Source organism: Oceanobacillus sp. CF4.6 (assembly GCF_051262635.1).
Lineage (GTDB): Bacteria > Bacillota > Bacilli > Bacillales > Amphibacillaceae > Oceanobacillus.
Map to the genome: position 1 here is coordinate 115343 of NZ_JBIMEX010000006.1, position 115343 is coordinate 230685.

The 115343-nt window shown below is 37.2% G+C and carries 101 protein-coding genes, 11 pseudogenes and 2 riboswitches (2 of these 114 running past the window's edge); of the genes and pseudogenes, 101 read left to right on the forward strand and 11 right to left on the reverse strand.

What is annotated here, in order from left to right:
- From ACHABU_RS11235 to glnA (ACHABU_RS11385), 31 genes are all read left to right on the forward strand, one after another.
- Positions 1 to 283: the end of a DNA translocase FtsK gene (locus ACHABU_RS11235; RefSeq protein WP_435764952.1), read on the forward strand. It extends 1994 nt beyond the left edge of the window; only the last 283 of its 2277 coding nucleotides appear in the window; its start codon lies beyond the left edge, outside the window; its stop codon occupies positions 281 to 283.
- 218 nt (positions 284 to 501) lie between these two features.
- Entirely contained in the window at positions 502 to 1227 is a 726-nt protein-coding gene (locus tag ACHABU_RS11240; RefSeq protein WP_435764953.1) for a GntR family transcriptional regulator, read from the forward strand.
- Between the two features lie 110 nt (positions 1228 to 1337).
- Complete coding sequence (locus tag ACHABU_RS11245) at positions 1338 to 2456, forward strand: BMP family lipoprotein (protein WP_435764954.1); 1119 nt, start codon at positions 1338 to 1340, stop codon at positions 2454 to 2456.
- A gap of 152 nt (positions 2457 to 2608) precedes the next feature.
- Positions 2609 to 4147: an ABC transporter ATP-binding protein gene (locus ACHABU_RS11250; RefSeq protein ID WP_435765070.1), complete on the forward strand. Its 1539-nt coding sequence runs from the start codon at positions 2609 to 2611 to the stop codon at positions 4145 to 4147.
- Positions 4134 to 5180 carry an ABC transporter permease gene (locus ACHABU_RS11255; RefSeq protein ID WP_435764956.1) on the forward strand — a complete coding sequence of 349 codons (1047 nt, stop codon included), beginning with the start codon at positions 4134 to 4136 and terminating at the stop codon, positions 5178 to 5180. Before ACHABU_RS11250 ends, ACHABU_RS11255 begins: the two co-directional genes overlap by 14 nt.
- Positions 5181 to 6134: an ABC transporter permease gene (locus ACHABU_RS11260; protein ID WP_435764958.1), complete on the forward strand. Its 954-nt coding sequence runs from the start codon at positions 5181 to 5183 to the stop codon at positions 6132 to 6134.
- A gap of 143 nt (positions 6135 to 6277) precedes the next feature.
- Positions 6278 to 7567, forward strand: a complete 1290-nt coding sequence (yfmF, locus tag ACHABU_RS11265) for an EF-P 5-aminopentanol modification-associated protein YfmF (RefSeq protein WP_435764959.1) — start codon at positions 6278 to 6280, stop codon at positions 7565 to 7567.
- Positions 7560 to 8843 carry an EF-P 5-aminopentanol modification-associated protein YfmH gene (yfmH, locus tag ACHABU_RS11270; RefSeq protein ID WP_435764961.1) on the forward strand — a complete coding sequence of 428 codons (1284 nt, stop codon included), beginning with the start codon at positions 7560 to 7562 and terminating at the stop codon, positions 8841 to 8843. Before yfmF ends, yfmH begins: the two co-directional genes overlap by 8 nt.
- 9 nt (positions 8844 to 8852) lie before the next feature.
- Positions 8853 to 9569 carry an elongation factor P 5-aminopentanone reductase gene (ymfI, locus tag ACHABU_RS11275; RefSeq protein WP_435764962.1) on the forward strand — a complete coding sequence of 239 codons (717 nt, stop codon included), beginning with the start codon at positions 8853 to 8855 and terminating at the stop codon, positions 9567 to 9569.
- Between the two features lie 80 nt (positions 9570 to 9649).
- Positions 9650 to 9898: a DUF3243 domain-containing protein gene (locus ACHABU_RS11280; RefSeq protein ID WP_435764963.1), complete on the forward strand. Its 249-nt coding sequence runs from the start codon at positions 9650 to 9652 to the stop codon at positions 9896 to 9898.
- Positions 9899 to 10125: 227 nt separating this feature from the next.
- Positions 10126 to 10917, forward strand: a complete 792-nt coding sequence (locus ACHABU_RS11285; protein WP_435764964.1) for a DUF3388 domain-containing protein — start codon at positions 10126 to 10128, stop codon at positions 10915 to 10917.
- 17 nt (positions 10918 to 10934) lie between these two features.
- A complete protein-coding gene (locus ACHABU_RS11290; protein WP_435764965.1) occupies positions 10935 to 11882 on the forward strand; it encodes a helix-turn-helix domain-containing protein in 948 nt (315 codons plus the stop codon).
- A gap of 90 nt (positions 11883 to 11972) precedes the next feature.
- The gene (pgsA, locus tag ACHABU_RS11295) at positions 11973 to 12551 is read left to right on the forward strand and encodes a CDP-diacylglycerol--glycerol-3-phosphate 3-phosphatidyltransferase (RefSeq protein WP_435764967.1); all 579 of its coding nucleotides are present in this window, start codon (positions 11973 to 11975) and stop codon (positions 12549 to 12551) included.
- Complete coding sequence (locus tag ACHABU_RS11300; protein WP_435764968.1) at positions 12551 to 13798, forward strand: competence/damage-inducible protein A; 1248 nt, start codon at positions 12551 to 12553, stop codon at positions 13796 to 13798. Before pgsA ends, ACHABU_RS11300 begins: the two co-directional genes overlap by 1 nt.
- A gap of 174 nt (positions 13799 to 13972) precedes the next feature.
- The gene (recA, locus tag ACHABU_RS11305) at positions 13973 to 15082 is read left to right on the forward strand and encodes a recombinase RecA (RefSeq protein WP_435764969.1); all 1110 of its coding nucleotides are present in this window, start codon (positions 13973 to 13975) and stop codon (positions 15080 to 15082) included.
- Positions 15083 to 15321: 239 nt separating this feature from the next.
- The gene (gene rny / locus ACHABU_RS11310; protein WP_435764970.1) at positions 15322 to 16884 is read left to right on the forward strand and encodes a ribonuclease Y; all 1563 of its coding nucleotides are present in this window, start codon (positions 15322 to 15324) and stop codon (positions 16882 to 16884) included.
- A 154-nt stretch (positions 16885 to 17038) separates the two neighbouring features.
- Positions 17039 to 17836, forward strand: coding sequence for a TIGR00282 family metallophosphoesterase (locus tag ACHABU_RS11315; protein WP_435764971.1), 798 nt, complete (start codon positions 17039 to 17041; stop codon positions 17834 to 17836).
- 104 nt (positions 17837 to 17940) lie between these two features.
- Entirely contained in the window at positions 17941 to 18201 is a 261-nt protein-coding gene (locus ACHABU_RS11320; protein WP_010649201.1) for a stage V sporulation protein S, read from the forward strand.
- A 209-nt stretch (positions 18202 to 18410) separates the two neighbouring features.
- Positions 18411 to 19967, forward strand: coding sequence for a tRNA (N6-isopentenyl adenosine(37)-C2)-methylthiotransferase MiaB (gene miaB / locus ACHABU_RS11325; protein WP_435764973.1), 1557 nt, complete (start codon positions 18411 to 18413; stop codon positions 19965 to 19967).
- A 1-nt stretch (position 19968) separates the two neighbouring features.
- Complete coding sequence (locus ACHABU_RS11330; RefSeq protein ID WP_435764975.1) at positions 19969 to 20391, forward strand: RicAFT regulatory complex protein RicA family protein; 423 nt, start codon at positions 19969 to 19971, stop codon at positions 20389 to 20391.
- A 172-nt stretch (positions 20392 to 20563) separates the two neighbouring features.
- Complete coding sequence (locus ACHABU_RS11335; protein WP_435764976.1) at positions 20564 to 21130, forward strand: outer spore coat protein CotE; 567 nt, start codon at positions 20564 to 20566, stop codon at positions 21128 to 21130.
- Positions 21131 to 21260: 130 nt separating this feature from the next.
- Positions 21261 to 23843, forward strand: a complete 2583-nt coding sequence (mutS, locus tag ACHABU_RS11340) for a DNA mismatch repair protein MutS (RefSeq protein WP_435764978.1) — start codon at positions 21261 to 21263, stop codon at positions 23841 to 23843.
- Between the two features lie 17 nt (positions 23844 to 23860).
- A complete protein-coding gene (mutL, locus tag ACHABU_RS11345; RefSeq protein ID WP_435764979.1) occupies positions 23861 to 25714 on the forward strand; it encodes a DNA mismatch repair endonuclease MutL in 1854 nt (617 codons plus the stop codon).
- A 101-nt stretch (positions 25715 to 25815) separates the two neighbouring features.
- Positions 25816 to 26265, forward strand: a complete 450-nt coding sequence (locus tag ACHABU_RS11350) for a Dps family protein (RefSeq protein WP_435764980.1) — start codon at positions 25816 to 25818, stop codon at positions 26263 to 26265.
- A 22-nt stretch (positions 26266 to 26287) separates the two neighbouring features.
- Positions 26288 to 27217 carry a tRNA (adenosine(37)-N6)-dimethylallyltransferase MiaA gene (gene miaA, locus ACHABU_RS11355; RefSeq protein WP_435764982.1) on the forward strand — a complete coding sequence of 310 codons (930 nt, stop codon included), beginning with the start codon at positions 26288 to 26290 and terminating at the stop codon, positions 27215 to 27217.
- A gap of 44 nt (positions 27218 to 27261) precedes the next feature.
- Positions 27262 to 27486 carry an RNA chaperone Hfq gene (hfq, locus tag ACHABU_RS11360; protein WP_379495551.1) on the forward strand — a complete coding sequence of 75 codons (225 nt, stop codon included), beginning with the start codon at positions 27262 to 27264 and terminating at the stop codon, positions 27484 to 27486.
- Positions 27487 to 27646: 160 nt separating this feature from the next.
- A complete protein-coding gene (gene spoVK / locus ACHABU_RS11365; RefSeq protein WP_435764983.1) occupies positions 27647 to 28573 on the forward strand; it encodes a stage V sporulation protein K in 927 nt (308 codons plus the stop codon).
- A gap of 92 nt (positions 28574 to 28665) precedes the next feature.
- The gene (gene hflX, locus ACHABU_RS11370) at positions 28666 to 29904 is read left to right on the forward strand and encodes a GTPase HflX (protein ID WP_435764984.1); all 1239 of its coding nucleotides are present in this window, start codon (positions 28666 to 28668) and stop codon (positions 29902 to 29904) included.
- Positions 29905 to 29910: 6 nt separating this feature from the next.
- Positions 29911 to 31161, forward strand: coding sequence for an aminotransferase class I/II-fold pyridoxal phosphate-dependent enzyme (locus tag ACHABU_RS11375; RefSeq protein WP_435764985.1), 1251 nt, complete (start codon positions 29911 to 29913; stop codon positions 31159 to 31161).
- A gap of 136 nt (positions 31162 to 31297) precedes the next feature.
- Positions 31298 to 31663: a MerR family transcriptional regulator gene (locus ACHABU_RS11380; protein ID WP_435765071.1), complete on the forward strand. Its 366-nt coding sequence runs from the start codon at positions 31298 to 31300 to the stop codon at positions 31661 to 31663.
- A gap of 89 nt (positions 31664 to 31752) precedes the next feature.
- Entirely contained in the window at positions 31753 to 33090 is a 1338-nt protein-coding gene (glnA, locus tag ACHABU_RS11385) for a type I glutamate--ammonia ligase (protein WP_435764986.1), read from the forward strand.
- 540 nt (positions 33091 to 33630) lie between these two features.
- Here glnA (ACHABU_RS11385) and ACHABU_RS11390 read toward each other — a convergent pair.
- Positions 33631 to 33780, reverse strand: a pseudogene (locus ACHABU_RS11390) (IS3 family transposase); the annotation flags it as partial.
- A gap of 178 nt (positions 33781 to 33958) precedes the next feature.
- Between ACHABU_RS11390 and ACHABU_RS11395 the strand changes: the two are divergent.
- The 11 genes and pseudogenes from ACHABU_RS11395 to ACHABU_RS11445 all read left to right on the forward strand — a co-directional run bounded on the left by ACHABU_RS11395 (position 33959) and on the right by ACHABU_RS11445 (position 41026).
- Complete coding sequence (locus ACHABU_RS11395) at positions 33959 to 35089, forward strand: TraM recognition domain-containing protein (protein ID WP_435764987.1); 1131 nt, start codon at positions 33959 to 33961, stop codon at positions 35087 to 35089.
- A gap of 162 nt (positions 35090 to 35251) precedes the next feature.
- Positions 35252 to 35596, forward strand: a complete 345-nt coding sequence (locus ACHABU_RS11400; RefSeq protein ID WP_435764988.1) for a hypothetical protein — start codon at positions 35252 to 35254, stop codon at positions 35594 to 35596.
- A 104-nt stretch (positions 35597 to 35700) separates the two neighbouring features.
- Positions 35701 to 36225 carry a hypothetical protein gene (locus tag ACHABU_RS11405; protein WP_435764989.1) on the forward strand — a complete coding sequence of 175 codons (525 nt, stop codon included), beginning with the start codon at positions 35701 to 35703 and terminating at the stop codon, positions 36223 to 36225.
- Between the two features lie 24 nt (positions 36226 to 36249).
- Positions 36250 to 36546, forward strand: coding sequence for a hypothetical protein (locus ACHABU_RS11410; protein ID WP_435764990.1), 297 nt, complete (start codon positions 36250 to 36252; stop codon positions 36544 to 36546).
- A 189-nt stretch (positions 36547 to 36735) separates the two neighbouring features.
- On the forward strand, positions 36736 to 37260 hold the full coding sequence (locus ACHABU_RS11415) for a hypothetical protein (RefSeq protein WP_435764991.1): 525 nt from the start codon (positions 36736 to 36738) through the stop codon (positions 37258 to 37260).
- A 57-nt stretch (positions 37261 to 37317) separates the two neighbouring features.
- A complete protein-coding gene (locus tag ACHABU_RS11420; RefSeq protein ID WP_435764992.1) occupies positions 37318 to 37494 on the forward strand; it encodes a sporulation histidine kinase inhibitor Sda in 177 nt (58 codons plus the stop codon).
- Between the two features lie 123 nt (positions 37495 to 37617).
- Positions 37618 to 37698: a putative holin-like toxin gene (locus tag ACHABU_RS11425; protein ID WP_407703047.1), complete on the forward strand. Its 81-nt coding sequence runs from the start codon at positions 37618 to 37620 to the stop codon at positions 37696 to 37698.
- A 468-nt stretch (positions 37699 to 38166) separates the two neighbouring features.
- Positions 38167 to 38331: pseudogene (locus ACHABU_RS11430) on the forward strand (helix-turn-helix domain-containing protein); the annotation flags it as partial.
- A gap of 63 nt (positions 38332 to 38394) precedes the next feature.
- Entirely contained in the window at positions 38395 to 39357 is a 963-nt protein-coding gene (locus ACHABU_RS11435) for a helix-turn-helix transcriptional regulator (protein ID WP_435764993.1), read from the forward strand.
- Positions 39358 to 39431: 74 nt separating this feature from the next.
- A complete protein-coding gene (locus ACHABU_RS11440; protein WP_435764994.1) occupies positions 39432 to 40064 on the forward strand; it encodes a type 1 glutamine amidotransferase family protein in 633 nt (210 codons plus the stop codon).
- A gap of 512 nt (positions 40065 to 40576) precedes the next feature.
- Positions 40577 to 41026 (forward strand): sigma-70 family RNA polymerase sigma factor, encoded by a 450-nt coding sequence (locus tag ACHABU_RS11445; RefSeq protein WP_435764995.1) that lies wholly within the window; start codon positions 40577 to 40579, stop codon positions 41024 to 41026.
- A gap of 311 nt (positions 41027 to 41337) precedes the next feature.
- On the opposite strand, the gene ACHABU_RS11450 is transcribed toward ACHABU_RS11445, so the two are convergent.
- Both ACHABU_RS11450 and ACHABU_RS11455 read right to left on the reverse strand, forming a co-directional pair.
- On the reverse strand, positions 41338 to 42429 hold the full coding sequence (locus ACHABU_RS11450; RefSeq protein WP_435764996.1) for a PTS sugar transporter subunit IIC: 1092 nt from the start codon (positions 42427 to 42429) through the stop codon (positions 41338 to 41340).
- Positions 42430 to 42629: 200 nt separating this feature from the next.
- Positions 42630 to 42869, reverse strand: a complete 240-nt coding sequence (locus ACHABU_RS11455) for a hypothetical protein (RefSeq protein WP_435764997.1) — start codon at positions 42867 to 42869, stop codon at positions 42630 to 42632.
- 111 nt (positions 42870 to 42980) lie between these two features.
- Positions 42981 to 43078: riboswitch (glycine riboswitch) on the reverse strand.
- A gap of 1317 nt (positions 43079 to 44395) precedes the next feature.
- Here ACHABU_RS11455 and ACHABU_RS11460 point away from each other — a divergent pair.
- From ACHABU_RS11460 to ACHABU_RS11565, 22 genes and pseudogenes are all read left to right on the forward strand, one after another.
- On the forward strand, positions 44396 to 44653 hold the full coding sequence (locus ACHABU_RS11460) for a hypothetical protein (RefSeq protein ID WP_435764998.1): 258 nt from the start codon (positions 44396 to 44398) through the stop codon (positions 44651 to 44653).
- 308 nt (positions 44654 to 44961) lie between these two features.
- Positions 44962 to 45063, forward strand: a riboswitch (glycine riboswitch).
- 270 nt (positions 45064 to 45333) lie between these two features.
- Positions 45334 to 46584, forward strand: coding sequence for a serine hydroxymethyltransferase (gene glyA, locus ACHABU_RS11465; protein WP_435764999.1), 1251 nt, complete (start codon positions 45334 to 45336; stop codon positions 46582 to 46584).
- An 83-nt stretch (positions 46585 to 46667) separates the two neighbouring features.
- Positions 46668 to 47780, forward strand: a complete 1113-nt coding sequence (gene gcvT / locus ACHABU_RS11470; protein ID WP_435765000.1) for a glycine cleavage system aminomethyltransferase GcvT — start codon at positions 46668 to 46670, stop codon at positions 47778 to 47780.
- A 171-nt stretch (positions 47781 to 47951) separates the two neighbouring features.
- Positions 47952 to 48347: a glycine cleavage system protein GcvH gene (gene gcvH, locus ACHABU_RS11475; RefSeq protein WP_435765001.1), complete on the forward strand. Its 396-nt coding sequence runs from the start codon at positions 47952 to 47954 to the stop codon at positions 48345 to 48347.
- Position 48348: 1 nt separating this feature from the next.
- Entirely contained in the window at positions 48349 to 49701 is a 1353-nt protein-coding gene (gene gcvPA, locus ACHABU_RS11480; RefSeq protein ID WP_435765002.1) for an aminomethyl-transferring glycine dehydrogenase subunit GcvPA, read from the forward strand.
- On the forward strand, positions 49694 to 51190 hold the full coding sequence (gcvPB, locus tag ACHABU_RS11485; protein ID WP_435765003.1) for an aminomethyl-transferring glycine dehydrogenase subunit GcvPB: 1497 nt from the start codon (positions 49694 to 49696) through the stop codon (positions 51188 to 51190). Before gcvPA ends, gcvPB begins: the two co-directional genes overlap by 8 nt.
- A 176-nt stretch (positions 51191 to 51366) precedes the next feature.
- Positions 51367 to 51672, forward strand: coding sequence for a HesB/IscA family protein (locus ACHABU_RS11490; protein ID WP_435765005.1), 306 nt, complete (start codon positions 51367 to 51369; stop codon positions 51670 to 51672).
- Positions 51673 to 51728: 56 nt separating this feature from the next.
- Positions 51729 to 53129: a dihydrolipoyl dehydrogenase gene (gene lpdA, locus ACHABU_RS11495; protein WP_435765006.1), complete on the forward strand. Its 1401-nt coding sequence runs from the start codon at positions 51729 to 51731 to the stop codon at positions 53127 to 53129.
- Positions 53130 to 53262: 133 nt separating this feature from the next.
- Positions 53263 to 54117 (forward strand): formyltetrahydrofolate deformylase, encoded by an 855-nt coding sequence (purU, locus tag ACHABU_RS11500; protein ID WP_435765007.1) that lies wholly within the window; start codon positions 53263 to 53265, stop codon positions 54115 to 54117.
- A 98-nt stretch (positions 54118 to 54215) separates the two neighbouring features.
- Entirely contained in the window at positions 54216 to 54878 is a 663-nt protein-coding gene (gene sdaAB / locus ACHABU_RS11505; protein ID WP_435765009.1) for an L-serine ammonia-lyase, iron-sulfur-dependent subunit beta, read from the forward strand.
- Between the two features lie 14 nt (positions 54879 to 54892).
- Entirely contained in the window at positions 54893 to 55768 is an 876-nt protein-coding gene (sdaAA, locus tag ACHABU_RS11510; RefSeq protein ID WP_435765010.1) for an L-serine ammonia-lyase, iron-sulfur-dependent, subunit alpha, read from the forward strand.
- A gap of 190 nt (positions 55769 to 55958) precedes the next feature.
- On the forward strand, positions 55959 to 56822 hold the full coding sequence (locus ACHABU_RS11515; protein ID WP_435765011.1) for a lipoate--protein ligase family protein: 864 nt from the start codon (positions 55959 to 55961) through the stop codon (positions 56820 to 56822).
- A complete protein-coding gene (gene lipA / locus ACHABU_RS11520; protein WP_435765012.1) occupies positions 56794 to 57738 on the forward strand; it encodes a lipoyl synthase in 945 nt (314 codons plus the stop codon). Before ACHABU_RS11515 ends, lipA begins: the two co-directional genes overlap by 29 nt.
- Positions 57739 to 57950: 212 nt before the next feature.
- Positions 57951 to 58247: pseudogene (locus tag ACHABU_RS11525) on the forward strand (transposase); the annotation flags it as partial.
- A gap of 20 nt (positions 58248 to 58267) precedes the next feature.
- Entirely contained in the window at positions 58268 to 58621 is a 354-nt protein-coding gene (locus tag ACHABU_RS11530) for a cupin (RefSeq protein WP_435764285.1), read from the forward strand.
- 262 nt (positions 58622 to 58883) lie between these two features.
- Positions 58884 to 59765 (forward strand): PhzF family phenazine biosynthesis protein, encoded by an 882-nt coding sequence (locus ACHABU_RS11535; protein ID WP_435765013.1) that lies wholly within the window; start codon positions 58884 to 58886, stop codon positions 59763 to 59765.
- Between the two features lie 277 nt (positions 59766 to 60042).
- Positions 60043 to 61083: a DUF2332 domain-containing protein gene (locus ACHABU_RS11540; protein WP_435765014.1), complete on the forward strand. Its 1041-nt coding sequence runs from the start codon at positions 60043 to 60045 to the stop codon at positions 61081 to 61083.
- Positions 61084 to 61228: 145 nt separating this feature from the next.
- Positions 61229 to 61420 carry a hypothetical protein gene (locus tag ACHABU_RS11545; protein WP_435765015.1) on the forward strand — a complete coding sequence of 64 codons (192 nt, stop codon included), beginning with the start codon at positions 61229 to 61231 and terminating at the stop codon, positions 61418 to 61420.
- 282 nt (positions 61421 to 61702) lie between these two features.
- On the forward strand, positions 61703 to 63148 hold the full coding sequence (locus ACHABU_RS11550; protein ID WP_435765017.1) for a restriction endonuclease: 1446 nt from the start codon (positions 61703 to 61705) through the stop codon (positions 63146 to 63148).
- Positions 63149 to 63579: 431 nt separating this feature from the next.
- Positions 63580 to 63957: a VOC family protein gene (locus ACHABU_RS11555; protein ID WP_435765018.1), complete on the forward strand. Its 378-nt coding sequence runs from the start codon at positions 63580 to 63582 to the stop codon at positions 63955 to 63957.
- A gap of 76 nt (positions 63958 to 64033) precedes the next feature.
- Complete coding sequence (locus ACHABU_RS11560; protein WP_435765020.1) at positions 64034 to 64453, forward strand: HIT domain-containing protein; 420 nt, start codon at positions 64034 to 64036, stop codon at positions 64451 to 64453.
- A 133-nt stretch (positions 64454 to 64586) separates the two neighbouring features.
- Positions 64587 to 64940: a VOC family protein gene (locus ACHABU_RS11565; protein WP_435765021.1), complete on the forward strand. Its 354-nt coding sequence runs from the start codon at positions 64587 to 64589 to the stop codon at positions 64938 to 64940.
- A gap of 144 nt (positions 64941 to 65084) precedes the next feature.
- Here the strand turns inward: ACHABU_RS11565 and ACHABU_RS11570 are convergent, their stop codons facing one another.
- Positions 65085 to 66320 (reverse strand): IS110 family transposase, encoded by a 1236-nt coding sequence (locus ACHABU_RS11570; protein ID WP_435765022.1) that lies wholly within the window; start codon positions 66318 to 66320, stop codon positions 65085 to 65087.
- 437 nt (positions 66321 to 66757) lie between these two features.
- Between ACHABU_RS11570 and ACHABU_RS11575 the strand changes: the two genes are divergently transcribed.
- The 16 genes and pseudogenes from ACHABU_RS11575 to ACHABU_RS11650 all read left to right on the forward strand — a co-directional run bounded on the left by ACHABU_RS11575 (position 66758) and on the right by ACHABU_RS11650 (position 82421).
- Complete coding sequence (locus ACHABU_RS11575; RefSeq protein ID WP_435765023.1) at positions 66758 to 68329, forward strand: sigma-54 interaction domain-containing protein; 1572 nt, start codon at positions 66758 to 66760, stop codon at positions 68327 to 68329.
- 176 nt (positions 68330 to 68505) lie between these two features.
- A complete protein-coding gene (locus ACHABU_RS11580; protein WP_435765025.1) occupies positions 68506 to 69654 on the forward strand; it encodes an iron-containing alcohol dehydrogenase in 1149 nt (382 codons plus the stop codon).
- 78 nt (positions 69655 to 69732) lie between these two features.
- Complete coding sequence (locus ACHABU_RS11585) at positions 69733 to 71055, forward strand: hypothetical protein (RefSeq protein WP_435765072.1); 1323 nt, start codon at positions 69733 to 69735, stop codon at positions 71053 to 71055.
- 18 nt (positions 71056 to 71073) lie between these two features.
- A complete protein-coding gene (locus ACHABU_RS11590; RefSeq protein ID WP_435765026.1) occupies positions 71074 to 72492 on the forward strand; it encodes an NAD-dependent succinate-semialdehyde dehydrogenase in 1419 nt (472 codons plus the stop codon).
- Positions 72493 to 72559: 67 nt separating this feature from the next.
- Positions 72560 to 72640, forward strand: a complete 81-nt coding sequence (locus ACHABU_RS11595; RefSeq protein WP_435765073.1) for a putative holin-like toxin — start codon at positions 72560 to 72562, stop codon at positions 72638 to 72640.
- A 383-nt stretch (positions 72641 to 73023) separates the two neighbouring features.
- Complete coding sequence (locus ACHABU_RS11600; RefSeq protein ID WP_435765027.1) at positions 73024 to 73302, forward strand: hypothetical protein; 279 nt, start codon at positions 73024 to 73026, stop codon at positions 73300 to 73302.
- Positions 73303 to 73402: 100 nt separating this feature from the next.
- Positions 73403 to 73624: pseudogene (locus tag ACHABU_RS11605) on the forward strand (transposase); the annotation flags it as partial.
- 177 nt (positions 73625 to 73801) lie between these two features.
- Positions 73802 to 74926, forward strand: a pseudogene (locus ACHABU_RS11610) (transposase); the annotation flags it as partial.
- A gap of 100 nt (positions 74927 to 75026) precedes the next feature.
- Positions 75027 to 75113, forward strand: a pseudogene (locus ACHABU_RS11615) (transposase); the annotation flags it as partial.
- A gap of 359 nt (positions 75114 to 75472) precedes the next feature.
- Positions 75473 to 76057 (forward strand): glycerol-3-phosphate responsive antiterminator, encoded by a 585-nt coding sequence (locus tag ACHABU_RS11620; protein ID WP_435765028.1) that lies wholly within the window; start codon positions 75473 to 75475, stop codon positions 76055 to 76057.
- Between the two features lie 14 nt (positions 76058 to 76071).
- Positions 76072 to 76884, forward strand: a complete 813-nt coding sequence (locus ACHABU_RS11625; RefSeq protein ID WP_435765030.1) for an HAD-IIA family hydrolase — start codon at positions 76072 to 76074, stop codon at positions 76882 to 76884.
- Between the two features lie 249 nt (positions 76885 to 77133).
- Positions 77134 to 78099: a phosphate/phosphite/phosphonate ABC transporter substrate-binding protein gene (locus ACHABU_RS11630; RefSeq protein WP_435765031.1), complete on the forward strand. Its 966-nt coding sequence runs from the start codon at positions 77134 to 77136 to the stop codon at positions 78097 to 78099.
- A gap of 42 nt (positions 78100 to 78141) precedes the next feature.
- Positions 78142 to 78888, forward strand: a complete 747-nt coding sequence (gene phnC, locus ACHABU_RS11635) for a phosphonate ABC transporter ATP-binding protein (protein ID WP_435765033.1) — start codon at positions 78142 to 78144, stop codon at positions 78886 to 78888.
- Between the two features lie 25 nt (positions 78889 to 78913).
- Positions 78914 to 79771, forward strand: a complete 858-nt coding sequence (gene phnE, locus ACHABU_RS11640) for a phosphonate ABC transporter, permease protein PhnE (RefSeq protein ID WP_435765034.1) — start codon at positions 78914 to 78916, stop codon at positions 79769 to 79771.
- Complete coding sequence (gene phnE, locus ACHABU_RS11645; protein WP_435765036.1) at positions 79768 to 80553, forward strand: phosphonate ABC transporter, permease protein PhnE; 786 nt, start codon at positions 79768 to 79770, stop codon at positions 80551 to 80553. Before phnE (ACHABU_RS11640) ends, phnE (ACHABU_RS11645) begins: the two co-directional genes overlap by 4 nt.
- A 200-nt stretch (positions 80554 to 80753) precedes the next feature.
- The gene (locus tag ACHABU_RS11650) at positions 80754 to 82421 is read left to right on the forward strand and encodes a metallophosphoesterase (protein WP_435765037.1); all 1668 of its coding nucleotides are present in this window, start codon (positions 80754 to 80756) and stop codon (positions 82419 to 82421) included.
- 1072 nt (positions 82422 to 83493) lie between these two features.
- Here ACHABU_RS11650 and ACHABU_RS11655 read toward each other — a convergent pair.
- Positions 83494 to 84387, reverse strand: a complete 894-nt coding sequence (locus ACHABU_RS11655; RefSeq protein ID WP_435765038.1) for a LysR family transcriptional regulator — start codon at positions 84385 to 84387, stop codon at positions 83494 to 83496.
- Positions 84388 to 84520: 133 nt separating this feature from the next.
- Here ACHABU_RS11655 and gltB point away from each other — a divergent pair, with 133 nt between their 5' ends.
- The 10 genes and pseudogenes from gltB (at position 84521) to ACHABU_RS11705 (ending at position 98111) form a co-directional block, all read left to right on the forward strand.
- The gene (gltB, locus tag ACHABU_RS11660; RefSeq protein ID WP_435765039.1) at positions 84521 to 89071 is read left to right on the forward strand and encodes a glutamate synthase large subunit; all 4551 of its coding nucleotides are present in this window, start codon (positions 84521 to 84523) and stop codon (positions 89069 to 89071) included.
- 23 nt (positions 89072 to 89094) lie between these two features.
- Complete coding sequence (locus tag ACHABU_RS11665) at positions 89095 to 90585, forward strand: glutamate synthase subunit beta (RefSeq protein WP_435765040.1); 1491 nt, start codon at positions 89095 to 89097, stop codon at positions 90583 to 90585.
- A gap of 27 nt (positions 90586 to 90612) precedes the next feature.
- Positions 90613 to 91938, forward strand: a complete 1326-nt coding sequence (gene glnA / locus ACHABU_RS11670) for a type I glutamate--ammonia ligase (protein ID WP_435765041.1) — start codon at positions 90613 to 90615, stop codon at positions 91936 to 91938.
- A gap of 620 nt (positions 91939 to 92558) precedes the next feature.
- Positions 92559 to 93131: pseudogene (locus ACHABU_RS11675) on the forward strand (reverse transcriptase domain-containing protein); the annotation flags it as partial.
- A 166-nt stretch (positions 93132 to 93297) separates the two neighbouring features.
- Positions 93298 to 94533, forward strand: a complete 1236-nt coding sequence (locus ACHABU_RS11680; protein ID WP_435765042.1) for a tyrosine-type recombinase/integrase — start codon at positions 93298 to 93300, stop codon at positions 94531 to 94533.
- Complete coding sequence (locus ACHABU_RS11685) at positions 94526 to 95512, forward strand: tyrosine-type recombinase/integrase (protein ID WP_435765043.1); 987 nt, start codon at positions 94526 to 94528, stop codon at positions 95510 to 95512. The genes ACHABU_RS11680 and ACHABU_RS11685 overlap by 8 nt, the downstream gene beginning before the upstream one ends.
- Entirely contained in the window at positions 95499 to 96512 is a 1014-nt protein-coding gene (locus tag ACHABU_RS11690; RefSeq protein ID WP_435765045.1) for a tyrosine-type recombinase/integrase, read from the forward strand. Before ACHABU_RS11685 ends, ACHABU_RS11690 begins: the two co-directional genes overlap by 14 nt.
- A gap of 89 nt (positions 96513 to 96601) precedes the next feature.
- A pseudogene (locus ACHABU_RS11695) lies at positions 96602 to 97294 on the forward strand (group II intron maturase-specific domain-containing protein); the annotation flags it as partial.
- Complete coding sequence (locus tag ACHABU_RS11700; RefSeq protein WP_435765046.1) at positions 97295 to 97786, forward strand: vWA domain-containing protein; 492 nt, start codon at positions 97295 to 97297, stop codon at positions 97784 to 97786.
- Positions 97787 to 98030: 244 nt separating this feature from the next.
- Positions 98031 to 98111: a putative holin-like toxin gene (locus tag ACHABU_RS11705; protein ID WP_435765074.1), complete on the forward strand. Its 81-nt coding sequence runs from the start codon at positions 98031 to 98033 to the stop codon at positions 98109 to 98111.
- Positions 98112 to 98293: 182 nt separating this feature from the next.
- Here the strand turns inward: ACHABU_RS11705 and ACHABU_RS11710 are convergent, their stop codons facing one another.
- The 3 genes from ACHABU_RS11710 to ACHABU_RS11720 all read right to left on the reverse strand — a co-directional run bounded on the left by ACHABU_RS11710 (position 98294) and on the right by ACHABU_RS11720 (position 100338).
- A complete protein-coding gene (locus ACHABU_RS11710; RefSeq protein WP_435765048.1) occupies positions 98294 to 98569 on the reverse strand; it encodes a hypothetical protein in 276 nt (91 codons plus the stop codon).
- 84 nt (positions 98570 to 98653) lie between these two features.
- The gene (locus ACHABU_RS11715; RefSeq protein ID WP_435765050.1) at positions 98654 to 98791 is read right to left on the reverse strand and encodes an FbpB family small basic protein; all 138 of its coding nucleotides are present in this window, start codon (positions 98789 to 98791) and stop codon (positions 98654 to 98656) included.
- 911 nt (positions 98792 to 99702) lie between these two features.
- Positions 99703 to 100338 (reverse strand): YdhK family protein, encoded by a 636-nt coding sequence (locus ACHABU_RS11720; protein ID WP_435765051.1) that lies wholly within the window; start codon positions 100336 to 100338, stop codon positions 99703 to 99705.
- Positions 100339 to 100687: 349 nt separating this feature from the next.
- Here ACHABU_RS11720 and ACHABU_RS11725 point away from each other — a divergent pair, with 349 nt between their 5' ends.
- From ACHABU_RS11725 to ACHABU_RS11760, 8 genes and pseudogenes are all read left to right on the forward strand, one after another.
- On the forward strand, positions 100688 to 100735 hold the full coding sequence (locus tag ACHABU_RS11725) for a hypothetical protein (protein WP_435765075.1): 48 nt from the start codon (positions 100688 to 100690) through the stop codon (positions 100733 to 100735).
- Between the two features lie 116 nt (positions 100736 to 100851).
- Entirely contained in the window at positions 100852 to 101763 is a 912-nt protein-coding gene (locus tag ACHABU_RS11730) for a F510_1955 family glycosylhydrolase (RefSeq protein ID WP_435765052.1), read from the forward strand.
- 29 nt (positions 101764 to 101792) lie between these two features.
- Complete coding sequence (locus ACHABU_RS11735) at positions 101793 to 102518, forward strand: cytochrome c biogenesis CcdA family protein (RefSeq protein ID WP_435765053.1); 726 nt, start codon at positions 101793 to 101795, stop codon at positions 102516 to 102518.
- A 14-nt stretch (positions 102519 to 102532) separates the two neighbouring features.
- Entirely contained in the window at positions 102533 to 103921 is a 1389-nt protein-coding gene (locus tag ACHABU_RS11740) for an ATP-binding protein (protein ID WP_435765055.1), read from the forward strand.
- Complete coding sequence (locus tag ACHABU_RS11745; RefSeq protein WP_435765056.1) at positions 103914 to 104585, forward strand: response regulator transcription factor; 672 nt, start codon at positions 103914 to 103916, stop codon at positions 104583 to 104585. Before ACHABU_RS11740 ends, ACHABU_RS11745 begins: the two co-directional genes overlap by 8 nt.
- Before the next feature lie 303 nt (positions 104586 to 104888).
- Positions 104889 to 106076, forward strand: a pseudogene (locus ACHABU_RS11750) (heavy metal translocating P-type ATPase); the annotation flags it as partial.
- Positions 106077 to 106393: 317 nt separating this feature from the next.
- Positions 106394 to 107098 (forward strand): annotated as a pseudogene (locus ACHABU_RS11755) (cytochrome c biogenesis CcdA family protein).
- 317 nt (positions 107099 to 107415) lie between these two features.
- The gene (locus ACHABU_RS11760) at positions 107416 to 108231 is read left to right on the forward strand and encodes a C40 family peptidase (protein ID WP_435765057.1); all 816 of its coding nucleotides are present in this window, start codon (positions 107416 to 107418) and stop codon (positions 108229 to 108231) included.
- Between the two features lie 242 nt (positions 108232 to 108473).
- Here the strand turns inward: ACHABU_RS11760 and ACHABU_RS11765 are convergent, their stop codons facing one another.
- Positions 108474 to 110060, reverse strand: coding sequence for a multicopper oxidase family protein (locus ACHABU_RS11765; RefSeq protein ID WP_435765058.1), 1587 nt, complete (start codon positions 110058 to 110060; stop codon positions 108474 to 108476).
- Positions 110061 to 110256: 196 nt separating this feature from the next.
- Here ACHABU_RS11765 and ACHABU_RS11770 point away from each other — a divergent pair, with 196 nt between their 5' ends.
- The 3 genes and pseudogenes from ACHABU_RS11770 to spoIIP all read left to right on the forward strand — a co-directional run bounded on the left by ACHABU_RS11770 (position 110257) and on the right by spoIIP (position 113614).
- Positions 110257 to 111153, forward strand: coding sequence for a plastocyanin/azurin family copper-binding protein (locus ACHABU_RS11770; RefSeq protein ID WP_435765059.1), 897 nt, complete (start codon positions 110257 to 110259; stop codon positions 111151 to 111153).
- Between the two features lie 207 nt (positions 111154 to 111360).
- Positions 111361 to 112174 (forward strand): annotated as a pseudogene (locus ACHABU_RS11775) (ZIP family metal transporter).
- A gap of 276 nt (positions 112175 to 112450) precedes the next feature.
- Entirely contained in the window at positions 112451 to 113614 is a 1164-nt protein-coding gene (gene spoIIP, locus ACHABU_RS11780) for a stage II sporulation protein P (protein WP_435765061.1), read from the forward strand.
- Positions 113615 to 113818: 204 nt separating this feature from the next.
- Here the strand turns inward: spoIIP and ACHABU_RS11785 are convergent, their stop codons facing one another.
- A complete protein-coding gene (locus ACHABU_RS11785) occupies positions 113819 to 115000 on the reverse strand; it encodes a D-alanyl-D-alanine carboxypeptidase family protein (protein ID WP_435765062.1) in 1182 nt (393 codons plus the stop codon).
- Positions 115001 to 115002: 2 nt separating this feature from the next.
- Positions 115003 to 115343: the end of a UDP-N-acetylmuramoyl-L-alanyl-D-glutamate--2,6-diaminopimelate ligase gene (locus ACHABU_RS11790; RefSeq protein WP_435765063.1), read on the reverse strand. Its footprint extends 1126 nt past the window's final position; only the last 341 of its 1467 coding nucleotides appear in the window; its start codon lies off the right edge, out of view; it ends in the stop codon at positions 115003 to 115005.

A 115343-nucleotide genomic window follows, 5' to 3' on the forward strand; every position in this document is an offset into this window, starting at 1 on the left:
CATAGATCAGCAAAAAGCATCTTATCAGGAAGAGATGATTCCCGAAGAAACAAGTGAAGTTGTTGAACAAGTGGATGATGATCTATATGATGATGCTGTGCAAATGATTACGGAATTGCAGAGTGCCAGTGTTTCCATGCTACAGCGGAGATTCCGAATTGGTTATACACGGGCAGCTCGGCTGATTGATGCCATGGAAGCCAGAGGAATCGTTGGACCGTATGAAGGCAGTAAACCCCGTACCGTATTGATTTCGCAATCAACGGAGGAAAAAACATCCTAATAGAGGTATTAAGAGAATAAGAGGCAGGCTAATCAGACATAGTATGATTAGCCTGCCTCTTTATGTCTATAATTGTCAAAAGATGATGATTTATTTAAGAAATTTATCCTAATTCTATTTATTTATTTTATTAATGGTGGTAATATTAATGACGGACAAAGAGTCAAACGTCTGAGGTCAGATCTCTTTAATAGCAGCTGAAGGGAAGAGGGGATTTTGTGTCGATTAGAACAGATTCAAGGCACCTTTATTTACAAGTCATTGATGAAATTACAAGAGATATTGGGAATGGCACCTATAGTGAAAATGAAAAACTGCCATCCGAGTATCAGTTGTCTAAACGATTAGGTGTTTCCAGAGCTACATTAAGAGAGGCTTTGCGCATTCTTGAAGAAGATAATATTGTAACAAGAAGGCATGGGGTTGGTACCTTTGTAAATTCGAAACCAATTTTTTCATCAGGAATTGAAGAACTGAAAAGTGTAACACAAATGATTGAGCAGTCAGGAAAAATAGCTGGTTCTCAATATTTATCTACAGAACTAGTAGAAGCCACTGATGAAGAAAAAGCAAAGTTCTCCTCACAAAATGTTGATACCCTTGCAAAAATTGAGAGAGTACGGACTGCTGATAATAATCCGGTTGTATTTTGCATTGATAAGGTTCCTGCAAAATTGATACCGCTCCACCGTGTGCATGAAGAAGATTCAATCTTTGAACTACTGGAAGAATATGCGAATAAACGGATCTCTTATGCTGTTACATATATTGAACCAATCAGTTATCATGACCGTATATTCAGTATATTGAATTGTGCACCAGATCTATCTCTTCTCTTGCTAAAGCAGGTACATTACACAAGTGAAGATGAAGCGGTTCTTTATTCAGCTAATTATTTCCGTTCGGATGTATTTAGTTTTCATGTTTTAAGAAAACGTGTATAAAAACCGGGCTATATCATAGGGGGTGATGAGCGAAAATAAAGGAGCAAGTTTAAAAGAGTGATTCAATGCTAGAATAGTCAAAATTAAATTATATAAAGGAGCTTTTAAATATGATAAATCGTAAATTTATTTTGTTATTTGCTTTACTACTTAGTCTCGGACTTGTATTAGCTGCATGTGGCGGGGGTTCCGATGAAGAAGAAACTACAGATTCAACGGACAGCGGAGATGGTGCTGCTACTGAAGATGAGGATTCTACAGAATATAGTATTGCTATGGTAACCGATCAAGGTGGAGTAGATGACAAATCCTTTAACCAATCCGCATGGGAAGGTATGCAAGCATGGGGAGAAGAACATGGTTTATCAAAAGGGAATGGCTTTGCTTATGCACAATCAGGATCAAAAGCAGACTTTATGCCAAATATTACACGCCTTGTTCGTGATGAATATAGTCTTATCTTTGGTACTGGTTTTCTTTTACAAGAGGATCTTCAAAAAGCTGCAGAACAATTTCCAGATACTAAATTTGCATTAGTTGACGCTATTGTAGAAGCACCAAATGCAGTAAGTGTTACTTTCAAAGAACATGAAGGATCATTCTTGGCTGGTGTTGCTGCAGCTAGCAAGACAACTACAGACAAACTTGGTTTTGTCGGCGGAATTGATTCCCCTTTAATCAACAAATTTGAAGCAGGATTTATTGCAGGAGCAAAATCTGTGAATCCAGCGATTGAAGTAGACGTACAGTATGCTGAAACATTTGATGATCCATCAAAAGGTAAGTTAATTGCTTCCAATATGTACAGCAATGATATTGACATTATCTTCCATGCTTCTGGTGGAACTGGAAATGGTGTATTCAACCAAGCGAAAGATATAAAGCAAAACGATCCAGAACGTGAAATTTGGGTTATCGGTGTTGACCGTGACCAACATGAAGACGGTGAAATAAATGATCAAAATGTTACATTGACTTCTATGATCAAGCGTGTGGACGTTGCAGTGCAGGAAGTCGCTAACATGCTAGCAAACGATCAATTTCCAGGTGGAGAACTTATCGAATTCGGTATTGAAGAAGAAGGAATTGCTATTGCTGAAACAAATACAGAAGCAATGACAGAAGAAATTGTTAATACAGTAAACGAATGGCAAGAAAAGATTCTTAGCGGAGAAGTAGAAGTACCCCAAACACGTGAAGAATTAGAGACATTCGAAAGCTCGCTTTAATAAATGAGGAAGAAGGCTGATTACAGCCTTCTTCTATCATGTTGCATAAAATCTTCAACTAAAGAGGATCTGTATAAAGATCCTTTTTGTTTGGTGATTTTATTAAAATAATACCATTAAAAGATATATTAGATGATAAAGGGGTGAACATGGTGGAGTATGTGATTGAAATGTTGAACATACGAAAAGAATTTCCAGGTATCGTTGCGAACGACAACATTACGGTTCAGCTTAAAAAAGGTGAAATCCATGCTCTTTTAGGTGAAAATGGTGCAGGGAAGTCCACTTTAATGAATGTTTTATTCGGTTTGTACCAGCCAGAGCAAGGAGAGATAAGGGTTAAAGGTAAAAAAGTTAATATTACAAACCCTAATATTGCGAACGAATTAGGAATAGGAATGGTGCATCAGCATTTTATGCTTGTTGAACCATTTACAGTAACTCAAAATATTGTGCTTGGTAGTGAACCTACCAAAAAGAGTGGAGTTATTGATATAGAAAGGGCAAGAAAAGAAATTAAAGAGATTTCCGATAGGTATGGTTTGAAAGTAGACCCCGATGCCAAAATCAGTGATATTTCTGTTGGAATGCAACAACGTGTCGAAATTTTAAAAACGCTTTATCGAGGTGCTGAAGTTCTTATATTTGATGAACCTACTGCAGTACTGACGCCTCAGGAAATACATGAGTTAATGGATATCATGCGTTCGCTTGTTAAAGAAGGAAAATCCATCATTTTAATTACCCACAAATTAAAAGAAATTATGGAAGTCTGTGACAGTTGTACCGTAATCCGAAAAGGAAAAGGCATTGGTACGACAGATACTTCCACTACAAATGTAAATGAACTTGCTTCCTTAATGGTTGGCAGGGAAGTTAATTTCAATACTATAAAAACTAAATCCCATCCAAAGGAAACGGTACTTAAAGTAGAAAATCTGGTAGTGAAAGATTCTAGAAAAGTAGATCTTGTCAAAGGGCTTAATCTTGAAATTCGTGCTGGTGAAATTGTTGGTATTGCAGGGGTAGATGGCAATGGACAATCAGAGTTAATTGAAGCTATTACAGGGTTAACCAAATCCGTATCAGGGAAAATAGAACTGAAATCTAAAAATATCACGAATAAAAGCCCAAGAAAAGTCACTGAAAGTGGTATTGGGCATATTCCTCAGGATAGGCATCGATTTGGACTCGTTCTGGACTATTCAATTGGTGAAAATATGGTCCTCCAAACCTATTATAAAAAGCCGTATTCCAAAGCGAAAGTATTGAATTATAAAGAAATTCTAAATAAGGCAGAGAAATTAATCCAAGAATATGATGTGCGTACACCAAGTGTACATACGCCAGCAAGAGCGTTATCAGGTGGTAATCAGCAAAAGGCAATCATTGGTCGGGAAGTGGATCGTTCACCGGACTTACTGATTGCTGCGCAGCCTACTAGAGGTCTTGATGTTGGTGCAATCGAATTTATTCATAAAAAGTTAATTGAGGAGCGGGATAAAGGAAAGGCAATCCTTCTTGTCTCTTTTGAACTGGATGAAATTATTGACGTAAGTGACCGAATAGCAGTAATGTTTGACGGTAGTATTGTAGCTGAGGTTAAACCGGAAGAAACAAATGAACAAGAGCTTGGCCTGTTGATGGCTGGCAGTAAGGTAAAGGCGGGTGAATCCAATGTTACAGAATAAATTATTTACCGTTCTAGTGCCTATTATTTCCGTTTTTCTTGGCTTGCTAGCAGGTGCAATTATCATGCTCGTTTCCGGATTTAATCCAATTGAAGGATACACCGCCTTATGGAATGGAGCATTCGGGGATTCTTATACCCTTGGTGAAACGATAAGAAGATCGACACCATATATTTTGACAGGTTTATCCATTGCATTTGCATTCCGTACCGGTTTATTTAATATTGGTGCTGAAGGTCAGGTAATAGTTGGTTGGCTTGCAGCAGTATGGGTAGGGCTTGCAGTCGATGCTCCAATGTATATTCATTTACCGCTTGCTATTATCGCAGCAGGAGTAGCGGGAGCACTTTGGGCATTTATCCCGGGTATACTGAAGGCAAAACTTGGAGTGCATGAAGTTATTGTAACGATTATGATGAACTATATTGCATTATTTGTAACAAATGACATTATAAGAAATGTATTAACAGATCGCCAAACCACAACGGAAGCAATTCCTGCTTCAGCTTCATTGGCATCTGACTGGTTGCAAAGTATTACATTATACTCCCGTGTTCACTATGGAATACTAATCGCTTTATTTGCTGCTGTAATGATGTGGTTTATTATCCAGAGAACAACGATTGGCTATGAGCTGAAATCGGTCGGCTATAACGGGCATGCTTCTCGATATGCCGGAATGAATGTAAGTAAAAATATAGTGCTCTCGATGGTTATAGCGGGGACATTTGCAGGTTTGGCAGGTGCCATGGAAGGTTTGGGAACCTATGGAACCATTTCTGTTATGTCCGGTTTTCCGAATATGGGCTTTGATGGTATAGCTGTTGCCTTACTTGGCGCAAATACCGCTCTAGGTGTTGTACTTGCAGCATTTCTGTTTGGGGCATTAAAAGAGGGCGCTGGTGAAATGCCTACTGGTGCTGGCGTGCCAACTGAACTTGTAGATATCATTATTGCTTTAATTATTTTCTTTGTAGCATCTAGCTATATTATTCGCTGGATATTACTGCGCTTTAAAAAGGAGGGTAAATAAATGTTAGATATATTGCAGTCTGTTATCCCTACAGCATTATTTTACTCTGCACCTTTGATTTTTACTGCATTAGGTGGTGTATTCAGTGAACGGGCTGGGGTTGTAAACATTGGTCTGGAAGGATTAATGGTAATGGGAGCATTTGTCGGAATAGTGTTCAATTTAACTTTTTCAGATGTGCTTGGTGTTTGGACGCCGTGGGTTTCCATAATAGTTGCGATGGTAGTGTCTGCGATCTTTTCGATTATTCATGCTGTTGCATCGGTTTCGTTCCATGCGAGTCAGGTTGTAAGTGGTGTGGCAATCAACATGCTGGCGTTAGGTATCGGTGTATATTTAACGAAGCAATGGTACGGAAAAGGTCAGACAGATATGGTAGATCAGCCTTTTTATACAACCAATATTCCCATTTTATCTGATATTCCAATTATAGGTTCTATCTTTTTTGAAGGTATTTATATTACTTCTTATATAGCAATTGCTTTTGCCTTTATTGCTTGGTTTGTATTGTACAGAACGCCATTTGGCTTGCGTTTACGTGCAGTAGGTGAACATCCGATGGCAGCTGATACAAATGGTATCAATGTACCCAAGATGCGCTATATTGCTGTAATCTTGTCCGGAGCACTCGGAGGAATTGGTGGATCGGTATTCGCTCTTACGATTGCTTCGAATTTCTCGCATTCAACCATTGTTGGACAGGGGTTTATGGCATTGGCCGCCGTTATTTTTGGAAAATGGCATCCTATTGGTGCAATGGGTGCAGCATTATTTTTCGGTTTTGCCCAAAGTTTAAGTGTTATTGGATCAAGTATTCCCTTGTTTGAGAATGTACCGCAGATATTCCTTTTAATTGCGCCATACGTGTTAACCATTTTGGCACTTGCAGGGTTTATCGGACGTGCTGAAGCGCCAAAAGCAAATGGCGTTCCTTATATTAAAGGAAGTAGATAGAGACATAATGGATTTAAAATAACTTTTAACTGACTTGCTAATATTAGCAAGTCAGTTTTTTTTGACGTATAATGGATGCCAACTGGTAAAATTGTGCAGAATACATGTGGAGAAATAATATTACATAGCATCGGAGGATATTTATGAATACTATTCAAGAAAAGCAACATCGTGAAAACGGTCTCAAACTTCATTTTATACAAAGTAAAAAATACAAAACGATTAATATCGTTGCAAAGTTAAGAGCAAATCTTGAGAAGGAAACGATTACTAAAAGAGCTTTACTGCCTTATATACTAAAACAGGGAACAAAAAACTATCCGAGCAGAAGTGAGCTTCAATTAAAATTGGATGAATTATATGGTGCCGTTCTATCTGTTGACGGCGGAAAAAAAGGTGAAAACCATATTATTACCGTTCGTATGGAATTCGCCAATGAGAAATTCATTCCTGAAGAATCGTCTATTATTGATGATGCAATCAGTTTGTTCAGTGAAATCTTATTTCAACCCAATGTTAAAGGAAATGGTTTCGATGAATCTGTATTTAAGCGTGAAAAGGAGACGTTGAAACAAAAAATAAATGCCATTCAAGATGATAAAATGAGTTATGCCAATATGCGACTCATTGATGAAATGTGTGAAGATGAAGCGTATCAACTTCATGTTCATGGGTATGAGGAAGATCTGGGTACCATGACGAATGAAGACCTGTATGATTATTACAAAACTTTGTTTGAGACTAACGAATTGGATGTTTACGTTCTTGGAGATTTCGATGAGGATAAGATAAAAGAGAAAATCACGAATGAAATGAAAATTAATCAACAAAATGTTCTTGAATTTAATCCTTCTAAGGCAATAAAGTCGGTTAAAGAACCTAGTGAAGTTATTGAGAAGCAGAATGTCCAACAGGCAAAGCTTCATATTGGTTATCGTACCAATACCTTATTTCAGGATAAAGAATACTTTCCTCTGCAAGTTTTTAACGGATTATTTGGGGGATTCCCAAGTTCCAAGTTGTTTATCAATGTTAGAGAAAAAAACAGTCTGGCTTATTATGCATCTTCCCGTGTGGAAAGTCATAAAGGGTTACTGTTTGTATTTAGTGGAATTGCACCGGAAGATTTCGAAAAAGCAAGGGATATTATTCGTCTTCAGGTAACAGCAATGAAAGACGGAGACTTTACAGAAGAAGCGTTAAGTGAAACAAAGGATTTAATTATCAATCAATATAAAGAAACGATGGATCATCCACAAGGCCTCATCGAAATGCTATATCAGCAAGTAATAGGCAATAGATCCCTCACTCCCGATGAATTAATTGAAGGAATACGACAGGTAACTAAAGAAGAAGTTATCCAGGCTGCTGGGAAAATTGAGGAAGATACTGTATACCTGTTAACAAGTGAAGGAGGATCAAAAGATGAATAAACAAACATACCAGGATATAAATGAAACATTATATTCGGAAAAACTAGATAATGGGCTCACCGTTTTTTTACTGCCAAAGCCGCAAATGGCAAAGGCCTTTGGTATCTTTTCAACAAATTATGGGTCGATTGATCAAACCTTTGTTCCCATCGGTGAATCAGAGGAAATGAATGTACCGGAGGGAGTAGCCCACTTCCTGGAACACAAACTTTTCGAAAAAGAGGACCGTGATGTTTTCGCTGATTTCGGAAAACAAGGTGCCTCACCAAATGCATTTACATCATTTACGAAGACAGCCTATTTATTTTCTGCTACAGATAACATTGAAAAAAATGTGGAAACATTGGTCGACTTTGTACAAGATCCTTATTTTTCTGAGAAGTCCGTTGAAAAGGAAAAAGGGATTATTTCTCAGGAGATTAAAATGTATGACGATCAGCCTGATTGGCAATCGTTTATGGGTATAATAAAGAGCATGTTTAAGAATCATCCGGTTAACAAAGATATTGCAGGAACGGTTGAATCCATTACTTCCATTACGAAAGATGATTTATACACGTGTTATAACACGTTTTATCATCCAGAAAATATGTCTTTATTCGTTGCAGGCAATTTTGACCCCGAGAAGATGATGAAAATGATTGAATCCAACCAAAGTAAAAAGTCTTTTAAAGAGATGGAAGAACTTAAGCGTAACTTTCCAGAAGAGCCAGAAGAAGTTGCAATGAAGGAAAATAAAATTATCATGCCTGTTTCCATTTCTAAATGTACGATTGGGATAAAAGAGTCTAATACCGAACTCAGTAAAGAAGTATTCCTTCGTAAAGATTTGCTTGGCGGTATGGTGTTGAGTCATTTCTTTTCCACGGGGGGAGAATTCTATCAGGAACTTTATAAAGCGAATCTGATCGATGGCAGCTTTTATTTTGAGACGAGTCTTGAAAAGAACTTTGGCTATTCAATGATTGGAAGCAATACACATGAGCCTGAACAATTCTCTAAGAAGGTCATTGAGTTACTACTTTCTACAAATGAAGTCCAACTTACGGAAGAAGTATTTGAACGAATGAAGAAAAAGAAAATTGGTCAGTTGTTACGGGCGATGAATTCACTTGAGTTTATTGCGAATAACTATACTTCCTATCATTCGATGGGGATTAATTTATTTGAAATTATTCCTGCAATACAAGAATTGACACTGATCGATGCAAATAATTTTATGAAAAACTGGATTAGTGAGAATCGATTAGCTGTCTGTACGATTGCTGCGGAGTAAGGAGATAAGATGGGGGAAAATGTACTGATTATTGGGGCAAGCGGAGACATTGGTAAAGCTATCTCGGAACGACTTGTGAAAGATGGCTATAACGTATTGCTCCACTACAATAAGAATAGAGAAAACATAGATGCATTGAGAAAAGAATTAAACACGGAAGCAATACTCACTGTTCTTCAAGCAGATCTAAGCAACAATGAAGAAATGAAACGATTTCTTACCGAGCTGGTTTTGCCTGTAGACTATGTTGTGTTTGCTAGTGGCAATGCGCATTTCGGATTACTTCAGGATACATCGGAAAAAGTAATGGACGATATGCTCTCGTTGCATGTTAAAGCACCGTGGATGATTACGAAACATTTATTACCTCAAATGATACAAAATAAAAAAGGAAAAATCATTTTCATTACATCAATTTGGGGCAATACCGGAGCAAGTTATGAAGTCATATACTCTTCGGTAAAAGGTGCTCAAAACAGCTTTGTCAAAGCATTGGCAAAGGAAGTTGCACCTTCAGGGATTATGGTAAATGCAATAAGCCCAGGGTATATTGAAACGAAAATGAATAGCCATTTAACAGACGATGAAAAAATGTCAATCATTGCAGATATACCTCTTAATCGAGCTGGGTTGCCAAGCGAAATTGCTCATTTTGTGAGCTTTTTATTTGATGAAAGAGCAAGTTATATCCAAGGGGAAATTATTAATATTACCGGTGGTTGGTAGGAAACTCTTATTTTTCCTGTATAAATAATGGATAATCTCAAATACTATACAGGATAAAATGAATAGAGGAGGCATGCCAAATGTCAGTTCTTGATAATTTTGAATCGTGGAAAGGTTTCTTGGCAGATAGGCTTGAACAGGCACAGCAGCAGGGAATGGATCAACAAACAATTTCTAGTGTTGCTGCTGAAGTAGGCGACTACCTGGCTCAAAGTGTTAATGCAAAAACCGGAGAAGAAGCGGCGTTAAAAGAATTATGGAATGCAGCGTCTGAACAGGAACAGCAGGCACTGGCCAACGTTATGATAAAGCTTGTAAAAGAACAGTAAAAGCAATTGATAATTACATTGTTAAAAAGCTGTATAGACGAATCTATACAGCTTTTTTTCATGGGAAATTGAATTTACATGGAATCATACGGTAATTTGTTTAGAAAAATTGAAAATAATGTTATATTACTAATAGAACATAAAAAGTGAGTATGATATATATACTTAGTAAGTACCGGTTTTGATTGCTTAATGCGAATTTAGTATGTAAAATAAAGGAGCTTATTATGGAAAGAACCGAATGGTATCTTGAATATGAGATTCAAATGAACCGTCCTGGTTTATTAGGTGATATCTCTTCTTTATTAGGTATGCTTTCAATTAATATAATCACTATAAATGGAGTAGAGAATTCCAGAAGGGGAATGCTGCTTCTTTCAAAATATGATGAGAACATAACAAGATTAAAGTCAATTTTGCAAACCATGGATACAATTAAATTATTTAAATTACGTAAGCCTAAGCTAAGGGATAGAATGGCTGTCCGACATGGAAAATATATACACACAGATAGTGACGATCGAAAAACAATTCGTTTTGTTCGTGATGAATTGGGTCTACTTGTCGACTTTATGGCAGAGCTTTATAAGCAAGAAGGACATAAATTAATAGGTATCCGTGGTATGCCACGGGTTGGTAAGACAGAATCGGTTGTTGCCGCCAGTGTTTGTGCTAATAAACGTTGGTTGTTTGTCTCGAGTACGATGATAAAGCAAACAGTAAGAAGTCAGCTTATCGAAGGCGAATATAATCCAGATAATATTTATATCATTGATGGTGTCGTATCCAAGAGAAAAGCGAATGAACAGCATTGGCAATTGATTCGAGAAATTATGCAACTCCCCGCCATAAAGGTAGTGGAGCATCCGGATATTTTTGTACAGTCCACAGAATATAGTATGGATGATTTTGATTATATTATTGAACTCAGAACAGATGAAGAACAAGAAATAACATATGAATCAGTAGAAATGCAGCAACTTAGTGGGCAAAGTGGATTTTCTATGTTTGATTTTTAAAATGGAAGGTGTTATCTATGGATGTAGGGGCTAAGCTGAAAGAAGCACGTCTTGCGAGTGGGTTGTCATTAGACACACTTCAAGAAACAACAAAAATACAAAAGAGATATTTAGTAGCTATTGAAGAGGGAAATTTGCATATATTACCAGGTAAATTTTATGCGCGCGCATTTATAAAAGAATATGCAAACGCAGTTGGATTAGATTCAAGTGAATTAGTGGAAGAGTATAAAGAAGAAATCCCCACTACAGAAGAAGAAAATGTACAGTATACAAGGATTCAACGGACAAGGAAGTCAAATAATTCAGAAAAGGGGTCTGGCTTTTCTTCTCTCATACCAGCGATTATTGTGGTTTTACTTATAATTGGTATTGTTTTTGTTGCTTGGTGGTTTATACGGGAGAATATGGCAGAAGACGGTGCAGCCCCTATTGAAGAACCACAGGATAATGTTATTATAACGAACCCCGATAATACGGGTTCAGGATCATCGGCTGATAATCAGGATGAAGAAGCAGAAGATGATAATGCAAATGAAGATGGAACAGATGAAGCTATAACGGAGGAAGATGATGCTTCAGATGATTCTTCAGATGATTCTGAAGAAGAACCATCAGAAGCAGAAATCACTGTAGTTGAAGAAGGAACAGGTTCAACACCTACCTCTACGTTAGAAATAAACAATGCTGGGGATGAAATAACGATTACGCTGGAGTCAGCTAATACGAATGATACTTGGCTCGAAGTCAGAGACGAAAATAGCAATGAGGTATTTTATAATGCTAATTTTAATGAGGATAACTCTCCATTCGAAATGGATGCCAGTGATTTGGAAACCATTTACTTTAATATCGGGAATGTCCAGGCACTTAAAATCTTGATTAATGGAGTAGAACTGGAATATCCAGTTGAAACTTCTAAAGTGCATCAGAAATTGTATTTAAATATTAATAAGGCTGAATAAGACGGCCTTTTATGATAGACCCTTCCCTTTACCTTTTTGGAAGGGTTTATCTCATTCTAAAATAAAACAATACATAGGAGGAAATAAAGAATGAATTTACCAAATAAACTTACATTATCACGAATTTTTATGATTCCTGTTTTTATTGTCCTTTTGTCTGTACCATTTGAATGGGGAAGCTGGGATATTGGATCAACACAGTTACCTGTTGCCCATTTTATAGCAGCCATTATTTTTATTATTGCTGCAGCTACGGATTGGGTCGATGGATACTATGCAAGAAAGTACAATCTAGTAACAAATCTAGGTAAGTTTATGGATCCATTGGCAGATAAACTACTTGTATCCGCGGCACTCATTTTGCTGATTGAAATGGGACTTGCACCAGCATGGGTTGTAATCATTATTATTAGCAGGGAATTCGCTGTAACTGGACTGCGACTTGTTGCGGCAGGTGAAGGAATCGTACTTGCTGCCGGTCAAATGGGTAAACTTAAAACTGCAACTCAAATGGTTGCAATTGCTGTTCTGTTATTGCATAATTTTCCTTTTTCCTTTATTGACTTTCCATTTGGTACAATCATGCTGTACATTGCATTATTCTTTACGGTCGTATCTGGCGTTGATTACTTTGTGAAAAACTGGCATGTAATGAGGGATGCCAAGTAATGAGACAATATAAAGGGGAGATTGTAGCTGTTGGAACAGAATTATTACTTGGTCAAATTGCGAATACGAATGCACAATGGTTATCACAACAGCTGGCTTTATATGGAATCAATGTATACAATCATGCAGTTGTCGGAGATAATCTCGGGCGTGTGGAAGAAGCTTTTAAAATGGCTCAGAAAAGATCGGATATAATCATTGTCACAGGAGGTCTTGGGCCCACGGATGATGACTTAACAAGAGAAGCTTTTGAACAGATCAGTGGAATGGAAATGATTGAAGATAAAATATCAATGGAAAAGATAGAATTATTTTTCCGAAATCACAATGTTAAAATGACTCCTAATAATCGTAAACAAGCAAGAGTTTTCAAAGGTTCGACCGTTTTGAAAAACAGTGTTGGAATGGCACCGGGAATGAGAGTGGAATTTGGTGAAAAGACATGGTTCTTTCTTCCGGGAGTTCCTAGAGAGATGAAACAAATTACCAAGGAAGAAATTATCCCTTATCTTCATAAAATAACAGAAAATGAACAAATAATTAAATCACTCGTATTGAAATTTATTGGTATTGGTGAATCTTCATTGGAACATGAATTAAAAGATCTTATACAGGCTCAGAGCAATCCAACAATTGCGCCACTTGCCCAGGAAGATGGGGTAGTGATTCGATTAACGGCAAAGGAGAAATCAGAAGAAAAACTTGATGAATTATTAAACCATACCAAAACGCAAATTCTTGCAAGAGTAGGAGAATTCTATTTTGGTGAAGATAATGAGGTTATTGAACAGGTAGTAGTGGAATTACTTAAGAAGCAGAACAAGAGAATTGCGGCTGCTGAGAGTCTGACAGGTGGTTTATTTACTGAAAAAATTGTATCTGTAAATGGTGCTTCTTTCGTCTGTCCTGGTGGAATCGTTTGTTATGATGCAGCGATAAAGCAAGAATTGTTGGGTGTATCAGAAGAAACCATTCAAAATAAAGGTACAGTCAGTGAGGAATGTGCACGTGAAATGTCTGAAAACGTAAGACAGCTTCTTAAATCTGATATTGGAATCAGTTTTACCGGTATTGCCGGTCCAACGCCAACGGAGGGGAAACCTGTAGGAAAAGTATTTATTTCAATTAGTGATGTGAATGGGTATCAAAAGGTGGAAGAGTTCTTATTTACAGGTACACGTAGTTCGATCAGAAAAAGAGCATCACTAAAAGGATTGGAAATAATTTATAACTACTTAAAATCATAATATGTGGTAGTCTATATGGTGGAAAATAAATTATTACATAAATGGTTAGTACTAATTTATTCATTTTTCGATAATTTCAATGGTGAAAATATAAGAACATCTATTCGATTTTTTCTTGTTATATATCTCAAAACAATGTATGATAGGAATAGATAATTTAAGGAGGTAGTTTCTTTGAGTGATAGAAAACAAGCTTTAGATATAGCTTTGAGACAAATAGAGAAGCAATTCGGTAAAGGTTCGGTTATGAAACTCGGTGAAACTCCAATGCGGAAACTAGATACAATTCCAAGTGGTTCACTGGCACTTGATGTCGCATTAGGTATTGGCGGTTATCCACGTGGAAGAGTAATTGAAATATATGGTCCAGAATCCTCAGGTAAAACAACTGTAGCTCTTCACGCAATTGCAGAAGCACAGAAAAAGGGCGGGCAAGCAGCATTTATCGATGCGGAGCATGCACTTGATCCGACCTATGCAAAAGCACTTGGTGTAGATACGGACGAGTTACTTTTATCCCAACCGGACACAGGGGAGCAGGCACTGGAAATTGCAGAAGCACTTGTTCGAAGTGGCGCTGTTGATATATTAGTAGTCGATTCAGTTGCTGCATTAGTGCCAAAGGCGGAAATTGAAGGTGAAATGGGTGACTCCCATATGGGCTTACAGGCTCGTCTAATGTCACAGGCATTAAGAAAACTTTCCGGAGTTATTAATAAATCAAACTCAACTGCTATTTTCATCAACCAAATCCGTGAAAAAATTGGGGTCATGTTTGGTAACCCTGAGACTACCCCGGGTGGACGAGCCCTTAAGTTCTACGCTTCCGTAAGACTTGAAGTACGCCGTGCTGAAACATTAAAACAAGGCAATGAAATGGTAGGGAATAGAGCAAGAATTAAAGTTGTTAAAAACAAAGTTGCGCCACCATTTAAACAAGCAGAAGTGGATATCATGTATGGTTTAGGGATTTCTAAAGAGGGTGAAATACTTGATATCGCTTCAGACTTGGATATTGTAGAAAAAAGTGGTGCATGGTACTCCTATAAAGGTGAGAGACTTGGACAAGGCCGTGAAAATTCAAAAATATTCCTAAATGAAAACAAAGCTATCACGGACGAGATTCATAGTGCTATACGAACCCATTATGATCTGGATGGTATAGAAAAAGAAAAAGCAGAAGCGGAAAAAGAAAAGGCAGAAACAAAAAATAATAAAACAGCACCAAAAAATAGTAAAGCAACAGAAAAGGGAAAAAACACTCAGGATAGTCTGGATGTTTAATAGTTTCTTAACTTAAGGGACCTTTACCGGTTAGAATATCGGTAAAGGTCTTTTTACAACGGTAAATAGACATAAATAATTGTGACGTTTCCTTGACATTACAGGTTTTGGCAATTAATATTAAAGGTGTATAATTTTATAATTTTTATTATGAAATTAATTGGTATTTTACGCATTCAGAAATGTTACATGCCGACAATAATGAATCTTACAATTTTATAGCAATGGGAGGTGAAATCATGGACATTATACTCTTAATCATCTCCATTTTGCTTGCTCTGATCGTCGGTATTGTTGTTGGATATTTAGTACGTAAATCTATTGCAGAAGCTAAAATTTCCAGTGCGGAAACCTTGGCAAAACAAATTGTGGAAGAAGCACATAGAAATGCAGATGCTGCTAAAAAAGAAGCGCTTCTTGAAGCAAAAGATGAGAATCATAAGCTTCGTCAACAGACAGAAGATGAAGTGCGTGAGCGACGCATGGAAGCTCAAAAACAGGAAAACCGTCTGATGCAAAAAGAAGAAAATCTGGACAGAAAAAGTGAAACATTAGACAAACGTGAATCTCTGTTAGAGAAGAAAGAACAAACGCTAACAGACAAACAACAACAAATTGAAGAAATGAAAAGCAAAGTGGAAGCTATGAAAGAAGAGCAGCAAACGGAGCTTGAGCGCATTTCAGGATATACATCTGACCAGGCTAAACAAATTATTTTAGAACGAATCGAAAAAGAAATTAAACATGAATCTGCTGTAATGATTAAAGAAGCTGAAAATCGTGCAAAAGAAGAGTCTGATAAGAAAGCGAAGAATCTCTTGTCTCTAGCATTGCAACGATGTGCTGCAGATCATGTTGCTGAAACAACTGTATCTGTTGTTAACTTGCCTAATGATGAAATGAAAGGTCGTATAATTGGTCGAGAAGGCCGTAATATACGGACATTAGAAACATTAACAGGTATTGATTTAATCATCGATGATACACCGGAAGCTGTAATTCTCTCCGGTTTTGATCCAATAAGACGGGAAGTTGCCCGTATGGCATTAGAAAAACTAGTACAAGACGGGCGAATTCACCCTGCAAGAATTGAAGAGATGGTGGATAAAGCCAGACGTGAGGTTGATGAATATATACGGGAAGTTGGAGAAGAAACAACTTTTGAAGTTGGTGTACACGGACTACATCCGGATTTAGTAAAAATACTCGGTCGTCTAAAATATCGTACAAGCTATGGCCAAAATGTATTGAAGCACTCAACTGAAGTTGCTTACTTGTCAGGTTTGCTTGCTGCTGAACTTGGCGAAGACGTAACATTAGCAAGAAGAGCCGGATTACTTCATGATATCGGAAAAGCAATTGATCATGAAGTAGAAGGAAGTCACGTTGAAATCGGTAAAGAGCTCGCAATGAAGTACAAGGAGCATGATGTTGTTATTAATTCGATTGCTTCCCACCACGGGGATGAAGAAGCTACTTCCATTATCTCAGTGCTTGTAGCTGCAGCTGATGCTTTATCTGCTGCCAGACCAGGCGCTAGAAGTGAGACGTTGGAAAACTACATCAAACGATTGGAAAAACTTGAAGAAATTTCCGAGTCATTTGAAGGAGTAGAAAAATCATTCGCCATTCAGGCTGGAAGAGAGATTCGAATTATGGTAAGACCTGATGAAATCGATGATATAGATTCTGTTCGTATTGCTCGTGATATACGGAAACGGATTGAAGGAGAGCTCGATTATCCTGGTCATATTAAAGTAACAGTAATCAGGGAAACAAGAGCAGTTGAATATGCGAAATAAAACAAAAGCGGTCATTCGATCGCTTTTGTTTTTTAATTTCTATGCAGCTCTCTTATTTAAGGTATAATGGCCAACATCAATACGAATACAATTTTGACAATCGAAATACAATGTGAAAAACTGATACTATACTAAACGATAGGGTGATAGAACAATGAAAATACTTTTTATAGGTGATGTAGTTGGGTCTCCAGGACGAGAGATGGTACAGGATTATTTGCCGAAACTAAAGGAAAAATATCGACCAAATATGACAATTATTAATGGAGAAAATGCTGCTTCGGGAAAAGGGATTACTGAAAAAATATATAAGCAATTTCTTGAATGGGGTGCCCAGGTAATAACGATGGGAAACCATACTTGGGATAAGAAGGAAATCTTTGAATTTATTGATGATGCTAAATATATGATTCGTCCAGCAAATTTTCCAGAAAATAACCCTGGAAAAGGAATTGTATACATAAACATAAATGGAACAGAAGTAGCTGTTATTAATCTGCAAGGGAGAACATTTCTTCCAGCTATGGATGATCCATTTCAGAAAGCAGATCAATTAATAGAGGAAGCCAAAAAAAGAACCAACATTATATTTGTTGATTTTCACGGGGAAGCAACCAGTGAGAAGCAGGCAATGGGATGGTATCTTGATGGTAGAGTTAGTGCTGTCGTTGGCACGCATACACATACACAGACTGCGGATGAACGAATTTTATTGAATGGTACTGCATATATTTCCGATGTCGGAATGACCGGTCCGTATGATGGGATACTTGGTGTTGACCGTGATGCGGTAATAAAACGTTTCCTCACTTCGTTACCAGTACGTTTCGAAACTACTAAACAGGGTAGAACACAATTAAATGGAATAATGGTTACCATTGAGGCAAATACGGGAAAAGCATCTAAAATAGAACGTATCTTGATAAATGACGACCATCCATTCTTCGGTTGATTATTTGAATTGTTTGAATCTTTGTTGCATAATAGGGAATAAGCTAACATCTCCAGGAATATAGTAGCAATATAACTACAATAGCGCATGAGGAGGTACTAGTAATGGACGTATTAAAAGTTTCAGCAAAATCAAATCCGAATTCAGTAGCAGGTGCACTTGCTAACGTTTTAAGAGAACGTGGGACAGCAGAGATCCAGGCGATTGGTGCGGGAGCATTAAATCAGTCTGTTAAAGCAGTAGCAATAGCAAGAGGTTTTGTTGCACCAAGTGGGGTGGATTTAATTTGCATTCCGGCATTCACAGATATTTTAATTGATAATGAAGAACGGACAGCCATTAAATTAATCGTTGAGCCTAGATAATATGACAATTTAAGGAACCTTCCTACAAGTGATAGGAAGGTTTTTTATTTGCGCTAGGCGTACAAGTATTGTTAAATTTGAATAGAAGCATTATACTATTCTATTGTACACCTATACATATAATTGCGTTTTTGAAAAAGAGGATAAAAGGACTGATTTTTTGAACATCCTCTATAATTAGTTTTATATTGAAAGGGGATTCGTATCGTATGAACGAAGAACAGCGAAAACAGCAAGCACAAATCAATCAAGTTGATAATTTTGATCGTATAAAAGAGACGACAAGTGATGATATGATTTCTAAATATTTTCAAACTAGCTATGAGCAGCAATCACCTGATATAAAACAAGCAAGAAAGCGCCGTAAAGAAGATGTTCAGTTTCACTATGATTTCTCCATTCCGGAAGATGTTGCAACGATTGGAAAAGGGAAAAAATTTCTGATTCGTACTTATGGTTGCCAAATGAATGAACATGATACGGAAGTAATGGCTGGAATATTAACTGAAATGGGATATGAATCAACGACAACTACGGATGATGCAGATATCATATTATTGAATACATGTGCAATCCGTGAAAATGCTGAGAACAAAGTGTTTGGTGAAATCGGTCACTTAAAGCCACTTAAATTGGAAAAGCCAGATCTTATTATTGGTGTATGTGGGTGTATGTCTCAGGAAGAGTCTGTCGTGGGCCGTATTCTGAAAAAACATCAACACATTGATCTCATTTTCGGTACACATAATATACATCGTCTGCCACAGTTAGTGAAGGAAGCAATGTTTGGTAAGGAAATGATTGTAGAGGTTTGGTCCAAAGAGGGCGATGTAATCGAAAATCTTCCTAAAGTGCGTAAAGGAAAAATCAAAGCTTGGGTAAACATTATGTATGGTTGTGATAAGTTCTGCACCTATTGTATCGTGCCAATGACCCGTGGTAAGGAGCGAAGCCGTCGTCCAGAGGATATCATCCAGGAAGTTCGTCACCTCGTTGCCAGTGGCTATCAGGAAGTTACATTGCTAGGCCAGAATGTAAATGCATACGGAAAAGATTTTGAGGATCTTGAATATGGACTAGGAGATTTAATGAATGATATTCATAAGATTGACATTCCTCGTGTCCGCTTTACAACTTCACATCCAAGGGATTTTGATGATCGTCTAATTGAAGTTCTAGCACAGGGCGGAAACTTACTCGACCATATCCATCTGCCAGTACAATCCGGTAGCAGTGAGATCCTTAAAAAGATGAACAGGAAATACACAAGAGAAGAATATTTGGTATTGGTTCAAAAAATACGGAAAGCAATGCCAAATGTTACATTAACAACAGATATTATAGTTGGATTTCCGAATGAGACAGAGGAACAGTTCGAGGAAACGATGACACTAATGAAAGAAGTTGGGTTTGAAGCTGCGTATACGTATATTTATTCACCACGTGAGGGGACACCTGCAGCACGTAAGAAAGATGATGTACCAGATGATGTGAAAAAACAACGATTATATCGTTTAAATGATCTTGTTAATAAACAATCTGCACAATCCATGCAAACGTACAAAGACAAAATTGTCAACGTACTTGTTGAAGGAGAAAGTAAAAAAGATCCGGAAGTACTTGCCGGATATACGGATAAAAACAAGCTCGTAAATTTCAAAGGACCTAAATCGTCCATTGGTAAAATTGTAGAAGTTAAAATAACAGAAACCAAAACATGGTCATTAAATGGTGTGATGGTGGAAAGTACAGTTGAGGTGAACTAATATGGCAGAATATACGCGCCAAGAAGTAATGGATGAAGCAAGAAAATTAGCAAATATGCTAGCAAGTACGGAAGAAATTGATCGATTCAAACAAGTTGAAGCCAAAATAAATGAAAGTAAAAAAGTACAAAAACTTATCCAGAAAATTAAAACACTGCAAAAACAAGCAGTTAATTTCCAGGCTTATGAGAAAAAAGAGGCTTTGAAAAATGTGGAGGAAGAAATTGACCGTGTTCAAGCGGAAATAGATGATATTCCAATCGTACAAGAATTCAAAGAAACGCAAATCGTCGTAAATGATGTACTGCAGTTAGTTTCAAAAACAATTGCACGTGAAGTAACAAACCAGGTAATTGAATCAACTGGTGGGGACTTATTAGCCGGTGAAACTGGTTCCAAAGCGAAAAATAAATCTGGATGTTGATACTACGTTTTGACCGGGCAGAATAAACTGCCCGGATTTTTTATTTTTATCGATAAAAAATGATTTAAGACCGTTATAAACGTCCCTCTTCTTGCTTTTCATAAAATGCTATGCACTTTAGGTATTTGTCTTGCATAAAATGACAATGAAAAAAGAGGAGGTAAAAGTAATCATGACTTTTCTTGATAAAGAATATAGAGAAATCATTACAAAAGCTGTCTGTGGCAAAGGGCGCAAGTTTTCAAAGGAGTCCCATTCCATCTCTCCGTCACATAGGCCGTCAAGCATTTTAGGTTGCTGGGTGATCAATCATTTATATAATGCTAAGAAAAAATCCGAAGATACGGTCGAGATTAATGGTAGCTATGATATAAACATCTGGTATTCCTACAATGACAACACGAAGACGGAAGTGGTTACCGAAAGAGTGACTTACACGGATATTATTCCATTGTCTGTAAAAGATGATAACTCAATCAATGACGAGTATGATGTGATTGCAAAAGTTATTCAGCAGCCAAACTGTCTGGAATGTAATATCGCAAGCAGCGGAAGTAAAGTTTCAGTTGAAATTGAACGGGAGTTTATTGTTCAAATTATCGGTGACACGAAAGTATTCGTTAGAGTTAATCCAAATTGGGAAAAAGATGAGGATGACGATGAAGGAGCATGGGACTACGAAGTAACAGATGAAGAAGTAAAGGATGTTAAACCAGATTTTATGCACAAAAAAGATTAGATAATTAACGAGGGTATATACTCTCGTTTTTCCTTTTTTGGAGATAGCAGGGAACCGTAAATATCTGCTATCTCCCTTATTTTATGCTATAATTGCAGAAGAATATTTACGGGTAGTTGGGGGAAAAAAGATGGCTAAGCTTACACCAATGATGGAACAGTACATAAAAATAAAAGCAGAATATAAAGATGCATTTCTATTTTACCGATTAGGTGATTTTTATGAAATGTTTTATGATGATGCAATTAACGCATCAAGAGAACTGGAGATAACTTTAACGAAACGAGCCGGTGGAAAAGAAGATCCTATCCCTATGTGTGGTATACCTTATCACTCAGCTGAGAATTATATTAGAACATTAATTGAGAAAGGTTATAAAGTAGCAATTTGTGAGCAGGTAGAGGACCCAAAAACTGCAAAGGGTGTAGTTAAGCGGGAAGTTGTTCAACTGATTACTCCAGGGACGGTAATGGAAAGCAATATGTTAAAAGAGGGCGAGAATAACTATATTGCCAGTCTATCCCATTTTAATGACGGTTCTTATGTCATCGTCTATAATGACTTATCAACCGGAGAAAACCATGTTGCACTTATAACACATGGATGGGATGCTGTTATCCATGAACTATACAATCAACCGATAAAAGAGATCGTCATTTCTTCCAATTTGCCGGATGAAATGCAGTTACAATTACAGGACCGGATAAATGTTACGTTATCTTATCAGGATGAAGTCACTTTTAATGCGGAATATCGAAGCCTTACTGAGAATCTGAATGATGAGCGATTAATGGAAGCATTCAGCAGACTTTTGAATTATATTCAGCATACACAGAAGCGCGCACTTGACCATCTTCAGAAAGCAAAAGTGATCAAGCTTAAGCAATATTTATCACTGGATATGTACTCCAAACGAAATTTGGAACTCACAGAAACGATTATTAAAAAGGGTAAGCATGGAAGCTTGCTATGGGTCCTTGATAAAACAGTGACCGCGATGGGATCGCGAATGCTAAAAAAATGGCTCGAGCGACCATTGCTAAATGAGAATCAGATTGAAGAACGTCTGGAAATCGTGGATGGATTTTATCGTGGTTTTATGGAGCGGGATTCCCTGCGTGACATTTTAAAATCGGTTTATGATCTTGAGCGGTTGGCCGGTCGAATTGCATTTGGTAATGTAAATGCAAAGGATTTAATACAATTAAAACGATCGTTACAAACCATACCTGAACTGAAAAATACATTGTATCAATTCAATATGAAAGAAATTAAAAGTTTAGCAGATGATCTGATTTCACCCGATCATATTGTAAACTTGCTTGATGGGAGTCTTGTAGATGATCCTCCAATATCGATAAAAGAAGGATCTATCATTAAAGATGGTTACAATGAGCAATTGGATACATACAGATATGCAACCAAGAACGGGAAAAAATGGATCGCTGAGTTAGAGAAAAAGGAAAAGCAGGAAACAAATATTAAATCTTTAAAAATAGGATACAATCGAGTCTTTGGTTACTATATTGAGGTAACAAAAGCAAACCTGCATCTATTGCCTGAAGGAAGATATGAACGCAAGCAGACATTAACCAATGCGGAACGCTATATAACTCCTGAATTAAAAGAAAAGGAAGAGCTTATTCTCGAGGCGGAAGAAAAAAGCATTGACTTGGAATATAGGCTCTTTATAGAAATAAGGGAAAGGATAAAGAATCATATACCTGAGCTACAGCATCTGGCTGATGTGGTAAGTAAAATCGATGTCTTGCAGGGATTTGCTACAGTCAGTGAAACAAATAATTATAAGCGTCCACAATTTGTAGCAAACAAACTGAATATAAAAAATGGGCGACATCCGGTTATCGAACAAGTTATGAAGGACGGTTCGTTTGTTCCTAACGATATAACTCTTGATGAGAGCAAAAATATATTACTGATTACCGGACCAAATATGTCAGGTAAGAGTACCTATATGAGGCAACTGGCATTAACCGCGATTATGGGTCAGATTGGTTGCTTTGTACCGTGTGATGATGCAGATTTAATCATATTTGACCAAATCTTTACCCGTATAGGTGCAGCTGATGATCTTGTGTCTGGTCAAAGTACCTTTATGGTAGAAATGTTGGAAGCAAATCACGCCATCGCAAATGCGACTGATCGGAGTCTTATTTTATTGGATGAAATAGGACGGGGTACAAGTACGTACGATGGAATGGCTCTGGCACAAGCGATTGTCGAGTATATTCATAATAACATTCATGCCAAGACATTGTTTTCAACCCACTATCATGAATTAACTACACTTGAAGATTCTTTATCCAATTTAAAAAATATCCATGTGCGCGCAGAAGAACACGAAGGAAATGTTGTCTTTTTACACCAGATTAAAGATGGAGCGGCAGATCAAAGCTACGGGATTCACGTTGCTAAGCTTGCGGAACTTCCAGATCCCTTGATTGAGAGAGCAACGGCAATTCTGCAGCAATTGGAAGCGGAGGACAGACCTAAGCCAATTACCGAAAAAATGGATTCAGGTCAACTGTCCTTCTTTGTGGATGAAAATAAAAAAATAAAAAAGGAAAAGCAACCAGCTAATAGCGATAAAGTGATTAACGATTTGAAGGAAATGAATTTGTTTGAAATGACGCCCATGGAGGCAATGAACGAGTTATATCGACTTCAAAAAGATATTAAGCAATCGTTATAAAACGAAAGGATGTTTGCATGAGTATTATTCAAATGTCAGAAGCACTGGCGAATAAAATAGCAGCAGGGGAAGTAGTTGAACGGCCTGCCTCTGTTGTAAAGGAACTAGTGGAAAACAGTATTGATGCAAACAGTACATGGATTAAAGTTGATATTATAGAAGCCGGTTTACAGGAGATCAGGATAACGGATAACGGCGATGGAATGTCTGTGGAAGATACAAACAAAGCTTTCTTGAGACATGCAACTAGTAAAATCAGAAATGAAACAGATCTATTTCATGTAAAAACATTGGGATTTCGTGGAGAAGCTTTAGCGAGTATTGCATCTGTTAGCAGATTACAGATTAAGACGTCCCAGGGTGACAAAGCTGGCACATTTTTATCCCTAGAAGGTGGGAAAGTACTGGAAGAGAAAAAAAGTGACGCACGGCAAGGTTCGGAGATTATTGTTAAAGATCTTTTCTTCAATACACCTGCCAGACTTAAATATATGAAAAGCCTGCACACGGAATTAGGGCATGTCACGGACCTATTGAATAGGCTAGCACTTTCTCATCCTGAAATACGATTTGAAGCTACACATAATGGAAAAGGCTTATTTAAAACATCTGGAACGGGAGATTTGCTTCAGGTTATTTCTCAAATATACGGGATGAATGTAGCGAAAAAGATGCTTCCAATCAAACATAAGACACTTGACTTTTCTATGGAAGGCTATATTGCCAAGCCTGAGGTTACAAGGGCTTCAAGAGCTTATGTGTCCACGATTATTAATGGCCGTTATATTAGAAATGTTGCTTTATCACAAGCGATTATTCGTGCCTATCATACTTTATTGCCAATTGGGCGTTCGCCTATTGTAGTCCTGGTAATTGAAATGGATCCAATACTAGTCGATGTAAACGTTCATCCCGCCAAGCTTGAGGTACGTTTCAGTAAAGATAGAGAACTGTATCATGCGATTGAACAAACAATTAAAAGTAAGTTCCGTGAAATGACGCTTATACCAGAAATGGAACAAAAGCCGAACGTAAAGAAAAAGTCCTTTCAAGATACGATGAACTTTGATAAAGAAGAGAAACAATCATCTGAAGAAGTTTTATTGAAACAGAATCAAGAAGTAATTTATGAATCCACTCCGACGATTATAGAGGAGAAACATAGTAGCTTGCCTGCTAAAGAATCTGAAATGACGAACAATGCGTTCCCTTCAAATAAGGGTTATAATACTGTGTCTGCAGATAGCCAGACAAAAACAGATTCATTTACAAATAATAAGGATCAATCCCGCGTGCCAACGCTTTACCCGATTGGACAATTGCAAGGTACTTATATCATGGCTCAAAATGAAAATGGACTTTATATGATCGATCAGCATGCTGCACAGGAACGAATAAAGTATGAGTTTTTTAAGGAAAAACTTGGTCGGCCATTTAATGAATCACAAGAACTCCTGTTACCAATGACATTTGAGTTTTCCAAACAAGAAGCGATTTTTATTGATCAGTACAAAGAAGATTTTGAAAAGGTCGGGTTATTTTTTGAAGAATTTGGTAATCAGACATATGTGATACGTTCCCATCCTAATTGGTTTCCAACCGGATTTGAAGAAGAAGTAATCCGGGAAATGGTTGATCAGATTATAAATGAAGAAAAGGTAAATGTAGAATCAATTCGCGAAAAAGCAGCAATCTTGATGTCGTGTAAACGTTCGATTAAAGCAAATCATTATTTGAATCAGGATGAAATGTTCCGATTACTGGAAGATTTACGTAAAACGACTGACCCATTTACATGTCCACACGGCAGACCGATTATCGTACATTTCTCCACGTATGAATTGGAAAAAATGTTTAAACGGATTATGTAAGAGATGTATAAAATTTCCATATGCCGACGAAGATAGATTAAAAGCTGATGTCTAAAATAATGGCAATAAGCATTCAGCATTTAAAATTCGAGGTGTGGAAATTGGAGAACCAGAAACTAATAAATTTTTTAAACCAATTGCTTTCAAATTATGTTGTTATGTATGTTAAACTTCATCGCTATCATTGGTATGTACAAGGTAAGCATTTCTTTGTCCTTCACAAAAAATTTGAAGAAATGTATAGTCGTTTTGCGGTGGAATTGGATGAGATCGCGGAAAGAATTTTAATGATTGATGGCAAACCACTTGCAACGATGAGTAAATATTTGAAAGAGTCGACATTGGAAGAAGCGACTGCTGATGATAAGGAAATGGAAATGATTGAACAAATGATACAGGATTTTTCCCAAATGATTACTGAAATTAATCAATCGGGTAAGCCGCTGGCAGAGAAAGTAAATGATGAACCAACGGTAGATATGCTAACAGATCTACAGAGTAAATTGGAAAAGGATATCTGGATGTTAAAAGCATATTCTGCTTATGAATAAAAACATGATCTAGGGGAATACTATGAAAAAAAATGTAATTGCCATAATGGGGCCTACCGCTGTAGGGAAAACAAAACTGAGCATTGAGCTTGCAAAACGATTCAATGGTGAAATTATCAGTGGTGATTCCATGCAAGTGTATAAGGGACTCGATATTGGCACCGCAAAAGTAAAACGTTCTGAAATGCAGGGTATAGCACATCATATGCTTGATATTAGAGAACCTGATGAAGCATTCTCTGTTGCTGATTTTAAAGAGAATGTGCAAAAATACATAAATGATATTACATCGCGTGATAAATTACCGATCATTGTTGGAGGGAGCGGTCTATATATCCAGGCTGCATTATATAACTATAATTTTTCCGAAATAAAAAGAGATGATTTCATTACAAAAAAGATGGAAAAGACGATTGTGTCAGAAGGGATTATGCCACTGTATAACCGATTGGTGGAAATAGATCCTGTTCAGGCAGAGAAGATTCATCCGAATAATCACAGACGGGTAATCAGGGCGTTGGAAATCTATGAATCAACCGGAATGACGATGACAGCATATCAGCAATCCCAGACAATGGAATCACCTTATGAGCCGATATTACTTGGCCTTGATATGGAGAGAGAACTACTCTATCGTCGGATAAACGAGCGAGTGGATCTCATGGTAAACGAAGGTCTCTTGAATGAAGTTAGAGGTTTATATGAAAAAGGATATGAAAACTGTCAGTCGATGAAGGCGATTGGTTACAAGGAATTTATTCCGTACTTCAAAGAAGAACAAAGCCTTGAAGAAACGATTGATTTATTAAAACGTAATTCCAGAAGATATGCAAAAAGGCAGCTTACTTGGTTTCGAAATAAGATGGATATAACCTGGCATACGATGACACCTGCTGTGATTGATGAAAAATTTGCAATTATTTTAGACGAATTAGCAGGAATTTTGAAATAATGGTAGAATTAGTTTAATACAGATAGAAAAGAGGAGGGACTTCCATGGCTCAAACAGTTAATATTCAGGATCAGTACCTAAATCAATTAAGAAAAAACCATATTTCGGTTACTGTATTTTTGACAAATGGTTTTCAATTAAGGGGTATGGTTAAAGCGTTTGATAATTTTACGGTTTTACTGGAAACAGACGGGAAACAACAACTAATCTTTAAACATGCTATTTCCACCTTTGCTCCAGTTAAAAACGTGACACTTGATAAAGAATAGCTACATAAACGGACGCTAATATAGCGTCCGTTTTTAAATTATATTGAATCTTTTCGAAATGTTTGTTGCTTTATAAAACAGCTATTACATAAAAATAATAGGCTATTGTCACCCTCGTATAGGCATTTGCGTATACTGTAGGAGAGTAAGGGGTGATTAAATGGCACAGGTGCAAGGCTACAAAAATGGCAAAATCAATATTATCTTACAAGATCGGGACAAAAGCGAATTTCAGCGAACAGGCAAGGTGCAATCCACTGAAAATAGTCCATTTAAGCATATAGAGCATGAATTCGCTTCATTTGTAGGGATGAAAAACCTGAAAAACTCAATAAAGGAAATTTATGCGTCCATTTTAATTAACGAAAAAAGAAAAGAAATGGGATTAAAGGATTCCAAGCAAGTACTGCATATGCTTTTTAAAGGGAATCCCGGTACTGGAAAAACGACTGTAGCGAGGAAGATTGCGAAAATATATCGAGATATGAATATCCTTTCCAAAGGTCATTTTATTGAAGCGGAAAGAGCGGACTTAGTCGGAGAATATATTGGCCAGACTGCTCAAAAAACGCGTGCTGTTATCCAGAAAGCAATGGGTGGAGTACTATTTATTGATGAAGCCTATTCTCTGGCACGTGGAGGAGAAAAGGATTTTGGGAAAGAAGCGATCGACACACTTGTAAAACATATGGAGGATGAACATCAAGATTTTGTCCTTATTCTTGCTGGATATCCATATGAAATGGATCGTTTTCTTACGTTTAATCCCGGCCTGGAGTCTCGTTTTCCATTTATATTGGATTTTGATGATTATGAAGTGGGACAGCTGATGGAAATCGCAAATAGAATGGCTGATGAGCGTGAATATAATTTATCGAAGGAAGCCGAATGGGAACTCCGGAATCACCTTTATAAGAAGTTGCAGGAGAAATCGAGGAATTTTTCCAATGCAAGATATGTAAGAAATGTTATTGAGCGTGCAATACGCTTGCATGCTGTAAGGTTACTGAATCAAAATAGCTATACTTCCAAAGATCTCATATTACTGACAGGTAACGATTTGCAGCTTGATCGAGGCTACAGATAGTAATTTTATTTGTTTCAAAAGGATTTTTTGATATGATTGAGTTAAAATAACTGTAAATTACAAGCAACACATGTAAAGAAAGAGGTCTGTTCATGTCCCAGGAGAAAATACTTATCATTGCTGTAAAACGCAATCAACAAACCGAAGACCGATTTCAATCTTCTTTGGATGAATTGATTTCACTTGGTAAAACAGCAGGAGGTACGGTGGAAAAGGTCGTGACTCAAAAAAGAAATCGGATCCATCCTGCTACCTATATTGGTGAAGGGAAAATCGTTGAGATAAAAGAAATGATTGATGAAGATGAAATTGATCTTGTCATTTCGAATGATGAACTTTCAGCTAGTCAGATGAGAAATTTGACGGATCAAATAGGTGTAAGAATCATAGATAGAAGTCAACTCATATTGGACATTTTTGCCATGCGAGCCAGAACGAAAGAAGGAAAGCTGCAAGTTGAACTTGCGCAATTGGAATACATGCTTCCAAGGCTTCACGGGCAGGGTGTAGCTATGTCAAGACTTGGAGGTGGAATCGGTACGAGAGGTCCTGGTGAAACAAAGTTAGAGTCAGATAGACGCCATATTAGCCGTCGGATCTTTGATGTAAAACGGAGACTGAAATTAGTTGTGAAACAAAGGGACCAATACCGGAAACGCAGAAAAAATAATGATGTATTTCAAATAGCTATTGTAGGATATACGAATGCCGGTAAATCAACGTTATTTAATCGGTTAACAGAAAGTGAATCATTGGAGGAAGACCTTTTATTTGCGACTTTGGACCCCTTAACAAGAAAACTAAGCCTGCCTTCCGGTTTCGATGTGCTTATAACGGATACGGTTGGCTTTTTACAGGAACTGCCGACGTCATTAATTGCATCCTTTCGTTCTACATTGGAGGAAGTGACAGCATCTGATTTTCTCTTGCATGTGGTGGACGGTTCACATCCAGATCAGGCACAACAACAGGATACGGTTAACAATTTGCTCGATGAATTGCAAGCGCAAAATTTGCCTATGTTAACGTTATATAATAAAAAGGATTTAATACAAGAAGACTTTATACCGATGAACCATCCGTACATAAGGATGAGTGCTTATGACGAGACGGATATTCAAGCAGTATTACAGAAGGTTGAGGAAATTTTGATCAACGAGTGGGAAAGTTATCATATTGTGCTTGAACCTGATAATGGGAAGTTAATCAATAAACTAACAACAGAAACAATTATAAAAGACAAAGCTTTTGATGAAAAAGCTAATAATTACGTAATAAATGGTTTTATAAAAAAAGAACATTCATTGAATAGTTTACTAAAGGAGCAATAATTGTACATGATTGAAACATTGATAAACCAGGCTGAAACAGATTGCAATGAACAGCATAGAAAAATTAATTCCATCGTAGAAACAAATCAGAAACGCGTGCTTGATGCATTTATTAAAAATAGAATTAGTGACAGCCATTTCCATTCTACGAGCGGCTATGGTTATGATGATTTAGGCAGAGAAGCTTTGGAAGCAGTGTATGCGGCTGTTTTTGGAGGAGAGGATGCACTTGTTAGACCACAGATTGTATCAGGTACACACGCCATAACAACGGTACTGTTTGGTCTGTTGCGCCCAGGAGACGAACTGCTTTACATAACAGGAAAACCATATGATACGTTGGAAGAGGTAATCGGAAAGCGTGGCAGTAATGCGGGTTCTTTGCGTGACTTTGAAATTTTGTACAATGAAGTAATGCTAGATGATGATGGTAGTGTCAATTATGCAGGTGTTAAGGATGCAATTAGTACGAAAACCAAAGTTATTGGAATTCAGCGTTCAAAAGGGTATGACAGTAGACCATCATTTACAGTGGAAGAAATAGGCGAAATGGTACGCTTTGTTAAAGAGATAAACAAAGATATCATCATTTTCGTTGATAATTGCTATGGTGAGTTTGTTGAGGAACAAGAACCACTAGATGTAGGTGCCGACATCATCGCGGGTTCTTTAATCAAAAATCCAGGTGGTGGAATTGTACGAGCTGGAGGATATATCGTTGGTCACCATACATTAATAGAACAATGTGCGAATCGATTAACTGCCCCTGGGCTCGGCAAGGAGACGGGTGCTACATTAAATATGCTTCAAGAGATGTATCAAGGATTCTTCCTAGCTCCACATATAGTCGGAGAAGCTTTGAAGGGTGCAGTGTTAACAGCGAGATTTCTTGAGTTGGCAGGATTCCGTACGTCACCGGGTTATACGGAACAACGGACAGATTTAATCCAATCGGTAACCTTTGGAGAACCGGAGCAAATGATTGCTTTTTGTCAGGCAATACAAAAGAACTCACCCATTAACTCGTATGTTACGCCGTATCCAAGTGAAATGCCTGGGTACGAGGACAAAGTAATCATGGCTGCAGGAACGTTCATACAGGGTGCGAGTATCGAACTTTCAGCTGATGGTCCAATCAGAGAACCTTACACTGCCTTTGTGCAAGGCGGGCTTACTTATGCTCATATTAAGATTGCATTATTGCAATCTGTGAAATCTTTAATAGATAAAGGTTTTATCCCATCAGAAAAAGGGTAAAATAATAAAGTCTGAAATTGCAATAAATTCGATGTCAGATACACTAACATGAGGTTGACATATAAACTCACATAATTTATACTTGTTTTATAAACAGTTAGGGGGTTATTTTTTGAATGATAAAGATCGTCGTTCGATGCCCTTGTTCTCAATCGGTACAGTCATGAAGTTGACTGAACTCACGGCAAGACAGATTAGATATTATGAAGAAAATAAACTGATCAAACCAGAACGAACATCTGGAAATCAACGTTTGTTCTCATTCAATGATGTTGACAAGCTGTTGGAAATTAAGAATTTGCTAGATAAAGGCCTGAATATGGCTGGTATTAAACTCTTGCTTTCTGAAGAAGTAAAAGTAGAGAAAAGTAAAGAGCAAAACCCCGACTTATCTGACAAAGAACTTAGAACAGTTTTACAGAATGAACTAAAGGAAGCTGGTAGATTAGGAAGAACAAGTTTAAGGCAGGGTGAGTTATCCAGATTTTTTGTAAACAATTGATAAAGTATTAGAAAAATAAAGCTTCATACATACTTCAATGAGCTGCGTTTTTCTGATTATATACTTAAAAAATTTTAGGAGGAAACTGAATGGGAAAGAAATTTACGAGAGACGCAATCATTCAACAAATTAAAGAGGAAAATGTAAGGTTTATTCGTTTGCAATTTACGGATATGCTGGGAAATATTAAAAACGTGGAAATTCCATTAAGTCAATTGGATAAAGCGTTGGACAATAAGATGATGTTTGATGGTTCTTCCATCGAAGGATTCGTTCGCATTGAAGAATCGGATATGCAATTATACCCTGACTTGGATACTTTCGTAGTATTCCCATGGACATCAGAAAAAGGTAAAGTAGCACGATTCATTTGTGATGTCTATAATCCTGATGGTACTCCGTTTGAAGGTTGTCCAAGGTATAACCTGAAGCGCAACTTGAAAAAAATGGAAGAGCTAGGATTTGATGCCTTCAATATTGGTACAGAACCGGAATTTTTCTTATTCAAATTGGATGAAAAAGGTGACCCAACTTTAGAACTTAATGATCATGGTGGTTATTTCGATTTAGCACCTACTGATTTAGGGGAAAACTGCCGTAGAGATATCGTATTAGAGCTTGAAGAAATGGGCTTTGAAATTGAAGCATCTCACCATGAAGTTGCTCCTGGACAACATGAAATTGATTTTAAATATTCCGATGCTGTTAAACATGCGGATGATATTCAAACATTTAAATTGGTTGTAAAAACAATTGCTAGAAAGCATAACTTGCATGCTACGTTTATGCCGAAACCGTTATTTGGTGTAAATGGTTCTGGAATGCATGTAAATATGTCTTTATTCAAAGATGGAAAGAATGAATTTTTCTCTGAAAATGGAGATATGCAATTAAGTAAAACAGCATATAATTTCTTGGCAGGTATATTGGATCATGCAACAAACTTTACTGCTGTTACAAATCCAACAGTAAACTCTTATAAACGTCTTGTACCTGGTTATGAAGCACCTTGTTATGTTGCTTGGTCCGGTTCAAACCGTAGCCCATTGGTTCGTGTACCTAGTTCAAGAGGATTAAGTACTCGTATTGAAGTTCGAAGTGTAGATCCTTCTGCAAATCCATACATGGCATTAGCTGTCTTATTGGCTGCGGGACTTGATGGTGTTGAAAATAAACTAGAAGCTCCAGAAGCGATTGATCGTAACATTTATGTGATGAACAAAGCAGAACGTGAAGCTAATGGAATTAAAGACCTTCCAGCTACACTTATGAATGCGTTGGAAGAATTCCAAAAAGATGAAATTCTTGTCAATGCCCTAGGAGAACATTTGTTTGAACACTTTATCGAAGCGAAAGAAATTGAGTGGGATATGTTTCGAACTACTGTACACCCGTGGGAACGTGAGCAGTATTTGACTAACTACTAAGCTTGGTGTGATAGGGTTTGTCTCGTGTGTGTTTCGTGGGTGACACCCCGAAACACACACGGAATATTTCAAAAAATATAGTGACTTATTTTATAATATCGTCCAGGTATGATTCAAACTGGGCGGTATTTTTTTGTTCCATTTTCTTGGACACATGTGAATTGTAATGTGCCCGCTTGTCAAGACACAAAAATTAATTTTTTAAGATAAAGCCTCCTCTCTAAAAAAGTCTAATCATCCCGCATTTTAAGACCGTATTTTCCCAAGTCTTAAAGTTCCCCCAAAGTCCACCACCCTTGACCTTGTTTGTGTCCATGGTAGTTTTCTTGTGGCGGATGAGGGAAATTCAGCCTTTTGTGGCTCCTATCCGCACAGCCAGCGTACCATGGGCAATCACTTCCTAAGTTCCGCTCCCTTCCAGCGATCACTAAGGAGTGGCACGACGTTCAAAGGCAAGCAGCTTCGCTGTGGTTACGCATTCCTTCCAAAGTGTACAGTAGCCGGTGTCTCGTCTTCCAATGCTTGGTGGGGCCTTTTCTAGTTGTAGTGATGCATGTAAAGCTTCGTCATTTGTTTTAATTCCAACACTGTTTCGGGATATAGTAAATAGAGTCTTTCCCATTTATAGCTTCGGAAAAAGCGCTCTGTTCTAGCGTTGTCCTTTGCGCGTCCTCTCCCGTCCATACTAATTTACCCACATACTGGTAGTCGGAGCAACGCGTTCCAGGAAAACAGCTTCTGTCTTGGAACCAATAATCTATCAACTCTTAATGCAAAAGAAACAGGGGAAAAAACTGGGGTTATCGGTCGTGGAACCCAAGGGTGAATTTGCTGAGAAGGTAAAAGAATTTTGTGATGAAATGGAAGCATGGCAGAAAAGTATAAGCAATTTGTCATTGGTTTACGGGCACAGTTGGAGAACATCACAAGTAACGAATTGTTGAAAAATATCATGTCAGGGAAAAGTGACCTAGAAATAGATGAGCATTTCGCTAATGATGGCGTACTCATTGTCAACACAGCACTCGGAACGCTTAAAAAAGCTGGCGATGCGTTTGGACAATTTTTGATCATGCATTTACAAAATGGAACTTTCCGCAGACCTGGAACGGAGGATACACGTACCCCACATTTCATGTTTATTGATGAATATAACCGTTATATTAACCCGCAAGTGGAAATATTCCTTTCGCTTGCTGCAAGTTATAAAGTTTCCGGTATTCTTGCTTCGCAGTCACTGGGACAGCTCGAAGTAGACGCTAGGGATATAAGTCCGCGTGCGATGAAACAGGCGATTATGACCAATTGCCGAAACAAATTATGTTTTAACGGAATTGGCTTCCGTGATGCACAGGAATTTGCAGATGAATTTGGAAAGGACAAAATCATGCTCAGGCATTCAACGTACAAACATCGTATATTCTTGCCAACGTTTTTTCCCGATTCGTATCGAGACACGGAATCAGAAGAATATCGATTTGACCCAACCGATATCATGGATAACCTGCCGAAATTTAGTTTTGTCCATAAAGTCATGTATGAAGCATCGATGCAAAAACCATCGCTAGCACGGGGGAATCTTGTCCCATCTGACTGGAAAGAGAAGAAAGAGTGGGAAAATAATCGTTTATCTGTTCAGTTCAATCACTTTATGAAGAAAGCTGGGGCTGGCACAATCGGGCAAATAAAACGCATTTCTAATCATAGAAAAAATGCTCAGAAGCATCAGGATATACGTCAGCAAACCAAAGACGTTTTAATGGAGCATGATAGGGATTCACATAACGAAACAGAACCTATAGAAACAAAAGCTGTTTTAAATCAACCGATAACAAACACGGCAAAAGAACTCGGTATCCTTCAGGAGCATACAAAAACGGCTTCAAAATTAGATTCTAAGTCAGATGAACAGTCGGAAATAAAACCTAACAGCCAATCAGAAACAACAGCATCTCCTCAACAAGAAAGGGAAAATAGATTCGATGCACATAAACAATAATCAAAGCAAGAGAAGGCAAGTAATAAAGAAACCAAAGAAAATAAAAAACCAATAAATCCTAAACCAAAAATGTCGGGCGATGACTTTTGGGATTAGAAAACTCTCCAAGCATAGGAGGTTTTTTTTATATAGATATACATTCATACGAAAGGGGAAATCAAAATGGAAAAATATCCATTCAACCATGCTTATGGAAGTCTAATTTACAGAGAGGAAAACTATCACTTTCGGTATAAGGGGGTGTCGGCAGCTGAAATCAGTCTATTCCATGTTCCAGGAGAAGAATATCATTTTCAATGTCATATTTATGAAGATAACAATCACTGGATATACTTGCCGCAGGAAATACGCGAGTTTAACAGCAGCAACAAGAAGGTGTTTGAGAAGTTTGGTGTGTCGCCATGTGGTAGTGGTTTATTCCAAACAAAAGAAGAAGCTTTGCAAAAAGCCATCACGGTCATTGAGAAAATACTGGGAACCTATGAGAACGACAAACCAAAAATATAAGTGCCATTAAATAAAAGAAATAGTTAATGAGGAATTTAAATTTTATGCAGATTTGAAAGCGAAAGCAGTCAAGGTACTAAAAAAATTAAAAGGAGCGATGAACGATGGCAAAAGAATTAAACGATAGTGTAATGATTGAAGGGTTTGATCCAGCCAAAATAGTGGACCAAGAACAGGATCACGCTATGGAAAACTGGATGAAAATTTACGGGGCCTATCAGAACAATAAAATTCTATATGCTCCCATTTCAGGCATTGAAAAAGTCGGACCAGACGGGGAAGAAAAGAAAGCCTGTGCGGTTGTTCGTGTGGGATCGATTCGTGGTTTGATTCCCCTGGAATTCACTGGGGCAGAAAACCTTCGTCAGCTACGTTCCATGACGGGGCAGAATATCGCCTTCATGATTTTAAACTATGATCAGGAAAACGAATTGTTTACAGCTTCACGCACAAAGGCATTAGAAAAGATGTCGGATATCACCCTACGCAAAATTGGGGAAGAAGATGTCATTCCAGCAGTCATTCGTCACGTTGCAGCTGATTATATGCTGGGAGACATTGGAGGCATTCAAGTATTTCTCCCAATAGCAGAAATTCGCTATGGGTGGATTGATGATTTACATGAGTAATTTAAGGAAGGCGATGCACTCAAGGTGAAAGTCCTGTCTATTGATCAGGAGAAGAAAGAGGTACAGGTTAGCGCGAAAGCATTACAGCAAAATCCATGGCCAGATTGTATCAAACGTTATCAGAAAAATGGAGAATATGTGGGGAAGGTTTCTGGAGTAAGGGAGTACGGGGTCTTTGTCCGTTTGGAAGCCGGTGTAGATTCCTTATCCAGTCACTTAAAATTCCAGAATGTCCAAAAAGATGATCAAGTGCTGGTACGAGTAGATAACATTAACCCGAATAAACAACAGATACGGACGCGCATTACCCATGTCTTATAAGAAGGGAGAAGAAAACATGCAAAGCCATTTTCTATCCAGCATGATTGGAAATTACATTGGAAGCGTCTGCCGTCCAACCTAAAAACGATTAACTATATCAATGATGAATCATCTAAAGAATGTATTGCATTAGAGGCGATCGCTAGTGTAGGTGTAATCGGGGGAAAACAACTCCTCCGATTATTTAACTTGGATAAGAAACGTCTTAAGCGAATGGAAAGGGAACAAAAACTGGTTCGTCATGAAATACACAAAGGGAAAGAAATCATACCCATTTATACACTAGGACAAGCTGGGGCGATCATCACAAATGTTCCAACCTATAAACCCAATTATTGGGTAGAATATCGACCAAAAGATGTATTAAAACATGTTTTGTTTTTTGAGTTATATTATTACTTTCCTAATTCAAAAATTACTCCGACGCCAGAACCTTTTGTTGGTGCTATTGAATCCCAAGGGAAACTTTTTTATATCTATGTTTCTCGTGGAGATATCAAAGATTTAGTCATGTATTTAAAGTGGAAAGGTAGTCCATTTACGGAACGCATGATCATCCTAACTGAATCGTTGCAGCACATTCAGCCATTGGCTATTCACGCAAAAGACATGACGCTACGTGTAACTACTGATCAAGAGTTATTGGCAGGAGAAGGTGGCATTCAAAATCTATTTTACCTTCATGAAAAAGGAAAATTTATCAAAGAAGGATAATTAGCCTTAAAATTGGCTTGATAGCTGGCCATAAACATTTAAAAAAGGAGATGTGACATGGAAAATTTATCAGATGACCTTTTAGTTCAATCATATAAAAAGGCATTAGGTATGAATTTAAACAAAGATTTTCTAAGGATTTTAGAAACAGAATTGGCAAATAGAAAATTGCTTTCCAGTGTTAAAGGACAGAGTAGTATGGCTGATAAGTTAGGGGGAGGAGAAGAAAAGTAATCGAAATAGGAAAATATGTTCTATTAAATATAACTGATAATTGTTACAATGAGAATTGTACAATAAGGCTTTCATGGGTGGTGGCTCACTCCTGACCTCTAAGAAGGGAGGGGGTGATGCCTAATGACGGTATTTGAATCGCTTGTTCTAATGATTTCTTTTGGAACATTGATGGTTGTCGTGCTGTCAAATCAAAAAAAATAACCACCCTATAAGCCTGGCAAGCGATTAGGGTGGTTATTATACTCTCTAACGTGAGCCGCCCCCTTGAAGGGCTATTGTATTTGACCGTTAGTGTATCTGCACTAGCGGTCTCTTTTTAATTTATGCAATGTATTTAATTTTATTATACCCGATGTTCCTCAAAAAGAAAACAGTAACAAATACATAGTATGAAAATAATTTACGATCTTCAGCTTTTTCAAAACCAGATTCAATTTCTTATTCAAGGAAGGAGAAATTAAATTCTTAATTTTGAAAAGATGTACATAATCGATATATTTAGTGTAAACTTAGTTAACTGAATAGCTGTAATTATAATTAAATATGGAGTTTGTGAAGAATTCCACTTAAACTAACTGGCAGGTTAGTTTTGGAAGATTTAAAATAAATTGCGGAATTAAGATTATATTCAAAAGGGTTAGTTTCTAAATGTTTTTTAGAAACTAACCCGGAAAGTTTAAAGGCCGTTTAAAGAAATATCATAAAAACCACGCAGGAATGAATTATGCAGTAAAGCTTTATAAAGAGGGAGATATGACTGTAAATCACATTTGTGAAATTACAAATGTGTCTAGGGCCTCATTATATAGAAAGCTATCGGAAAGGAACAGTTGATGAGTTATACCAAAAATCGGAAATATATAATAGAAGATAAATTTCATATAGAGGTGGAATTATATGCCTAAAATTGACAATGTGCTAGCGATTCTATGGATGCTTAGTTCAGGTGAAAAAATTACTGCGAAACAAATTTCGGAAAAGTTAGAGATTAATATAAGGACTGTGTATCGTTATATTGATACACTTTCAATAAGTGGTGTACCTATAATTTCAGACGCGGGACATAATGGTGGATACACTTTATTGAACAATTTTATTGAAGCTCCTCTTTTTTTTGATTTAGAGGAGCAAACCTCGCTATTTCACGCTGCTATTTTTGCAGAAGAAGCCGGGTATTATGGTGGTGAAGCACTAGATAGGGCTATTTCAAAGCTAAGGAAATATTCGAATCAAGAGCAGGAAACAAAGATAAATCAACATTTAACTAGTCTTGAAGTAATAAGTCGATTAAGTTCCCTCGCTATGGAACCTTTTTTGAAGGAGTTGGAGCAGGCTGTAGCTGACGGATACTCTATAAAAATTCTATATCATAAAAGTGGCGAAGAGCAATCAAAGTATAGATTGGTTAATCCGTACAGAATTATTTATTGGAATAATAAGTGGTATTTTATTGGATTTTGTCATCTCAGGAATGATATCCGTAGTTTTAGAGTAGATCGAATTGAAAGTCTAATGCTAACCAAAAATAAGTTTAATCAGCCAGAAAATTTTTCAGCACGTGACTTTTTTATGAAAAACCTTCTTCCAACTATAGAAGAAAAAGAAGGGATTATTTCTTTAGTTATTAATGGAAATACAAGTGCGTTGGATGATATTTGCCAACATTGGTTTTTAGGACATTATTTACAAGAACGGACTTCAAATCAAGCAGTATTTCTTCTTGAAAAAGATATAATACATAAATATGTACCTTATTTACTTTTACCGTATGGTAAATCTATTCAAGTTATTGAGCCAATAAGTCTTAAGAAAAGACTTATTGAAGTTCTGTCGGAATTAATAAAATTTCATCAAATTTGATAACTTCCCTGACGCTAGGTGTCAGGGAAGTTATGTTATATTTGGCATATTAAATGTGATTGGAGTGTTATTGGATGCAAACAAAAAAAGTTTTTCTTTATGTATTTAATACAATGTCGGACTGGGAATATGGATATTTAATTGCTGAACTAAACTCAGGTAGATATTTCAAAAAAGGTTTAGCACCTTTAAAAGTAATTACAGTAGGAGCTAATAAAGAAATGATTACTACTATGGGAGGACTGAGCATAAAACCAGATATTTCCCTTGATGAATGTATTCTTGAGAGTAAAGATCTTTTAATTTTACCAGGTGGGAATACTTGGAATGAAGAAATTCATCAACCTATCTTGGAGAGAATTGGCCAAGCTTTAAAGCTTGGCACTATTGTTGCTGCAATTTGTGGTGCAACTGATGCCCTCGCGAATATGGGATACTTGGATACTAGAAAGCATACAAGTAATAACTTAGAATATACTAAAATGGTATGTCCTAACTATAAAGGAGAAAAGTTCTATGAGGTGGAATCTGCGGTATCTGATGCAAATTTAGTTACTGCATCAGGAATAGCTCCTCTGGAATTTGCGATGGAAGTACTGAAAAAGTTAGATGTATTTGCACCAGATACATTACATTCATGGTATAACCTAAATAAGACTCATAAACCTGAATACTTCTTCCAGTTAATGAATTCAATAAATAGCTGAGCTAAAAAATCAACTTAGCAGTTTTATATTAGTTCAAATAAAAATAATGAAGTAACTGAAAAGCTCACTTTCTCTATTTTGTTTTGCAGAGAAGTTGGGCTTTTTAATTTGGAATTTCCTTATCGTTGTAAAATCCGCATTTTCCTGATGCTACCCCTACTAGAAAGTTAATTTATTTGACAGGGAGAATATGAGGTTTGTGAACAAATGTACTTAAACTATCTGGTGCGAGAGTTTAAGAGGGCGATCATCAAAATTGATTGTCCTTTCTTTTTTGAAAACCATATGGAATATTATGTTAAGATTAATTAAAAGATTATTAAGTTAACTGGCAGTTTACTCGAAAAAGGATTTTCTTAAACTGCTAAAAGCTATGATATAAATGCTATATTAGAAGAGCCGTCATGAGACGCTCTTTTTTTATGTTTACAGAACCATTGTTTTTTCTAGAAAAAAAGTTGAAACTTTTTTATAATAAATTCACTCTAATAAGCGGAAAAGAGGTCAAATTGATGAATGAGCTTAAACTTATTAAAAAGGCAATGAAGGGAAACAAGGAATGTCTAGAGGAACTTCTTGTTTTACACGGCGATCAATTGTACCGTACCGCTTACTTATACGTGCGGAATCGTGAAGATGCTCTAGATGTTGTCCAAGAGACATCCTACAAATCTTTTTTATCAATTAATCAATTAAAAAATGAAAAGTTCTTTTTAACTTGGCTAACAAAAATACTTATAAACTGTTCGTATGATTTATTAAAAAAGAATAAGAAAGAATTACCTTTGAACAAAATGGTCGAGCTTACTGCAGATAAAAGGGATAAAAGAGAGGAGAACCTGGACTTATTAGAGGCGATTAATAGGTTAAATGAAAAACATAAAAATGCAATTATTCTTTTTTACTTTCAGGATCTCCCTTTAAGTGAAGGCCCTCCTTATTCGATACAGCGGAGAAGATAAATCTGGCTATACAAGCCTCACCAGAGTACTGAACATCGAAAGGAGAGAGCATGTGACAATTGTTTCCATCACATGCTCTTTCTTTTCTGATTTAATAGGGTAGTTGTAGATTGAATTGAAGATTAATGTGAATTCAGGCCAGTGAGCAACGCACTCAAGCGACAGCTTTGCCACTCGTCTCACTCGGGCCACAGCACGCACTCATCCCGTTTCAAAAACACTTCTCACCTGCTGATAAAATTCCTTTGTTTCCTCGAGTTGAATCCACTGACCACAAAAATGGGACCGGACAAGGTACCTGTCCCCGTGTCCTATGCATTCATACTTTCAGGTTCTAAATTTGGTTTTTTTGCTCTTGCTTCATCTTTTTCTTCTAATTCCTCCTCATCACGAGTTAACAGCTCTTCTTCAGTTATAATTGGGTAGTTTTTAAATATAAATGAGCAAACCAATCCAACTGTGACTCCAATAACTGCGACAATTACGCCGACTAGGAGGACTTGTATAGGCGGGTTCCAAGCAAAAGTAGATGCAAGTCCTGCAACAACCGAAGCTGTACCTGGAGAATTATTTACCAAACCTGATAAAGCTACTACAATACCTGCTATTCCCCCGTAAATAAAGTTTGTAACGTATATTGGGATTGGATTGGCTGAAATAACATGAGCTTTTGTTAAAGCTTCAATCGCTACTGAAATAGTTTCTTGTGGTGTAGTTAATCCCATTCTACGGAAGAATGTGTAATTCAAGAACCCGGAACCAAAAATGGCCATTGCAGCGATAGCCATTGGTTGACCAGTAAGACCCATAATCGCAGTTAAAGCCATTGAACTAAGCGGAGCTGTAGAAGTAACAGTCAGTACTCCACCTATGATAATTCCCATTACAATAGCTGATTGAGCTTGCGCACTTTCTAGGATACTTCCTACATTCAACAGTATTCCGTCAACAGGTGGAGCAATCAGAGCGGCAATGAAATAAGTTAATGGTGTTGCAATAAAAATAATAGCTAGTAAGTTGATTCCATTAGGGATTTTATCTTGGAACCATCTTACAAGGAATGAAGCAAAATATCCGGCTATAAAACCAGGTAAAATACCCATACCTGCCAGCGGAAGCGATATCATTAATGCATAACCTGGTTGAACTTTCAACGCCATAGCAACCAGCGCACCCGCTGCAATACCGGATAAACTTCCTGCTAAATCACCAATTTCCTGAAAGACAGCAATTCCCAACATATCCCCTAAAACAGAACCGATTAAAGCCTCAATTAAGAAACTAGCTACCGCAGCTGCTGCCAAAGCCCCCATAGCTTTAGATCCATACGGTGCCTTAAACGTAAATAAAGAGAACAACGCTAAAATGACTAAAAGAGAAACTGTACCTATCAATACATCCATCAAATCTTCCTCCTACAATTAAATGATTTTTTGTGTAAATTCAATTTATCAAAGAAAAGAAAACCCTTTCTAAAATATCAAATTAAATGATAATTTTTGTTTTCATCATATTTAACCATTAGTTTGGTATGGTATAACTACTTCTTTAATTTGTCAAACTAGAAAAAAATTAACTAATCTCTTGCAAAATGCTTGCCATATCAAAATTCGTCTGAAAAATCTTTCATGCGTATAAACTTTGTCGTATCGGAAAATTTAAAAAAGACATCTGAACAGGCATTGTCTAAAAAAACGCTGTATTCATTACCCCTAATGAAATTGCCATATGTAATTGATCTTCCGGCATCGCATTTGCGAGTGAATGTGAGAAATGCCAGTAAGTAAGGCCCCCATACAATCCCAGTTATTATTGTGTTATTATCTTTATAGCTTGTTTCCATGTAACACCCCCTTTTATTAACTGTTCCATTGAACGTATATAACCTCCAGTGATGGTAATTTTAGACACAACAAAAAGGACAGAGAAAAAAACATGTATCATGTGCTTTTCTCTGCCCTTCTCTGTCCTTTTACCTGAGAGTTTAGCCCAATAGAAATAGAGCCTTCCCCTTCGGTGACGTATTCACACGTTCTCTCCAGAGTTGTGTCCAGTTGCAGTTTTTTTTACCTGAGAGATTCACCCCAAGGGTCTTCTTTGGAGTTTGCTCCTTCGGCGACTGAACATATATGCTTTCCTGCAACTTTCATCCACTATTAATATAATCCCGATAGCCATTAAGCCAAAAGGAAACGCTTTCAAAATATCATTTCAAACAATAGTACGGTTTAAATAGTAAAGCTACATCCTGTAATACAAGCTTACAAATATTCAGACTAATTATAATTATATACGTGATAATAAAGCTTTCACAATGTTAATACTTGTAATATTTGCAGCTAAAATAATTTTTTTCTAGAAGAATATACTATAAAAAATAGGGTTATCTTTTACAGGTGAGTTTCATCTTATATTAGTTAAACGATTGAATAAAATTTCCAACTTTAATCGGTTTAAGCGTTCCTTTAAATCGATTGCAACATTCATTCGTTTCTGTAATTTTGATTTTACCAGAATTCACAGAATATATCCATAAAAGTATAAATTAATTTTGACCATATCAACCCTAATTTTATTGGATGGGCTGAGCTATTGAGATATTAATCAGTATTTAGAAGATAAAAGATTTAGATAAGATCATCAAGTATCTTGGCCATGTTTGAAGGAGCTTTACCTCATATGTTCGGCTTGCGGAAAGATTGTTCGGTGTTATCAGCAAGGAACTGGGTTTCCTTTTTCGGCTCCCTGTATTATGAGGGGGATATCGTTGTCAGTGTCATTTCAGTTATAGATTCTATTACACGAACGAACCCATATGATACATAAATTGAAACTTATTTACTGGCGCGACTGTTTCAAACTTTTTACTGAATGCTGTAACTGGAGCACTCATTGTTGCGAATACGTATGTCCAAGTGTCAAGAGAATATAGTTCCTTCCAATCTGGGATATTATCAGTTGGCTATTTAATTGCTGTATTATCGATGATTCGTGTCGGTGAAAATATTGCAACGAAGTGGTCCAAGAAGGCCAATGATCTTAGCAAGTCTTTTAGTGGTGGTTGGAATAATGTTAATGACCTTTACAAACTTACCAAACTCGATTTATTCCATTGTTGTTTTTATTAGTTTTACAGTGAGTTATCGTTTATCTGATGAACTGGAATTGTCTGGGGATACGTTTTAACAGTTGTTAATTATATAGAAGGGAGATTTTTAGAATTAGGGAAGGTATGAATTTAACGATGTTTTGGTTACCATAAAGGTCTGCGCATCGTATGGGATTGGACTTTACGCGACACCATCCACAGATACAGTAGTAGCCAATGTTCCGGCAGCGAAGGCAGGAGAGGCGGCAGGTATCTATAAGATGTCTAGTACACTTGGCGGTTCATTCGGCTTAGCAATACCTGTTACTGTCTATAGTGCAGTCGAAAAGACTGGAAATATGGGAGCGGCCGCAAGTATAGGGTTGCTGGCAAATGCTGTTTTTGCTAGACTAGCTTTACTAGCTATAGTAACTATAATTCCAAAAGATAGTGTAAAGAAATCATTAGAATCAGGTATTAACGAACCATTGGAAGATAGGGAGAGTTTGCTCCTCAAAGTTGCAAAAAAAATAAACTAAGAGTTGACAATAATCTGATTTGATAATATTATAAAATGAGTAAAATATTTGTGAATAAATATTGTGGGAGAGAGTCAGGATCTGCTTAGCATTGATAGAGTAAGTACCTAAAAAGGGAGCTAATTAGGTTGATTTCCCCGAATAATTGTAAGCGCTTTTAATCAGGAGCCTAACTTGGCTGTAAAGGTCCTAAAAAGAAGGATTCCAGATATTACAGAAATTATGAGAAAGGATGGAAAGTCAGTAAACATCTGGATCCGATTTACTAAACTATTGTTCTGAAAATGACTAAAATTCAATATGAGCGGATGAATGTTGTGGGAGAGTGCTAGGAAAGAGCCACCGAAGGAGCAAGTTCCAAAAATACCCTTGGAACCAATCTCTCAGGTAGATAAAACCACAACAGGACGCACCTCTGGAGAGCGCATACCATATGCCACCAAAGGGGAAGACTCTTTAATAAAGAGTTAAACTCTCAGGTAAAAAGGACAGAGAAGGGATGAGAACGTTAGATACCCTTTTCTGTCCTTTTTTGTGTGCAAAATTTTACATAGCTTTTGCCATGGAAAAGATGTTTCGTGCTACGAAAAGAGGTATACGTGTTTCTCAGTAAGCTATATTTTTAATTTATGTTGAGTTTTAGCCGAAGAATTGCACGTAATTTAAAGGAGGAGTAAAAAATGGGTTTACAGCAAAATGATTCAACTATTTTTAAAGCCATTGAGAAAGAGCAACAGCGCCAACACCAAACACTAGAGTTGATTGCCTCGGAAAACTTTGTTAGTGAAGATGTATTAGAAGCAATGGGAAGCGTGATGACAAATAAATACGCAGAAGGTTATCCAGGAAAGCGTTATTATGGCGGATGCGAGTTTGTCGATGTAGCAGAAAAAACAGCTATTGATCGACTAACGAAGCTATTTGGAGCCAAATATGCCAACGTACAGCCACATTCAGGTGCACAAGCAAACTTAGCGGTTTTTTACGCGTTGCTTCAGCCTGGTGATAAGGTAATGGGCATGGACCTTTCCCATGGGGGACATTTAACGCATGGTAGTCCTGTCAGCATTTCCGGTAAATGGTTTGACATCGTGTCCTATGGAGTAAGAGAAGATACACAATTGATTGACTACGATGAGCTGGAAGCTATTGCCAAAAAAGAGAAGCCAAAATTGATTATTGCAGGGGCAAGTGCCTATCCAAGAACCATTGACTTTGAACGATTCAGAAAAATTGCAGACCAAGTTGGCGCGAAATTCATGGTGGATATGGCTCATATTGCTGGACTTGTTGCAGCTGGTGTTCATCCATCCCCAATTCCTTATGCAGATATAGTGACAAGTACGACACATAAAACATTAAGAGGTCCACGTGGCGGTGTTATTTTAACCAATGATGAAGAGCTGGCCAAAGCGGTAAATAAAGCCATTTTTCCAGGAATTCAGGGAGGGCCGTTGATGCATATCATTGCAGCTAAAGCGGTGGCATTCAATGAAGCTTTGCAGCCGAGTTTTAAGGAATATGCAGAGCAAATCATTACGAATGCTAAAGCCCTTGGCGAAGTTTTAAAGGAAGAAGGCGCAACACTTGTGTCTGGAGGGACCGATAATCACATTGTCCTTTTAGATGTACGTTCATGGAACTTAACAGGTAAGGAAGCAGAGAAGCTATTAGAAGAAGCGGGACTCACCGTTAATAAAAACACCATTCCATATGACCCTGAAAGCCCGTTTGTTACAAGCGGAATCCGCATTGGAACAGCGGCCTTGACAACAAGGGGCATGAAGCAGGAAGAAATGGTGAAAATCGCAAAAGTAATCGCTTCTGTTCTGAAGAGCAATGGGGATAAAGCTGTCCTTGAAAGAGCAAAAGAAACAACAAAAGAAATTTGCGAAAACTATCCAATATTTCAACAGCCGGTAAATGTATAAGCAGGGAAAAGCTTCCTGGAATTTTAGAGCCATTTTCACAGAAAGTTCAAGTTCGGGAAGAAATCGAAAGTAGGGGTGTAAAAATGAGTACAGAAACAGTGTTGAAGCGAACGCCGCTTTTTGAAGTATATAAAAATGACGGTGCAAAAGTCATCGATTTTGGGGGATGGGAACTTCCGGTACAGTTTTCAAGCATTATAGAAGAGCATGAGGCGGTTCGGCAGGAAGCAGGGCTTTTCGATGTTTCCCATATGGGAGAGGTGCTTGTTGAAGGAAAGGATGCAGAGCGTTTTATCAATTCTCTATTAACAAATGACGTAACAAAGATTGATATTAACCAATGCCAATATACAGCAATGTGTTATCCAGACGGTGGTACCATTGATGATTTGCTAGTTTATAAGTTAGCTGATGAAAAGTATCTACTGGTGGTTAACGCTTCAAATATTGATAAAGATTATGAGTGGTTGGAAGAGCACATGAAAGGAGAGGTAACATTAAAGAATATTTCAAGTGATGTTGCGCTCCTTGCTATCCAAGGACCAAAAGCAGAAAAAATTTTACAAAAGTTAACGGATATCAATTTAAGCGAAATAGCTCCTTTCCGCTTTGCCCAGCATGTCAATCTAGATGGGATTAAAGACGTTCTTGTATCCCGCACAGGTTACACAGGGGAGGATGGCTTCGAACTTTACTTAACACCTGACGAGGCAATAGCACTTTGGGAGAAGCTTTTTCTAGTGGGAAAAGAGGATGGATTAAAACCATGTGGACTTGGTGCGCGAGATACGCTTCGCTTGGAAGCACGTCTTGCCCTATACGGCCAAGAGCTTACAAAAGAAGTCAGCCCGCTTGAAGCTGGAATCGGGTTTGCGGTCAAAACCAACAAAGAGAGTGATTTTACCGGTAAATCAAGTCTTATAAATCAAAAAGAAGAAGGATTAAAGCGGAAATTAGTAGGGGTGGAAGTGACAGGAAAAGGCATTCCACGTCACGGTTATAAAGTGTTTTCAGAGGGTGACGAGGAAATTGGCTTCATTACATCCGGAACCCGATCTCCATCTTTAAAGAAAAATCTGGGCCTTGCCATTATATCAACGGAATACGCGAAAGCGGGAACACCGTTAAAAGTGGAAGTCCGCAAAAAAATGATTGATGCCGTTGTTGTCAAAACACCTTTTTATAAAAGGGGATAAACTAAACGAGACCGTGCATATCAGCTTGTGGAATAACAATGTGAAAGCGTTCTGGCCAATGAGCTGCAGAGTAATAATCTTTTAAGTTTGGGATTTAGTTAACTTATAAATGAAATAGGTAAATCCTCCTTTAAATAGTAGATAAATAGATATGGGAAGGAAGTAAAAACAATGACAAATGCAACAACAAACTTACTGTACAGCAAGGAACATGAATGGATATTACGTTTAGATGGAAATCTAGTCCGGATAGGAATCTCTGATTTTGCTCAAAAGGAGTTGGGAGATATCGTCTTTGTTGAAAATCCGGAAGTAGATGATGAAGTAACTGCAAATGAATTAATGGGAACGGTTGAGTCGGTTAAAGCCGTTTCTGAACTCTACTCTCCTGTATCAGGTGAAGTTGTCCGTATAAACGAAGAGTTAGAAGATGCACCCGAAACAATTAATGAACAACCATATGATGCGGGGTGGTTAGTAGAGGTAGAATTATCTAACCCCGAGGAGCTAGAATCGCTGTTAAATGATGAAGAGTATCAAGCATTTGTGAATGAAGGAGAGGAATAACATGACAAATACTTATCGATATCTACCAGATACGGAGCAAGATCAAAAAGAAATGTTGGAATTTTTAAATGTCTCTTCTGTAGAAGCCTTATTTAAAGACATTCCAACCAGTATTCGGTTGGAAGGGGAGCTGGACATTCCGGAGGCAGACCCGGAACCTGTTCTAATAAAAAAGTTAAACAAACTTTCCGCCCGTAATCTAAATGCGAATGAATATTCAACTTTTCTTGGTGCGGGCACATATGACCATTACATTCCAAGTGTTGTGGATCATATGATTTCACGTTCTGAATTTTATACAGCATATACACCGTATCAACCAGAAATCAGTCAAGGAGAACTGCAAGGCATATTTGAATTCCAAACTATGGTTTGTGAACTCACTGGAATGGATGTAGCCAACTCTTCGATGTATGACGGCTTTACATCCCTAGCGGAAGCGGCTTCTCTTGCTGCAGACTCCAAAAAGCGGTCAAAGGTCCTTGTATCAAGAGGGGTACATCCTGAATCCCGTGCTATTTTAAATACCGTTGCAAAGGGCCAAGGATATACAGTGGAAGAGGTAAGCCTGGATGAGGATGTTACGGATTTAAAACAATTAAAATCACAACTGGATAAAGATACTGCAGCAGTCATTATTCAATATCCAAACTTCTTTGGTACGATTGAAGATCTAGCGGAAATTAAGGAATATGCAAAAGAACAAGGAGCGTTATTTATTGTTAGTGCCAACCCATTAGCATTAGCGCTTTTACAATCGCCTGGTAAGCTGGGTGCCGACATGGTTGTCGGTGATATGCAGCCACTAGGAATACCAATGGCCTTTGGTGGTCCGCACTGCGGATATTTTGCAGTAAATAAAAAGTTTATGCGCAAGATACCTGGCCGGATAGTCGGCGAAACAAATGACGACCAAGGCAATCGCGGATTCGTATTAACATTGCAGGCGCGGGAACAGCATATTCGCCGTGATAAAGCGACATCAAATATATGTTCTAACCAGGCATTGAACGCCCTTGCCTCTTCCATTAGTATGTCAGCACTAGGAAAGCATGGAATCCGTCAAATGGCACAGCAAAATTTTGAAAAAGCGGATTATATGGCAAATCTTCTTCAAAAAAAAGGCTTTACAGTCATCAATAAATCAGCATTCTTTAATGAATTTGTTGTTGAACTTCCACTTCCAGTAAAAGAAGTTAACAAAAAATTACTTGAATCAGGGATTATTGGCGGCTATGACTTAGGGGAAGACTATGGCAATGATAAACAAATGCTTATCGCAGTAACGGAGCAACGGTCAAAAGAAGAGATTGATCAATTTGTAGAATTATTGGAGGCGATTGTAAATGATTGAATATAATGATCTTATTTTTGAAATCAGCCGTCCAGGACGTGCAGGTTACAGCCTTCCGAAGAGTGACGTTAAAAGTGTTGATTTACAGGGAAAATTACCAAAACATTTGATTCGTGACGAGAATGAGGCTGCGGAGCTTCCTGAGGTTTCTGAACTTCAACTCGTTCGCCATTACACAGCACTATCAAATAAAAATCATGGGATAGATAATGGCTTTTATCCTTTAGGGTCTTGTACGATGAAATATAATCCAAAAATAAACGAGGATATCGCACGTCTTCCAGGATTCAGCCGCATTCATCCATATCAGCCAACGGAAACTGCGCAAGGTGCATTGGAACTTCTATATAATTTACAGGAAGAGCTGGCAGTAATCACTGGTATGGACGCCATATCACTGCAACCTTCCGCAGGAGCTCAAGGAGAATGGACCGGGTTAATGATGGTGAAAGCCTATCATGAGAAAAACGGTGAGAACAGGAATAAGGTGCTTGTCCCTGATTCCGCACATGGAACTAATCCTGCAAGTGCCTCCGTTGCTGGGTTTGATGCAACGACGATACCATCTGATGAGAATGGGTTAGTTGATTTGGAGGAATTGAAGAAGCTGGTAAATAGTGACACAGCCGCATTAATGCTGACCAATCCGAATACACTTGGACTTTTTGAAACGGAAATTGAAGAAATTGCGAAAGTTGTTCATGAAGCTGGCGGCCTATTATATTATGATGGTGCGAACGCAAACGCAATCTTAGGTAAAACGACTCCAGGAGCAATGGGATTTGACATCGTGCATTTAAATCTCCATAAAACATTCACTACACCACATGGAGGTGGAGGACCTGGGGCTGGCCCAGTCGGTGTAAAAGAGGATCTTATTCCTTATTTACCAGTACCGCGTATCGAAAAAGATGGTGAAAATTATGTGCTGAATTCTGATTATCCATCATCCATCGGCCGTGTGAAAGGATATCATGGAAACTTTGGTATTCTGGTCCGTGCCTACACGTACATTCGTACAATGGGACCTGATGGATTAAGGCAAGTATCAGAAGGGGCAGTGCTACATGCAAACTACCTCCGCAAGAAACTGGAGGACCATTTTGATTCGCCGTATACACAGCTTTGCAAGCATGAATTTGTATTATCAGGATCCAGACAGAAAAAACTTGGGGTTCGTACGCTTGATATGGCAAAACGTCTGCTTGATTTTGGGTACCATCCGCCAACGATCTACTTCCCATTAAATGTTGAGGAAGGTTTAATGATTGAGCCAACGGAAACAGAATCAAAAGAAACGATGGACGCATTTGCAGATGCAATGATACAAATTGCCAAAGAAGTAGAAGAAGATCCGGAAATGGTTTTAAATGCTCCACACACCACAATTGTTGGCAGATTGGATGAAGTTCAAGCTGCAAGAAAACCAATCGTACGTTATACAAAAGAGAAGGTTGCAGAGAGGGAAAAAGACACCGTTAAAGCTTAAAATAAAATTGCCATTGGTAGGGAGAAAACCCACCAATGGCTTGCGTTCATCTTCGTGGATAGGTACTAGATTACGTGAAAAAGAAGCCACTTGTTTCTTTTTCACGTCATAAAGAAGTACAGGTTCAAGTCTATATGATATGTGATATCCGAATATGGCATAAGGGGGCAGGTCACTTGGTTGTAACATTAACAGAATCAGCGTTAGATAAACTGAAAGCAACAGAAATAAAGGAAGAGAAATATCCTCGGATTGATGCTGATATAGCTGGTGGTTGCGGAATTTCTGTTAAATTCACACTTGTTTTTGATGAGCCACGCAGAAATGATTCAGTGATTGAATATGACGGAATTCAAATTCATATAGACCGTTTTACGAAGCGTTATTTGGATGAAGCAACGCAAATTGATTATGAGGTTGAACAGGGCTTTCTTGTTGGAGAGCGTTTTGCATCAAGTGCATGTGCAATTGAATTAGATTAACAGGTATGGAGACAGCAATTGTACAAGTATTTTTCAGTGAAAAAGGAGGTTTTCTTATGAAAGAAGAATATGATGTTATTATCATTGGCGGTGGGCCAGCAGGATATGTTACAGGTATTCGTGCAACTCAATTAGGCTTAAAAACGGCAATAGTGGAAAAAGAAAAATTGGGTGGAACATGTCTTCATGCTGGTTGTATTCCAAGTAAAGCATTATTAAGAAGTGCAGAGATATATGCGAATACAAAAAATGGAGAAAAATATGGTGTCATTGCCCCAGAAGTTGGACTTGATTTTTCAAAGGTGCAATCCCGGAAAGAAGAAATTGTGACCCGTTTATTTAAAGGTATTCAACATTTAATGAAAAAAGGGAATATCGATGTCTATGAGGGGACAGGAAGTATTACAGAATCAAGAGATGTATCAGTTAAAAGTAGTAATGAAGAAGAGCAGCATATATTACATTCCAAAAATATTATACTTGCTACAGGCTCTCGTCCAAAAACACTCCCAGGCCTGGAAGTAGATGGAGATTATGTTATGACATCAGAAGAAGCTTTGATATTAGAAGCGTTACCAGATTCTATCATCATTGTTGGTGGGGGTGTTATAGGAATAGAATGGGCATCCATGCTTGCTGACTTCGGCTTACAAGTAACCGTGATTGAATATGCCGATCGGATTTTACCGACAGAGGATAAAGATGTTTCAAAGGAAGTACAAAGATTAATGAAGAAAAAAGGGGTTAAGGTTGTAACAGGGGCAAAGGTGCTTCCTGAAACATTAGAGAAGGGTGATGGTGTTTCGATTAAAGCAGCCCATAAAGGCAAAGAAAAGCTATTTTCTGCAGATAAATTATTTGTATCCGTTGGTCGTTTACCAAACACGGAAGGACTTGGCCTTGAAAATACGACGATTGAAATGGACCGCGGTTCTATTCAAGCAAATGAATACTACCAAACAAATGAACGTAATATTTATGCAGTCGGCGATGTAATAGGCGGCTTACAACTTGCTCATGTTGCTTCACATGAAGGTATAGTCGCAATTGAACATATCGCGGGCAGTAATCCTGTACCACTTAATTACACGGTTGTTCCGAGGTGTATATATAGTAGTCCGGAAGTAGCGAGTGTGGGACTTACAGAAGATGAGGCAAAAGAGAAAGGTTATCAAGTGAAAATAGGTAAATTCCCATTTCGTGCAATAGGAAAGGCTCTTGTTTTTGGTGAGTCGGACGGTTTTGTCAAACTAGTTGTTGAAGAAGGATCAAAGAAGCTGTTAGGAGCGCATATGGTAGGTCCACATGTCACCGATATGATTACAGAAGCCGGTTTAGCCCAAGTATTAGGTGCAACATCCATGGATATTGCTCACAACATTCACCCACATCCAACATTAACCGAAGCAGTTGGTGAAGCAGCGTTAGCAGTAGATGGTATGGAAATCCATGCTTAGAATCTATCATTATATATTTAGTATCGTTTCATGAAGCTAAGAATGGAGAATTACAGATAATAGTTTAGGTATGATCAATGATAGTTAAATCAGAAAATATAAGTAGAATTTAAGATGGAGGAAGGGCATTCATATGGAAAGTGTGAACCGTGCAACATTATTAATTACTTGTCCAGAAAAGCCAGGTATCATCTCGACTGTTACTAATTTTTTATCAGAACATAAAGCTAATATTATAGATATTGACCAATATACAACAGATCCGCAAGCTGGTATATTTTTTATGAGGATTGAGTTTAATGTAGGAAACCATACACTTGAAAAACTTGAAGAGGATCTGCACGTGCTAGCGAAGGATTACACGATGGACTGGTCGTTGAGCAGTAACAAAAAAAGAAAGCGAATGGCCATCTTTGCTACAAAAGCGGATCACTGCCTTTTGGAGCTTATATGGAGATGGAAAACGAATGAAATTCCAGTTGAAATACCTTTAGTCATTAGTAATCATGAGGATTTAAAGGAAATAGTTGAGAGTTATGGAATCCCTTACTATCATATTCCATTAACGAAGGGTACAAAAGAAGATGCTGAACGGAAAGCAATGGAATTATTGGAAGAGAAGGTGGACTTTATTGTTTTGGCCCGATACATGCAAATTCTTTCCCCAAACTTTATTTCTAAGTACCCTAATAAAATCATAAATATCCATCACTCCTTCTTACCAGCCTTTATTGGTGCAAATCCATATGTAAGGGCGTTTAATCGAGGAGTTAAATTAATTGGTGCAACTGCGCATTATGTAACCAATGATCTTGATGAAGGGCCAATTATTGAGCAAGATGTCCAGCGGATTAATCATCAATATACAGCAGACGATTTAAAAGTTGCTGGACGTCATGTGGAAAGAAGCGTTCTTGCCCAAGCTGTTTCTTGGCATGTGGAAGATAAAGTACTTGTTCATGGTAATAAAACGATTGTATTTCAGTGAGGCAATTTGAGATGAGATAGGCTACTTCTCTTTTTAATAACTATCCACTTTCTGTCCAATTGTTTGTGCCGAAAATTTACGACAAGGCGGTGATATATATGAAATATAATTCAGTATTCGACATTATCGGTCCAGTAATGATTGGGCCATCAAGCTCTCATACTGCAGGAGCAGCAAGAATAGGAAAAGCTGCGCGAAATCTACTAGGTAGTGAACCAAGTTGGGCAAAAATCCATTTATATGAATCCTTTGCTAAAACATATAAAGGCCATGGAACAGACTTTGCCCTCGCGGGAGGATTACTAGGCTTTGAAACAGATGACACTAGATTGAGTAAAGCACTTGAACTGGCAAAAGAACGTGGATTAACAATTGAATTTGTTGAAGATACAAGTGCAGTAAGCCATCCAAACACTGCCCGTTTAACTATTGGTAATGAGGAAGGTCAGGTAGAATTAGTAGGAATATCTATTGGTGGCGGGAAAGTTGAAATCACTGAATTAAATGGTTTTGAACTGCGTTTGTCCGGAAATCATCCAGCGATTCTTGTCACACATAATGATCGTTTTGGTGCCATAGCCTCCATTACTTCTATTTTGGCCAAACACAAAATAAATATTGGGCATATGGAAGTAAACCGGAAAGATCTTGGTAAGGAAGCATTAATGGTCATCGAAATAGATCAAAATGTTGAACAAGCTGTGTTACAAGAACTAACAAATGCCCAAAAGATCATCAAAGTATCGACGATTGTTAGTTAAATAGGAGGTATCATATGTTTCGAACAGCAGCAGAATTAGTAGAGATAGCAGAAAAGGAAAACATATTGATTTCAGAAGTGATGATTCGTCAAGAAATGGATGTTAAAGAAAAAACAAGAGAAGACATATTCTCTGAAATGGAAAAAAATTTGGAAGTGATGGAAAAGGCAATTGAAGATAGCCTTAAAGGAGTGCAGTCTGTAACCGGTTTGACTGGTGGGGACGCTGTTAGAATTCAAGATTATATGAAAGAAAAAACGCCCTTATCTGGTTACTTACTTTTAGATGCAGTAAGTAAAGCGATGGGAACAAACGAAGTGAATGCAGCCATGGGTATCATTTGTGCTACTCCAACAGCGGGTAGTGCAGGAGTTGTTCCGGGAACATTGTTTGGAGTGAAAAATCAGCTTAACCCGACACGTGAGCAGATGATACGCTATTTGTTTACAGCCGGTGCTTTTGGCTTTGTAGTCGCCAACAATGCTTTTATCTCGGGTGCGGCAGGAGGTTGTCAGGCAGAGGTAGGTTCAGCAGGAGCGATGGCTTCCGCTGCAATTGTGGAAATGGCTGGGGGAACACCTCAAGCTTCAGCGGAGGCTTTTGCTATGACATTAAAAAATATGCTTGGACTTGTTTGTGATCCAGTAGCAGGACTTGTTGAAGTCCCGTGTGTTAAGCGTAATGCGGCAGGCTCATCCCTCGCGATTGTATCTGCAGACATGGCGTTGGCGGGTGTTACAAGCCGAATTCCTTGTGATGAAGTTATTGGTGCGATGTACCGTATTGGTAAATCGATGCCATCTACTTTGAGAGAAACAGGTGAAGGTGGCTTAGCTGATACACCTACAGGACGGCTATTGAAGGAAAAAATATTCGGTTCGTTGGCATAAGCTGAGAGGAATTGATTGGTTCTGACCCTTGCACTCGATTTAGATAATACTAGCGTGGGAAAGTGTTGTTGATATGTATATTTATAGAATTTCTGTTATAAATTTACAAATAAACTACAACCCCAGGGGTGTAGTTTATTTTAATGGTGTGACAGTCTCAATAGAATCCAAGTTAATTGGAGATGATGTTTTGGAAAAAGTATGGGGATATTTAGATAGTGGGTTTTGTGATGCTTCCATAAATATGGCATTAGATGAGTCCTTATTAAACTGGCATAGTAATGGTGAAATCCCTCCAACACTAAGATTTTACGGATGGAAAGAACCCAGCTTATCGGTTGGACATTTTCAAAAGGTTGATCGTTCTATTGATTTTGATGCATTGCAGAAATATGGATGTCAATTTGTCCGCCGGTTAACTGGAGGTAGTGCCGTTTTACATGACAATGAACTTACTTATAGCCTTGTCATTTCAGAGGATGACCCGTCCATCCCGAAATCGGTGCAAGATGCCTATTATATTTTATCAAAAGGTGTTTTAGAAGGTTATAAACAATTAGGAGTACAAGCGGATTATGCCATCCCAAAAAGAGAAATAGGAAAAGATCGAACAGCAATCTGTTTTGAAAAGCCGGTATATTATGAAATGGTCGTTGATGGGAAGAAACTATCTGGTAATGCACAAACAAGGAAGAAAGGTGTTCTTCTACAACATGGATCCATACCCATGAGTATGGATATTCAAATGTTGTTTGATTTATTTCTATTTCCTTCTGAAAAGATGAGACAAAGAAAGCGAGATTCCTTTGTAAATAAAGCAACCACTATAAATCAACTAAGAAATAACGAGCATACGTATGAAATGATGACAACTGCTTTTAAAAAAGGTTTTCAAACAGGATTAGATATTGAGTTAAAACCGTTACAACTAACAGAAGATATGTGGAAAGAAGTATATCAATTAGCGCAAACCAAGTATGAATCAGAAACATGGAACCAAAAACTATCTAAGGAGCGTGCAATGAATGGCGAAACAAGCAGAGTACATACGTAAACCGGAGTGGCTAAAGACAAAAATTAACACAAATGACTCCTACAAAGAGCTTAAACATCTCATGCGTGATAAGAAATTAAATACCGTATGTGAAGAAGCACGATGTCCGAATATTTATGAGTGCTGGAGTGAGCGAAAAACAGCAACATTTATGATCCTAGGTGATACATGTACACGTGGTTGTCGTTTTTGTGCAGTTAAAACAGGATTACCAAATGAACTTGATTGGGGAGAACCAAAACGCGTTGCTGAGTCCGTTGCTATTATGGGATTAAAGCATGTTGTAGTTACTGCGGTTGCACGAGATGATTTAGCTGATGGTGGTGCAGCTGTCTTTGCAGAAACAGTCCGGGAAATTCACAAACAAACTCCCGCGTCCACAATTGAAATCTTACCATCTGATATGAAAGGTGATTATGAAAGTCTACATACACTAATGGATAGTGGGCCAGACATATTTAATCATAATATAGAAACAGTACGTCGTTTGACAAAAAAAGTGAGAGCAATAGCAATGTATGATAGATCACTACAACTATTACAACGTGTTAAGGAAATCGCTCCAACTACACCTACAAAATCCAGCATCATGGTTGGTCTAGGTGAAACGAAAGAAGAAATCATTGAAGCAATGGATGATCTACTAGCACATGATGTGGACATTTTAACACTTGGACAATATTTACAACCAACAAAGAAACACTTACGAGTGGAACGTTATTATCATCCAGATGAATTTGCTGAATTAAAAGAGATTGCATTAGAAAAAGGATTAACCCATTGTGAAGCAGGACCATTTGTACGATCGTCCTATCATGCGGATGAGCAAGTAAGTCCAGCATCAGCACAACGAAGAATTGAGTATATGAAGGCTTATGAAAACCAAGAAAATAAGGAAGCAGATTTTAAATTTTAATAAAGGATGTTTTTCGTAAAGATTGCTTATTGCTTTTGAGGGAATAGATATAAAGTGCGATAATCTACAATTTGAGCTAACATACCCGCTACAGAAATACACTACGGGAGTGTAAACTAAACTGTGTAAGTAAGAGAGCGTACGGCTCTTACTTCGCAGTTTAGTTTTTTTATTGGTAGAATAAAAAATATAACGATTGGGAGGTTGTTCTATTGGCTAAATTAAAGCGAGATCAAAAATCAGCTGAATTAGCGAACCAAATTCTAGAAAACTACCAACCAGAGACTGTAGAAGACATGCAGAACGCACTCAAAGATATATTTGGCCCCATGTTTGAAACTATGTTAAAAGGTGAAATGAATAACCATTTAGGTTATGAATCGAATGATAAAGAGGAAAAAGAAACAGTAAACAGACGCAATGGATATGGGAAGAAAACTCTAAAAACGACGAGTTCTGGTGAAGTGGATATTAGGGTGCTACGTGATCGCGATGGTTCCTTTAATCCTTGAGCAGGAGGTACAACATAATGGAATTTTATAAATTTAATAAAGATAACGGTAAAATAATCTCAAAATTTAATTCGAATTTTATTATGTCTCGTATTATTCAAACTAACAAGGTGACTAACATAGGATGTATGTACTTAGATGAAAAGGGCATTGTAGGATATCACCAAGCAGTAGTACCTCAACTTTTGTTAATCGTAAATGGGGAAGGATACGTCCGTGGTGAAAAAGAAGAATACTTCAAAGTCCAGTCTGGAGACGCTGTATTTTGGGAAAAGGACGAGTGGCACGAAACGAAATCAGATAAAAGATTGACTGCTATTGTAATTGAAAGTGAAGAATTAAATCCTTCATCATTTATGCTAGATAAATAGAAGTTGTCGTGAACCAGCTAATTAAAGTACCTCTATTATTACGCTATATGGTGCGAGAGTTTAACAGGGCGATCATCAGATTGATTGTCTTTTCTTTTTTGGAAATCAATTGGAATATTAGGTTAATGTTAAATTAAACAGATTATTGAGCTGAGCTAACGGGGCAGGATTGTTGAATAAGAGTGGTATTTCTTTACTTAACTTAAAAAGAAATAAATGGTATGTTATAAAAAATTACAAACATAGGTAGGGGAGAGAAATAATGGGGAAAATTAATTATTCAATTGTGGATGTTTTTTCACAAGGAAAATATACAGGAAATCAACTTGCTGTTTTTAAGAATGCTGAAAACCTTTCAGATAGTGAAATGCAACAAATAGCCAAGGAGATTAATTATTCAGAGACTACTTTTATATTATCAGACACAAAAAAAAATAATGGTTATGATGTTCGTATTTTTACACCTAATGAAGAGGTTCCTTTTGCTGGACACCCGACTTTAGGAACTGCGTATATCATTCAAAATGAAATAATAGGGGAACCAATAGAAAAACTTATTTTAAATTTTAAAACTGGACAGATTCCCGTATCGTTCGATAAACAAGAAAAAATACTTTGGATGAAACAAAATAAACCCACATTTGTTCGTATTTTTGATACAAATAAGGTTTCTAATGTTTTAAATTTAGATAAAGAGTACATAGACGATAGATTTCCTATCCAGGAGGTTTCAACAGGACTTCCCGTGATAGTTGTCCCTTTAAAATCTTTAGAAGCAATTAAAAAAGTTAGAATAAATAAAGAAAAATACTTTGAGTTAATTGAGCATACTGATGCAAAAGCAATTATGGTCTTCTCTCCTGAAACATATAGTGTCGATAATAATTTAAACGTTCGAGACTTTGCAGATTATTTTGGTATTCCAGAAGATGCAGCTACTGGAAGTTCTAATGGATGTTTAGCTTCTTACTTAGTTAAATATCGATATTTTGATAAAAGTGAGATTAATATTCGTGTAGAACAGGGATATGAAATTAAAAGACCGTCTTTATTGTTTTTAGAGGCAAGTGATGAAAACGGTGAAATCATAGTAAATGTGGGAGGAAAAGTAGAAAAAATAGCTCAGGGCGAATGGTTTATTTAATATAAATAATCTCCCTTTTTTAGCGATTATTTTCACATAAAGGTCACTTTTTTCTTATTCCAACTATTAGATTGTGAAATATAGTACTTAAACTATATGGTGCGATTGTTCAACAAGGGTAGTCGCTCTTTTGCTATATGGCAGTTTAGTTGAAGAAGATAAGTAAATACTTCAACAGTTATCTTTATAGTTCAATTTCTACTATTCCTGTAATTGAAAGGGTTTCCTTGAGTGATTGTTGAATAGTGTAATAGATTTTATAAAAGGGGGAGTTTATTTGTTTAATAAAGATGTTTTGTCTCGATACTTTTTGGCTTTTGCCGAAAAGGAATGTAAGGGATCTAGCTTATTATATGAACATTTGTCCATCAAAATTGCCACGGATGATAATCTTCTTGAAATATGTAGTAACGCACGAGAAGGGCAACCTATTCCAAATCTCCTATTTGGTGCAGTACATTATCTCTTACTAAAAGGAACGGAACACCCATTAAAAGAGTATTTCCCGAGTATTGTAGATAATCCCAAATTGTATAAGGGATCATTTGAATTCTTTAAGGACTTTTGCTTGAAATATCGAAAAGAAATTGAGTCAATACTTAAAACTAGGCTTGTTCAAACAAATGAAGTAAGGAGATGTGCATATCTTTATCCTGCTTTTTGTACTATTTACGAGAAAGCAAGGAAACCATTAGCACTTATCGAAATTGGAACAAGTGCGGGATTACAGCTTCTTTGGGATAAATATTCATATTCATACGGGACAAATAACATTTATGGCAACAAAAATTCAAACCTAAATATTACGGCAGAAGTAAGAGGAGAAAATACTCCAATCCTCCACCCCACATCACCGCCAGTTTCTACCAGAATCGGCTTAGATTTAAATACAATTGACTTAAATGATGAGGAGGAGAAATTGTGGCTTAAATCCTTAATATGGCCCGAACATAGAGAGAGGCTGTCTATGTTTGAAAAAGCTGCGAGTTATATTAAGGGTGCTTCAGTGAATTTGGTAGATGGGGATGGGATAAGTTTATTATCTAAATATGTTGAGGAAATTCCAGAGGACAGTGTGGTTTGCATTTTTCATACTCACGTAGCAAACCAAATACCAATAGAAAAGAATAAACAACTATTGCATACGGTTGAAACTATTGGTAAGAAAAGAGATGTATTCCATATTTATAATAACATTCAAGATAGATACTTACATCTAGATTATTATTTAGATGGTATTGAGAGTCACAATACTATTGCAGAAACTGATGGACACGGTAGATGGTTTGAATGGTTATTGAAAAGTGAAATGCAGTAGAATTTGTAATTCAGATAAGCTGCCTGCTATTTTTATGGGCAGCTTTCCTTTGACTTTTTCAACTTTGTGAAAGTGTGCACTTATACAATCTGGTGCGATTGTTCAATAAGGGCAATTGCTCAATTTATAATGGAGGTGCGATGCGTTGAAAAAATTATCTCTTGTTTGGGGAATAAATTTTGTGCTAGGAATCATTTTTTTATTATTAGGGCTTTACTTATTTATACAAGAGCTTTCTGAAGGTATTTCATTAAAAGATTTTCCTCAATCAATTGCTTTTATTCTTATTGGAATAACTATATTTTTATCAGCATCTTTTTACAAAAAGGAAGGGTAATTAACAGACTTGATATTCAATTAACTGGTGCTTTAACACATTAAGGATATCGTCGGTATGGCAGCCTATCTTGTGCTAACTGGCAGGTTAACTGAATAAATTAAAAGAGCTATACAATAATTTCGGCTATTGGAAGCTCTTATTATTTGGCTGTTATCTAAAAAATTGTTGCTTTATGATAAATAATTACACTCTGTAAAAATATAGAGAAATAAATAGTTGCTTATAGTAATATAGTGATAATGATACCTTTCTATAGGCCTACGAAAGAGGGGATTACTGTTGTTTAAACAGATAAAGGAAGCTAAAGAGGCTGTTAAAAATAAAAACGAAAATCTAGAATCAATTAAAAAAATGAAGAAGAATATATCTGACTTGGAAAAAGAAATAAATTTTCTAAGTGATAAAATACAAACAAAGAAAAAGTTATTGGCAAGAATTGAACTGAAAATTGAGCGAAAAACAGATGAAGAGGCAGGAGTACAGCGAAGGATTGATAGTTTGAAAGCAACATATCTTAAGTTATTTAAGGACGAAGAGAGCAAACTGGAGGAACAACTAGAGTCCAACAGGATTAAAATAGAGAAGAGCAAACTGGAGGAACAACTAGAATCCAACAGGATTAAAAACGAGCAGAGTAAGCGAAGGAAAGAACTTGAGCTTGATAAAAGAAATAGAATTTATAGCAGCTTGGTTGAACTGCTAACAAAAATTGAAAAGAGAAAGAAAAACGAGGAAATAATAAAAGCTAAAACGATGTCAGAGATTCGTACAAATAAAGAAATTGACGTTTTAATGGATAGTTTTGTTTCTAAAAACGATACGTTTGTGTTATGTATTCCTACTGTCGTAGACAATATTCTAGAATGTATTGAGAAGGATAAAGAGTACGGAGAAGGAGAATGGACATATATTCAAATGCCTCGACCGTATTCATCATCACAATGGGAAGGATGGCGATTATATGAAAACAAAATATCTACCTTCTTTTCACTTTTATCTAAGAAAGGTTATGTAACTCAAGGGGAGGAGAAATATTATTTAGGTGTTTTAAAAGAAAAAAGTTTACAAAAAAATTATGAAGAAATGGAAGATGAGTTTCAGCCTTTATTACAACTAAATGTAGATAATTCTACCTACCAAGAAGCAATATTTCTATTCATTCAATTGGTAGATAAACAGGGCATTAAGGATTTGAGAAACCTCTCCTTTTTAGAAAGATACCTGGTCAGAAGTGGTTTTCTAGAGAAAGAGATAGAATACGAAGAACTCTATAAAATGGTTAGCGATGAAGTTGAAAACTATAATGTAATTAAAATGGAAAAAGAACTGTCAGAAGGGAGTGAAAAACAGGGAGAAGATAAGCTTACGTTTAACGATATTCAAACAATGGATGGAAGAAACTTTGAAATATTCTTAGTAGATTTGTTAAACAATTTAGGGTATAGAGCCGAAGCCACGAAAACATCGGGAGATCAAGGCGTAGATATATTAGCTAGAAAAAGAGGTAAGACTTACGCCGTTCAAGCGAAAAGGTATTCTGGAACAGTTGGAAATAAAGCGATTCAAGAGGTTATATCAGGTAAAGAATATTATGATGCGGATGTTACGTGGGTAATTACCAACAGTAGTTACACAAAGTCAGCAATTGCTTTAGCAGCTAAAACACATACGATACTTTGGGACGGGAGTAAACTTAAGAATGTAATGGAAATAGCGGGTATGTAAAACAAATAAACCTACTTTTAACTAACGGGTTTACTTCAGAGGTGCAAACAAGTCATTCACAAGCAATATCGCAGTGATATTCACAATAGAATTCACTGCGATAATTTTATTGCTATATAAGGATTTGTTGCTCTTTTGTTTAAATTTCACATAGTAAAACACACCCATTTTCACAGATATCGAAATAAATATTTCTGTCTTGTGAATTTCCTGCGATTTAATATGTAGATTAATATGAGAGGCCAAGGTACTTGGATTCTTATGTTAAGATGATAATAGAGATAATATAGTTATTGTGAAAATTTACACTTAAACAAACTGGCAGGTTAGTTGAAGAAAAAAAGCCTCAGTACAAAACAATCATAAAAACTAAGAGTTTTGGCTGTTGTGTATTGAAAAACATTATAAAACTAAAAGAGGAGGAAACAGAAATGATACAACCTTTGTTGAAGGGGATGGAAGGGGTATTTATACCTGTTACAGATCCTACAAAATCAGCTAAATGGTATGAAGATAAGTTAGGGTGTAAACCTCTTTATTTAGAAGAGGAGGCAGTAACAATGAAACTTGCAGAAGGTTCACAAACAGTAATAACACTTGTTCGGACGCCAAATCATAAACCAATGAAATTTCCAGAGAATGACTTCGGAGTAGGTAAGTATTACAATTTCATCCCTTTAGACATTGATAAAACCTATAAAATGTTAATTGAAAAAGGGGTAGAGGTAAATCAAATTGGTGGAGAAGGCACTACAAGATATTTTACATTTTATGACCCCGATAGAAACCCTTTAGGATGCTGCAATTAACATAGTCTTACTAAGCTAACTGTGTGCTTTGTTTGAAGGCGAAAAAGTTCTTAATGAAGAATGGAGGGTTTAAAAAATGGAGGATTGTATATTTTGTGGAATTGTAAGAGAAGAAATATCCTTGTATACAATATATAAAGATGAGATAGCTACAGCCTTCCTTGATATTAATCCTGTTGCTTTGGGTCATACATTAGTAATTCCAAATAAACATTTTAACAGATTAGACACTGTTAACGATGAAGAAGTTATGAAAAGATTAATGAATGCACTAATAAAGGTATCAAATTTACTCATTACTTCTGATATTTGTACTGACTTTACTATACTCAGTGATAATGGAGTAAATGCACAACAAGATATTATGCACACTCATTTCCATATAATCCCGAGGCATCATAACGAAAAAATAGAATTAAAACTTGCAACTAATAAGGAAGTTGCAAATGCGAAGAATCTTAAATATACATACAATCACTTAAAAAAGTCATTATAAGACCTTCAACTATATGGGTGCTTTAATACAACAATGAGATCGTCATTATAACGGTCTTTTTTACTAAAGGGCAGGATATTATATTAAAAATGTGGAATATTTAATAATCTCAAAAATTTAAAGGAGTGTTTTTATGGATAATCCTATTTTAAAACAAATCGGAACAGTATTTATCCCAGTAAGCAACATAGAGAAAGCGAGAGATTGGTACTGCGATATTTTAGGATTAAAAACAGATGGGGAAATTCAGTTTGGTCATCTTTACGTTATACCTATGGAAGGTACAAAGATTGTGTTAGATAGCAAGATTTATTCAGAGGATAGAATATATAGAACTCCAGCATTCCACTTAAATACAAAAAACATTGAAGAAGCATTTCATTTTATGAGTAATAAGGGAGTTAATTTGATTACAGAAATTGAACATGATCATTATTTTAATTTCAAAGATCCTGATGGAAATATTTTAATGATTTGCGAATGTTAATTTTAAGCTAAACCAGCTAATAGTTGTCAATATTTTTCACTAAAAAAATTAAATTTCTCATGATATACTAAAAGTACGCATGCCAAATAACCTTCCACTATTCAGTGATTGGAAGGTTTTGTTATATTTAGTTAGATATAGTTTTTATGCTATATCTTGGAAAGTAGTTCTGCTTTTTAGTAGGGCGTAAATCCAGTGTAAGAGCTTATTCACACATGCAATAACTGCTACTCTAAAGGGTTTTCCTTCTTCACGTTTTTTATCATAAAACTCTCTTAGTCTCTTATTGCGTGCTATTATCTCATCGGTCGTCTTCTTTTTACGAGCATCACGAATACCACTTTGAACAGCCATATATAAAGCATGCCGTAGTCTATTAGATCCTCGTTTGGTGATTCGATTTACTGATGCTGTAAACTTACCAGAAGAGTAAACACTCGGATCAACTCCTGCGAATGCAACGAGCTTTTTGGCATTATTAAATCGATCAATCTCTCCAATCTCGGAAATAATCGTTGCAGCGATTTTTTCTCCGATTCCAGGAATCGATTGGAGAATATGATATTCTTCAATTTCCTTAGCGAGGGAATCTATTTCATTCGCAATCTTTGATAGATGCTCTTGGTATTGAAGAACAAGATTAACTAACATTTCAAGATTGAAAATATTGCTCTGATACAGGTTATTCTGGAACGGGTTACGAAGGGCTGCTTCTTTTAGCTTTTTTGCCCTTTCTTGTGCCCAAAGGTCGGAACGACTTTTACATAATGAACTTATCTTCTCTGATAATTCACTTTCACTCGCACTTAATACCGCCTCAGATGTTGGAAATGCTAGTAAAGTAAGCAAAGATACCCTTGAATATAAACTCCCAAACACACCTCTATATTCAGGGAATACCTGATCTAACAAGGAGTATAACTGTATTTTAGTTTTTGCTGATATTTCTGCAATACTTTCTTGTTGTCTAGTAAGGTTGCGAAGGTTTAAAAGTTGAACACCTCGCTTTTTATAAGGTTCCAACTCTTCTTTATAAAACAGCTCACAAAGGTGATAGGCATCTACTGCATCTGTTTTAACTTTACGTAGACTTGAACTCTTGGCACGATGTGAGATAAGAGGATTAACAATAATATAGACATACTTTTGTTCCTCCAAAAATTGAATAACTGGATAATGATAGTGACCAGTTGATTCCAACACGACCGTAGGTTGGTTGTTAGCTGATTTTTCAACTTCATGAAGGAATTCTAGTAAATTTCCCAACCCTTTTATGTCATGCTTAATACTAAAGTTCTTTCGATAAGGTTTACCTTTATCTAAAAAGGCTTGAATCTGACTTTCCCCTTTTGAAACATCCAGACCGATGACTGGATTCATACACGATCTCCTCCTAAAATATTAAATTAGTCGGTATCCCCTAAGGCTTCTTGTAATGTCATAGGTTCGCTTGTTAAACGGGATCACATTGTCCCAACCAGCCTGAAACATGTTTATACAAGTAGGGGGTGAACAGTTTTGTTGACGAGATCAAGTCCCACTGGTGCTACGTTCTACCCCGACTACCGTTAATAATAAGACCATATGAAAAAAGGTCAACCAGTAAAATCTGGCTAACCTTATATTACGAAACCCAGCTAATAGATGCACCTCTCTTTTTGCATTATATGGTGCTTTAATACAATCAGGAAATCGTCGAAGGCAATCACAAACACAGTAATGCTAGCAGTTAAAAAAATTTGGTTACACTTTAAAAAGATGTTCACATATGTGACAATTATGGAGTCTAGCCAATGTACTTTTAAGGAGATTTTAAAATGGAGATCATGCCAAATGATTCGTTACTTACTGTTATTGAAAAATTAGGTGAGGAAACAACTGCTTATGTAGATATGAATCAGTTAGATGAAGAAGATTCGGCTATTATGTCTTTCAACGGAATGAATATAACACTAAAAAAAGATGCGTTAAAACAATCTTTTAAAGAATTATTGAAACAGAATATATTCAAATTAACAGATGATATCGAAGGACAAGAGCCAAATAGATTGTTACATTCAGAGTTTTTTTCGGCTGTTATAAATTCAATTTATGATGGGGTGTATATTACAGATGGGGAAGGGCGAACCCTCCGAATAAATGAAGCCTATGAAAGAATTACGGGAATAGATTCACAGGGTTTGTTAGGAAAGTACATGGGTGACCTAGAGAAAGAAGGTATCATTAATGAATCCATTTCATTACATGTTATCAGAAGAAAAGAGCAGGTTACGCTCATGCAAACAATAAAAAACGGGAAAAATGTAATTGTTTCCGGTGTACCCATTTTAGATAAAAATGGTAAAATTCAATATGTTGTTAATAGTGTTAGAGATATAACGGAATTATTGCGTTTAAAATATGAAACAAATGAGTTAATAGATAATAATTTAAATATTGGTATGAAAACAACGAAAATTGCTAATCAAGTAGGTCAAAACACCGCAATGCATTCAATCTTTAAACTTCTGAAGAAGGCAGCAGCATCGAAAGTAAAAATACTTCTTCATGGTCGAACAGGGGTGGGAAAGACGTATTTAGCAAAATATATCCATTTGCAATCAAACAGGTCAAGAGAAAACTTTCTTGAAATTAACTGTACTGCACTACCTTCGAACTTAATAGAATCTGAATTATTTGGATACGTACCTGGGGCCTTTACTGGTGCACAGACAAAAGGAAAAAAGGGGCTACTAGAATTAGCTCATAAAGGCACTTTATTCTTGGATGAAATTGGAGATCTCCCCTTGGAGTTACAAGTTAAATTGCTATCTGTCATAGAAAATCAAACATTTTATCCAATAGGTTCAACAGATTATAAAAAAGTGGATATTCGGATTGTTTCTGCTTCTAACAAAGACATTAAGAAAATGGTTGATCAAGGTACATTTAGAGAAGATTTATATTATAGATTAAACATAGTAGAAGTCGATGTACCAGACCTAAAAGATCGACAAGAAGAAATCATTCCATTCGCAAAAGATTTTCTAAGCGAATTCAATTCGTTTTATGAAGAAGCTAAATATTTTTCGTTAGAAGTGTTAGATGCTTTTTATGAATATGAATGGCCTGGAAATATAAGAGAACTAAGAAATATAGTTGAAAAGTTAGTGGTCATCTCAGATGGGGATGAGATTAAGCTCCGTGATTTACCCTCAACGATGAATAATGGATTTATCAAAAATGGGTCAGGTGAATGTAAAACGTTAAAAGAGAGCTTGGAAGCAGTGGAACGGAAAATAATTAAAGATGCCTTGAAACATCATAAAACAACGAGAAAAGTTGCAGATGTATTAGGAGTTAGTCAATCAACAATTGTACAAAAGATGAAAAAATGGGCTATTGATTAAAAAAATAATCAATAGCCCATTTTTTGATTAAATTTATAATCATTTACCTTGTTTTTTGATAACACTTTCTTTTAAAAGACTCGCAATCACTATAATATAATCATATTTCTGAAACTTTAAAATAGTTGGCATGATTTTTGCTGTATTATTGTTAAAAAGAAAAGGAGATTTGTTATATGAAACATTCGTCATTTAAAATTGCAAATAAACTTATTACGGGAGAAGGTGCAACAACAGCAATCCTGAATGAATTAGAAATTTTAGGTGTTAAAAATCCATTAATCATTACAGATACTATTTTAATAGAAGTTGGTGTGGTTAAAAAAATTACGGATCTTTTAGATGGATTGGAACACGGAATATTTACCGGGGTCAAGCCTGAACCTGAATTCGGTGTCGTAGAGGAATGTATGAAACAATTTAAACAAGGGAATCACGATGGGTTAATTGCTGTTGGTGGAGGTAGTGCAATCGACATTGCAAAAGCTGTTTCTGGATACAGTATAATGGATAAACCATTAAAGTCTTTAGTAGGAACAGACATTGTAAATAAAAAAGGACCGAGTATCATTGCCATACCAACTACTGCAGGGACAGGGTCTGAGGTTACAAATATAGCTATCTTAGCTGATCCGGAAGACAATATAAAAAAAGGCATTGTCAGTGACCACTTATTACCAGATGTTGCCATTGTAGCGCCTGAAATGACATTAACGATGCCTCCATCTGTTACTGCAGCAAGTGGTGTTGATGCCTTAGTACATGCAATTGAGTCCTACATATCATTAAATGCTTCACCAATAACAGACGGATTGGCTCTACAAGCAATTAAAATGATTAGTAAAAACCTACCAAAAGCCTTCGCTAATCCTACGAATCTAGAAGCAAGAGAGCAGATGGCAACGGCGAGTTTGATTGCGGGCATGGCATTTGGAAATGCAGGAGTTGCGGCAGTACATGCATTGGCATATCCCATAGGTGGGAAATATCATATTGCACACGGTGTAAGTAATGCATTATTGCTGCCATTTGTCATGGAGTGGAATAAAATTGGGAATCTTGAAAGGTTCCGAGATATTGCAATAGCAATGGGAGAAAATGTTGAAGGACTCTCTGATTATGAAGCAGCAGATAAAGCAGTGAATGCAATGCAAAATATCTGTAAAGTAGTTAATATACCGTCTGGGTTACGTCATTTTAATATACTTGAATCAGATATTGAAGAATTAGCTAATGAAGCAATGAAAATAGAAAGATTGTTAAAAAATAATCCTCGTAAATTTAATGTTATAGAAATAAAAAAGATTTATCAGTCAGCATTTTAATTAGGGAGATAAAGAGGGGGATGTATTGTGAGCAAGTGGAAAGAAAGAAAATATGGAGACGAATCTCCATACATACCGATGGGCCCTTTTAAATTAAGGTTACCTTTCGTACATTATAAATTTGAATGGGCAGATTATTCTCAAGGGTTATTAATGTGTGCTGTAGATTTATCAGCCATACCGCTAATGATAGAGATCTTAGGGATGCCGTTTGAAGTTGCTTTAGCAGTTGTCTTATTAAATGGTATTTTGTATTTAACGCATCACTTATTGGGTGACCCATTAGTACCAGGATGGATTACGCCAGCAATACCGTTAATCATGCTTTATGCATCACAATTTCCAGAAGGGGCAGAGCGGGTACATGCCTTAATATCATTCCAGCTGACTTTAGGTGTTTTATCCTTATTTTTAGGTGTCACAGGTCTAGCCGGAAAGGTAGTTTCGCTCGTTCCACCAGCAATCAAATCAGGTATTATTTTAGGAGCTGGGGTGGCTGCTGTTGTTTCCGTTTTTGAAGTTGGAGGTAGATTTGAAACCTTTCCATCGACAATAACCATTGCTATGGCAATCGCATTCTATTTTATCTATTCCAATCATTTCAATAGGATAAAGAAAAAAAATCCTGTACTGGGGATAATAGGGAAATTAGGTATTCTACCCGTATTTTTAATTGCTATTGTTGTTGCCCCACTTGTGGGGGAAGCACCATGGCCGAATATTGAATGGGGCTTTAGTAAGCCTGATTTCTTAACACTTTGGAGTGACTACACGGTATTTGGATTAGGTTTTCCGCCAATTATGATGATCTTAACAGCCCTCCCAACTGTTTTTGCAACATATATTGTCTTATTTGGTGATATATTACAAAGTAAGGCTTTATTAGATGAAGCAGATGAGGCGCGACCAGATGAAAAAATAGATTATAATCCGAACCGTGCCAACTTAATTTTCGGGGGACGAAATACAATAATGAGTATAATTGGTCCAGATGTTACGATGGCAGGTCCGTTGTGGGCAGCAATGCAAGTGATTATCATCGAGAGATACAAAGAAGGCAAAGAGGCAATGCATTCTATTTTTAGTGGTTCTGGTTCCTTTAGGTGGGGAACAAATACAGGGTTACTGTTATTACCGATTGTTAGTTTAGTCGAACCAATTCTCGGTGTAGCTTTGGCATCAACACTATTAATCCAAGGATTTGTAAGTGTTCGAATTGGTGTAATGGAATCTAGAGGTTATAAAGATTTAGGTATTGCTGGGATTATTGGATCTATTTTGGCGATAAAAGGTGCCACATGGGCTTTTGCTGCCGGTATTATTTTATGTCTCGTTATATATGGAAAAGATTTCTTTAAAGGAGAAAATGGAAAAATATTTACCAAACATATAAATGAATAGAGTTGGAGGGATTCAAGGATGGACACGTACGAAATGATTATTAATGGAAAGAACGTTGGTAATAATTTAGAAAAGATACATGTAACGAACCCAGCAAATAATGAACCGATTGCTGAAGTTCCATATGGTGGTAAAAATGAGGCAGTTTCTGCAGCAGATGCGGCATATCAGAGTTGGACAGATTGGTCTGAACGGAGTGCATATGAACGAAGTGAATTGATTAGGAAATGGTACGAATTAATAAATGAAAATAAAGAAGACATAGCCTTGTCCATGACATTAGAACAAGGAAAACCATTAAAAGAAGCTCGTGGAGAAATAGACTATGCAAATGGTTTTATTTCTTGGTATGCGGAAGAGGCTAAACGAGTTTACGGTGAAATCATACCAGCTTCTACTACTTCAAAACGAATTTTTGTACAAAAGCAAGCAGTTGGTGTTGTTGCAGTGATCACACCTTGGAATTTCCCAGCAGCAATGATTACTCGTAAAGTAGCGCCTGCATTAGCTGCAGGTTGTACCGTTGTAATTAAGCCAGCAGAACAAACACCAATTACTGCAATAAAACTAGTGAAGCTAGCTAAAGAGGCAGGCATACCAGATGGCGTTATCAATGTTATTGTTGGTGATGCGAAGGAAATTGGTGAAACATGGAACGCGGATACACGTATTAGAAAACTCACTTTTACGGGTTCAACTCCTGTAGGGAAATTACTGATGAAGGGTGCAGCTAATAACGTTAAAAGAGTCTCTCTTGAACTAGGTGGTCATGCACCAGTTATCATCCTAGGGGATTGTGATATCGATAAAGCGGTAAATGGTGTTATTCAAGCTAAGTTTAGAAATGCAGGACAAACCTGTGTTTGTGCAAATAGGATATATGTAGATGAGACCATTCAAGAAGAATTTACTGCAAAACTAATTGAAAAAGTAAGAGAATTAAAAGTAGATCAAGGTGTAAATGAAAGTACGGATATCGGACCATTAATTGATAGGGTTGCAATAGATAAAGTAGATTCTCATGTAAAAGATGCCGTCGAAAAAGGTGCAACTATTGAGGTTGGTGGAAATAGAATAGAAGGTCTATTTTATGAACCTACCATTTTATCTAACGTTTCAGATGATATGATATGTATGAAAGAAGAAACATTTGGACCGATCCTGCCAATATCACCTTTTAAGGATGTAGATGAAGCAATTACAAGAGCTAATGATTCTGATTTCGGTCTAGCATCCTATGTTTTCACTGAAAATATTACAAAGGGCATCAAGATAATTGATAAATTAGAATATGGCATTGTAGGACTCAATGATGGCTTACCATCTACTCCGCAGGCCCCGTTTGGTGGGTATAAACAAAGTGGACTAGGCAGAGAAGGTGGACATCATGGCATGGATGAATATTTAGAAGTGAAGTATATATCTCTAGGTTTGTAAGCTTAGCTGGACTTTAGGGATAGTCCCCGTCGCGATATATGTAGGGTCAGTCCTAGGGTGATGCGTAATGACGGTATTTGAATCGCTTGTTCTAATGATTTCTTTTGGAACATTAATGGTTGTCTTGCTGTCAAACCAAAAAAAATAACCACCCTATAAGCCTGATAAGCAATTTGGTGGTTATTTCCCTTATTGTGAGTCGCCCCTTTGAAGGGCTATTGTATGTGACCGTTAGTGTAACCAGCACTAGCGGTCTCTTTTTAATTTATGCAATGTATTTAATTTTATTATACCCGATGTTCCTCAAAAAGAAAACAGTAACAAATAATATGAAAATAGTATACGATCTTTAACTTTTTCCAAAACCAGATTCAAATTCTTATTCAAGGAAGGGGAAATTAAATTCTTAATTTTGAATAGATGTACATATTCTATATATTTAGTGTAAACTTAGTTAACTGAATAGTTGTAATTATAATTATTAATATAGAGTTTGTGAAGAGTTTCACTTAAACTAACGAGGCAGGAGAGTTGAATAAGAATTGGAACAAACACGACATTCTTCTGGAATTGTCAGCAACCATGGTAGGAATTGATTTAGTTCCACTACCATTACATGACGGATCTGTCTTAGAAATAGAACAAAACTATATGATTGGTAAAGCAACTTCACAGTATATGGTTAGTGATTTAAACAACGCACTATTTCCATTTTTAATACAACCGTGGGTATCGGACGAATTCAATAATAAACCAGATTTATTGCCAGAATTCCGTATTGCCTTTGAAATCCATTATAATAAGGAATAGACCTGTTAAAACAATTATCCAAGAGAAGTAGAATAATAAATTATTTTACTTTCTTATTTCTACAAATCTTTTCACTTACTATGTGTCCCAAATATATAGAATGTTCCAGAGAGATATCTCGTTAACCATTGAAGACATCTATGGCTTTTCTGTATCTCATGAAATGGTTTCAGATATTACCGATTAAGTACTTCCCGAGCTGGAGGAATGGCAGGCTCGTCCATTAAGTAACTGTTATGCGTTAGTATTTATAGACTGTATGTATACGACTATTCGCAATCAATATGAAACCAGGAAATACACCGTCTACACTATCCTAGGCTAAACGGTGGAAGGTCATAAAGGGGTCCTACCAACAAAAAGCGGAAAAGATACGCTAAGCAAAATTCGACATAAAGAAAGCCGATTATTCCTACGCTAGGAGGAATCGGCTTTTTTAAGTATAGCACCCTATAATTCATCTATTAACAAAGCAGCATTAAATTTTCGTATCCTTTTTCTATTTCTGGCTGCACTTATGGCAATGGGAACAAACATCGGTTTGACTAAAATGGCAGATGCTACACCTGGAATTACTTATCACCAAATGGCTAATGCCGTCCAATGGCGGTTGTATGATGATGCTATCAGTCGGGCACAAGCTACATTGGTAAATTTCCAGCAAAAATTAACCCTTGCTTCATATTGGGGTGATGGCACCACATCTTCATCCGACGGAATGCGAGTACAGGTTGGTGTATCATCCTTGCACGCTGAAGCAAATCCTCATTATGGTACAGGTAAAGGTGCAACCATTTATCGGTTTACAAGTGATCAATTCTCTTCTTTTTATACGAAGGTCATTAATACAAACGCAAGAGATGCTGTACATGTAATAGATGGGTTACTTCATCATGAGACGGAGTTAAATATTGAGGAGCATTATACTGATACAGCAGGTTATACCGATCAGGTTTTCGGTTTGAGTCATTTATTAGGTTTTCGATTTGCACCAAGGCTTCGTGACTTAGCTGACGCTAAACTTTACACAATTCAAAAGCCAAGTGATTTTCCTAAATTGGAAAACTTACTTCGTGGACGGATTAACACAAAGGTTATTCAGGAAAACTTTTATGATGTACTCCGATTAGCCCATTCTATTAGAGAAGGTAAAGTATCTGGTTCGCTTATTATGGGGAAGTTAGGTTCATATGCAAGGCAAAACAAATTAGCCACTGCTTTACGAGAAATGGGAAGAATCGAAAAAACTATTTTTATCTTGGATTACATATCCAGTGAGACACTACGTAGACGTATACAGCGAGGTCTAAATAAAGGAGAAGCCATGAATGGTTTGGCGAGAGCATTATTTTCTGGAAAAAGAGGCGAGTTACGGGAAAGGGGCTTACAGGATCAGTTGCAGCGCGCAAGTGCATTAAACATTATAATTAACGCAATTAGCGTATGGAATACCGTATATCTAACTGAAGCAACTAAACTGTTAAAGGAAAAAGGAAATTTACGAGAGGACTTATTAAAACATATTTCACCACTAGGATGGGAACATATCAATTTTCTTGGTGAATACACCTTTGATATGGCGAAAATAAGAAGCTTAAATTCACGGCGTCCTCTCAACCAATAAAATGAAAGCCGAAAAATTCCTTAACGTAGGAAAATCGGCTTTTTTCATGTCGAATTTTCCTTAGCGTATGTTTTCCGCGATTTGTTGGTAGGAACCCATAAAGAAAATACTTGGAATGTGGTTAAATGAGACAGAAAGCAAGCATAAATGGATGCAGATTTTTGATGAAATCAAATCTAGAGGAGTAGCAACCGGATTAGGATGACTTGTGGATTTTTTTGAGAACAGCGCAGACTTTTGTTCGAAGCGCTCACCGAAAATAAGCAGTTATTATATTTATGCTAGAAGCGTCTATCATTTGATTAAGTAAAATATTCGCGAAAGATGGAATTTACATACTATTAATGTCGAATTAATAGAGAGTTAACAATACGCTGTTATAATAAAATTAACGAAAGAAATAGAGAAGGTAGTTATTGTAATTATATAGAAGTAATTCAAATTTTGTTTAGCGCGATGACTTAGAGAAAGCACTAAATAAAAAGGTATGGCACTTGAAGTGTCGACTTTTTATTTAGTGCTATTTTCATTAAAAGGAGAAATTAAATGAGCCTCTTACATGTGATTGGAAAGAAGCCTATCATTGCCGCAATACGGAACTTTGATGATTTTCAGAAAGCAATCGATAGCAAGGTGGAAAATATCTTCTTCATGGGAGGAGATGTCCAAGAGGTTATTGAAGGTGTAAAACTTGCGAAAGAACATAATAAAGGTTCTTTTATACACATCGATTTAATAAGAGGCATATCGAGTACGGATAAAGAAACCATCTCATTTATTAAACATTGCATAGAAGCTAATGGAATTGTTACACCTAAAAAGCACTTAATCCGAGAGGCAAAAAATTATGAACTTTATGCTATCTTTCACTTGTTTATTCTAGACTCACTTGCATTGAAGAATGGATCGAGTGTCGTTGAATCGATTCAACCAGATGCAATCGACCTGATGCCAGGAGTTATTCCAAAAATAATTCATAAATTTGCATCTGATTTTAATGATATCCCTATCATTGCCAGCGGGTTAATCCAAACGGTTGAAGAAGCAAAGATTAGTCTGGATGCGGGAGCTACTGCACTTGCAGTGAGTAATACTGAATTATGGAATTTAACGTTTGAAGATTTAATTTAAAGGAGAGCCAGAGCATGATGCCACTTTCAGAACTAGAAGCATTTTTCTTTGATTTAGATGGTTCCATTTATCGTGGAGCGGAGTCTTTTCCAGGTGTGATTCCTTTGCTTGATCAACTTAGAAAAGATCAGAAAACCATTGGATTTATCACGAATAATTCGACGCATACGGCAGGAGAAATAAAGGGAAAGTTAAACAAGATGGATATCCTTGTCTATGAAGAAGAAGTCATTACAGCTACAGATTATATGGGAGTTTATTTAGCCGATCATTTCGATTCATTATCGCTAAAAGTGTTTGGAAGTAAAGCACTTCAACAATCCATCGCATTGAAAGGGCACACGGTGTTACCGATAACTAGCAAGCAAAAACCAGATATGATTGTCATCGCAAGAGATATTACGTTTAACTATGAACGGCTAAAATACATTGTCAATGAAATAAAATCCGGTGTTCGCGCGATTAGTACGAATGTTGATTCGTATCACCTAGGAACGAAGGGAGAAATCATACCGGAAACAGGATCTATCATTGCTGCCATTGAGCGCATTTGTGGAAAAGAAATCCCGAATTTTGCGAAGCCGCAGCGTTACATATTTAATTATGCGATGGAAAAATGTTCTTCCCACGCAGAACAGAGCATCATGATTGGTGACAATTTTAATACGGATATTACAGGAGGCTATCTTGCGGGGATGCAGACAGCATGGATTAACGATGGCGGTATACCTAGAGATACGAAATTACCTACTAACATAAAACCGACATTTATTATCAATGAAATTCAAGATTTGCTAGATATCTATTATTCATCAAAATATTTTTAATATTTGATATTAGTTTAATAGAGAATTAACAATGTGTTGTTATAATGAAAATACAATCAAATATGGAATAGTTTTTAAAGTTTATTTAGAGCGATGACCTAGAGAAAGCGCTAAATAAAAAGATAAGGCATGAGATGTCCTATCTTTTTATTTAGTGCTATTTTTTTGGAGGGAGTGATGGGATACGTATTTTATGAAAACGAGTTCAGCAAAAACATGACTAAATTATTTATCCAAGGAGGAAATAAGATGAACATGAAATCGGTGGTAGTCAAAAACATTACGTTTATCGTAGCAATGATAGCCATTATATTGGTGTTAAGTGGTTGCGGGGCCGAAGCAGGTTCAAGTGAGGACCATGACGGTGAGAACGCTAGAGCAGATTGGCCTGAGAAGTTAGTCTTTACGCCAATTCCATTAGAAGATCAACAAGAATTAACCAATAGATATGAACCTTTCGCTGCATATTTAGAAGAACTGCTCGATATGCCTGTGGAAATCTATCCGGCTACGAACTATGCAGCGGCTGTAGAAGCGATGCGTAATGGCCATACGGACCTTGGTTACTTTGGTCCTTTTGCTTATGTTCATGCAGAATCAAGAGCGAACGCAGAAGCATTCTCTGGAGGTATTCCTGCTCCTGGTGATGAACCAGTTTATGAATCATACTTTATTACCCTTAAAGATTCAGGTATTGAATCCATCGAAGACTTAGAGGGAGAATCGTTTGTGTGGGCAGATCCTACCTCAGCCTCTGGACACCTATTTCCAAAAGCACATCTAGTGAATGAGCTAGGGATAGAAGTAGATCAAATTGATGATATGTTTAGCGAGGTTGCATTCTCTGGTAATCATGAAGCATCGGTGCTTTCCGTATTAAATGAAGATGTTAATGCAGCTGCCGTTTATGATGTTACCTACAACATGATACTTAGAGAAAATGCAGATCATCCTAATATTGATAATTTGGTCATTTTCGAAAAAACGAATCCAATTCCGTTACCTCCATACACTGTAAGGGGTGACCTACCCGAGAGCTTCAAAGATGAAATTAAAGATGCATTCTATAATGCCGTCAATGTACCGGAGTTACAAGAGTTTCTTGAGGATACTGGGCATGGTGGTGGATACGTAGAAGTCAGTGATGAAGATTTTGAAGTCGTTCGTAAGACAGCAGAAGGACTTGGAATGGCACCAGAGGAGCTATTGGACTAAGTTTTTAAATCATTGATTAGATAGTGGGAGGATGAATCGGCAATGGAAAATGATTCGATACTTGTTCTCAAAAATGTACAAAAAAACTATAAAGATGGCACGGCGGCTTTAAATAAAATAAACTTGTCGATTCCGCAAGGTCAAGTTGTATCGATTATTGGTCCAAGTGGAGCTGGGAAGAGCACGTTAATACGCTGCATTAATCGTTTAGTCGAACCTACATCCGGGACCATAGAAATTGAAGGGAAAGACATCATGAACTTGCGTGGGAAGCACCTCAGGAAGGTCAGAAGTAAAATCGGAATGGTTTTTCAAGGCCATAATTTAATAAAACGGGTGCAAACCATACAAAATGTGTTACATGGACGTCTTGGTTATACAGGGAGTATTCGAGGCAGTCTAGGTATGTTTGAAAAGCGAGATGTGGAATTGGCACTTTCTATTTTAAAACGGGTCGGATTAGAAACTCATGCTTACAAAAGAGCAGACGAATTAAGTGGTGGACAACAGCAGCGTGTTGGAATCGCTCGTGCAATTTGTCAAAAGCCATCCATCATTATGGCGGATGAACCCATTGCGAGTTTGGATCCAGCTGCATCACGAGTTGTCATGAATTATTTACGAAACATATGTAAAGAAGATGGGATTACAGCGATTATTAACCTGCATCAAGTTGAATTTGCGAAAGAGTTTTCCGATCGCATTGTTGCGGTAAAATCTGGTGAACTTGTTTTTGACGGTTCGCCGGAAGAATTAACGGAACCAAAAATACGACATATTTACAGTTAGCTAACCATAGTAGAGGAGGAAGTTTATGGGGAATTCTGAAAAAGTGTTATCGTCAACCAATGATGTGAAGACTTTTTATCAATCAACACCATCTCCTTACGAATTTTATAAAAAACAAAAAATAAAAAGGACAAGTAAAAAAGCGATTATTTATGCATTTATCATTGCGGTTATCATGTGGTCTTGGTATGAATCCAATTTTTCCATATTTAGTTTATTTGAAGGGACAGGCAATATCGCAACATTCATTGTTCAGGATATGCTCCCTCCGGATCTGTCTGTACTTGGAACATTCATCGTTCCTGTTATGGAAACGATTTATATGAGTATTGTCGGGGTTGTTTTTTCAGTCATTTTCTCTATTATTTTCGGATTTTTGGCTGCAACAACGACATCTGTTAATCCCGTGGTAGCTCATCTATTTACTGCTATCATCAGTTTTCTACGATCCGTACCAGCCATTGTTCTTGCCATGTTTTTAGTTGGAACATTCGGTTTAGGGACATTTGCAGGTGCACTAGCTCTGGGGATTTCCGGTATCGGAATTTTAGGGAAATCGTATAAGGAAATTCTGGAAGAAATCGATATGGAGCAGGTAGAAGCTGTGAAAGCGACAGGCGCCAATTGGTTACAGATTGCAGGACAAGCAATTTGGCCGCAATTCAAACCCGGGTTTGTATCCTGGTCATTTTATAAAATGGATTTGAATATTCGTGAAGCTGCTATTCTCGGAATGATCGGCGCAGGAGGGATCGGTTATTCGCTGCAATATAGTATCAATCTATTTCGCTACGACCAAGCAGCTACTGCGATTCTCATGATATTTATTCTGATTATTGTTGTTGAATATATAACCCTGACATTAAGGAAGCGAATATTATGAAAGAAAAAATTGCCGGCTGGATCAAACCTCTTAAACAGCCATTTGCTTTAAGCATGTTTGCATTCTTTTTTGTCTTTAGTTTTTCACAATTAAATATAACCTTTGAAAAGTTTTTCGACTCCTTAGAGCGCGGGCAGTATATGTTCAATCGAATGCTGCCACCAACGTTAGCGGAACCGATGAATGTGTTGGAGGCTGCCATGCAATCGCTCCAGGTTGCTGTAGTTGGGACTGTGCTTGGAATCATTCTATCTTTGATTCTAGCAATACTCGCAGCATCCAATCTATCTCCTTATCCGGTCGTAAGCTATGTTATTAAGGCCTTTGCTACGTTTGTGCGTTCCGTGCCTGCATTGATTTGGGCGATGTTATTTATTATCGCCGTTGGTTTTGGACCAACACCAGGAATTTTAGCATTAGCTGTTAATAGTATCGGGATGCTTGTAAAGGTCTATGCTGAATCGATTGAGGAGATGGATAGGGGGGTCTTGGAGGCGATTCGCTCGACAGGTGCATCCCCGCTGCAAGTTGTTTTCCAAGGTGTATTTGCATCCATTGTCAGCATCTTAATTTCCTGGTCCATTTTTCGATTTGATATGAATGTTCGGTATGCATCGATCCTTGGAGTTGTCGGTGCAGGAGGAATTGGGTGGGAGTTAATGTCTGCTACACAGGCTTCTCGCTATGATGCAGCTCTAGGAGTTACGTTTGTTATCTTTCTAATGATTATTTCCATAGAGTATTTTACTAGATTTATTAAACGTCAATTAGAGAGTATTTAATATCTTTCGTTGAAAAATGAAATCAGGAAAAATTACTAGAATGCTATGAACGTACATAATAACCAAGTGAATTTTTAAGGAGGTGATTGGCTGGGATAGAAACCTATAATAAATAACTCTATTATAGCTGCTGCGAATTTATTGACATGGTAAGAAAATCAGGTGAATTTAATCCAAAAAATTAAAAAGGAGTGGTGTACATGAAGAAAACAATTAATTTCGTTTTTGTTATGACGATGATTTTCAGTTTAGTGGTAATTCCTTATCTTCCAGGATTAAACAATGCAGAGGCAAAGGCAGAGGCTAGCTCTTCAGCTTTTAAAATTGCTATTCTGCCAGACACTCAAAACTATTCATCAAGGGAATTAGAAATCTTTAACACTCAAACGCAGTGGATTGTTGACAATCATGAGGAAGAGAATATCGAATTTGTCGCTCACTTGGGAGATCTTGTTAACAATAATAATGTACCCCAGTGGGAGTTCGCTTATAATGCAATGCGATCTTTAGATGGAGTTGTTCCTTATTCTGTTACACCTGGAAATCATGATATGGGTGATAACGGCTCAGCAGATATACGAGATACCACTTTATATAATACGTATTTTCCGGTAAGCGATTATTCTGGAACAGAGACTTTTGGTGGGGTTTATCCAGCAGAACCAGATAACTATGATAACAATTTTCATACCTTCCATGCTGGAGGAACTGATTGGTTAGTGCTTTCGCTAGAATTTGGACCTAGAGATTCTGTATTAGATTGGGCTAATGAGGTAGTTTCTTCTCATCCCGAACACCGTGTTATTGTAGTAACGCATGCTTATATGTTTTCTGATGAGACTCGCTATGGTGAAGGACATGCCTGGAATCCGCATAATTATGGTGTAGGTTCAGACCCAGCTGGGGTTAATGACGGGGGTGAAATGTGGGATAAATTCGTTAAAAAACATCCGAATATCTCAATGGTATTGAGTGGGCACGTGTTGAATGATGGACAAGGTCGTCTTGTATCTGAAGGAGACTATGGTAATCAAGTCTATCAAATGCTTTCTAACTACCAGATGCTACCAAATGGAGGAGAAGGTTTTCTACGTCTACTGGAAATTGATCCAGAAGCAGGGACTATAAATGCAGCTAGTTACTCTCCTCATCTTGATGAGTACAAAACCGACTGGCAAAATCAATTTGAATTTACAAACGTTGATCTTGGTACACCTGATTCAGATGTTAAAGCTCCAAATTATATGTTGAAGGAAGACTTTGATATTGAAGAAGCGTCATACTGTAAAAGTGAACATAAGAAATTTAACTGTAATGGGAATTTGGAAAGATGGACTACAGTAGATGAAGGAACGATTGATGCACCATCCAATTGGTCGATAGTGAGAGGAGAATTAGTACAGTCTTCCAATATCTATGGTCCGAATGTTCCTGCTGTTGACAATCGTAAGGGTACCTTTGCATATTACGATCATGGTCGCGCGCTCAATGCTTGGGAGGATTACTCATTTAAAGCTAATGTACGCTCCACCGATGATGACGGAATTGGCTTAATGTTCCGCTATCAGGATCCAGATAACTACTATAAATTAGATTTAGACCATCAGCGTTCATTCATCAAGCTTTTCAAAGTCGTCGATGGAGTGGAAACTACACTGGCTCATGTGGAAAGAAGAGGATATGTTGTAGGCGCCAATTTTGAACTAGAAATTAAGGTCGTTGGCAATGAGATTCAGGCGTTCCAGGACGGAATCGACATATTTGGAGAGCCCATTATAGATGATTCCCATTCGACTGGTACGATAGCTTTATATTCTTGGGGAAATGCGAGTAGTCACTTTGACGATGTGCGGATTACAGAAGAATAAAAAGTGAAACATGAATTTGTAGAATCTAACGAGAAGAAACACGGATTTTCATTGAAAGGCTCTGTAGAGAAGAATCTCTACGGGGCCTTTTTGATGTGCGCCCAGCATGGGCTATAACTTGGTGGTGAAAGTCCACTACAGTCATGGCAGTAGGAACTGTTAGGCAACGGTGTCCATCGTGAGGTGGAATCTGAAGGATAGCCGGCGGCAAAGTCCCGAACTGACGAACAGAAACTGTATATAAGGCTGAATTGGAACGGACGAATTTGCAATACAACACAAAGTCCGATACTGCTCGTGTGCCATACAGGTGATGTTCTATTTAATTACTTCAACTATAGAAGAAACGAAATTGGCAATCGAGGGCAGCTAACCTACAAATACCATTATTAAAAATGAGCTTATGGGCATTTTTGTTTGGTATCTTTACGGAATGGAAGGCTTTAAAGAATATAATCCTAAAAGGTAACATCAAAGTCAATTGGCTTGTAGTTCCTTCGATTTTTTTGGCTAAGATTTATTCCTCGAATTTATTGAATGAAGTGGTTTAGTATAGATATTCCGTTTGTTAAAGAAATGTTTTCATTAGCAGAAACTCAAATTCTTCTTATTGCCTTTTAAGGTATTCTGTTTGCTCGGTCTTCAATGGAATAATGAAAAAAGCCTAATTTCTCAGATTTAAATTGAGAGATTAGGCTTTTTAGTATTGTAATTTTCTTTATGTTGTAAATCCGCATTTTCCTGAGGCTACCACAAATAGGTATTAGCGACTTATTATTTAAAAACATACTCTTTTCCGTCCGTTAGGTTATCATCCGTCTCAAGAAGTCTCGGTGCATAGCATCTTCCATTCTTAACTAGCTGTGTTATAATGCGCAGCTTTGGTGTTTCTTTTCGTGGGTGAGTTATCATCGGGCTCTTTGGACTTTTTGACGGAGGAGCGCCAACATTAAGTTATCCGAATGTAGAGAATCAGCATCCAGATTCTCATTTGGAGCAAAGGCCTTAAAAAACAAATCAAAAAGAAAAGGTTATGGTTTTTTCCATAACCTTTTCTTTTTGTAATATTGGATTACTGCAATACAGAGAAAAACTCTTTTACAAAATTATAAAAAACTTTCTCAGAAGGTGATAAATCTCTATTTTTTGGAGTAATTATCCCAACTGTACGACGCAGCTGAGGAGCGTCTATTATTAATTTTTTTGAGTAATGAGAATTACTGTTATCAAATGCGCTTTCAGGTAATAAGGTAATACCGATACCAGCAGCAACGAGGCCTTTAATCGCGTCAAGATCTTCTCCTTCTGACGTAACAATCGGTCTGAAACCTGCTTGTTTACATCCTTCAATAGCTAAATTATGAAGGATGTATCCTTTTGGAAATAACACAAATGGTTCATTGCTTAGTTCACGTAAATGTACACTCTTTTTATTAGCAATAGGATTTGTTCTAGGTACAAGAGCATGTAGTCTTTCACAAAATAAGATATCTCCTTTAATTTCAGGGTAGTCTGTTGGTACTGGGCCAAGAAATGCAACATCAATTTCTCGTTTCTTCACCGATTCTATGAGAAAATTATATGATCCCTGCCGTAATTGGAAAGCGATTCGTGGATATTTCTTTTTAAATTCGGAAGCAATCATCGGGAGTAAATGGCTAGCTAAACTAGTTGGAAAACCTATTTTTATGGTACCTCGTTCTGGATCTAGATACTCATCAACATGCTTTTTTGCATGTTCAACAGCTTTTATAGCTGTTTTGGCATGAGATAAAAAAGTTTTTCCAATATGTGTAATTTTTATGTTTCTTCCTTCTCTGTCAAATAATGAAACTCCTAATTCTGCTTCTAAATTTGCAATTTGTCTACTAACTGCTGACTGTGCTACATGCAGGTTTGCAGCAGCTTCAGAAACATGCTCTCGTTGAGCAACTTCTATAAAATAAACGAGTTGTCTTAACTCCATATTGAACTCCTCCAAAATTTAATCTATATCAAAAAGAGATAGTTTATATCTTAATTATATATTGTTTCGATTAATAATAACATATAAGATTCTATCAGACACTTCAAAAAGATGGAAACGGGGAGCTTATTATATGGATTACAATCAGATGCCTAATGCACAAGGTTTATACCGTCCCGAATTCGAACACGATGCGTGCGGTATTGGCTTATATGCACATATAAAAGGATTAGCAACACATGATATTGTAAAAAAAGGCTTACAAATGTTATGTCAGTTAGACCACCGTGGTGGACAAGGCAGTGACCCAAATACAGGTGACGGTGCTGGACTGATGGTTCAAATACCAGATGAATATTTCCGGAAAGTATGCCCTGAGCTAAATTTACCAGATAAAGGACGATACGGCGTAGGAATGGTTTTCTTTTCGAATGACGATCAAGAGAGGGGAACAATAGAAAATTTCGTTAACGAATTAATAGAAAATGAGGGACAGAAACTTCTTGGGTGGAGAACTGTACCCACAGATGCCAGAAAAATCGGAAAAAAGGCAAAAGAAACTGCTCCGGTGGTTCGTCAAGTATTTATCGGTGCGAATGATGATATTACAAATGAATTAACGTTTGAGCGGAAGTTATATGTAATTAGAAAACAAGCTGAAAACTGGGCGAATAAGCGTGAGATGCGTTTTTACTTTGTTAGTCTATCTATCAGAACAATCGTTTACAAAGGATTGTTAACATCAAATCAAGTTGATGACTTTTATGTAGAGCTACAAGATGAAGACTTTGTATCAGCTTTTTCTTTAGTACATTCTAGATTTAGTACGAATACATTCCCTAGCTGGGAACGAGCACATCCGAACAGATATTTGATTCATAATGGTGAAATTAATACATTGCGCGGTAACGTCAATTGGATGAGAGCGCGCGAACAACAATTTGTATCAAAAGCATTTGGTGATGATTTAAATAAACTCCTTCCTATTTTAGACGCAGACGGTAGTGACTCTTCAAATCTAGATAATGCATTGGAATTCTTTACGTTGGCTGGAAGGACACCAGCACAAGCTGCAATGATGTTAATTCCAGAACCATGGAATAATAATCCTCATATGTCAGAGGAAAAGAAGGCATTTTATGAATACCACAGTTGTCTGATGGAACCATGGGATGGACCAACTTCCATTACGTTTACCGATGGGAAGCAAATTGGTGCAATTTTGGATCGTAATGGTTTGCGCCCTGCACGTTACTATGTAACAAAAGATGATTATATTATTTATTCTTCTGAAGTTGGCGTTATTGATATAGAAGAAGAAAATATTTTATATAAAGACCGTCTTCGCCCAGGGAAAATGCTTCTAATTGATTTAGAAGAAGGGCGTATAATTGCCGATGAAGAACTCAAGAAGAAAGTGGCATTAGCACATCCATACAAAGAATGGTTAAATGATAAATTAGTTAAATTGGATGAGGAAATAACCGGTGTGGATGAAGAGCCAATAACCAACTTACTTAAAAGGCAAAAAGCTTTTGGTTATACGACAGAAGATATTGAGAAGTATTTAATACCTATGGTTAACCAAGGAAAAGATCCGATTGGTTCGATGGGAAACGATACTCCGCTAGCAGTATTGTCTGATCATCCACAATCACTTTTTAACTATTTTAAACAATTGTTTGCTCAAGTAACTAACCCGCCAATCGATGCGTATCGAGAGCAGGTCGTTACATCGACAATGACATTGCTAGGGCCTGAAGGAAATATCTTACATTCGGATGAAGCAAACTGTCATCGTATTCAACTAGAATCCCCGGTTCTTTCTAATCGACAATTGAATCAATTGAAAGCTAATAAATATAGAGGTTTTTTGAGCAAAACCATTGATACGCTATTTACCGGTGATTTAGAAGCTAGTTTAGAGTCTGTGTTTAAGCAAGCTGATCAAGCTATAAAAGACGGTGTTAATCTATTAATCTTATCGGATCGAAATATGAGTGCTACTAATATTGCAATTCCTGCTTTGTTAATAGTAAGTGGATTGCACCAATACCTTGTTCGACATGGAAGCAGAACAAAAGTAAGTATTATTGCTGAAACTGGTGAAACAAGAGAGGTTCATCATTTTGCTGCCTTGTTAGGTTATGGTGTAGATGCTATTACCCCGTATTTAGCATTTGAATCCTATAAGCGCGAAATTAATCGTGGAAATTTATCTGCCTGTTATCAAGAAGTTGTTAGAAAATACATTGCTGCTGTTACAGAAGGTGTGGTAAAAGTAATGTCTAAAATGGGGATATCTACAGTGCAAAGTTACCGTGGTGCCCAAATTTTCGAAGCTGTTGGTATTGGTAATGAAGTGATTGAAAAATACTTTACTGGAACTGCATCGCAAATTGATGGCATTGGATTGGAAACAATTTCCAAAGAAGCGGCAATTAGACATCAAAATGGATATCACCAATCTGTTGATCAAACCTTGGAACCAGGGAGCGATTTCCAGTGGAGGAAAACTGGTGAACATCATGCGTTCAATCCAAAAACGATTCATACGCTTCAATGGGCATGTCGTAGAGGAGATTATAGCCTTTTTAAAGACTTCTCAAAGGCTGCAGATGAAGAACGCTTAGGATTTTTACGTAACTTGTTCTCATTTGATGTTAACCAATCGATTCCTATTGATGAAGTTGAGTCTATAGATTCTATCGTCAAACGTTTCAAAACTGGAGCTATGTCATTTGGTTCACTGAGTCAGGAAGCTCATGAATCGCTGGCAATTGCAATGAATCGTTTAGGTGGTAAAAGTAACAGTGGTGAGGGTGGAGAAGACTCAAATCGTTATACGGTTGATGAAAATGGAGATTTACGTAGAAGTGCGATTAAACAAATTGCATCGGGGCGATTTGGAGTAAATAGCCACTATCTAGTTAGTGCAGATGAATTACAAATCAAAATGGCTCAAGGGGCAAAACCTGGTGAAGGTGGACAGTTACCTGGTAATAAAGTATACCCATGGGTTGCAGGTGTTCGAGGATCTATACCAGGAGTAGGTCTTATTTCACCACCTCCACACCATGATATATATTCCATTGAGGACTTATCTCAATTAATTTACGATTTAAAAAATGCAAATCGTGACGCAAGAATTAGTGTGAAGCTTGTAGCTAAATCAGGTGTTGGTACAATTGCTGCCGGTGTAGCCAAAGGAAATGCAGATGTTATTTCTATTGTTGGTTATGATGGTGGTACAGGTGCATCGCCAAAAACGAGTGTGAAGCACACTGGTTTACCATGGGAATTAGGATTGGCAGAAGCGCACCAAACATTAATGCTTAATGGGTTAAGAGAGAGAGTTGTATTAGAAACGGATGGTAAATTACTAACTGGTAAAGATGTAGCGATGGCGGCATTACTCGGGGCAGAGGAATTTGGATTTGCAACAGCACCTCTTGTTGTTCTTGGTTGTGTGATGATGCGTGTTTGTCATTTGGATACATGTCCTGTAGGAGTTGCAACGCAAAACCCAGAGTTGCGTAAAAAATTTACTGGTAATCCTGATCATATTGTGAATTATATGCGGTTTGTTGCCAGGGAGTTACGTGAAATCATGGCACAAATTGGTTTCAAAACGGTTGATGAAATGGTCGGCCGTACAGATGTGTTAGGAGTGAGTAATAGAGCGAAAGCACACTGGAAAGCAAAAGACCTTGATCTTTCAAAAATACTCTATCAACCTACTACTGGTGGACGCATATTTAGTACACCACAGAACCATAAAATTAATGAATCACTCGATATTAGAGAAATTTTACCTGCTGTCCAGTCAGCGATTGAATCAAAAGGAAAAGTTGATTTAAATTTCCCGATTAGAAATATTGATCGCGCAACAGGTACGATAGTAGGTAGTGAGATTTCTAAAAGATATGGGGATGAAGGATTACCTGTAGATACGATTATACTTCGCTTTTATGGTTCTGCAGGTCAGAGTTTTGGAGCGTTTATTCCAAAAGGTATGTCACTAATCCTCTATGGAGATGCCAATGACTATGTTGGTAAAGGTCTATCAGGAGGTAAAATAGTTGTTTCTTCACCGAAAGAATCTATTTTTATTCCAAGCGATAATGTTATTGCTGGTAATGTATCTTTCTATGGTGCAACAAGTGGTGAAGCCTACATCAACGGTAAGGCTGGTGAACGTTTTGCTGTTCGTAATAGTGGTGCAAGCATTGTTGTTGAAGGAATTGGTGACCATGGTTGTGAATATATGACTGGTGGACGTGTTGTGGTACTTGGTGAAGTTGGTAAAAACTTTGGAGCCGGTATGTCTGGTGGAATCGCTTATGTATTTGCAGAGGATAGAGAGAAATTCAAAAAATTAAGCAATCAAGAAATGATAAAAATGGAAAGGCTACAAGATATAGAAGAAATGAATAAAGTGAAAGAAATGGTTCAAAAGCATTTGCACTATACAAATAGTAGTAAGGCTGGACATGTTCTAGAAAATTGGGAAGAAGCAGCAAATAAATTTGTCAAAGTCATTCCGAAAGATTATCAGAATATGTTGAATACCATTCAATCGTTTATGGATGATGGTGAATCAGAAGAAGAAGCACAAATGAGTGCTTTCCAAGCGAAAAAGGAAAATAAAACAGTCCCAATTAAGAAACTTGAAATGCGGTAGTGCAGTAGAAAGGAGAGAGGAATATGGGAAAAGCGACAGGATTTATGGACTATCAGCGTGAAGAGACCAACAAACGCGATCCGCTAACCCGGACAAATGACTGGCGTGAATATGATACGTCCTTCTCTGATGAAGCATTGAAACGGCAAGGGGCAAGATGTATGGATTGCGGAACTCCTTTTTGTCAGATGGGAGAGGTAATCAATGGTGCCACAACAGGATGCCCGATTTACAACCTGATACCGGAATGGAATGACCTGGTCTATAAGGGCAGATGGAAAGAAGCGCTGGAACGGCTATTAAAAACGAACAACTTCCCGGAATTTACCGGGAGGGCATGTCCCGCACCATGTGAAGGGTCTTGCATACTTGGGATTTCCGATCCTGCCGTCACGATTAAGAGTATCGAACGTACGATTATTGATAAAGGGTTTGAAAATGGCTGGATCACACCACGGATCCCGAAAAACAGAACGGGTAAAAAAGTAGCCATCATTGGTTCCGGTCCTGCCGGGCTGGCCAGTGCCGACCAATTGAATCAGGTTGGTCATCACGTCACCGTGTATGAACGCCAGGATCGTGCGGGCGGACTATTGATGTACGGTATTCCCAATATGAAACTGGAAAAAGATGTGGTCGAGCGCAGAATCCGGCTTCTTGAACAGGAGGGCATTAATTTTGTTCTGAATACAGAAGCAGGCAAAGACATCACATTTGAAGCATTAAACCATCGATATGATGCTACCATCCTATGTATCGGTGCTCAAAAGCAGCGCGATTTACAGATGGATGGCAGAGATACACAGGGTGTTCATTTTGCGATGGATTATCTGACAGCTTCCACGAAGCATTTGCTGCAAGGTGAAGACTGCATCGATGCCAAAGGGAAAGATGTCATCATTATCGGCGGCGGTGACACAGGAGCAGACTGTATTGCAACAGCACTTCGACAAGAGTGCAACAGTGTGGTGCAATTCGGCAAGCATCCAAAACCGCCATCAGCCAGAATTGGAAGCAACATGTGGCCAGAATTCCCGAACGTCTTTACCCTGGATTATGCCCACAAAGAAGCAACCGCCAAATTCGGCGAAGACCCGCGTCAGTTCTGTATTCAGACAAAGCGGTTCGTTGCTGGTGAAAACGGGAGTCTAAAAGAAGTACATACCGTGGAGATGGAAAAAACAAGAGACGAAAACGGCAAGGCAACGTTCCGTGAAATACCCGGAACAGAAAAGTTTTGGCCGGCTCAGCTTGTCTTTATTGCCATTGGCTTTGAAGGGCCTGAGGAACAGTTGCTGCAACAGCTTGGTCTGGACACTGAAAATGGCAACGTAAAGGCGACATACGGTAACTTTATGACCAATATCGATAACGTCTTTACAGCAGGTGATGCCAGACGAGGTCAAAGCTTAATCGTTTGGGCCATCAATGAAGGGAGGGAAGCAGCCCATAAAGTTGATGAATATTTAATGGGAAGTTCCGCACTTCCGTCTTATCTGGAAGAATCAGTCTAATACTAGTAGAAAAGGATGAGTACTAATATGAACAAATCTGATATTTATAAAATAATTGAAGAAGAAAATGTTCGATTTATTCGGCTACAATTTACGGATATACTCGGAACGATTAAAAATGTAGAAATTCCACTTAGCCAATTAGATAAAGCATTGGATAATATGATGATGTTTGACGGATCTTCAATCGAAGGTTTTGTACGTATTGAGGAATCAGATATGTACTTATATCCTGATTTAGAAACATTTGTAGTATTTCCATGGTCTTCTGATAAAGGTAAAGTAGCTCGTTTTATTTGTGACATTTATAATCCAGATGGTACACCGTTTGAGGGATGTCCACGATATAACTTGAAACGGAATCTTAAAAAAATGGAAGAGTTAGGATTCGACACATTTAATATCGGAACAGAACCTGAATTCTTCCTATTCAAATTAGATGAAAATGGAGATCCCTCATTAGAGCTTAATGACCATGGAGGATACTTTGATCTAGCTCCTACAGATTTAGGGGAAAATTGCCGAAGAGATATTGTTCTTGAGTTAGAAGAAATGGGATTTGAAATTGAAGCATCCCATCATGAAGTGGCTCCTGGTCAACATGAAATTGATTTTAAATATTCAGATGCTGTTAAGCATGCAGATGATATTCAAACATTTAAGTTAGTTGTAAAGACAATTGCTAGAAAGCATAACCTTCATGCAACATTTATGCCTAAGCCACTATTCGGTGTAAACGGATCTGGAATGCACGTTAATATGTCTTTATTTAAAGATGGAGAAAATGTGTTCTTCGATAAAAGTGGCGAAATGCAATTGAGTAACACAGCATATCAATTTATTGCAGGTGTGATTGAACATGCAACAAACTTTACTGCTGTTACAAATCCAACTATAAATTCGTATAAAAGACTAGTACCTGGCTATGAAGCACCTTGTTACGTAGCATGGTCTGGGTCAAATAGAAGTCCTTTATTACGTATCCCAAGTTCAAGAGGACTCAGCACCCGTGTTGAAGCGCGCAGTGTTGATCCGTCTGCCAATCCTTATATGGCTTTAGCGGTATTACTAGCTGCAGGTTTAGATGGTGTGGAAAATAAACTAGAAGCACCTGATGCAGTCGATCGCAATATTTACGTGATGAATAAAGCTGAGCGCGAAGAAAATGGTGTGAAAGATTTGCCAGCTACGTTAATGGATGCGCTGGAGGAGTTACAGAAAGACGAAGTCCTGGTAAATGCATTAGGTGAACATCTATTTGAACATTTCATGGAAGCAAAGGAAATTGAATGGGATAAGTTTCGAACAGCTGTACATCCATGGGAGCGCGAACAGTACTTAACCTCTTATTAATACGGCCTATAAGTTTATCAATTCATTCACAGTCTGGATATACTTAGTAAGAGCCTCCTTGAGCTGCCGCTTCAGGAGGCTCTTAGTTGTGTGCCAGGCATGCGCACATTCTCTAGGGTTGAAGTCCCGAGCCACGAAGGCAGTAGTAGTGGTTAGCTTAAGACAAGGGTGTCTGGGGTGACCCAGAATCTGAAGGAAGTCGGCGGCGAATCTCCGCCCTTAGGAACACGAACTTCATAGGAGGCTAGGTGTACTTGGGTGAGGCTGCAATACAAGTCAAAGCCCTTACTGCAAATGAAGTGGAGACATGGAGAGGAAGAATGTGTGCTTACCCTGGGAGGTCTGATGGATATGCGCAACACGTTGCGTAACCGAGTATGTGAATATTCGCTGAACCATCAGAAGTCAGCCGAAGCCGTAGTACCGAATATTTCTAGGATATCCGGGAAGGGCTGAATCATTTAAGAAGAATTGCCATTTTGCGTACGCAACACTTGATGATGCAGAAACATATGAACCTTCCTAATGGAGGAAGTGGTGAATTCCACGGGGGACATTAGAAGGGCTGAAAGTGGTTGCCACACAAGAAGAACGGACAATTCGCGTAGGAGTTAGATATCATGTTGGAGAGAATTCTATCACGGGAAAACTTAATACGCGCACTAAATCGTGTGGAAAGAAATAAAGGCAGTCACGGTGTGGATGAAATGTCCGTACAAAACCTACGAGCGCATATCATGGAACACTGGACTTCTATTCGAGAACAACTCGAAACAGGTACCTACTATCCTCAACCCGTTCGTCGTGTCGAAATCCCGAAACCAAACGGCGGAACGAGGAAGTTAGGAATTCCTACCGTACTAGACCGTTTCCTCCAACAAGCAATAGCACAAGTTCTCACAACCGTTTACGACCCAACCTTCTCAGAATATAGCTACGGTTTTCGCCCAAACAAGCGAGGACATGACGCTGTTAGAACAGCTAGAAGCTATATCAAAGAAGGGTATCGCTGGGTTATAGACATGGATTTAGAGAAATTCTTCGATAAAGTTCATCACGACCGATTAATGCGGAAACTAAGTCAAAGGATCGAAGATCCCAGAGTGCTTAAACTCATTCGCAGATACTTACAAGCTGGAATTATGGAGAACGGATTGGTACGACCAAACACGGAAGGAGCACCGCAGGGTGGATTATGCAAAGCTTCGCATAATCCACCTTATGCAAAGAAAGTAATTATGCAAAGTAATCAATTAAAATACACATAAATTCAATAGTTTTATGTAATTTACTTTGCATAATATCCCAAAATGATAATTAGAGTTTAAACTCAATATTATTATTTTGGAGGAATGTTTTATGCAAAAGAAAACATTAGAAAAACTGATTCAGGACCTTGAACAGGAAATGCAACGATTATGCTATTCCGAAGGATCCATGAAATTTTATCGTAGGCGTTGGCAGATGCTGCTACAATTCGCACAGGATCGAGGTGAAACTTATTTTTCCGAACGATTGGGGATTGATTTTGTTGAAAATCACTTTAATATTTTTGAAAAGGATTTTACGCGAACTCTTTCTCAGTCGGAGACGCAAGAGCTACGTATTATCCGAATGATTGGTGATTTTCAACTACACCAAACTGTTTTACGCCGGTACTATAAACACAAGAACATCCTTACGGATCCATATTTTATAGAGATAAGTAGTCGTTTTAAACAATACTGTGTAAACAAGGAATATTCTAAGGTCACAATAGATCATTATGCCAAACAGTCTGCCAGATTCATGGATTATCTTTCCTCACAAAAAGTTATAGATTGTAAAGAAATTAATCTGCCTATAATTAACAACTACATTAAAACCTTGGCTGGCTATAGCTACAAAACAGTGGAACAAAATATTTGCTCTATCCGAGCCTTTTTCCGTTTCCTTTTGGAAACTGGGGAGGTACAGATTGATTTCGCTTCAAAAACACCGATGGTGCAAGCAAGAAAGCAGACTCGTATTCCATCTGTATGGACAGTAGATGAATTGAAAAAGTTAATCGCTGCCATTGATAAAGGTAGTCCGAAAGGTAAACGAGATTATGCAATAATCCTACTTGCATGTTGTCTAGGATTGCGTTGTACAGATATTAAAAATTTAAAAATAGAGAACTTCCATTGGGAAGAAAAGAAGCTTGTATTTAACCAATCAAAGACAAAGGAAGCACTATCTCTTCCATTAACATCGGAGGTTGGTTGGGCGGTAATCGATTACCTTCAGTATGGGCGTCCTAAAATTGACAGTCCTTATATATTTATAAGGCATATTGCACCCTTCGGTCCCTTTTCTGCAGATGACCATTTAAACCAGATAATTAAAAGATACATGGAACTAGCACATCTTCCTACATTGAAAAAGAGAAGAGGAATGCATTCCCTTCGCCATACTATGGCCAGTATGCTACTTGAAAAGGACACACCTTTATCCACTATTTCAGATATTCTTGGACATGTTGATGCTGATTCAACGGCAGTCTATCTGAAAGTTGATATTAATAAGCTAAGGGAATGTTCTCTTGATTTTGAAGAGGTGACCGACCATGAGTAAAATTAATTATCAAGGTCCATTTAAAGACCACATTCAAAATCACGTGGAATTTAAAAGAGCTGTTGGATACAAATATGTTACAGAAGAAGGTCACTTTAAACGATTTGATAGATTTACTTTAGAAAAATATCCTCAAGCTACTGACCTTACGAAACATATCGTATTGGATTGGTGCAGTAAAAAAACATACGAAGCACAAGCAAATCAATGTTCACGTGCATCAGTTATTCGTCAATTTGGAAAATATCTAGATTCTATTGGGGTGAAATCCTATATTCTGCCAAAGGGATACTATCCAACGGAAAAACAGTACATGCCATACATTTATACAGACAATGAGTTAATGAATTTTTTTGTTGAAACCGAAAAATGTCGGTACAGTAGTCAATGTCCATACAGACACCTGATCATGCCTATTCTCTTTCGAATGATTTATATGTGTGGGCTGAGAGTATCCGAAGTAAGGCTTCTGAAAGTCGCTGATGTAGACCTTGAAAATGGTATTCTTACGATTCATCATTCTAAAAAGGATAATAGTAGGTTGGTACCTACCTCTAACTCTCTTGTAGAACGTTGTAGGCATTATTCGAAAATAGTGCACCCCTTTCCGAAGGAAGAAGATTTTTATTTTCCAGCACTTAATGGGAAACCAATGACTATAGGAAATGTATACAAAAATTTCCGCAAATTTCTATGGCGTGCTGGAATATCACATGGTGGAAGAGGACGGGGACCGCGAGTACATGACTTTCGTCATACATTTGCTGTTCACCGCCTAAAAAAATGGGCTGAACAGGAAAAAGACTTAACTGTATATTTTCCAGTACTAAAAGCGTATATGGGACATGATTCTTTTGAAGAAACAGCGTATTATCTACGCCTGACCGCGGATGTCTTTCCCAATATTACATTAAAGCTGGAGACACATTATCCAGAGATGATTCCTGAACTGGCAGGTGGTACCTATGAAACCAACTAATTTTGCGAAATATCTTACAGAATTCCTTTCGGTCTTCCTGCCAGCACAAAGAAATGTCAGTAAAAATACTATTCATTCTTACCGTGATGCATTCAAACTTTTAATTAAGTACTGTCAAGAAATTAAAAGTATCCCTGTAGAAAGATTAACCTTGAATGACTTTTCAAATGAACTGCTTATTGGCTTTCTAGAATGGTTAGAAACGGATAGAAAATGTAGTATTTCCACTAGAAATCAAAGACTTGCAGCGATACACTCTTTCTTTCGTTATGTACAGGTCGAAGAACCTGCTGGTTTATATCATTTTCAAAAAATTATGGCCATCCCCGCTAAAAAGGTAAAAAAGGCAACGGTCGAGCATTTGTCACCAGATGCCATAAAGTTACTTTTGGAACAGCCCGATAGAAACTGTCCAAAAGGCCGGCGTGACCTGACACTCTTGAGCGTTCTATATGATACTGGGGCTAGAGTACAGGAACTTATAGATATTAATGTTGGTGATGTGATCTTAGATACTCCTGCCATCATTATTTTGACAGGAAAAGGGAACAAAAAAAGACGGGTTCCTCTTATGAAAAATACCGTGTCTATATTGAATAGCTATATTTTAGAGAATAAACTGGATAAACCATGGAAAAATGAATATCCATTATTTACGAATAATCAGAATAACAAGCTTACCAAAGAAGGAATAGCTTATATTATTTCGAAATATGTTATATTGGCAAGAAAAATTTCAACTCTTGTGCCTCCGAAAGTGAAGCCACATATGCTTAGGCACTCTAAGGCCATGCATTTACTACAAGCAGGAGTAAACCTTATATACATCCGTGATTTCCTTGGGCATGTGGATTTGAAAACAACAGAAATTTATGCGAGAACGGACACCGAGACAAAAAGGAATGCCATTGAAAATGCATATTCTGATTTGATTGATGGCAATCTTCCCGACTGGAGTAAAGATCAAGCACTGCTTTCTTGGCTATCCGAGTTAAAGTAGACTAGAAATTATGCAAAGTAAATGGAATGAAAAACTTATACTTATTGGTTTTAGGAAGTTTACTTTGCATAATGTTTTGCTTTGCATAAGGTGGACCTTTAAGCCCTCTACTATCCAACATTGTCCTAGATGAGTTAGACAAGGAACTGGAGAAAAGAGGTCTCCGTTTGGTTCGCTACGCGGACGATTGTAATCTCTATGTACGCTCGAAAAGAGCAGGCTTACGGGTGAAGAATAGTATCACAAACTTTATTGAGAAGAAGCTGAAATTGAAGGTCAATGAAGAGAAAAGTGCAGTAGACCGCCCATGGAAACGTAAATTCCTTGGATTTTCGTTTACTTTCCATAAAGAAAAACCAAAGATACGAGTTTCTAAAGAAAGTATCAAACGCTTCAAACAACGTATTCGAGAACTTACATCCAGAAGAAAATCCATGAATATGAAGGATAGAATTGAGAAATTAAACCGATATCTCGTAGGCTGGCTGGGCTACTATCAGCTGGCTGAAACACCTTCAATATTTAAGGGATTAGACAGCTGGATTCGAAGAAGGTTACGAATGATACGATGGAAAGAATGGAAGAAAGTGAAAACGAAATATAAGAATCTTAAGAAACAGGGAATCCAGAAAGGAAAAGCGTGGGAATGGGCAAACACAAGAAAGGCCTATTGGCGAATTGCCAATAGCCCAATCTTGCATAAAGCCCTTGGTGACCAGTACTGGATAAACCAAGGACTGAAGAGTCTACATCGTCGATATCAAACAAAGCGTTGGACTTAAATGAAACCGCCGTATACGGAACCGTACGTACGGTGGTGTGAGAGGTCGGAGGTTAATCACCTCCTCCTACTCGATTTATGTTTGGATCAATCAGGTAGTATGCAACGGTTAGATACGCAAGCCAAAGGGTTTGCATTAGCCCTCATGAGCATTGCCAAAAAACAGAAACGTGATTTTGCGTTCATTCCATTTTCTAGTAGAGCTTATAAATATGTTTATAAAAAAGGGAAAATAAAAGGAAAAGATATGGTTGAACTATGCCAAAACTTCATCGGTGGTGGAACGAATTTTGAAGCTGCATTACGGAAAGGAACAGAAGCTATTCAGAACAGTAGTTTTAAGAAAGCTGATATTGTCTTTGTGACAGATGGGGAAGCACGTGTTTCAGAAGAATTTCTTCAATACTTTCAAGAACATAAACAGGAAAAGGAATTCCAGATACTATCACTTTTAATTGGCACAAACAGAGACTATCGAACAATTTTCCGATAAGGTCGTGCAGATAAGAGATTTTACCGATGAAGGAAGTTTCACCGCATTTAAAATTTGACCAAAACAACAGACCCCGGAGACATACTCCGGGGTCTGTTTGTATCTAGGAAAAGTATAAATTATCTCACATAGCTTTGGTAATAAAGCCCAATAGGATCATATTTTTTGTTATAGGTGTAATAAGGTTTTCATGGGTGGTGGCTCACTCCTTTTCATTTTTTTTTGGGAAAGGGGGTGAGGCTATATGACGGTATTTGAAACGCTTGTTCTGATTATCTCATTTGGAACACTGATTGTGGCTGTGCTGTCAAACGTAAAAAAATAACCACCCTAGCCTGGCAAGCAAATAGGTGGTTATTTTTAGACCTGGTTTGTGAGTCGCCCCTTTGAAGGGCTATTACACTAGGCCGTTTGGTGTTAGTAGCACCATTCGGTCTTTTTAGTTTATGATTTTCTACTTACAGTATACATAACTTTTGGAAAAGTTAAAACATATTTCTTTTCATGTTACTTGTCAGAGCCTTTATCAAACCAAGCACGAAATTCCTGGATGGTTTGAAGTTCTTGTTCTGTGAGGTATTGTGTTACATCTTCTATAATTTCTAGTTCTGTCATTTCATAACGTTTTGTGCCCTCTTTATCCATATACAAGGTATCATATATCATCTCTTGTTTAAGACTACGATCCTCAAATTCTAGCCATTCTTCCCATTCACTCCGGACTTTATCCTTTTTTTCTTGTATCAATTGAGCTCGTGATTTAAATGGTATGATATCTGCCATATAAACATCCTTTTGCTTTTATTCGTTAAAAAGTTGAGTTTTGCATAAAATGAACTTATGTTTCAATTTGGTGCTAAGACTAACTCAACTATTAGACTGTAGTTCCATTTTATGCTTATCATCAATCTTTTTTTCAATACGTGCCATATCTTTTTTATTTGAAAGAATTTCCTTCTTGTTGATACTTATCTGATCTTGCATATTTATTGGGTGTTTTCTCATAGTGATTTCCCTCTCTGAAAAAAATGTCGAATATTGCTTATAAAATAAAAGTATCATAATTTTTAGAATTAGGCAAACAAATTTTTAAGTTAAATCTACGGCTTTTAAGAATGAAATAGAAGCATGTTGATTTATAAACTCCCTCAGATAAATTCAATTTACTCGTAAACGCTATCGGGTGCGATACTTTAATAAGAGCAGTTGCTTCATATGACTAGTGAGCAGGATTATTAAATGACTAATAAAATAATAAAATAATTAAATAATTAAATTAATGGAACAACGATGATAAATTACTTCAATGGTAAGGGGATAACTTCTTAAAGTTTGTCTTGATACTCAATAGAAAAATAGACCATCATGGGAAGCCGTTGCTACAGATGAATCAATTATATTAACGATACTACAGACACATAATTCCTCATCCTGATAGAGAGAATAAGCGATATTTGCCCTTTTTTCATCTTCCAATAATTTAAAAAACTTTACGATGCTTCCCATATCATATTGTTGTAATTATTTTCGTATTTTATTGACTTTTTCTTTGTTTATTAAATCAACTCCTTCATTTAAATATTGGTTTTAATGATGTTTTAAAAAAAAGAAAGATTATCCCAATCAACAGGATAATCTTTCCTTTCTACTCTTCAATTACGGTCAATGGTCAATTTAGTATAATAGTGGAAAATAAAATTCTGATTTAAAATCTCTTCTTTTATTCATATTGTTAAAAGTAACATTTTCATAACTTAAAAATCTATGGTACTGTTTATTTTAATTAAAGCAACCGGTTGTGTAAGATTGCCTAGGGAACTACTCTCTCTATTTCATTAAATCTTAATCAACATATCTTAATATTCAAAGAGCTTATCCATATTTCAATAAGTGAACCATATTAAATACTTAAAATATTATTCAGCGGGCGATAATTCACTTTCTGTAACCCATTTGTGATTTGTGACTTCTTCTCCACCCGTAGTTGGAACAAAATCAACCATATAGATCGTTGTTTCTTCTGCCGAATCAATTTCAGCGGTTACACCATCCATACCTTCCATATGATCTGCATTTAGGGTCACTTCTGTACCAGGTTCTAACGGTGCTTCACCAGCACCTTCTAATTCTTCATGAATGACCCACTTATGATCTGTGACTTCTTCTCCACCAGTTGTAGGAGTATAAGAAACAGTATATACCGTAGTATCATAGGCACCAGCAATCGTTGATTCCGCACCTTTCATACCTTCCATATGATCTGATTGAATAATAGCTTGACTTCCAACTTCATAGGTTGGGTTTTCAGCCTCTTTCAAATCTTCAGGAACTTCACCAGAGCTGGACATACCCATTTCAGAATGGTCCATACCTTCCATATCTTCATTTGAGTCAGATTCTGTTTCCATATCCATTTCTTCTTCTGTATTGGATTCTGTTTCTGTATCCGTGTTTTCTTCAGGATTTGTTTCTTCTGTTTCCCCGCCACAAGCTGCCAATATAAACACCGCAAAGATAGAGACAAGTCCCATTATAATTTTATTTCTTTTCATTTTTAAACCCCTCCATTATATTAGTCATCACTACTCTACCCCAAACTTTTGCAGTTTATGTGCAGTTTCTTACAGGGAGAAGTTTTACCTAAAGAATTTAGTTAATAAAAGCTAAACTATTTTCTTCTGCAAACTTTCTCGATTAATTTTCTGTATTCTTATTAGAATCAGTAAAAAAAGAAGGTGACAAAATGCATTTAATGTATGGTTATGAATCGATTTGGCCTTTGATTTGTATGATGATTGTGTGGCTAGGGTTAATTATTCTGGGTTGTATCCTAATTAGAAACTTTATTCATGGAGGAGACCAACCTAAAAAATTTTAAAAGAGAGATTTGCAAGAGGTGAAATAGACAATGAGGAATTTGAACGTTTAAAATCAATTCTAAAGGATTGATTTTATCGGTATAAATACTATCTGCACAAAAAATGGACATTTTTTTTATAGAATATTTTAAGGTTACACATACCTAAAGAAAATTGGAATGTATTGAAGATATGGAGGATTTGTAAATGATGTTGAGAATGACAATAATAACTGTAACAATTATAGTAGGGATATTTTTAGCAGGCTGCAGTAATAATCAGGAAAAAGATTATGAAGTCGCATTTGATGGAACTGTAGATCACGTTCATGGTATGGGCTATGCTGGTATTAATAAAGGATTGTATTTTGCTACTCATACCGGCTTAAAAATATTCCGCAATGGTGATTGGTATGAAACGACTAGAAATTTCAATGATTATATGGGCTTTAATGCAGTAGACGAGGGATTTTACACATCAGGTCATCCTGGAGAGGATTCCGATTTGCAAAACCCAATCGGTATTCAGCACAGTTTTGATGGGGGCAGGACACTTGAACACCTTAAATTCGAGGGTGAAACCGACTTTCATGCCATGGCAGTCGGATATAACAGCCACGATATTTTTCTGATGAATCCTGCAAAGAACTCCGAATTAGAACAGGGCTTTTACAGGAGTTCAGATGAAGGGGAGTCTTGGGAAAATGTAAGTGCAAGTGGACTTACAGGAGAAATTCTATCGTTAGCTATTCATCCATCCAACTCTAGTTTTGTTGCTGCTGCCACTTCGACTGGAATCTATTTATCTGAAGATGGAGGGAACAATTTTCAAATTGTAACGGAAGGAAATGATGTCGGGACAGCTGTATTTTCTAATGATGATCATTTATATTATGCAAGCTATGGTTCCATTCCAGAACTTGTAAAAAGGAATGTTGAAAACGGAGAAGAAGAGACAATAGATATACCGGAATTTGAAGAGGATGGAGTTGTCTATATTGCCCAAAATCCACAGGATGAGAACCAATTAGCCATTTATACCACAAAAGGACATGCTTATTTATCTGAAGATGGCACGAAAACATGGGAACAGATCCTAGAGAACGGTCAAGTTAAATAAGAGATAATAGATAGTGAGTTGAACTAAATATGTTTGATCTATTCAATCAAATCAGTAGTACTTTAAACGGACAACTTCAACAAATTGCATATGGCTTTGAACATCTTCCCTTCCTGTTTGCGTTCTTCCTGGGGGTGATTGGAGCCGTTGCAACCTGCCAACTTACCAGTAATGTAAGTGCGATCACCATTTATGGTAATAAATCGTTCGTAGACAAGGTTCCATGGTTACATGTTTTTTTGTTTATTTTAGGTAAGATAGTTGTGTTCTCTATGATTGGGATAATTATTTGGCTGCTAGGGCAAGAGGTATATCGTACACTCACACAAATGTTCCCTATCTTAAGAAAAGCAATCGGACCGGTACTTATTCTTATTAGTCTGTATATGATGGGATTATTTCACTTGAAAACCTGGACGTTTTTTGAGATTCCTTTCAATAAGTTAAAAGATAGTTACTTAGGTAGCTTTTTGATGGGAGTAAGCTTCACATTAGCTTTTTGTCCGACCATGTTTGTGTTGTTTATACTCACATTGATGCCTGTAGTACTGAAAACACCTAATGGTTTTGTTCTACCATCTGTATTTGGCTTAGGAACGTCACTTCCGTTGCTAGTAGTCATTTTTTTAATCTGGTATTTTGGAGCAAGTGGAGCAATCTTAAAGAAAAGCAGGAAAATAGGTGCAATAACCCAAAGAATCGCTGGTGCTTTACTTCTCCTGATTGGTATAGTAGATACACTAACCTATTGGTAATAAAGGGGTCAATTATGTTAAATAAACTATCCTTGAAAGTTGGTCTACTGTTTTTTGTATTTATCTTGATTATCGAGACCTTCCTGTATTTTGTTCTGTATACGAACCTGGCAAATGAACGGATTGAGGAAGTGATGAATAACCTATTGGCCCGTGGCAATACACATAGTGCCATATTGGAGGAAAATTATAACCAATCCACATTAGAACACGTTGCTATAATGGAGTCCGAATCAAATTTTGCGGTCGTGATTACAGATGCCTCAGGGAACGTAATCGTCAATTCCGATCCAATTGAACAGGAAATGATAGATGTTATTGAACACACCGATTATAATCAAATACCTGATGAGGGTAAGGTATTGGAAGAACGGTGGCCGGAGAAAAAGTATATTGCTACAGACAGTCCCATTACAATAAATAAAGAACATCAAGGTCACGTATTTATGTTCGCTGATACAAATAATATCAGAAGAATTGTCGATCATTTAAGTGATCAATTTGTATTTATAGGATTTGTAACAATCATTCTGACGATTATTACCGTTTTTATCCTTTCCAGACTGATTACAAAACCGTTGGTTAAAATGAAGGAAGCAACGGAACAACTAAGTAAAGGTAGGCATAAGGTGGAGCTACATACCGATCGTAGGGATGAACTGGGGGAATTGGCAGCTTCAATTACGAAGTTATCGGATGACTTGGAACGATTGAAAAATGAAAGGAATGAATTTTTGGCAAGTATCTCGCATGAACTCCGAACCCCGTTAACCTATCTGAAAGGATATGCCGATATAATTAGCCGAGGTAACATATTTGATGATGAGAGAAATGAGTATATCGAAATAATTCGGGAAGAAAGCGAACAATTGACTGTTTTAGTTAAAAATTTATTTGAACTGGCAAAAATGGATCAGAATAAGTTCATCATAAATCGGAAGGATGTAGTGTTTGGAAAGCTAATCCATACGATTACCGAGCGCATCCGACCTGCACTTGAGGAAAAGAACATCACATTTTCCGTTCGTTGTCCAAGCCATATCATTGCACATATTGACCCTGAAAGAATTCAACAAGTGCTATTGAATATATTGGATAACGCAAAAAAAAATACCTCTCAAGGGAAGCTAATTTCATTAGAAGTATCTCAGAATAAACGTGAGATTATAATGACCATTTCGGATGAAGGTGAAGGGATTCCCGCAGAAGACCTTCCTTATATATTTGAACGTTTATACCGTGTGGAAAAATCCAGATCCAGACTCAGTGGTGGAACTGGTCTGGGATTAACGATTGCAAAAGAAATCGTGGAGTTCCATGGTGGTACGATTGAGGTTAGAAGTAAACTGGGCGAAGGGACTAGTTTTATCATAACGCTGCAGAGAGGTGATTCCAATGAATAAAGTTTTATTAATTGATGATGAAAAACGGATGTTGGATCTATTGGCATTGTATTTGAAGCCACATCATTATCAGTGTCAAAAAGCGCTGGGGGCTAAAGAGGCTTTATCCTATATAAAAGAAGAGGAGTTTGACATCATTCTGCTTGATATTATGATGCCCAACATGAACGGGTGGGAGCTTTGTAAGGAAATAAGGCGTTCCTCAGAAGTGCCAATTATTATGGTCACTGCACGGGAACAGAAGGAAGATATCGTGAAAGGACTGAAACTGGGTGCAGATGATTATATTACGAAACCCTTTAATGAAGAGGAATTAGTAGCGAGAATGGATGCACTGCTGCGGAGAATAAAACCAGCAAGTCAGATTGAAGTAAATGGATTGTTATGGAATGAAGATCGGTTTGAGCTTTCCTATAAAAATTACCCGATTAAATTAACACCGAAAGAATTTTCCATGATTGGAGTCTTAATGAAAAATCCGGAGCTGGTCTTTTCCAGGGATCAGTTAATTGATTTGATATGGGGGGTCAATTCAGAAACAGAAGGACGAACAGTAGATTCACATGTCAGGAATATACGGGAAAAAATTCGTCAGGTTGGTTTTCCCATTGATGAGTATTTTAAAACGGTTTGGGGCATTGGGTATAAGTGGGTTAATAAATGAAAATTCTTATTTGTATAAACAGTTACCCAAAAAGGCAGTTAACCTGTCTTTTTACTTTTTGTAATATTCATCATATTATCCATCATCACGCTATTCATCATAACTGGGTACCTCCTAGTCATATTCTATTTATAAAGATTTCCTTTATGTAGGAAATTACTTTAAGCAAAGCATATTAACTATTTTCACAATAAAAAGTTAATAGGAACCACATAGGGAATGTAGAAAGTTATACTACTGTTCACAGGTTTCTAATTGATGATGTATTAAAACCTTTTGGGTATAGGTTATACATAGGATAATTTTGCCGATATTGCTGCCAAATGGCTATTTTATGTTGCAATCGTCACGGGAGCCATAACATTAGCTTATTGGGCAATAACCGGTGATTTTGAATTTGCTTTAGAGAGAATGGTTACGGTCTTGATTATTGCTTGTCCACATGCACTAGGTCTAGCAGGTCCGTTGGTTACTTCAAGATCTACATCCATCGCAGCGAAAAAAGGATTGTTAATTCGCAATCGTACCCCATTTGAAAGTGCTTGGAAAGTGGATCGTGTTGTATTTGATAAGACTGGTACGTTGACGGAGGGAAACTTCGGTGTGACGGATGCACATCCAAGCAATGGTGTAAATGAAGAAGAATTATTGAAATTAGCTTACTCTGTTGAAACACAATCGGATCATCCAATTGCAAAAGGTATTGTGAAAGAAGGAAAAGAACGAAACATAGACTCCTACCATGTAACAGATTACAGAAACTTAACTGGGAAAGGATTAACGGCTAACGTAAATGATTCAGAAATCGCAGTTATTAGTCCAGGAGCTATGAGAGCAAAGAAGATTTCTTTTGAAGAAAAAACCTATGAAAAACTTGCCCAGCAAGGGAAAACAGTTGTTTTTGTACTAAAGGATAATGTACTGCAGGGAATGATAGCCTTAGCAGATATTATCAGAGAATCTTCTTACACAGTAATTAAAGAATTGAATGATCGTGGTATCGAAACAGTAATGATGACTGGAGACAATAGCCGAGTAGCAAATTATGTAGGTGAAAAACTCAGGATTTCAAAAGTTATTGCAGAAGTTCTACCACATGAAAAGTCGAATAATGTGAAAGAGTTAAAACAAGGTGGAAAAAAAGTTGCCATGATTGGTGACGGAATTAATGATGCGCCTGCCTTAGCGGAGGCTGATTTAGGTATTGCAATAGGTGCAGGTACGGATGTTGCAATTGAAACTGCTGATGTTGTACTAGTAAATAGTAATCCAGTAGATATCTTAAATATAATTAAGCTGTCTAAAGCAAGTCGCAGAAAAATGGTTCAGAACTTAGGATGGGCTGCTGGATATAATATTGTTGCAATTCCTCTAGCTGCTGGTGTTCTGTATGGTATCGGTTTTGTCATAACTCCAGCAATTGGGGCAGTCGTTATGTCATTAAGCACAATTGTTTGTGCAATTAATGCTCAATTGTTGAAGATTGATTAAATTAAAATAGATTTTCATTGACTAAGCAGAATTCCTGCTTAGTCTTTTTACTAAATCTTTTCCATGTTGGCGCCAATCCCAATAAACTAATTAAAGGGTCCAGATAGAATGAAAATAGTATATACTGTATGGGGGTATGCTATATATTTTGATTATAAATACCTGTATAGGTTAAATAGGGGGGGGATAGCTATGAAGACAAAGAAATATATACCAATAGCTGTAAATGGGGTCCTATCGTTGGAGAGTTTGGAAGTATATCTGAATGATATCTTACCAAAACAATAGGCAATAATTTTTGAAATGGAGGATAAGTTTTGAATGAAATAAATATATTTTTAGCCTTTGGTGCTGGTTTTTTATCATTTATTTCACCTTGCACGTTACCGCTATAACCGGCGTTCTTATCTTACATAACTGGAATGAGCGTTAGTGAGATAAAAGAGGAAAACAAAAGGATGAATAAAAGGGCACTTTTACATACCATTTTCTTTTTAATTGGATTTTCAAGTATCTTTATTATGATTGGTTTTACAACATCATTATATCTGAATTTTTATTAACCTATCAAGATTCCATAAGGCAAATTGGAGCAGTTTTGATTGTTTTCTTTGGTCTGGTCATTGTGGGAGTATTTAATTTTAAGTTCCTAATGCAGGATAAAAACGATAAAATTTAAAAATCGCCCAGGAGGATTTTTGGGTTCTTTTCTTATAGGGATGGCATTTGCATTAGGATGGACACCGTGTACGGGCCCCATTTTGGCAATTGTGTTATCACTCGCAGCTACCAATCCAGATATTGGTATGGTAATGATGATTAGTTATATATTAGGATTCTCTATTCCGTTTCTTGTATTATCGTTCTTTATAGGTAGATTAAAATGGATTAAAAAACATAGTGTCCGGATAATTAAATTTGGTGGGTACATTATGATTTTCATGGGAATTGCACTATTCTTTGATTGGATGACTAAGTTAACTGCCTTCTTAGCCGGATGGTTTGGTTTTTCAGGGTTTTAAAATCTTGCTGATAATTGAGATGGAAAAAGAACTATCACCTAGAATGTTTTGGTGATAGTTTTTCTAAGGGTAGTTTATCCGCCTCTTTTGACACAAAACGACAAACACCAGGACGATCGCAACAATGGAAACAGCAAAAGAAATGAAATATACAAGCTCTACACCAGCCACCATTGTTATTTCTTCTTAATCTCTATGTTATCTCACTGATATTTTTATGTGATATATTACGGATAGTTAAAAATATGATGGGATATGTCGAATCATATTTCAATATTTAACTAGTTTAATAGAAATAAGTAAAAGGAGGAATAACGTTGGCCCAGCCCAATCAAGCAGTAAGAAAATATGTACTCTCCACAGCATTTGTAACATCCTTGGCTCTTACTCCTATTTTTAGTGGGAGTGTGTTTGCCAATGCTGGTGCAGGCGCTTCGGAAGGCGACATAACCATTAGTGAGAGCAATCTTTCTAATGTACAGGAACAAGAGGTAACATCACCAAGTGAGACAGCGCTCATTCAGCATGGGGATGTAAGTACAGCAGTAGAGGATATACAGAACGAACTTCAAGATCAAGGTTATTATACATATACAATTGACGGTATTTTTGGTCAAATAACCGAACAAGCGGTAAGAGATTATCAAGCAGACCAAAATTTACAAGTTGATGGTATAGTAGGTCCAAATACTGCTGAAGCAATGGCATTACCAGCAAGTAATCCTTCTGGTGATTTAACAATTACGGAGTCTGGAGATACTTCTAGCATTCAAACTGATATTGTTACTGTTGCAGAAAGTGTTTTAGGTACGCCCTATGCATGGGGAGGAACAACTACGGAAGGAATGGACAGTAGTGGATTTATTAATTATGTGTTTGATCAAGTAGGTATTGATATTTCGCGTACACATAGTGAAATGTGGGAGAACGATGGTGTCCATGTAGATACTCCTAGCATCGGTGATGTTGTATTTTTTGAAGGTACTTATGATACAGAAGGTGCGTCTCATAGCGGAATCTATATTGGTGATAATCAAATGATTCATGCCGGAAATGACGGTGTAAGCGTAGCAGATATCAGCATCGACTATTGGAAAGATCATTATATTGGTGCTAAATCTTTTACCGAATAATCGAAATCTAAAGTTCAAATACAAGTGCAAGAACTGCACTTGTATTTTTTCACGTTAGGAAGTATAAAATCTTAGCAATGTAGTAATTCGACGTAGTAAAAATGTTTAAATACCAAGTATAAGAAAAACTAGCGAATGCGAGTTTTCTTATATCAAATATTAGAGGTTGACGTAAAGATAACGATTTTTAGCAATAAATGACGGAAGCCTCCGATGTAATAGTTAGATATTTGTCTTTGATGTTATTCTGGTTGGTTATCAACTTCTCCAGTATCATTATAGAATTCCTCTAAGTTCTGATAGTTAACAGTAGTCACCATTCCGTTTGACGCATGGTGTAAATCATGACAGTGGAATAACCAGTTCCCAGGATTATCCGCAACGAATGCTACCTCGTATGTTTCTCCATATTTAACATTTAATGTATCTTTGATGATGGGGGAACCTTCCAGTTTCTCTCCATTTTTACTTAGAACCTGGAAGAAATGGCCATGAAGGTGCATCGGATGGTCTGCTTGGTCCATACTGTTATTTGTCAGTGTTACTTTGACCTTATCTCCCTCATTAACTTCTATTGGTGGAACGTCTGGAAATGTTTCACTATTGATTGACCATACCATTCCCATTTCGGCATCCGCGTTCATCTCAGTGGCTAGATCCATCTCATAGGACACATCATACTCGTCATCTAAAGAGAACTGCGACTCTGTTTTTTCACCAAGCTTCGTGATATCTAGCAAGTCTGGTGATGAATTATGTTCCACTTTTTGCCCATTTTCATCTTCATAGACAACATCCAATTGCATATCGTGGGATGCTTCCATTTCACCATGGCAATCAATCGTGAAATCACCACTGCCGTCAGCGATAAATTCCACATCGACACGTTCCCCAGGAGCGACTTCGAACAGAGATCCATTCACAATTTGGGGATTATTCACCCTTTGTCCGTCGACATGGGTAACTTTATAGTCTACTGGAATATGAATCTGGTGAGCCATATAGCCCGCATTGACAAACCTAAGTTTGATAGTTTCTCCTTCTTTAACACTCAACGGTTCATTTTCTTCGTATGTTTTTCCATTAATCGTATAAATATCATAGGAAGACATGTCATGGCCCATCATTGGGTCTTGACCTCTTCCATTCATGTCCATACCTTCCATATCCATGCTGTCATGGTCCATTCCTTCCATGTCTTCCATCTTACTCGCATCAGCTACACTATGATTTCCAGATTCCCATTCATCAAGCACTAGTGTATAATCTCGATCGTAGTTCTCGTCTTCAGCTGATTCTACAATAATTGTGCCATAAAGACCCTTATCCAATTGCTCTACGCCATTTTGATGCGAATGATACCAATATGTGCCGGGATCATTTGCAACAAATTCATACGTGTATGTTTCACCGGGTACAACGGCATCTTGCGTAACTCCTGGAATTCCATCCTGCGTGTTTGGAACTGGAATACCATGCCAGTGAATGGACACTGGTTCATCCAATTCATTTTTTAAGTTGACTTTTAAAATTTCTCCTTCCTTCACACGAATCTCTTCTCCCGGAACGGTGCCATTGTAAGTCCAAGCGGTTATCGTGTTGTCTGAACCTAAATTCCACTCTGTTTCTTGTGCAACCAAATTAAACTCATTCACTATTTTCCCCTCTGTATCCTCTGGTTTTACCTGTACTGCTTCTTGTAAAGATTCCTCTGCAGAAGCATTTTCTTCAGCCGAATTATCCACATATCCTGGGTCTGTGGATTGTTCTGAACATGCAGATAAAAAGATGATTCCTATAATAACGGTTAGAATAATAATTTTTTTCATCTCTTTTTCCTCCTTATATATCCTAAGTCTACAATGAAAATGTCGAGAATATTTGCATTAAGCAGGAATTTACTGTGACAAACAAAGAAATTTGAAAACTGTGTTAATAATAAATTAGTGAAAATGCTTTCCCATGAATGAACGTTTTTATTCCTCATATAATGAACCATAGGACAAGATTAAAGGGGACTCGTAGATGCCAAATTCACTATATGTTACATTAATAGGTATTTTTATTTTAACGATATGGATTATATGGAATACCATCTATCACCGAAAGAAAATAACGGTTATGACCGGAATGATGATTTCGATGGTACTGGGGATGGGTATTGGTTTAACCATTGGGGTAATACTTGGCATTTTACTGGCAGGCGATCTGTTTTCCTCCACTTTATTGGCGATGATAATTGGAATTGCAGCCGGTTTCCTTGCGGGGGTACCGATTGGTTTGATGGCTGTTTTAGACGGAGCAATAGCGGGGATGATGGGTGGGATGATGGGTGCGATGCTAGGGGAAATGATTGCTCCTGAGCACCAGGATACTTTAATAAGAGTCATGTTCCTGTTATTGACCGGAACTCTCATTATTCTGTTTCAATTGATGCAACAAGAATTTATAAAAAGCAAGGCACTGGTCAGTCACCCCCTCGCCATGATTGTATTATTTGTATTTTTTATTATCGGATATAATCAGATGGAATCAGTGATTCCGTCTTCCCATTCACCGAATATCAATAACAGTCATCACAGTATGAGTGCGAACAACTTGGTGATACAGGCTGACGAATACTCTTTTTCCCCAAGCCATACAGAGATAATAGCCGGGGAAAAGATAACGATAACGCTAGATAATATCGGGGAAGTGGAACATGATTTGGAAATAAAAGAACTGAAAGCAGAAATGATGGAACAGGATTCTTCACATAATCACCAACAGGATAATGATGAAATCCATGTTAATAGCATGGCAGGAGAAAAACAGGAAATTTCATTTATTCCGGTTACTCCTGGTAAATACAGCTATATTTGCACAATCCCCGGACATGCAGAGGCCGGCATGATAGGAGTAATTGAAGTGTCATCCTCGTAAAAATAATGAGAAGCAAACCGACCATGCAAAATCGGTATGCTTTTTTATTTTGTCCTCATTCATTCGTAATAAAGAAGTCAAGGAAGAGTCAATAATCTTATCATGATTATTGACTGATTAATTACGTTGGGTTAAATATTTGTATGAGGGAAATATTTTGAATCAGCTGCATAATCTATTGAAAAAATATGTTAGGGAGTGCCGAAAATGATTGATTTCTTTTTAGCGCTTAATCCTGTAATTCAAGCAATAGTTGCAACATTGTTCACTTGGGGTATGACTGCACTGGGAGCAGCTTTGGTATTTACCACTAAATCATTTAATCAGAAACTATTGGATGGTATGTTGGGTTTTGCGGGTGGAGTAATGATTGCTACAAGCTTCTGGTCTTTCTTATCTCCTGCTTTAGAGATGGCGGAGGGGGGCGTTACCGGCTTGGATACCGGCAGCGGTTGGTTTTATGCTAGGAGGAGTTTTCCTGTGGGAGATTGATAAGCTACTCCCACACCTACACCCTAACACGCCTATAGATCAGGATGAGGGAATTCAGCCGAAAAAAAGGAAAAGAAGTACATTGCTTGTACTTGCTATAACCCTGCACAACATAAGGAAGGCTTGGCAGTAGGTGTGGCTTTCGGAGCTAGTAGCCACTGAATCTCCTTCTGTATCCATAGCCGGGGCTATTGCATTGGCAATTGGAATTGGTATTCAAAACTTTCCAGAAGGTGTAGCTGTTTCCATGCCACTTTTACGGGATGGAATGTCTCGTAAAAGGAGTTTTCTATATGGTCAGTCTTCAGGGATGGTTGAACCTATTTCAGCAGTTATTGGAGTACTGGCAGTTTCCTTTGTCGAACCAATTTTGCCATATGCCCTAAGCTTTGCGGCTGGAGCTATGATCTTTGTTGTGGTAGAAGAAGTGATTCCCGGTTCCCATGAAGAAGGAAATAGGGACCTTGCTTCTATGAGTTTAATGATTGGTTTTACGGTAATGATGATTCTAGATGTAGCATTAGGATAAAAGAGAGTAGAGGAGAATTGGTTTAAATCCTATTTCATATAAATGAACTTAAACATGGTGAAGGAAAAATAATTATTTCTTTATCATGTTTTTAATTTACTTCTATATAAAAAATGAAATACCCTATTTAGGGAAGGGGGTGCTTTTATAGAAAAGGACATTATACATATTTTTGTTGCTATCCTATTACGTTATCAATATATAAGTAAAATTTGTAGATAGAAAACTTCTAATTTAATTTGCAATTTCATAGAATCAACTAGAGGTGTTTTATGGATGAAAACCAAAATTATAGAAAAAGCTAATGTAAATATTCTAGCAATCATGCTTGGTTTCCTTTTTTTTATACTTTCGTTAATATTATTAGTAGTCAATACACCAAATATGAAAATCAACGCTTTCCAATATCAAGATTATATAGGAATTGCAAATTCAGAAACTATTACAGACGCATTCCTTCTTATGGTAGGAGAAGAAATTCCTCAATTTAAAGATTTTCTTGAAAGAGAATTGGAGATACCTTCTGCATCTAATTTAGCCTTTGAGGCGATTACCGGGATTAGAACGAATAATATATCAACATTACTTTTGCATGAAGTCCCAGGATTTAACAGTGCGAACACTAAAATTTATATTGCGGGAGAGGGGTCAGATTATTCGAATCTCCCTCAGGAATCTCCTCCGCCGGACTTTGATGAATTGCTAAAAGGAGAAAACTCAACTATCAAAAAGGAAGATGAACCGAACGGTGAAGAATCGGATAATGAAGAGCGTGTTACCAGCAAAGATCCTTCTGTTTTTATTTATCATTCTCATAGTTGGGAAGGATACTTACCTTTGATAAATGAGTATGTTAAGCCAAGTGATTCTTCTAGTACAGATAACAAAGAAAATGTAGTACTTGTTGGTTCAATGTTAAGTGAAAAATTGGAAGAATACGGGATAACTACGCTGCACGAGAATTCAAATATAGCGCAGGCATTAAACGATAAGGGATGGGATTACACTGATTCATATACCTTGTCGCGTGAACTTGTTAAGACTGCTTCAACACAGAGTAAAAGTATCTCCTACTATATTGACATTCATCGGGATTCGGCAAGAAAAGAAAGTACAACTACAACTATTAATGGTAAAAATTATGCAAGGCTATATTTTGTGGTAGGGCAAGAACATGAAAGTTATAAAGAGAATTTAATATTTGCAAAAGAGATCCACGAAAAGCTTGAAGAAAGGTACCCTGGGTTAAGTAAAGGGGTCTACTTAAAAACGAGGGCTGAAGGCAATGGCGTATATAATCAGGATATTTCGAATAGGTCGGTCTTGGTTGAAGTAGGTGGTATAGATAACGATAAAAATGAATTAAGCCACACTATTGATGCATTTTCAGAAGTTTTTAAAGAACTTTACGAGGGCGCAATAGAAGTAAATGCTCAGTAACAAGGATATTACTATTAATGCCTAAAGATATGAGAAGTTAACATCTGTAACTGTTTTTCTATTCATGTTCATAGGGAGTATTATTACTTGTTTGTGGCATCTTCTAGATCAAAAATATAAATACTAATTTTGGTTATACAAGGAAAGATAAAAATGAAAAGCAATTCATTAATTGATTGAGATTACACTTTCATTTTATCTGTCTTAAAGATTATATTTTTGACGATAGAATATACCAATTATGTTTAGTATAAAGGCTATAGAAAAATATGCTAGATATGAATTAAGGTGACCAAAAATGGATTCAAATCTTACTTCATTCGTAGGTTTATTTTTCAATTCAGTTTTAACCTTATTTGTTTTATTTAGAACTTCCTTTAACTGATGAGAAGCTATTACTATTTCATCCTGAGTAGTGATTTCTAAGGTTCCATCCTCCTTTGTTTCTTTACTCAGTTGTTCATTTTTGGGATAAGTATAAGCTATTTTCTCAGAGACTATATATTCTTGATCTTCTACCATAAATTTAGTTCCTTTTGGGATAATGGATGTTCTGTAATTCTCAAATCCATAGTCTAGTAACTTGATTGTGTCGTCATACGCATCGTTTTTCATGCTGCCTTTTAAGGTGATTACGATTAAGCTTAAACCATCTCGCTCTGCTGTTGTCGCTAATGTATAGCCGGATTGACTGACAAAGCCATTTTTCCCACCTGTTACACCTTCATAAGGTATTTCTTCTTTAACCAATTTGTGATGGGTAAGTATGGTTGTGTCCCAAGTTTGCCCATTCCATTCTAATTCTTTTGTTCCAAATATTTCCCTAAAGGTTTCATTTTTCATGGCATAGCGTGTTATTTTGGCTAAATCTTCTGCAGTGGTTCGATGCTTTGAATGAAAAAGACCATGTGGGTTTTCAAAGTTAGTATTCTGGACACCAATAACGTTTTTAAGATAGGTATTTATGTCTTTCGAAAACTGCTCTTTACTACCACTTAAATGCTCGGCAATTGCTACACCCGCATCATTGCCTGAATTGATTAATAAACCTTGAATCAGCTTCTTCAACGGTACTTTTTCTCCCTTTTCCAAAAAGACGGTGGTACCTTCTACATTTCTGGCACTGGCATTACTGCTGATAGTTACAATGTCATTCAGGTTACTCGTTTCAATCGCATAGATCCCTGTAGCGATTTTCGTCACACTTGCAGGATACATTTGAGAATTGGCATTTTTATCATAAAGAACCTGTCCCGAATTTGCTTCCAGTACAATAGCAGACTCACTTGCCACTGTTGGAGGAGAAGGATTGGGATCTCCGAAGGCTTTTGAAACAAACAAAGAGTTTATAGCTAAAAATGTGATGAGTAATGTGATTTTCCTCATATTCAACTACTCCAAGAATGTTTTTTATTTGTAAAATACAAAACGGTGTCTTTATCAGAATCAGTTTGTAAACGGTAATTTTGCTGGTATGTTTCATGTCCTTTTCCAGTGATGATAATCCAATCTTCCGGATTGCTATGTTCGATAGCCCACTTTATGGCTAGGGTTCGATCGGGAATGATGAGACCTTTTTCATTTCCATAGAGGGTGTTTAATTTGTCTAGTGTTTCTATCATTTCACTTTGAGGAACTGAATTTAAATCATCCAGGGTCAAAATGTATTGATCGCTTGTGCCGGAGGTTACTGCCAACATTTCCTGTCTTTTACTATGGTCCCTGTCGC

What these genes read in the sequence shown, in the direction of transcription:
- gltB (WP_435765039.1), top strand. Translation starts at nt 84,521, where the DNA reads ATGGATTACAATCAGATGCCTAATGCACAAGGTTTATACCGTCCCGAA.
- ACHABU_RS11630 (WP_435765031.1), top strand. Translation starts at nt 77,134, where the DNA reads ATGAACATGAAATCGGTGGTAGTCAAAAACATTACGTTTATCGTAGCA.
- ACHABU_RS11335 (WP_435764976.1), top strand. Translation starts at nt 20,564, where the DNA reads ATGACTTTTCTTGATAAAGAATATAGAGAAATCATTACAAAAGCTGTC.
- ACHABU_RS11705 (WP_435765074.1), top strand. Translation starts at nt 98,031, where the DNA reads ATGACGGTATTTGAAACGCTTGTTCTGATTATCTCATTTGGAACACTG.
- spoIIP (WP_435765061.1), top strand. Translation starts at nt 112,451, where the DNA reads ATGAAAACCAAAATTATAGAAAAAGCTAATGTAAATATTCTAGCAATC.
- ACHABU_RS11245 (WP_435764954.1), top strand. Translation starts at nt 1,338, where the DNA reads ATGATAAATCGTAAATTTATTTTGTTATTTGCTTTACTACTTAGTCTC.
- sdaAB (WP_435765009.1), top strand. Translation starts at nt 54,216, where the DNA reads ATGAAATATAATTCAGTATTCGACATTATCGGTCCAGTAATGATTGGG.
- ACHABU_RS11715 (WP_435765050.1), bottom strand. Translation starts at nt 98,791, where the DNA reads ATGAGAAAACACCCAATAAATATGCAAGATCAGATAAGTATCAACAAG.
- ACHABU_RS11565 (WP_435765021.1), top strand. Translation starts at nt 64,587, where the DNA reads ATGGATAATCCTATTTTAAAACAAATCGGAACAGTATTTATCCCAGTA.
- ACHABU_RS11620 (WP_435765028.1), top strand. Translation starts at nt 75,473, where the DNA reads ATGAGCCTCTTACATGTGATTGGAAAGAAGCCTATCATTGCCGCAATA.
- hfq (WP_379495551.1), top strand. Translation starts at nt 27,262, where the DNA reads ATGGCTCAAACAGTTAATATTCAGGATCAGTACCTAAATCAATTAAGA.
- ACHABU_RS11710 (WP_435765048.1), bottom strand. Translation starts at nt 98,569, where the DNA reads ATGGCAGATATCATACCATTTAAATCACGAGCTCAATTGATACAAGAA.
- ACHABU_RS11685 (WP_435765043.1), top strand. Translation starts at nt 94,526, where the DNA reads ATGAGTAAAATTAATTATCAAGGTCCATTTAAAGACCACATTCAAAAT.
- purU (WP_435765007.1), top strand. Translation starts at nt 53,263, where the DNA reads ATGGAAAGTGTGAACCGTGCAACATTATTAATTACTTGTCCAGAAAAG.
- ACHABU_RS11530 (WP_435764285.1), top strand. Translation starts at nt 58,268, where the DNA reads ATGGAATTTTATAAATTTAATAAAGATAACGGTAAAATAATCTCAAAA.
- ACHABU_RS11460 (WP_435764998.1), top strand. Translation starts at nt 44,396, where the DNA reads ATGTCTAGTACACTTGGCGGTTCATTCGGCTTAGCAATACCTGTTACT.
- ACHABU_RS11570 (WP_435765022.1), bottom strand. Translation starts at nt 66,320, where the DNA reads ATGAATCCAGTCATCGGTCTGGATGTTTCAAAAGGGGAAAGTCAGATT.
- ACHABU_RS11770 (WP_435765059.1), top strand. Translation starts at nt 110,257, where the DNA reads ATGCCAAATTCACTATATGTTACATTAATAGGTATTTTTATTTTAACG.
- ACHABU_RS11625 (WP_435765030.1), top strand. Translation starts at nt 76,072, where the DNA reads ATGATGCCACTTTCAGAACTAGAAGCATTTTTCTTTGATTTAGATGGT.
- ACHABU_RS11280 (WP_435764963.1), top strand. Translation starts at nt 9,650, where the DNA reads ATGTCAGTTCTTGATAATTTTGAATCGTGGAAAGGTTTCTTGGCAGAT.
- ACHABU_RS11720 (WP_435765051.1), bottom strand. Translation starts at nt 100,338, where the DNA reads ATGAAAAGAAATAAAATTATAATGGGACTTGTCTCTATCTTTGCGGTG.
- yfmF (WP_435764959.1), top strand. Translation starts at nt 6,278, where the DNA reads ATGAATACTATTCAAGAAAAGCAACATCGTGAAAACGGTCTCAAACTT.
- ACHABU_RS11585 (WP_435765072.1), top strand. Translation starts at nt 69,733, where the DNA reads ATGGGCCCTTTTAAATTAAGGTTACCTTTCGTACATTATAAATTTGAA.
- ACHABU_RS11690 (WP_435765045.1), top strand. Translation starts at nt 95,499, where the DNA reads ATGAAACCAACTAATTTTGCGAAATATCTTACAGAATTCCTTTCGGTC.
- lpdA (WP_435765006.1), top strand. Translation starts at nt 51,729, where the DNA reads ATGAAAGAAGAATATGATGTTATTATCATTGGCGGTGGGCCAGCAGGA.
- phnC (WP_435765033.1), top strand. Translation starts at nt 78,142, where the DNA reads ATGGAAAATGATTCGATACTTGTTCTCAAAAATGTACAAAAAAACTAT.
- ACHABU_RS11555 (WP_435765018.1), top strand. Translation starts at nt 63,580, where the DNA reads ATGATACAACCTTTGTTGAAGGGGATGGAAGGGGTATTTATACCTGTT.
- ACHABU_RS11440 (WP_435764994.1), top strand. Translation starts at nt 39,432, where the DNA reads ATGCAAACAAAAAAAGTTTTTCTTTATGTATTTAATACAATGTCGGAC.
- ACHABU_RS11580 (WP_435765025.1), top strand. Translation starts at nt 68,506, where the DNA reads ATGAAACATTCGTCATTTAAAATTGCAAATAAACTTATTACGGGAGAA.
- ACHABU_RS11665 (WP_435765040.1), top strand. Translation starts at nt 89,095, where the DNA reads ATGGGAAAAGCGACAGGATTTATGGACTATCAGCGTGAAGAGACCAAC.
- ACHABU_RS11405 (WP_435764989.1), top strand. Translation starts at nt 35,701, where the DNA reads ATGGCAAAAGAATTAAACGATAGTGTAATGATTGAAGGGTTTGATCCA.
- ACHABU_RS11595 (WP_435765073.1), top strand. Translation starts at nt 72,560, where the DNA reads ATGACGGTATTTGAATCGCTTGTTCTAATGATTTCTTTTGGAACATTA.
- mutS (WP_435764978.1), top strand. Translation starts at nt 21,261, where the DNA reads ATGGCTAAGCTTACACCAATGATGGAACAGTACATAAAAATAAAAGCA.
- ACHABU_RS11290 (WP_435764965.1), top strand. Translation starts at nt 10,935, where the DNA reads ATGGATGTAGGGGCTAAGCTGAAAGAAGCACGTCTTGCGAGTGGGTTG.
- ACHABU_RS11745 (WP_435765056.1), top strand. Translation starts at nt 103,914, where the DNA reads ATGAATAAAGTTTTATTAATTGATGATGAAAAACGGATGTTGGATCTA.
- glnA (WP_435765041.1), top strand. Translation starts at nt 90,613, where the DNA reads ATGAACAAATCTGATATTTATAAAATAATTGAAGAAGAAAATGTTCGA.
- ACHABU_RS11650 (WP_435765037.1), top strand. Translation starts at nt 80,754, where the DNA reads ATGAAGAAAACAATTAATTTCGTTTTTGTTATGACGATGATTTTCAGT.
- ACHABU_RS11785 (WP_435765062.1), bottom strand. Translation starts at nt 115,000, where the DNA reads ATGAGGAAAATCACATTACTCATCACATTTTTAGCTATAAACTCTTTG.
- gcvPA (WP_435765002.1), top strand. Translation starts at nt 48,349, where the DNA reads ATGACAAATACTTATCGATATCTACCAGATACGGAGCAAGATCAAAAA.
- ACHABU_RS11320 (WP_010649201.1), top strand. Translation starts at nt 17,941, where the DNA reads ATGGACGTATTAAAAGTTTCAGCAAAATCAAATCCGAATTCAGTAGCA.
- ACHABU_RS11395 (WP_435764987.1), top strand. Translation starts at nt 33,959, where the DNA reads ATGGCAGAAAAGTATAAGCAATTTGTCATTGGTTTACGGGCACAGTTG.
- hflX (WP_435764984.1), top strand. Translation starts at nt 28,666, where the DNA reads ATGTCCCAGGAGAAAATACTTATCATTGCTGTAAAACGCAATCAACAA.
- ACHABU_RS11445 (WP_435764995.1), top strand. Translation starts at nt 40,577, where the DNA reads ATGAATGAGCTTAAACTTATTAAAAAGGCAATGAAGGGAAACAAGGAA.
- lipA (WP_435765012.1), top strand. Translation starts at nt 56,794, where the DNA reads ATGGCGAAACAAGCAGAGTACATACGTAAACCGGAGTGGCTAAAGACA.
- phnE (WP_435765036.1), top strand. Translation starts at nt 79,768, where the DNA reads ATGAAAGAAAAAATTGCCGGCTGGATCAAACCTCTTAAACAGCCATTT.
- ACHABU_RS11425 (WP_407703047.1), top strand. Translation starts at nt 37,618, where the DNA reads ATGACGGTATTTGAATCGCTTGTTCTAATGATTTCTTTTGGAACATTG.
- ACHABU_RS11455 (WP_435764997.1), bottom strand. Translation starts at nt 42,869, where the DNA reads ATGGAAACAAGCTATAAAGATAATAACACAATAATAACTGGGATTGTA.
- ACHABU_RS11680 (WP_435765042.1), top strand. Translation starts at nt 93,298, where the DNA reads ATGCAAAAGAAAACATTAGAAAAACTGATTCAGGACCTTGAACAGGAA.
- ACHABU_RS11330 (WP_435764975.1), top strand. Translation starts at nt 19,969, where the DNA reads ATGGCAGAATATACGCGCCAAGAAGTAATGGATGAAGCAAGAAAATTA.
- ACHABU_RS11575 (WP_435765023.1), top strand. Translation starts at nt 66,758, where the DNA reads ATGGAGATCATGCCAAATGATTCGTTACTTACTGTTATTGAAAAATTA.
- ACHABU_RS11380 (WP_435765071.1), top strand. Translation starts at nt 31,298, where the DNA reads ATGCCCTTGTTCTCAATCGGTACAGTCATGAAGTTGACTGAACTCACG.
- ACHABU_RS11400 (WP_435764988.1), top strand. Translation starts at nt 35,252, where the DNA reads ATGGAAAAATATCCATTCAACCATGCTTATGGAAGTCTAATTTACAGA.
- ACHABU_RS11730 (WP_435765052.1), top strand. Translation starts at nt 100,852, where the DNA reads ATGATGTTGAGAATGACAATAATAACTGTAACAATTATAGTAGGGATA.
- ACHABU_RS11655 (WP_435765038.1), bottom strand. Translation starts at nt 84,387, where the DNA reads ATGGAGTTAAGACAACTCGTTTATTTTATAGAAGTTGCTCAACGAGAG.
- ACHABU_RS11700 (WP_435765046.1), top strand. Translation starts at nt 97,295, where the DNA reads ATGAAACCGCCGTATACGGAACCGTACGTACGGTGGTGTGAGAGGTCG.
- yfmH (WP_435764961.1), top strand. Translation starts at nt 7,560, where the DNA reads ATGAATAAACAAACATACCAGGATATAAATGAAACATTATATTCGGAA.
- ACHABU_RS11375 (WP_435764985.1), top strand. Translation starts at nt 29,911, where the DNA reads ATGATTGAAACATTGATAAACCAGGCTGAAACAGATTGCAATGAACAG.
- miaA (WP_435764982.1), top strand. Translation starts at nt 26,288, where the DNA reads ATGAAAAAAAATGTAATTGCCATAATGGGGCCTACCGCTGTAGGGAAA.
- ACHABU_RS11535 (WP_435765013.1), top strand. Translation starts at nt 58,884, where the DNA reads ATGGGGAAAATTAATTATTCAATTGTGGATGTTTTTTCACAAGGAAAA.
- glnA (WP_435764986.1), top strand. Translation starts at nt 31,753, where the DNA reads ATGGGAAAGAAATTTACGAGAGACGCAATCATTCAACAAATTAAAGAG.
- gcvH (WP_435765001.1), top strand. Translation starts at nt 47,952, where the DNA reads ATGACAAATGCAACAACAAACTTACTGTACAGCAAGGAACATGAATGG.
- ymfI (WP_435764962.1), top strand. Translation starts at nt 8,853, where the DNA reads ATGGGGGAAAATGTACTGATTATTGGGGCAAGCGGAGACATTGGTAAA.
- ACHABU_RS11735 (WP_435765053.1), top strand. Translation starts at nt 101,793, where the DNA reads ATGTTTGATCTATTCAATCAAATCAGTAGTACTTTAAACGGACAACTT.
- spoVK (WP_435764983.1), top strand. Translation starts at nt 27,647, where the DNA reads ATGGCACAGGTGCAAGGCTACAAAAATGGCAAAATCAATATTATCTTA.
- gcvPB (WP_435765003.1), top strand. Translation starts at nt 49,694, where the DNA reads ATGATTGAATATAATGATCTTATTTTTGAAATCAGCCGTCCAGGACGT.
- mutL (WP_435764979.1), top strand. Translation starts at nt 23,861, where the DNA reads ATGAGTATTATTCAAATGTCAGAAGCACTGGCGAATAAAATAGCAGCA.
- ACHABU_RS11285 (WP_435764964.1), top strand. Translation starts at nt 10,126, where the DNA reads ATGGAAAGAACCGAATGGTATCTTGAATATGAGATTCAAATGAACCGT.
- ACHABU_RS11590 (WP_435765026.1), top strand. Translation starts at nt 71,074, where the DNA reads ATGGACACGTACGAAATGATTATTAATGGAAAGAACGTTGGTAATAAT.
- ACHABU_RS11260 (WP_435764958.1), top strand. Translation starts at nt 5,181, where the DNA reads ATGTTAGATATATTGCAGTCTGTTATCCCTACAGCATTATTTTACTCT.
- ACHABU_RS11560 (WP_435765020.1), top strand. Translation starts at nt 64,034, where the DNA reads ATGGAGGATTGTATATTTTGTGGAATTGTAAGAGAAGAAATATCCTTG.
- ACHABU_RS11300 (WP_435764968.1), top strand. Translation starts at nt 12,551, where the DNA reads ATGAGACAATATAAAGGGGAGATTGTAGCTGTTGGAACAGAATTATTA.
- ACHABU_RS11765 (WP_435765058.1), bottom strand. Translation starts at nt 110,060, where the DNA reads ATGAAAAAAATTATTATTCTAACCGTTATTATAGGAATCATCTTTTTA.
- phnE (WP_435765034.1), top strand. Translation starts at nt 78,914, where the DNA reads ATGGGGAATTCTGAAAAAGTGTTATCGTCAACCAATGATGTGAAGACT.
- miaB (WP_435764973.1), top strand. Translation starts at nt 18,411, where the DNA reads ATGAACGAAGAACAGCGAAAACAGCAAGCACAAATCAATCAAGTTGAT.
- ACHABU_RS11450 (WP_435764996.1), bottom strand. Translation starts at nt 42,429, where the DNA reads ATGGATGTATTGATAGGTACAGTTTCTCTTTTAGTCATTTTAGCGTTG.
- glyA (WP_435764999.1), top strand. Translation starts at nt 45,334, where the DNA reads ATGGGTTTACAGCAAAATGATTCAACTATTTTTAAAGCCATTGAGAAA.
- pgsA (WP_435764967.1), top strand. Translation starts at nt 11,973, where the DNA reads ATGAATTTACCAAATAAACTTACATTATCACGAATTTTTATGATTCCT.
- gcvT (WP_435765000.1), top strand. Translation starts at nt 46,668, where the DNA reads ATGAGTACAGAAACAGTGTTGAAGCGAACGCCGCTTTTTGAAGTATAT.
- ACHABU_RS11740 (WP_435765055.1), top strand. Translation starts at nt 102,533, where the DNA reads ATGTTAAATAAACTATCCTTGAAAGTTGGTCTACTGTTTTTTGTATTT.
- ACHABU_RS11420 (WP_435764992.1), top strand. Translation starts at nt 37,318, where the DNA reads ATGGAAAATTTATCAGATGACCTTTTAGTTCAATCATATAAAAAGGCA.
- rny (WP_435764970.1), top strand. Translation starts at nt 15,322, where the DNA reads ATGGACATTATACTCTTAATCATCTCCATTTTGCTTGCTCTGATCGTC.
- sdaAA (WP_435765010.1), top strand. Translation starts at nt 54,893, where the DNA reads ATGTTTCGAACAGCAGCAGAATTAGTAGAGATAGCAGAAAAGGAAAAC.
- ACHABU_RS11255 (WP_435764956.1), top strand. Translation starts at nt 4,134, where the DNA reads ATGTTACAGAATAAATTATTTACCGTTCTAGTGCCTATTATTTCCGTT.
- ACHABU_RS11435 (WP_435764993.1), top strand. Translation starts at nt 38,395, where the DNA reads ATGCCTAAAATTGACAATGTGCTAGCGATTCTATGGATGCTTAGTTCA.
- ACHABU_RS11315 (WP_435764971.1), top strand. Translation starts at nt 17,039, where the DNA reads ATGAAAATACTTTTTATAGGTGATGTAGTTGGGTCTCCAGGACGAGAG.